Annotated in this window: 93 protein-coding genes (1 of these 93 running past the window's edge); 47 read left to right on the top strand and 46 right to left on the bottom strand. The window is 45.7% G+C overall.

Annotation, left to right across the window (positions count from 1 at the left end; genetic code table 11):
* Together DXN04_RS26830 and DXN04_RS26825 are read right to left on the bottom strand one after the other, a co-directional pair.
* Positions 1 to 420, bottom strand: partial view of a hypothetical protein gene (locus tag DXN04_RS26830; protein ID WP_116856495.1) — the 5' portion only. The gene continues 357 nt to the left of window position 1, outside the view; 420 of the gene's 777 nt are visible here — the first part of the coding sequence; the start codon lies at positions 418 to 420; its stop codon lies beyond the left edge, outside the window.
* A gap of 527 nt (positions 421 to 947) precedes the next feature.
* Positions 948 to 1,148 (bottom strand): hypothetical protein, encoded by a 201-nt coding sequence (locus DXN04_RS26825; RefSeq protein WP_116856494.1) that lies wholly within the window; start codon positions 1,146 to 1,148, stop codon positions 948 to 950.
* Between the two features lie 240 nt (positions 1,149 to 1,388).
* Between DXN04_RS26825 and DXN04_RS26820 the strand changes: the two genes are divergently transcribed.
* Positions 1,389 to 2,426, top strand: a complete 1,038-nt coding sequence (locus DXN04_RS26820) for a winged helix DNA-binding domain-containing protein (protein WP_116856493.1) — start codon at positions 1,389 to 1,391, stop codon at positions 2,424 to 2,426.
* Here the strand turns inward: DXN04_RS26820 and DXN04_RS26815 are convergent.
* From DXN04_RS26815 to DXN04_RS34920, 3 genes are all read right to left on the bottom strand, one after another.
* Complete coding sequence (locus DXN04_RS26815) at positions 2,423 to 3,040, bottom strand: hypothetical protein (RefSeq protein WP_147320071.1); 618 nt, start codon at positions 3,038 to 3,040, stop codon at positions 2,423 to 2,425. The genes DXN04_RS26820 and DXN04_RS26815 overlap by 4 nt on opposite strands.
* A 30-nt stretch (positions 3,041 to 3,070) precedes the next feature.
* Complete coding sequence (locus DXN04_RS26810) at positions 3,071 to 3,571, bottom strand: hypothetical protein (protein ID WP_116856491.1); 501 nt, start codon at positions 3,569 to 3,571, stop codon at positions 3,071 to 3,073.
* 93 nt (positions 3,572 to 3,664) lie between these two features.
* Positions 3,665 to 3,817: a hypothetical protein gene (locus tag DXN04_RS34920; RefSeq protein WP_158569165.1), complete on the bottom strand. Its 153-nt coding sequence runs from the start codon at positions 3,815 to 3,817 to the stop codon at positions 3,665 to 3,667.
* 470 nt (positions 3,818 to 4,287) lie between these two features.
* Between DXN04_RS34920 and DXN04_RS26805 the strand changes: the two genes are divergently transcribed.
* Positions 4,288 to 4,929 (top strand): 4'-phosphopantetheinyl transferase family protein, encoded by a 642-nt coding sequence (locus DXN04_RS26805; protein ID WP_116856490.1) that lies wholly within the window; start codon positions 4,288 to 4,290, stop codon positions 4,927 to 4,929.
* On the opposite strand, the gene DXN04_RS26800 is transcribed toward DXN04_RS26805, so the two are convergent.
* Complete coding sequence (locus DXN04_RS26800; RefSeq protein ID WP_116856489.1) at positions 4,892 to 6,817, bottom strand: heavy metal translocating P-type ATPase; 1,926 nt, start codon at positions 6,815 to 6,817, stop codon at positions 4,892 to 4,894. The genes DXN04_RS26805 and DXN04_RS26800 overlap by 38 nt on opposite strands.
* 85 nt (positions 6,818 to 6,902) lie before the next feature.
* A complete protein-coding gene (locus DXN04_RS26795; RefSeq protein ID WP_116856488.1) occupies positions 6,903 to 7,688 on the bottom strand; it encodes a hypothetical protein in 786 nt (261 codons plus the stop codon).
* A gap of 249 nt (positions 7,689 to 7,937) precedes the next feature.
* On the opposite strand from DXN04_RS26795, the gene DXN04_RS26790 reads away from it, so the two are divergent.
* From DXN04_RS26790 to DXN04_RS26770, 5 genes are all read left to right on the top strand, one after another.
* Positions 7,938 to 8,522, top strand: coding sequence for a TetR/AcrR family transcriptional regulator (locus DXN04_RS26790; RefSeq protein WP_116856487.1), 585 nt, complete (start codon positions 7,938 to 7,940; stop codon positions 8,520 to 8,522).
* A 51-nt stretch (positions 8,523 to 8,573) separates the two neighbouring features.
* Positions 8,574 to 9,317, top strand: coding sequence for an SDR family oxidoreductase (locus DXN04_RS26785; protein ID WP_116856486.1), 744 nt, complete (start codon positions 8,574 to 8,576; stop codon positions 9,315 to 9,317).
* A 29-nt stretch (positions 9,318 to 9,346) separates the two neighbouring features.
* The gene (locus tag DXN04_RS26780; protein WP_116856485.1) at positions 9,347 to 10,891 is read left to right on the top strand and encodes a DHA2 family efflux MFS transporter permease subunit; all 1,545 of its coding nucleotides are present in this window, start codon (positions 9,347 to 9,349) and stop codon (positions 10,889 to 10,891) included.
* 28 nt (positions 10,892 to 10,919) lie between these two features.
* Positions 10,920 to 11,561, top strand: coding sequence for a class I SAM-dependent methyltransferase (locus DXN04_RS26775; protein WP_116856484.1), 642 nt, complete (start codon positions 10,920 to 10,922; stop codon positions 11,559 to 11,561).
* Positions 11,562 to 11,875: 314 nt separating this feature from the next.
* The gene (locus DXN04_RS26770) at positions 11,876 to 12,487 is read left to right on the top strand and encodes a hypothetical protein (RefSeq protein ID WP_116856483.1); all 612 of its coding nucleotides are present in this window, start codon (positions 11,876 to 11,878) and stop codon (positions 12,485 to 12,487) included.
* A gap of 388 nt (positions 12,488 to 12,875) precedes the next feature.
* Here DXN04_RS26770 and DXN04_RS26765 read toward each other — a convergent pair whose 3' ends face one another.
* The gene (locus DXN04_RS26765; protein WP_147320070.1) at positions 12,876 to 13,235 is read right to left on the bottom strand and encodes a hypothetical protein; all 360 of its coding nucleotides are present in this window, start codon (positions 13,233 to 13,235) and stop codon (positions 12,876 to 12,878) included.
* A gap of 476 nt (positions 13,236 to 13,711) precedes the next feature.
* On the bottom strand, positions 13,712 to 14,857 hold the full coding sequence (locus DXN04_RS26760; RefSeq protein ID WP_116856481.1) for a PAS domain-containing sensor histidine kinase: 1,146 nt from the start codon (positions 14,855 to 14,857) through the stop codon (positions 13,712 to 13,714).
* A gap of 402 nt (positions 14,858 to 15,259) precedes the next feature.
* Here DXN04_RS26760 and DXN04_RS26755 point away from each other — a divergent pair, with 402 nt between their 5' ends.
* Positions 15,260 to 15,424, top strand: a complete 165-nt coding sequence (locus DXN04_RS26755) for a DUF1328 family protein (protein WP_116856480.1) — start codon at positions 15,260 to 15,262, stop codon at positions 15,422 to 15,424.
* 221 nt (positions 15,425 to 15,645) lie between these two features.
* On the opposite strand, the gene DXN04_RS26750 is transcribed toward DXN04_RS26755, so the two are convergent.
* The gene (locus DXN04_RS26750) at positions 15,646 to 16,248 is read right to left on the bottom strand and encodes a hypothetical protein (protein ID WP_116856479.1); all 603 of its coding nucleotides are present in this window, start codon (positions 16,246 to 16,248) and stop codon (positions 15,646 to 15,648) included.
* Positions 16,249 to 16,292: 44 nt separating this feature from the next.
* Complete coding sequence (locus tag DXN04_RS26745) at positions 16,293 to 16,943, bottom strand: outer membrane beta-barrel protein (RefSeq protein WP_116856478.1); 651 nt, start codon at positions 16,941 to 16,943, stop codon at positions 16,293 to 16,295.
* 108 nt (positions 16,944 to 17,051) lie between these two features.
* Between DXN04_RS26745 and DXN04_RS26740 the strand changes: the two genes are divergently transcribed.
* The 8 genes from DXN04_RS26740 to DXN04_RS26705 all read left to right on the top strand — a co-directional run bounded on the left by DXN04_RS26740 (position 17,052) and on the right by DXN04_RS26705 (position 22,412).
* Positions 17,052 to 17,768, top strand: a complete 717-nt coding sequence (locus tag DXN04_RS26740; RefSeq protein WP_116856477.1) for a pirin family protein — start codon at positions 17,052 to 17,054, stop codon at positions 17,766 to 17,768.
* Between the two features lie 62 nt (positions 17,769 to 17,830).
* A complete protein-coding gene (locus DXN04_RS26735; RefSeq protein ID WP_116856476.1) occupies positions 17,831 to 18,406 on the top strand; it encodes a nitroreductase family protein in 576 nt (191 codons plus the stop codon).
* A gap of 11 nt (positions 18,407 to 18,417) precedes the next feature.
* Complete coding sequence (locus tag DXN04_RS26730; RefSeq protein ID WP_116856475.1) at positions 18,418 to 18,729, top strand: hypothetical protein; 312 nt, start codon at positions 18,418 to 18,420, stop codon at positions 18,727 to 18,729.
* A 122-nt stretch (positions 18,730 to 18,851) separates the two neighbouring features.
* Positions 18,852 to 19,700 (top strand): pirin family protein, encoded by an 849-nt coding sequence (locus DXN04_RS26725; protein ID WP_116856474.1) that lies wholly within the window; start codon positions 18,852 to 18,854, stop codon positions 19,698 to 19,700.
* 104 nt (positions 19,701 to 19,804) lie between these two features.
* Positions 19,805 to 19,954, top strand: a complete 150-nt coding sequence (locus DXN04_RS34915; protein WP_158569163.1) for a hypothetical protein — start codon at positions 19,805 to 19,807, stop codon at positions 19,952 to 19,954.
* A gap of 184 nt (positions 19,955 to 20,138) precedes the next feature.
* Complete coding sequence (locus DXN04_RS26715) at positions 20,139 to 21,074, top strand: ring-cleaving dioxygenase (protein ID WP_116856472.1); 936 nt, start codon at positions 20,139 to 20,141, stop codon at positions 21,072 to 21,074.
* Positions 21,075 to 21,329: 255 nt separating this feature from the next.
* Entirely contained in the window at positions 21,330 to 21,623 is a 294-nt protein-coding gene (locus tag DXN04_RS26710; RefSeq protein WP_116856471.1) for a GNAT family N-acetyltransferase, read from the top strand.
* A gap of 168 nt (positions 21,624 to 21,791) precedes the next feature.
* Positions 21,792 to 22,412 (top strand): alpha/beta hydrolase, encoded by a 621-nt coding sequence (locus DXN04_RS26705; protein ID WP_116856470.1) that lies wholly within the window; start codon positions 21,792 to 21,794, stop codon positions 22,410 to 22,412.
* A gap of 87 nt (positions 22,413 to 22,499) precedes the next feature.
* Here the strand turns inward: DXN04_RS26705 and DXN04_RS26700 are convergent, their stop codons facing one another.
* Entirely contained in the window at positions 22,500 to 23,081 is a 582-nt protein-coding gene (locus DXN04_RS26700; protein WP_116856469.1) for a Crp/Fnr family transcriptional regulator, read from the bottom strand.
* 415 nt (positions 23,082 to 23,496) lie between these two features.
* Between DXN04_RS26700 and DXN04_RS26695 the strand changes: the two genes are divergently transcribed.
* Together DXN04_RS26695 and DXN04_RS26690 are read left to right on the top strand one after the other, a co-directional pair.
* Positions 23,497 to 25,959 (top strand): hypothetical protein, encoded by a 2,463-nt coding sequence (locus tag DXN04_RS26695; RefSeq protein ID WP_116856468.1) that lies wholly within the window; start codon positions 23,497 to 23,499, stop codon positions 25,957 to 25,959.
* Between the two features lie 207 nt (positions 25,960 to 26,166).
* Entirely contained in the window at positions 26,167 to 26,520 is a 354-nt protein-coding gene (locus DXN04_RS26690; RefSeq protein WP_233525693.1) for a four-helix bundle copper-binding protein, read from the top strand.
* Here DXN04_RS26690 and DXN04_RS26685 read toward each other — a convergent pair.
* The 8 genes from DXN04_RS26685 to DXN04_RS26645 all read right to left on the bottom strand — a co-directional run bounded on the left by DXN04_RS26685 (position 26,513) and on the right by DXN04_RS26645 (position 33,130).
* Positions 26,513 to 26,971: a 4'-phosphopantetheinyl transferase family protein gene (locus DXN04_RS26685; RefSeq protein ID WP_116856467.1), complete on the bottom strand. Its 459-nt coding sequence runs from the start codon at positions 26,969 to 26,971 to the stop codon at positions 26,513 to 26,515. The two genes, DXN04_RS26690 and DXN04_RS26685, sit on opposite strands and share 8 nt — an antisense overlap.
* Positions 26,968 to 27,216: an acyl carrier protein gene (locus tag DXN04_RS26680; RefSeq protein WP_116856466.1), complete on the bottom strand. Its 249-nt coding sequence runs from the start codon at positions 27,214 to 27,216 to the stop codon at positions 26,968 to 26,970. Before DXN04_RS26680 ends, DXN04_RS26685 begins: the two co-directional genes overlap by 4 nt.
* The gene (locus DXN04_RS26675) at positions 27,209 to 28,486 is read right to left on the bottom strand and encodes a beta-ketoacyl-[acyl-carrier-protein] synthase family protein (protein ID WP_116856622.1); all 1,278 of its coding nucleotides are present in this window, start codon (positions 28,484 to 28,486) and stop codon (positions 27,209 to 27,211) included. The genes DXN04_RS26680 and DXN04_RS26675 overlap by 8 nt, the downstream gene beginning before the upstream one ends.
* 91 nt (positions 28,487 to 28,577) lie before the next feature.
* A complete protein-coding gene (locus DXN04_RS26670; protein WP_116856465.1) occupies positions 28,578 to 29,027 on the bottom strand; it encodes a 3-hydroxyacyl-ACP dehydratase FabZ family protein in 450 nt (149 codons plus the stop codon).
* A 3-nt stretch (positions 29,028 to 29,030) separates the two neighbouring features.
* Entirely contained in the window at positions 29,031 to 29,975 is a 945-nt protein-coding gene (locus DXN04_RS26665) for an SDR family oxidoreductase (protein WP_233525692.1), read from the bottom strand.
* 225 nt (positions 29,976 to 30,200) lie between these two features.
* Entirely contained in the window at positions 30,201 to 31,253 is a 1,053-nt protein-coding gene (locus DXN04_RS26655) for a type III polyketide synthase (RefSeq protein ID WP_116856464.1), read from the bottom strand.
* Entirely contained in the window at positions 31,250 to 31,960 is a 711-nt protein-coding gene (locus DXN04_RS26650; RefSeq protein WP_116856463.1) for a methyltransferase domain-containing protein, read from the bottom strand. The genes DXN04_RS26655 and DXN04_RS26650 overlap by 4 nt, the downstream gene beginning before the upstream one ends.
* Positions 31,961 to 32,017: 57 nt before the next feature.
* Entirely contained in the window at positions 32,018 to 33,130 is a 1,113-nt protein-coding gene (locus tag DXN04_RS26645; RefSeq protein WP_116856462.1) for an NAD(P)/FAD-dependent oxidoreductase, read from the bottom strand.
* A gap of 190 nt (positions 33,131 to 33,320) precedes the next feature.
* On the opposite strand from DXN04_RS26645, the gene DXN04_RS26640 reads away from it, so the two are divergent.
* Complete coding sequence (locus tag DXN04_RS26640) at positions 33,321 to 34,181, top strand: hypothetical protein (protein WP_116856461.1); 861 nt, start codon at positions 33,321 to 33,323, stop codon at positions 34,179 to 34,181.
* Between the two features lie 117 nt (positions 34,182 to 34,298).
* Here DXN04_RS26640 and DXN04_RS26635 read toward each other — a convergent pair whose 3' ends face one another.
* Together DXN04_RS26635 and DXN04_RS26630 are read right to left on the bottom strand one after the other, a co-directional pair.
* Positions 34,299 to 34,811 carry an alpha-ketoglutarate-dependent dioxygenase AlkB gene (locus DXN04_RS26635; protein ID WP_116856460.1) on the bottom strand — a complete coding sequence of 171 codons (513 nt, stop codon included), beginning with the start codon at positions 34,809 to 34,811 and terminating at the stop codon, positions 34,299 to 34,301.
* 4 nt (positions 34,812 to 34,815) lie between these two features.
* The gene (locus tag DXN04_RS26630) at positions 34,816 to 35,967 is read right to left on the bottom strand and encodes a putative sensor domain DACNV-containing protein (RefSeq protein ID WP_116856459.1); all 1,152 of its coding nucleotides are present in this window, start codon (positions 35,965 to 35,967) and stop codon (positions 34,816 to 34,818) included.
* A gap of 114 nt (positions 35,968 to 36,081) precedes the next feature.
* Between DXN04_RS26630 and poxB the strand changes: the two genes are divergently transcribed.
* The 11 genes from poxB (at position 36,082) to DXN04_RS26575 (ending at position 48,796) form a co-directional block, all read left to right on the top strand.
* Positions 36,082 to 37,806, top strand: a complete 1,725-nt coding sequence (gene poxB, locus DXN04_RS26625) for a ubiquinone-dependent pyruvate dehydrogenase (protein ID WP_116856458.1) — start codon at positions 36,082 to 36,084, stop codon at positions 37,804 to 37,806.
* Between the two features lie 227 nt (positions 37,807 to 38,033).
* On the top strand, positions 38,034 to 39,308 hold the full coding sequence (locus DXN04_RS26620; RefSeq protein WP_116856457.1) for a hypothetical protein: 1,275 nt from the start codon (positions 38,034 to 38,036) through the stop codon (positions 39,306 to 39,308).
* Between the two features lie 33 nt (positions 39,309 to 39,341).
* On the top strand, positions 39,342 to 40,631 hold the full coding sequence (urtA, locus tag DXN04_RS26615) for an urea ABC transporter substrate-binding protein (protein WP_116856456.1): 1,290 nt from the start codon (positions 39,342 to 39,344) through the stop codon (positions 40,629 to 40,631).
* Positions 40,632 to 40,637: 6 nt separating this feature from the next.
* Positions 40,638 to 42,254 (top strand): urea ABC transporter permease subunit UrtB, encoded by a 1,617-nt coding sequence (gene urtB / locus DXN04_RS26610; protein ID WP_199415142.1) that lies wholly within the window; start codon positions 40,638 to 40,640, stop codon positions 42,252 to 42,254.
* 4 nt (positions 42,255 to 42,258) lie between these two features.
* The gene (urtC, locus tag DXN04_RS26605; RefSeq protein WP_116856455.1) at positions 42,259 to 43,296 is read left to right on the top strand and encodes an urea ABC transporter permease subunit UrtC; all 1,038 of its coding nucleotides are present in this window, start codon (positions 42,259 to 42,261) and stop codon (positions 43,294 to 43,296) included.
* Positions 43,287 to 44,042, top strand: a complete 756-nt coding sequence (gene urtD, locus DXN04_RS26600) for an urea ABC transporter ATP-binding protein UrtD (protein ID WP_116856454.1) — start codon at positions 43,287 to 43,289, stop codon at positions 44,040 to 44,042. The genes urtC and urtD overlap by 10 nt, the downstream gene beginning before the upstream one ends.
* A complete protein-coding gene (urtE, locus tag DXN04_RS26595; RefSeq protein ID WP_199415141.1) occupies positions 44,039 to 44,746 on the top strand; it encodes an urea ABC transporter ATP-binding subunit UrtE in 708 nt (235 codons plus the stop codon). Before urtD ends, urtE begins: the two co-directional genes overlap by 4 nt.
* 46 nt (positions 44,747 to 44,792) lie before the next feature.
* Positions 44,793 to 46,574, top strand: coding sequence for a sensor histidine kinase (locus DXN04_RS26590; protein WP_158569161.1), 1,782 nt, complete (start codon positions 44,793 to 44,795; stop codon positions 46,572 to 46,574).
* Positions 46,575 to 46,579: 5 nt separating this feature from the next.
* Positions 46,580 to 47,245, top strand: coding sequence for a response regulator transcription factor (locus DXN04_RS26585; protein WP_116856452.1), 666 nt, complete (start codon positions 46,580 to 46,582; stop codon positions 47,243 to 47,245).
* Positions 47,246 to 47,592: 347 nt separating this feature from the next.
* Positions 47,593 to 48,507, top strand: coding sequence for a DnaJ C-terminal domain-containing protein (locus tag DXN04_RS26580; protein WP_116856451.1), 915 nt, complete (start codon positions 47,593 to 47,595; stop codon positions 48,505 to 48,507).
* Positions 48,508 to 48,511: 4 nt separating this feature from the next.
* On the top strand, positions 48,512 to 48,796 hold the full coding sequence (locus DXN04_RS26575; protein WP_116856450.1) for a chaperone modulator CbpM: 285 nt from the start codon (positions 48,512 to 48,514) through the stop codon (positions 48,794 to 48,796).
* 40 nt (positions 48,797 to 48,836) lie between these two features.
* On the opposite strand, the gene DXN04_RS26570 is transcribed toward DXN04_RS26575, so the two are convergent.
* The 4 genes from DXN04_RS26570 to DXN04_RS26555 all read right to left on the bottom strand — a co-directional run bounded on the left by DXN04_RS26570 (position 48,837) and on the right by DXN04_RS26555 (position 52,401).
* Positions 48,837 to 49,568 carry a hypothetical protein gene (locus tag DXN04_RS26570; protein WP_147320069.1) on the bottom strand — a complete coding sequence of 244 codons (732 nt, stop codon included), beginning with the start codon at positions 49,566 to 49,568 and terminating at the stop codon, positions 48,837 to 48,839.
* Positions 49,569 to 49,573: 5 nt separating this feature from the next.
* Entirely contained in the window at positions 49,574 to 51,448 is a 1,875-nt protein-coding gene (locus DXN04_RS26565) for a M1 family metallopeptidase (protein ID WP_116856448.1), read from the bottom strand.
* A gap of 84 nt (positions 51,449 to 51,532) precedes the next feature.
* Positions 51,533 to 51,886 (bottom strand): thioredoxin, encoded by a 354-nt coding sequence (gene trxA, locus DXN04_RS26560; protein ID WP_262512543.1) that lies wholly within the window; start codon positions 51,884 to 51,886, stop codon positions 51,533 to 51,535.
* Entirely contained in the window at positions 51,883 to 52,401 is a 519-nt protein-coding gene (locus tag DXN04_RS26555; RefSeq protein WP_116856446.1) for a 2'-5' RNA ligase family protein, read from the bottom strand. Before DXN04_RS26555 ends, trxA begins: the two co-directional genes overlap by 4 nt.
* A gap of 51 nt (positions 52,402 to 52,452) precedes the next feature.
* Here DXN04_RS26555 and DXN04_RS26550 point away from each other — a divergent pair, with 51 nt between their 5' ends.
* Both DXN04_RS26550 and DXN04_RS26545 read left to right on the top strand, forming a co-directional pair.
* Positions 52,453 to 53,904 carry a glycoside hydrolase family 28 protein gene (locus DXN04_RS26550; protein ID WP_116856445.1) on the top strand — a complete coding sequence of 484 codons (1,452 nt, stop codon included), beginning with the start codon at positions 52,453 to 52,455 and terminating at the stop codon, positions 53,902 to 53,904.
* Positions 53,901 to 54,710: an ankyrin repeat domain-containing protein gene (locus DXN04_RS26545; RefSeq protein ID WP_116856444.1), complete on the top strand. Its 810-nt coding sequence runs from the start codon at positions 53,901 to 53,903 to the stop codon at positions 54,708 to 54,710. The genes DXN04_RS26550 and DXN04_RS26545 overlap by 4 nt, the downstream gene beginning before the upstream one ends.
* A gap of 64 nt (positions 54,711 to 54,774) precedes the next feature.
* Here DXN04_RS26545 and DXN04_RS26540 read toward each other — a convergent pair whose 3' ends face one another.
* The 7 genes from DXN04_RS26540 to DXN04_RS26510 form a co-directional block, all read right to left on the bottom strand.
* Positions 54,775 to 55,653: a right-handed parallel beta-helix repeat-containing protein gene (locus DXN04_RS26540; RefSeq protein WP_116856443.1), complete on the bottom strand. Its 879-nt coding sequence runs from the start codon at positions 55,651 to 55,653 to the stop codon at positions 54,775 to 54,777.
* A gap of 291 nt (positions 55,654 to 55,944) precedes the next feature.
* Positions 55,945 to 57,507, bottom strand: coding sequence for an alpha,alpha-trehalase TreF (gene treF, locus DXN04_RS26535; RefSeq protein WP_116856442.1), 1,563 nt, complete (start codon positions 57,505 to 57,507; stop codon positions 55,945 to 55,947).
* A gap of 623 nt (positions 57,508 to 58,130) precedes the next feature.
* Positions 58,131 to 58,820, bottom strand: coding sequence for a LytR/AlgR family response regulator transcription factor (locus DXN04_RS26530; RefSeq protein WP_116856441.1), 690 nt, complete (start codon positions 58,818 to 58,820; stop codon positions 58,131 to 58,133).
* Entirely contained in the window at positions 58,817 to 59,377 is a 561-nt protein-coding gene (locus DXN04_RS34910) for a sensor histidine kinase (RefSeq protein ID WP_158569159.1), read from the bottom strand. Before DXN04_RS34910 ends, DXN04_RS26530 begins: the two co-directional genes overlap by 4 nt.
* Before the next feature lie 494 nt (positions 59,378 to 59,871).
* Complete coding sequence (locus tag DXN04_RS26520) at positions 59,872 to 60,768, bottom strand: histidine kinase (protein WP_116856439.1); 897 nt, start codon at positions 60,766 to 60,768, stop codon at positions 59,872 to 59,874.
* Positions 60,731 to 63,115, bottom strand: coding sequence for an outer membrane beta-barrel family protein (locus DXN04_RS26515; protein ID WP_116856438.1), 2,385 nt, complete (start codon positions 63,113 to 63,115; stop codon positions 60,731 to 60,733). The genes DXN04_RS26520 and DXN04_RS26515 overlap by 38 nt, the downstream gene beginning before the upstream one ends.
* A gap of 706 nt (positions 63,116 to 63,821) precedes the next feature.
* Complete coding sequence (locus DXN04_RS26510) at positions 63,822 to 64,364, bottom strand: hypothetical protein (RefSeq protein ID WP_116856437.1); 543 nt, start codon at positions 64,362 to 64,364, stop codon at positions 63,822 to 63,824.
* Between the two features lie 1,827 nt (positions 64,365 to 66,191).
* Between DXN04_RS26510 and DXN04_RS26500 the strand changes: the two genes are divergently transcribed.
* Complete coding sequence (locus DXN04_RS26500) at positions 66,192 to 66,689, top strand: hypothetical protein (protein WP_116856435.1); 498 nt, start codon at positions 66,192 to 66,194, stop codon at positions 66,687 to 66,689.
* A 6-nt stretch (positions 66,690 to 66,695) separates the two neighbouring features.
* Complete coding sequence (locus DXN04_RS26495; protein WP_116856434.1) at positions 66,696 to 67,505, top strand: SOS response-associated peptidase; 810 nt, start codon at positions 66,696 to 66,698, stop codon at positions 67,503 to 67,505.
* A gap of 103 nt (positions 67,506 to 67,608) precedes the next feature.
* Here the strand turns inward: DXN04_RS26495 and DXN04_RS26490 are convergent, their stop codons facing one another.
* The 5 genes from DXN04_RS26490 to DXN04_RS26470 all read right to left on the bottom strand — a co-directional run bounded on the left by DXN04_RS26490 (position 67,609) and on the right by DXN04_RS26470 (position 78,475).
* A complete protein-coding gene (locus DXN04_RS26490) occupies positions 67,609 to 68,208 on the bottom strand; it encodes a hypothetical protein (protein WP_116856433.1) in 600 nt (199 codons plus the stop codon).
* The gene (locus DXN04_RS26485; protein ID WP_116856432.1) at positions 68,198 to 68,698 is read right to left on the bottom strand and encodes an RNA polymerase sigma factor; all 501 of its coding nucleotides are present in this window, start codon (positions 68,696 to 68,698) and stop codon (positions 68,198 to 68,200) included. The genes DXN04_RS26490 and DXN04_RS26485 overlap by 11 nt, the downstream gene beginning before the upstream one ends.
* Before the next feature lie 78 nt (positions 68,699 to 68,776).
* Positions 68,777 to 69,250: a hypothetical protein gene (locus tag DXN04_RS26480; protein WP_116856431.1), complete on the bottom strand. Its 474-nt coding sequence runs from the start codon at positions 69,248 to 69,250 to the stop codon at positions 68,777 to 68,779.
* Entirely contained in the window at positions 69,250 to 74,745 is a 5,496-nt protein-coding gene (locus tag DXN04_RS26475) for a hypothetical protein (RefSeq protein ID WP_147320068.1), read from the bottom strand. Before DXN04_RS26475 ends, DXN04_RS26480 begins: the two co-directional genes overlap by 1 nt.
* Positions 74,746 to 74,791: 46 nt before the next feature.
* On the bottom strand, positions 74,792 to 78,475 hold the full coding sequence (locus DXN04_RS26470; protein WP_116856429.1) for a T9SS type A sorting domain-containing protein: 3,684 nt from the start codon (positions 78,473 to 78,475) through the stop codon (positions 74,792 to 74,794).
* Positions 78,476 to 78,628: 153 nt separating this feature from the next.
* On the opposite strand from DXN04_RS26470, the gene DXN04_RS26465 reads away from it, so the two are divergent.
* The 4 genes from DXN04_RS26465 (at position 78,629) to DXN04_RS26450 (ending at position 82,887) form a co-directional block, all read left to right on the top strand.
* A complete protein-coding gene (locus DXN04_RS26465; RefSeq protein WP_116856428.1) occupies positions 78,629 to 79,162 on the top strand; it encodes a Crp/Fnr family transcriptional regulator in 534 nt (177 codons plus the stop codon).
* Between the two features lie 72 nt (positions 79,163 to 79,234).
* Positions 79,235 to 80,347 (top strand): glyoxalase superfamily protein, encoded by a 1,113-nt coding sequence (locus DXN04_RS35265; protein ID WP_116856427.1) that lies wholly within the window; start codon positions 79,235 to 79,237, stop codon positions 80,345 to 80,347.
* A gap of 66 nt (positions 80,348 to 80,413) precedes the next feature.
* Positions 80,414 to 82,063: a lectin gene (locus DXN04_RS26455; protein WP_116856426.1), complete on the top strand. Its 1,650-nt coding sequence runs from the start codon at positions 80,414 to 80,416 to the stop codon at positions 82,061 to 82,063.
* 47 nt (positions 82,064 to 82,110) lie between these two features.
* Positions 82,111 to 82,887 carry a helix-turn-helix transcriptional regulator gene (locus DXN04_RS26450; RefSeq protein ID WP_116856425.1) on the top strand — a complete coding sequence of 259 codons (777 nt, stop codon included), beginning with the start codon at positions 82,111 to 82,113 and terminating at the stop codon, positions 82,885 to 82,887.
* Positions 82,888 to 82,932: 45 nt separating this feature from the next.
* On the opposite strand, the gene DXN04_RS26445 is transcribed toward DXN04_RS26450, so the two are convergent.
* Entirely contained in the window at positions 82,933 to 83,793 is an 861-nt protein-coding gene (locus tag DXN04_RS26445) for a glycosyl hydrolase (RefSeq protein ID WP_116856424.1), read from the bottom strand.
* Positions 83,794 to 83,947: 154 nt separating this feature from the next.
* On the opposite strand from DXN04_RS26445, the gene DXN04_RS26440 reads away from it, so the two are divergent.
* Positions 83,948 to 84,640 carry a hypothetical protein gene (locus tag DXN04_RS26440; protein ID WP_116856423.1) on the top strand — a complete coding sequence of 231 codons (693 nt, stop codon included), beginning with the start codon at positions 83,948 to 83,950 and terminating at the stop codon, positions 84,638 to 84,640.
* Between the two features lie 4 nt (positions 84,641 to 84,644).
* Here the strand turns inward: DXN04_RS26440 and DXN04_RS26435 are convergent, their stop codons facing one another.
* The 3 genes from DXN04_RS26435 to DXN04_RS26425 are packed head-to-tail and all read right to left on the bottom strand — an operon-like array spanning position 84,645 to position 88,595.
* Entirely contained in the window at positions 84,645 to 86,945 is a 2,301-nt protein-coding gene (locus tag DXN04_RS26435) for a phosphoketolase family protein (protein WP_116856422.1), read from the bottom strand.
* A 1-nt stretch (position 86,946) separates the two neighbouring features.
* Positions 86,947 to 88,035, bottom strand: coding sequence for an acetate/propionate family kinase (locus DXN04_RS26430; RefSeq protein WP_116856421.1), 1,089 nt, complete (start codon positions 88,033 to 88,035; stop codon positions 86,947 to 86,949).
* A gap of 11 nt (positions 88,036 to 88,046) precedes the next feature.
* On the bottom strand, positions 88,047 to 88,595 hold the full coding sequence (locus tag DXN04_RS26425; protein ID WP_116856420.1) for a hypothetical protein: 549 nt from the start codon (positions 88,593 to 88,595) through the stop codon (positions 88,047 to 88,049).
* 154 nt (positions 88,596 to 88,749) lie between these two features.
* Between DXN04_RS26425 and DXN04_RS26420 the strand changes: the two genes are divergently transcribed.
* The 5 genes from DXN04_RS26420 (at position 88,750) to DXN04_RS26400 (ending at position 94,504) form a co-directional block, all read left to right on the top strand.
* On the top strand, positions 88,750 to 89,169 hold the full coding sequence (locus DXN04_RS26420) for a response regulator (protein WP_116856419.1): 420 nt from the start codon (positions 88,750 to 88,752) through the stop codon (positions 89,167 to 89,169).
* 350 nt (positions 89,170 to 89,519) lie between these two features.
* The gene (locus DXN04_RS26415) at positions 89,520 to 90,560 is read left to right on the top strand and encodes an LLM class flavin-dependent oxidoreductase (RefSeq protein WP_116856418.1); all 1,041 of its coding nucleotides are present in this window, start codon (positions 89,520 to 89,522) and stop codon (positions 90,558 to 90,560) included.
* 95 nt (positions 90,561 to 90,655) lie between these two features.
* Positions 90,656 to 91,555, top strand: coding sequence for a PfkB family carbohydrate kinase (locus DXN04_RS26410; protein WP_116856417.1), 900 nt, complete (start codon positions 90,656 to 90,658; stop codon positions 91,553 to 91,555).
* 194 nt (positions 91,556 to 91,749) lie between these two features.
* The gene (locus DXN04_RS26405; RefSeq protein WP_116856416.1) at positions 91,750 to 92,205 is read left to right on the top strand and encodes a YMGG-like glycine zipper-containing protein; all 456 of its coding nucleotides are present in this window, start codon (positions 91,750 to 91,752) and stop codon (positions 92,203 to 92,205) included.
* A gap of 91 nt (positions 92,206 to 92,296) precedes the next feature.
* Positions 92,297 to 94,504, top strand: coding sequence for an alpha-N-acetylglucosaminidase (locus DXN04_RS26400; protein ID WP_116856415.1), 2,208 nt, complete (start codon positions 92,297 to 92,299; stop codon positions 94,502 to 94,504).
* Between the two features lie 78 nt (positions 94,505 to 94,582).
* Here DXN04_RS26400 and DXN04_RS26395 read toward each other — a convergent pair whose 3' ends face one another.
* Both DXN04_RS26395 and DXN04_RS26390 read right to left on the bottom strand, forming a co-directional pair.
* Positions 94,583 to 95,158: a hypothetical protein gene (locus DXN04_RS26395; protein WP_116856414.1), complete on the bottom strand. Its 576-nt coding sequence runs from the start codon at positions 95,156 to 95,158 to the stop codon at positions 94,583 to 94,585.
* 98 nt (positions 95,159 to 95,256) lie between these two features.
* The gene (locus tag DXN04_RS26390) at positions 95,257 to 98,262 is read right to left on the bottom strand and encodes a GH92 family glycosyl hydrolase (protein ID WP_116856413.1); all 3,006 of its coding nucleotides are present in this window, start codon (positions 98,260 to 98,262) and stop codon (positions 95,257 to 95,259) included.
* 218 nt (positions 98,263 to 98,480) lie between these two features.
* Between DXN04_RS26390 and DXN04_RS35460 the strand changes: the two genes are divergently transcribed.
* Positions 98,481 to 99,002 (top strand): DUF6496 domain-containing protein, encoded by a 522-nt coding sequence (locus tag DXN04_RS35460; RefSeq protein ID WP_147320067.1) that lies wholly within the window; start codon positions 98,481 to 98,483, stop codon positions 99,000 to 99,002.
* A 74-nt stretch (positions 99,003 to 99,076) separates the two neighbouring features.
* On the opposite strand, the gene DXN04_RS26380 is transcribed toward DXN04_RS35460, so the two are convergent.
* Together DXN04_RS26380 and DXN04_RS26375 are read right to left on the bottom strand one after the other, a co-directional pair.
* Positions 99,077 to 100,576 carry a sulfatase family protein gene (locus DXN04_RS26380; RefSeq protein WP_116856412.1) on the bottom strand — a complete coding sequence of 500 codons (1,500 nt, stop codon included), beginning with the start codon at positions 100,574 to 100,576 and terminating at the stop codon, positions 99,077 to 99,079.
* Positions 100,577 to 100,582: 6 nt separating this feature from the next.
* A complete protein-coding gene (locus tag DXN04_RS26375) occupies positions 100,583 to 101,887 on the bottom strand; it encodes a sensor histidine kinase (RefSeq protein ID WP_116856411.1) in 1,305 nt (434 codons plus the stop codon).
* 216 nt (positions 101,888 to 102,103) lie between these two features.
* Here DXN04_RS26375 and DXN04_RS26370 point away from each other — a divergent pair, with 216 nt between their 5' ends.
* Positions 102,104 to 104,512, top strand: a complete 2,409-nt coding sequence (locus tag DXN04_RS26370; RefSeq protein ID WP_116856410.1) for an ABC transporter permease — start codon at positions 102,104 to 102,106, stop codon at positions 104,510 to 104,512.
* Positions 104,513 to 104,823: 311 nt separating this feature from the next.
* Positions 104,824 to 115,343: beta strand repeat-containing protein (locus DXN04_RS26365; RefSeq protein ID WP_116856409.1), on the top strand; the 10,520-nt coding region annotated here is incomplete at its 3' end.

Genomic DNA, 115,343 nt, shown 5'->3' with positions numbered 1-115,343 from the left:
GTCAAACAGCTCATACCATTCATTGCCGGCTCCCAGCAAGGCAACGATTTTTTCACTCAGCCTTTTATTTTTCACGATCCATGCACTCACAACAAATGCCGCCGCAAAGGCGAACAATACATAGCCAAGAAAGCAGATGACATCCCAGCCCATGGTTTTATTATCAATATGAAAGTCCCGGTTGGAGTAAATGATGTTGAGCATCAGGTCAAACTTTACCGTCACTCCCAGTGAGAAGAGAACAGGGAGTAAAACCAGGTGTGTGCAAATAGGAATGAGAATAAAAAGCCAGATGGTGTCCGTGATAGACAAGGCACCGAGCAACTCTTTGAGCTGGCGGTGATTGTTGAGTGCTAAACGGAATGATATGGCTGGAATGAATAGTAATGTGATGAGGAAAGCGCCAATAGCAATGTTCATGGATCAATTGGAGATTGAATCAGCTGCGCAGGATCGGGTTGACACTGTTTAAAAATATGGTTAGCCAGGCTACGCCCGGTGGATGAATTTACCTTTTCGTGAGGCGTTTGCCTTTTCGTAAGGCATTTACCTTTTCGTGAGGCATCTACTTTTTCGTAAGGCGTTTACCTTTTCATGAGACATCTACCTTTTCGTGAGGCATCTACTTTTTCGTAAGGCGTTTACCTTTTCATGAGGCATCTACCTTTTCGTGAGGCATCTACTTTTCCGTAAGGCGTTTACCTTTTCATGAGGCATCTACCTTTTCGTGAGGCATCTACTTTTTCGTAAGGCGTTTACCTTTTCATTAGGCATCTACCTTTTCGTGAGGCATCTACTTTTTCGTAAGGCGTTTACCTTTTCATTAGGCATCTACCTTTCCGTAATTGCATATATTTTCATGCATGCATTGATGAAATGCCTCCAATAAATATAAACGCTTACAATTCCAGTAATTACAACTGAAACTGCTCTATGAATCAGCCGCTTTATGGCTGTGAGATCCCCGCACTCCTTACAGCAGCCGTAAACTCAACCGGTTTATTACTCCTGCTCAGGACCACCTTAAATTGCACCTTCTCCCCATTGGAAATACGGTCGCGATTATTAAACACAGCTTCTGACAAAGCAGCCGCTGCCTTACTGTTCTTTAAGAACGCTTTACCCAGTTTACTGATCTTTGCACGCATACAAATTCGAATGGTTCTATACAAATATAAGGAAAATTTGCCGCCCTCCTCCCCTAATCACACAAAGCATTAAATATCAAACAATTACCATTTCCAGAAGGAGAAATTTGCAACCACGGCTACAGGTAAAACACTACCCCCGGCCACAGGTAAACACTAACCCGACTACAGGTAAAACACTAACCCCGGCTACAGGTAAGCAACTTAAAAATAAACAAACAATATCCATAACTTTATCTTATGACCACAAAATTTCTGCTGCAGCAAAGACAATTTTTACAACAACTGGCCGCCCCCCAATTTGATACACCCGCGGACCTGGTCAGGCACCTGGGTGCCGTGCAGGCACAGGATTATGACATGTCCAAATGGGCCGTAGGCCTGCGTATAAACCATTGTCATTCATCTACAGTGGAAGCAGCAATCAATAATGGTCAGCTCATTCGTACCCATGTACTACGCCCTACCTGGCACCTCGTACATCCTGAAGATCTGCGCTGGATGCTGGCCCTGACAGCTCCTTATGTCAAAAAAGGAATCGCTCACTATGATAAAAAACTTGGACTGGACGATGCTTTCTTTAAGAAAAGTAATAAACTCATTTGTAAAGCCCTGGAGGGAAAACACCTGACCAGGACTGAGCTGAAAGCCGTACTGGATAAAGCCGGGATCGAAAGCGATTCCCACCGCCTGGTACATATTATGATCCGCCCTGAATTGGATGGATTGATCTGCAGCGGTGCCCGAAAAGGAAAACAAACGACCTATGCGCTCCTGGATGAACGTATTCCTGCTACAAAAAACATTACTAAAGATGAGGCCCTGAACACACTGGCATTACGCTATTTCAGCAGTCATGGTCCTGCTACTTTGAAAGACTTTTCCTGGTGGTCGGGATTACCCATCACGGTCGCCCGCGCAGGATTGGAAGCGGTGAAGCACAATTTAGACCATGAGGATGATTATTATTTCAAGGAGCATGCAGGAAAGTTTACACCTAAAGTTCACCTGCTGCCCAATTATGATGAATACCTGGTAGCGTATGCTGACAGGGCAGCCATGCACAATGGGAAAAATGAAAATAAGATGCAGCGTGCGGCTCCTTTTTTTGATAATACAATTATCATCGATGGGCAGGTAGCGGGAACATGGAAACGGGAAGTGAAAAAAGACGATGTGAAAGTGAGTGTATATCCTTTTGAAAAGTTAACAACTACCCAGGAGAGTAAATTGAAAAAAGTAGTAGCCGCTTATATTGCATTCATGCGAATGACCTAATCATCCCATTCATCAGCTTCACCCAGGTCCTCGAGGAAACTCCATTCCTTACTTTCTCTTTTATACAGGAACAAATAATCCCTGATTCGTTTTTCGAGGCCCATACCCTGGATCTTATACAACTCAAATTTCAGGTTTGTAATGCCCTCTTCATCATCCGCAGGTGTAAAAAATAATAAATCATAAGCGGGAACTGCAACGACCAGGTCCTTGCCCAACTGCCCTACAAGCTGCTGCCAGACAGGCTCCACGAACATCACTGTTGCACAATGATCCGAAGCACCATGCAACCCATAACATCCGAATATCGTCTGCATGGGAGTAAACTTAAAATCCCGCACGAAATTCGCTATCGCCACCTGCTTGATTTGCGCCTCTGTGATTGCAGACTCCTCTCCCATATGCCGCTTGCTGATAAACGTAAATTTATCTCCCCTGTCTATGACATAACCTATTGCCAGATCCTTTAACCATTCGGTATGTAAAGGGAAATCCAGTGCAGGATCGGCTTCTGCACACATGACCTGCATCTCGTCCATTAAGAAGACCCTGGGGTAAATTTTATTCCTGTATTCGTTCAAATCGAGTGCGACAGCAGTAGGTTCTGAGATCATATGCTATTTGATTCTTCTTCGAATATAACCTTAGTTTTCTAATAATCCTTGTGTAGGCTGGAGACTTATCGCCTTCGCTTCCGGCCAATCCACAGGATAATTACCTGAAACGATCAGGATAAAAGGATGCAAAACCGGCATTTGTCCCAGACTGGTAATATACTTGTACCTCAAGCGCAGCGAGCGCTCCACCTGCCATTCACTCATCTCCTGCATATTATAAGGCTCCCCATCCAGGATCACCATTTCTACCGGCTCCTTCACATCCTCTCTTATCTTCGCCAGGATCTCCGCCCCTGAAATAAAAGCAGTATTCTTGTTTTTAAGATCAACCTGAATCCTACGCAGTATTTTATCCCGCTTTATGCGCCTTACATTATCCTTGTTCAAAATCAAATTTCCTGATTTCTTTGATTCGCAATTATATACTACCTGGTACCCCTTCCTCCGGTAGCTTTGTATCTTATCATAAGCATTTCTTCCCGGTCTGCAACTGAACAACAAGAGCAAACCAAACAAATACCTCCACATATTTTTATAAAATTTAAAACCTTAAAGGCAAATAAACCATCGTTTTTACTGCCCTCCCAGCCACTTCCCCCGGCTTCCATGCAGGCATCTGGTTTAAGAACCGTCTTCCATGCAGGCATCTAATTTAAAAAACGGCTTCCATGCAGGCATCTGGTTAATGAATTTATACACCAGCAGTTTTATTTCCTCCGGGCCTGCATCCATTGATACATCAGGGTCCATCGTACAGCCATTTTCTGCTATCATACACCAACCCTACACTGTACCTTCAAAACAAATCTCACCCGGACAATACCCCAGGTTCCTTTCAATATATCCATCAAGATCTGGAAATGACGGCTGCACATCCGTATAAAAAGGCAGCACCGGTTTACACGTATCCCTGCCGGGTAAAGCAAACAATAACTGCAACGCAAAAATTGGAACTAACATAGATAAGGGTAAAATAAAAAATTCATATTAGGTAAAAATAAGTTAATTTGATTTAAAATAACCCGACTAAAAGCACAATCATCCACACTGCCAATAAAATCAATAACATTCTAAATAACCCGGTCATATTCAGGATTTCGGCGAATACAGATCTTCCAAAAACAAGTATGGTTAGCCGCGGACCAAGCATCGGCTTCACGTACAACTTTGGTCGTATCTAAATAAGCACTCTGACAAAGAAATCAGGTAACAATGACACGCTGCAAAGGATTCAATCATCGCTCATGGAACGATCTATCTGTACTATTTATTACGTTCATTTTCCCCAGCCCCTGGCTGCGGAAACATTTGCCTTACTACTGGCACAATTGCCGGAACCGATGCAGAAAAAAGTGCGGGCCTTTCGCAGGTGGGAAGATGGGCATGCCAGCTTACTGGGCAAGCATATTTTACAATACGCCGTGAAAGAAAAACATAGTTTAACAGCACTGGAATATACCACCTTTTCAAGGCCCTACTTTCCCGGCGGAGACGATTTCAACATCTCGCATACCGATAAAATAGTCGTATGTGCCATCACTCATTACAATAATAAGATCGGGATTGATATTGAAAGACCCCTGCCGCTGGACATTGACGATTTCAGACAACAATTTTCAAATGCAGAATGGGAACATATCCACAGCTCCCCCGATCCTTTGCAGACCTTCTATGAATACTGGACGGCGAAAGAAGCCGTGCTCAAAGCCAGCGGTACAGGCTTAACCGAAGATTTACACTTACTCAATCCATTTGAAAACAATGAATGGCATCTATATACCATCCGGGATTTCTCTCCTTACTTATGCCATGTGGCCAGTCAGCAGCCTTTAGGCAAGATCAGCCTGGTCAACCTGGGAGATTTGTTTTACCACCAGCATCTTTAAACACCAGTAATCGCAGGGCGTTTAATACCACCACCATCGTAGAACCCTCATGCCCGATCACTGCCGGCCCCATACTGGCGATCCCAAATAATGTCAATGGAATCAATACGGCCACCATTCCCAGGCTAATCACTAAATTCTGTTTAATAATTTTATTCGCCCGCTGACTCAATGCAATTGCAAATGGCAGCCGCTGCAACTGGTCACCCATCAATGCGATATCTGCTGTTTCCAATGCCACATCGGAACCGGCAGCCCCCATGGCTATGCCCACCGTACTATTCGCCATGGCAGGGGCATCATTCACGCCATCGCCTACCATTGCTACTTTACCTTCTGATGTTTTTAATTTATTAATTGCCGCTACCTTTTGCTCAGGTAGTAAATTTCCCCATGCATCTGTGAGCCCGGTTTCCTTCGCAATCGCATCTGCTACCAGCTGGTTATCGCCGGAGAGCATTACCATTTTTTTAATCCCAATGGCTTTGAGTGCATCAAGTGCCGCTCTTGCCTCTGCACGGGGTGTATCCATTACCGTGATCATGCCTGCATACTGCTTGTCTTTGAGCACCAGCATAGTAGTATGTCCTGCTTTGGATTTTTCATCTAGCTGTTGAAGAATGGCCGGGGCGGCGCTCACGAGCGCCTTGTTTCCAATGACCACATCGTGGCCCTGCCATTGTGCCTTGATTCCTTTGCCGGTAACGGATTCCAGGTTCTCTGCAGGAGTGATATCTTTCAGCTGCGCATCGGCTACAATGGCCTTTGCCAGTGGATGATCGCTCAGAGATTCTACGGCCACCACCATCTCCAGGAGCTCTTCTTTGCTTATACCATTGGCAGGAATAACCGCTGTGAGTTTCGGCTTGCCTTCGGTCAGCGTACCTGTTTTATCAAAAGCGATCGCCTTCAGCGTACCCAGGTCTTCCAGGGGCCGGCCTCCTTTGATCAGGATGCCTGCACGGGCTGCCCGCGCTACACCACTCAAAACGGCACTGGGTGTAGCAATAGCCAGCGCACAGGGACTGGCAGCCACTAATACGCCCATGGCACGATAAAAGCTGGCGCTGAAAGGTTCATTTATGACCAGGAATGCAAAGCAGAGGATGAAGACAAAAATAACGACCGCAGGCACATAGTATTTCTGCAATTTATCTGTGAAGCGTTGCGTAGGCGATTGCTGGGATTGCGCCTCGTTCACCAGTTGAATAAGCTTTGATAAGGTGGAATCTTTTGCCGGTTTGGTCACTTTTATTTCCAGGGCACCACTGCCATTCAGGGTACCTGCATAGACGGTACTATCCACCGTTTTATCAACCGGCATACTTTCGCCGGTAACGGCAGCCTGGTTCACGGCACTGTTCCCTTTGATGATGATCCCGTCTGCCGGAATGGTATTGTCGGGTTTTACAACGAGGATATCGTTGACCTGTAAGGTTTCTATTTTTACTTCTGCCAGGTTGTTGTCTTTTTTTAACCACGCAGTTTTAGGAGCAAGCTTAGCCAGTGCACTGATGGAGTTTTTAGCCTTATTCAGGGCATAGTGTTCCAGTGAGTGGCCCAGGCTAAAGAGGAAGAGTAGTAAAGCACCCTCGGCCCAATCACCCAGGATAGCAGCACCCGCGGCGGCAATGATCATGAGGGAGTCGATATCGAAAGATCCTTCCCTGAGATTTTCAATCGCTTCTTTGACAGTGAAAAATCCCCCGGCCATGTAAGCAACGATGTATAACGATAAGGGGACTACGGCAGGAATGCCTTTGATAAATGATAATCCAAAGCCAAGCGCCAGTGCTGCGCCACAGGTGAGACTGCAGATCAGTTCTATGTATTTCTTCCAACCCTGTTCATGATCGTGATCATGATGGTGATGATGCTGTTCCTTCATATGTCTGAAGATACGCAAACAATAGCAAATTGCATTTCTTCAGCACTGGGATAAGGCAATATCAACAAGGTGGTAAATACTTTCTTTATCCCGCCTGCAGGATCTTGCCACAGCCCGTATATTTTACCCAATTTACCACGGCATCTGTCACCACGGTGCCCATCTCAATTCCTACGGCTACGATCATACATTCACTCTTTCCTAAAATTGCCTTATCCAGTTGCAAGCTAACGGTGCTCGCTTCTATTCCTTGTTTTGCAAGGTACCAGGGTGTGCTAAATGACACGGGAACTGTCCATCCACCGGAAAATCCTTTCAACGTTATATCTTCCACTGCTCCCAGACTTAAAATCAACCGGTACACAGGTTGTTGCCAGGGTAGTACGATACTCACGCCGGGCTGCAATGCCGGTATTTCTATGCGGGCTGCCGCTTTCTTACGGTCCAGCGTTACGGACAAGGGATGCCTGACCACACTATCAAAAAGATGCTGTTCGTTCAGGTTGAACCCACTCAGCTGCGTGCCAAACCTGGAGAAGAGGACGCTTCGGCTACCCGGGTCATGCGCTTGATCCTGCAATAACAGTTGTCGGCAAAGGGCCGTAAACTGTGATGCAAGGTTCACATCAGTCAGGTGCTTCACCGGGGCGATTGCCATCCTGAGCGACTTTGCCGCCGAAGAGCAAACCCCAAATTCTTTATTGTTTTGCCGGACCCGCTCACAGGAAGGCAGTTTTTCAATTTGCTTTGCGGATGGACCTCCATTCTTCCTAACAATATATCCATCCTTCTCTTCCCGGTTCCTGGGCAGATAAAAGTTAATTCCCTCCAGTTTTCCTTCGAACTGGATGAGCGATTTTCTCAATGCCATTGTATGTAGTTTAATGAGTATTGAAATGGATGGGTGTACCGGGTATGACCCGCACGTGATCCGCAGGTATCCCGCCTTTTTTAGGATACGGATTATAGGCGGAATATATGCGGGTTATCTGCGGGTTACCTGCGGAATACCTCCCTTTGTGACAAGTTAAAGACCCCCATTTCACATGAGACCGCAGTAAAATAAATTTGGAGAATTATACCAATCGGTATATTTTTACATCGTCTTAAATGAACCGATATGAGCAAAGCAGAAAAGACCAGGCAGTATATAGTGGAGAAAACCGCTCCTATCTTCAATACTAAGGGTTTTGCGGGCACGTCTCTCAGTGATATGACGCAGGCTACGGGCCTGACCAAAGGTTCCATTTATGGCAATTTTGCCAATAAAGACGAAGTTGCCCTCGCCTGTTTTGACTACAATTTTAAAAAGGTAGTCGGCATCATCGAAAGTGCCCTCGAAAGGGAAAGTACCTATCGGGGCAAACTCCTTGTGTACACTAAAATTTATGACGATTTCCTGAGCGCTCCCTTCCCTACCGGTGGTTGTCCGGTATTGAATACCGCCGTGGAATCGGACGATACTCATCCTGACCTGAGAGCTAAATCAGCCGAAGCGATCGGGAACTGGAAAAACAGGATCTCAGGCATTCTCAGTAAAGGGATTGAAGCAGGGGAATTCAAGCCCGGTATAGATATTGAGCAGACCGCACTGACCCTTATTGCAACGATCGAAGGGGCCATCATGATTGCGAAATCAACCGGTAAACTGAACTACCGCACTGCTATCCTGAACTCGATCGAAAATATGATCAACGCACTTTAAATATTTTTTTGCATATTAATATACCGATCGGTATATTTCAAAACTAAGAAAATGAAAACAAGTAACAACACGGTATTAATCACCGGCGGTAGTGCCGGTATCGGATTCGAAATTGCACAGCAACTCAGTGAACAGGGCAACCAGGTTATTATCACCGGGCGTAATGCAGAAAGATTGCAGGCCGCTGCTGCACGGTTAAAAAACACCACCGCTATCGTATCGGATGTAAGCAGCCAGAGCGATGTCACTAAGCTGGTCAACCAACTGAATGAGCAGTTCCCTCAGCTGAATATCGTGATCAACAATGCAGGTTATTCTTCCTCTCCATACAGGCTGCTGCCCGGTGTTGATACCTTCGAAAAGGCCAGTGCCGAAATACACACCAACTACCTGTCTGTACTCAGGCTGAACGAATTGCTCCTGCCATTGCTGAATAAACAGGCGCAGGCCGCCATTGTAAATGTATCCAGCATCGTATCTTTTGCGCCCAGTATTGATATCCCGGGTTATAGCATCAGCAAGGCGGCCTTGCATGCTTATAGCAGGGTCCTGAGACTTACCCTGAAAGATACCCCTGTACGTGTATTTGAACTGATGCCTCCATTAGTGAATACGGAGTTCTCTAAAGAGATCGGTGGTGAAAAAGGTATTCCGCCTTCACAGGTAGCTGCAGACCTTTTAGATGGGCTTAAAAATGATAATTACGAAATACATGTAGGCAATACGGCAGACATTTATCAACTCTACCTCTCCTCTCCGGAAAATGCCCTGCAGGCACTGAATAGCAACAAGTAATTTTTTCGCCCTTAAATATACCGATCGGTATGAAAAAAAAAACCATTCTGTTGGTTACCGTCATTGCTGCGGCTGTGATGGAACTGATCGATACCTCTATTGTCAATGTCGCCCTTTCGCATATGAGCGGGAACCTGGGGGCTACGCTGGAAGATACTTCCTGGGTGATCACCGCCTATGCGATTGCGAATGTGATTGTGATACCGATTACCAGTTTTCTCGTCTTAAAACTGGGCCGGCGGAATTATTATATCGGGTCTGTGATCGCCTTTACCTTCTTTTCTTTTATGTGTGGCCAGGCATCCAATATCTGGACATTGGTAGCATTCAGGTTCCTCCAGGGCATAGGCGGCGGGGCACTGCTATCGGTATCCCAGGCGGTGGTGTTTGAATTGTTTCCAAAAGAGAAGCGGAATGTAGCCAGTGCGCTCTTTGGCATCGGGGTATTCGTTGGGCCTACGATTGGGCCCACCCTGGGCGGATATATTACCGAGTTTTATGACTGGCCCTGGATCTTTTATATCAATGTGCCGATTGGTATAAGCGTAGCCGTTATATGCTACCTTTTACTGAAAGAACCGGAGATCAAACAGGAAGCGGGTAAGGTGGACTGGCTGGGCATCTTCCTGCTGGCAGTGGGTGTAGGGTCACTGCAGACGGTGCTGGAGAGAGGGGAAACGGACGACTGGTTTGAGGCCAATTACATCATTTTGCTGAGCGTGACGGCTTTCTTTGGGCTGTTGTTATTCATCTGGTGGGAACTGAAAACGAATAACCCGGTGGTGAACCTGCGGGTCCTGAAAAGTAAGAACCTGAGTCTGGCGGCGATACTGACATTTATATCAGGAGTAGGTTTGTTTAGTTCTGTTTTTCTGACACCGGTGTTTGCGCAAAGGTTGCTGGGCTTTACGCCTACACAAACGGGGCTGTTACTCTTGCCCGGGGCGTTGCTGGCGATTGGAGGATTGATGATATCCGCGACATTGTTGCAGAGAGGGGTGTCGCCTATTGTGATGATTACGATCGGTATGTTTCTCTTTGTGTTGTTTAGCTGGCAGATGTCGCATTTGAGCCTGGATGCGAGTGCGGGGATGATCACGAATAGTTTGATTTACCGGGCAGTAGGCCTGGCAGTAGTAACGGTACCTTTGACGACGCTGGCGGTGTCGGGGCTGGATCCGAAGGATATACCGCAGGGGGCGGCGTTGAATAATATGATGCGGCAGTTGGGCGGGAGTTTTGGATTGGCGATGGTGAATACCTACCTCACGAACAGGAATGCGGTGCACAGGACGGACCTGGTGAGTAATATTACGGTTGATAATCCCCTGGCGGTGAAAAGGGTATCGGATTATACGGCTTATTTTATGCAGCATGGGTTTGGGATGTTCGAGGCAAAGCAGAAGGCGCTGAAAGCAGTGGATTTTGTGGTGACGAAGCAGTCGAACCTGATGAGTTATAATGATGCGTACCTGATGGTGGGATTGGTGTTTTTGTTTTCATTGCCCTTGTTGCTGCTGGCGAGGAGGAGGAAGGCAGGGGTGCAGGTGAAGGTAGTGTTGTCCGATCATTGATGAATATGTCTTACATTTATGTTGCATCATGCAACAGACTAAAAACAACTACGATAAGGTTGCCTTCCAATATGACTGGCTGAGCAAAGTGGTATTTTACCGCTCGCTGGAAAATGCGCAGGTGAGCTTATTAAAATATATCCCAGCCGGTAGCCATGTCCTCATTGTAGGCGGTGGTACCGGCTGGATCCTGGAACGGCTGTCGCAATTGCACAACAACGGACTTTCCATTACCTATGTGGAGATCTCCGGCAATATGATCATCCTTTCCCAAAAAAGGGACATAAAAGAAAATACCGTTGAATTCGTACACCTGCCCATAGAAGAGTATACCCCGGACCGTGATTATGATGTGATCCTTACCCCCTTCTTATTTGACAACTTCGCACCCGAACGGGCACAACCTATTTTCTGGCAGTTACATTATGCCCTGAAGAAAGGCGGCACCTGGTTATTTGCGGACTTCTATTATGATAAGGGAAAAAGCCGCTGGTGGCAAAAGTTGCTTTTGAAAATCATGTACACCTTCTTCAGATTGCTCTGCAATATAGAAGCAAATTCACTCTTCGATATGGCCATTTGTTTCGGCCAGGGAAAATACGAGGTACTCCATAAGCGTTTCTTCTATTTTGGCTTCATACAGTCAATTGCTTATAGAAAACCGGTGTAATTACTATTTTATTCCCTGAATGTACCCGGCAGTAAGTTAAATTGAAACCGCATCCTTGTTTATAAAAAAAAGCCGGAATAGGACTATCCCGGCTTACTACGTAAACCTACATCTGTTACATACGCTTGTTGTTACACTTTTTAAAGCGCCTTAAAATTGATCATTCTCATTTTAACCTGCAAATGGAAGTCCCTGAACCAGACAAATAGGCCCCTGAAGTAGATAAATCCCCTTACGAACATCACCCCCACTCTTGACGGTTATCATGTAAAAAGGATCACTGCGGTAATACCTTTGTTAAAACCAGTAATACTATGGAAAAGATTCTCTTTGTAACGGACGCGCAGCAACTTAGCAATAAAGCAATGGATTTTGCAGGTTTTATCTGTCAGTTATCGAGATCAAAACTGACGGGTGTTTTCCTGAAAAATAGTGCTGCCGGAGGTTTTAAAAAGGCATGTGATGCGAGGAGTATAATAGGGGCTTTACATCCAGATACTGCAATAACCCAGGCGGGTATTGTGGCTGAAACGCGTTTTGCAGACCTGGTGCTGCTGCAACCAGATGGGATTACGCTGCATGGTGCGGCATGTCCTGTGGTGGTGATACCCTCACATTTTGAAGGATTAGACCAGCTTGTGTTCATCTATGACGGTGAAGCGGCAAGTATAAATGCGATCAAACAATTTACTTACCTGTTCCCTGATCTGAAAGATCTGCCGGTAAACGTGGTATGCTTAACGGATCATGAGGAAGAATTGGGAAAATGGTTTACCAGTCATTACAGGGATGTGACCTTTACACATCATAACCTGCCAGAGCTGAGGGAATACCTGGGATGTAAGGAAAGGGCGTTTATTGTGGTGAACAATGAGTTGCCCTCAGAGCGGATGTCAAGTCAGGCATTGTTCCTTTGTAACAATTAGTACCTGTCAATGGCGATTAACATTTGCCCGTAAGAATCAGCACATTTAACACAACAACAATATAATCATTACCTATTACACTATACCTATGACTAAATCTTAACAACGACGACGACGAGCAATGTTAACCCAATATCCATCGTAACAAGGTGCAATCCCGATGCAGGGCTGATCTCTAAAAAAGATCAGCCCCTTTCGTTTTACGGAAAAGGGGCTGAATGGTGTACTTACTGTTCAGCCCCGTACCATGGCTGCAAGGGGGGACTGCCCATTCATGATACAGCATTTTGTAAATGTATAATTTGAAGCTATTGAGAATTACTAAGATGAAAATTCACCTGATCCGGTATTTTCATTGTTGGTACAAACTCAATCATGTTGTCGTGTTTTATAGCAGGCCGGCTCCCATTTCATCCTGGATCTTCAGGGTCAGATGGTCGGTGCGGGTAGTGAGCAGCCAGTTAAGGCCGCTCTTCCGCAGCACCTGAACAGACAAGCCTATTTGTCTGTAAAAGTCTTTCTCCAGTTCAGCCACGGTCCGGTCTTCACTGATGTCGATCCAGCCGAAACTATGGATCATACGAATATCTTCGATGGGGGTATCCAATGGCCATTTCTCATTCCTGGGGCATCCTTCTCCTGCTTCGTGAGGGTGCTTAAAAAATTCCAGTCTGAGATGAGGGTATGCTTCCTGAAACTTATCCTGGATATTTTGCAGCAGGTCTTCTTCGCTGATATAAATTTCCATGGTGCACGTATTTAACTGTGATAAGAGCATAGTAGTAGCGTTAAAAAAAAGATGAATATTGGCGTCGATCGTAAAGGGCTGGTTACATGTATTATGAGATAAATGTAGGATGGCTGACGATGGTCAGCAATGATTGTAGTCAGGGGGGTTGCTGCTTATAGTCAGGGAGATGGGGGTGGCGGAATAAAACGGTGCAGGATTATAAAATTGGCCGGTTGGATTACAAATTGGCTGGCAGGATTACAAATTAGCTAGAGAATTATAAACTGGTGGCAGGATTACAAACTGGTTGGCAGGATTACAAATTAGCCAGAGGATTATAAACTGGCTGCCTGGATTACAAATTGGCTGGCAGGATTACAAATTAGAGGATTATAAACTGGCTGCCTGGAATTTAAACAGGGGCATGAACCTTAAAACTGGTATTGACCGGCTTGCGAAAAGGTGGCTTGCCGGCTGGTAAATCCTATTAAAATCTACACAAGTGGTCTGAAAGTGATCCTAAACTCGGTTCCTTTTTCCAACTCACTGATACACTCAATTCTTCCATTCATCAGTTCCGTATACTTAGCCACGATATGCAGTCCAAGCCCGGTGCCCTGGATGTTAGACACATTCTCACCTCTGAAGAACCTTTCGAACAGGTGCTCCTGGTCTTCATAAGAGATGCCCAGGCCCTGATCTTTCACCGAAAGTACCAGCTCTCCATCTACAAAGGAAGTGGTCAGCAGTATCGGCTTGCCTGAAGGCGAGAACTTGATTGCATTGGAAACCAGGTTAATCGTAATATGTTTGAGCAAAACCGGGTCCAGTGTCAGGATGGTGTGGCCGGTATGTTTATATTCTATTTCCTGTCCGGGTCTGAGCAGGCCAACGAGTTCGCTGAGGATATTTTCAATGTGCGCCTGGATATCAAATTCTGAGAAACGTACCTGGATGGCCCCCTCTTCTATCTTGCCTACCGAGAGGAAATCATTCAGGATATCCGTCAGCATATTCACGGCCGATTTGATTCTTTCTATGTGTTTGTACCGTTTGGGCTGTTCTTCGGTGGTTTCGTACTTTGCAATCAGGAAGATCGAGGAAAGGATGGTACTGAGTGGTGTCCGGAATTCATGCGATGCCATGGTCACGAATCTCGACTTCAGTTCATTCAGGCCCTTTTCCTTCTCCAGCATTTCGCTGAGTGCACGGGTACGTTCATCCACCTTCAGTTCCAGTTCTGCATTGAGATTGATCAGTGCCTGTTCGGATGCCTTGCGGGCAGAGATATCGCTCACAAAGGCAATGACAAAGTGCCCTGCTTCGGTGTTGTAGTTACCAAGGCTCACCTCCACGGCGAACTCAGATCCATCCTTGCGGAGGCCGAATAGTTCGAGGCCTGCCCCCATAGGACGGTTCCTGGGGTGCTTGTTGAAGCCATCCCGGTGTTGAACGTGCCTGTGCTGGAAACGGGTGGGCACGAGCAGCTCAATGAGCTGACCCAGCACCTCCTCTTCCTTATAGCCAAATTGGTTTAACAGGAAAGGATTTGCGAGTATAATCCTGCCCTTATCATCTGTTACAATAATACCGATAGTGGCATTATTGAATAATACGTCGAAGCCTATTTTATTATTCATTGCTGGGGGTAAAATTATAAAAAACACATTACTTTAAAAACGGTAAATTAGTTGGTCAGGATAAACATGCTTTCTCAGCGGCAAATTTCCTGGTAAGGTCCCTTGCGCAAATTCTTTTTATATAGGTGTCCATAACCGACCTGGCTGGGAAAAGAGCCAGGCCAGCTACCCATAAATTAGCCATTATTTTTTAAAAATAGGAAATACAGCGTACTGATGAGGGAAAATTTGACCCTTAAAAGTCCTGCCACACCGTACTGATGGGGGTTCAATACATACTTTGTGGAACTTAGGTCACACAATTACAATCAAATATCCCTCTGAGACTGCTTTTGGCACCCGGCATTATTTTAGATTTACTTATAGTGAACTTACATTTACTCACTATAAAATCTTAAAGTTATGTTACGCTGGACAGTCACATTTTTAATTATTGCATTAGTCGCTGCTTTGTTCGGTTTTGGTGGTATTGCAGCCAGTGCAGCAGGTATTGCCAAAATAATCTTCTTTATCTTCCTGATCCTGCTGGTGATTTCCCTGGTGATGGGCAGAAGAAGCCGCATATAATTTTATGATCAGACGAATAATAAAAAACGCTTCTGCTTTTTAGAAAGGCAGAAGCGTTTTTTATATGCAAAAGCTGGTGGTAAGGGCAAAGCCTGTGTATGCGCAAAGCCCGTGTATGCGCAAAGCCTGTGTATGCACAAGCCTGTGTATGCGCAAAGCTTATGGTACGGGCAAAGCTTGTGCTATGCGTAAAGCCCTGTGGTAAACGTAAAGCCCTGTAATCAGAAATTGAAAATACAATTCACGCCACCCACATCAGGTCTGTAATCCGTCAGGCCTTTCATATAAGAAAATTTGATCTCCAGGTTATGCCTGTGATGATGGCCCATGCCTATACGGAAACCCGCATTGGCAGTCACACCGAATGTACTGCTTTCTGTGCTCCTGTAATTGCCATTATCATCATAATCATATAAATAATTTGCAGTCGTGAGGTGATAACCATAACCACCACCTACGAAGAACCCCCATTTCTGCCGGCCACCACTCAGGGCACCCGCGCCATAGTTAAAATTCAGAATAACAGGTACATCCAGCATAAAACCAATGCTTGAAGAACCATAGAAGTCATCATAGTCGTCATATTCGGAAGAATAGCCTTCGTTGAAACCGAGACTGAGCGGAATACCGACAGAAAAAGAGCTTTTTTCTGCCTCCGCAAAAAATAAAGCAGGGGAATAAGTGAAACCAAAATTTACCTTGGTATCCATGTAATCGGCCGTTTCTACGGAGAAACCAGCACCTACACCTTGCTTAAAACGTTGGGCAAACGATGAGTGAATGCATGACAGGGCTATTGCAGCCAGTAATAGAAATTTTTTCATTTTTGGGTATTAAAAGATTGATTTATAACAGGTAAAAGTGAAACTTACAGTACATACGCCAATGATAGGCCCCTTATTTCCGGCTTTTCATTTGTTGTCCCTTTCATATAGAAAAACCGGCACTCAAAGCTATGTTGCTTGTGTGGCCCTACCCCGATCCGGATGCCGGCATTGAACATGAGGCCTGTGCTTTGATAATAATAGGTATTGTGCACGTCTACGATGGTTGCATCCGACGAAAAGGTGGTATAACTTGTTTTCTGGACAGAATAATGTGAAGCCAGGCCCATTCCTAAAAAGAATCCGAACCCCTCCTCCCGGTTGATGGTAGACCAGCGTGCAGCACCGATTGTATCCTTTTTGCCACGTACCGCCCCTGCTCCAAAATTGAAATTCAGCATGAGCGGAATATTAAAAGCATACCCACTTGCATCCAAATGATAAGGTTCCCCGTCATAAGAATAAGGGGCAAAAGCACCTCCCGTATAGCCGGCTTTGAGCGGTAGATCCAGCGAAAACGACACTCTTTTCGAAACCGGCAGATAAATACCGGGACTGACAGTCAGGAAGAAGGTCTGATCGCGCTGAGCATCCTGGCTCATGATACCGCCGCCAAAACCAAATCTAAATTGTTGTGCCACAGCAGTTTGTAGGATAAAGATGCCTAAAACAACTAATAATAGTGCTTTTCTCATGTATAGGTATCGGGTAAAACGGGGCTAAAGATACCCATTTTCTTAATCCAGATTAATGGATTACTCAACTAAAAAGTTCGATATTTGTTCCAACAAATGAAACGCACAATGGCAAAGACAATTCTTCATAAAGCAGCTACCCGGGGACATGCCGCACACGGCTGGCTCGATAGCCATCACTCTTTTAGTTTCGCTGGTTATTATAATCCTGACAGGATGAGCTTTGGCGCACTTCGTGTACTCAATGATGATATCGTAGCCGGTGGTCGTGGTTTCGACACCCACCCGCATGATAATATGGAAATCATCAGCATTCCCCTGGAAGGCGACCTGGAGCACAAGGATAACCTGGGCAATAAGATCATCATCAAACAGGGCGACATCCAGGTGATGAGTACCGGTACGGGGGTATTCCATAGTGAATACAACGCTAACCCGGATCGTCCGGCGAAGTTCCTGCAGATATGGGTGTTCCCCAATCAGCTGAACGTGCAGCCAAGGTATGACCAGATCACCCCGGACCTGACTCAGAAGAATCAGTTACACCAGGTCCTGAGTCCCTACCCTGACGATGCGGGTACCTGGATCTACCAGGCAGCATGGTTCAATTTAGGTCGCTTTGACAAGGACTTTGCTACTACCTATCACATTCAGAAACCGGGCAATGGCGTGTATGCGTTTGTGATTAAAGGTCGCTTCGACATCAACGGGCAGGAATTAGCGGCAAGAGATGGTTTTGGAATCTGGGATACAGACAGTATTTCGCTGACGGCTTTAGAAAGTGACGCGGAAATATTGCTGATGGATGTACCTTTAAAACCGTAAATTATACAAATAGTAATCAGTCCCGCTAAAAATGAGGACTATAACTTTGTAAAACTTTTTTTATGTCATCAGTTAAGACCGCACAGACATCACACAAGGTATTGGATTTAATTAAAGAACGCTGGAGCCCACGTTCTTACTCAGCTCAGCCAGTGACAGAAGAAGAAGTACTGACTATCCTGGAAGGTGCAAGCTGGGCACCAAGTGCCAATAATTCCCAGCCATGGCGCTACGTGTATGCATTAGCGGGTACGCCGGGTTTTGACAAACTGTATGCTGCCCTGATGCCGGGCAACCAGCCATGGGCAAAGAATGCAGCTGCTTTGGTACTGAGCATAGGGATCAAGGAACTGCCTGACCTGGAGCAGAAGAATCATTACTATGCGCATGACACAGGTATGAGCAATGCCTTCCTGTTGTTGCAGGCAGATAGCATGGGCATCAACGGTCACGTTATGGCGGGTTTCCACAAGCAGCAGATTGCTGAATCACTGGAGCTGCCGGCGACCGAAGAACCACTGGTGATTATTGCACTGGGTCGCAGAGACGATGCAGAGAAGCTGGAAGAACCGTACAAATCAAGAGAGCTGGCACCGAGAACACGTAAGCCACTGTCTGAATTTACCAAACAGGTTTAAAACATTGCACTATGACAACCGGGCATACCAAGATACTCGCAATCGGGCGCAATGAAGAGATCATGACAGTGATGCAAAGATTGCTGAATGCTCCTGAAGACTGGTCCGGACAGGCTGTGACGACGGATGAAGCTGCGTATGAGGCCTTGCAGGCCGGGGCATATGATATTATTTTATTGTGTGCAGGCATTACTGCCGAAGAGGAGACAGCGCTGAGGGAACGGTTGTCAGCCCTTGCTCCTGCTGCCATCATCACCAGACATTATGGTGGTGGCAGCGGGTTGCTGAGGAATGAGATATTGTTCCTGTTGGAGAAGAAATAACATTTATTTTTTTAGAAAGGTAGTGGCGTGAGGAGCTGAAGTAACCCTCTTTTGAAGTTAGTGAGCAGGCAACTTTATTTCTTTTTGATCAAATTTTATTGCTTTTAGATCAAACAAAAATTATGAAAAAGGACATCACCCATATACTGGCCGGCAGGACCAAAAACATCACCGCAACACAAACGGTGCTGCAGCCCCTGCCACATGCGGATTTCCGGTTTGCAAACCCCTTCATCGTATTGCACCATGGCGGTCCTGACGTGATTCCTCAAGGATCTGACAGCCGTATTCATCCGCATCCGCACAGAGGTTTTGCACCTGTCACTTTCCAGTTGCAGGGGCAGGCACATCACAAAGACAACTTTGGCAATGATCAGTTGCTGAATGCAGGCGATGCACAATGGATGTTTGCAGGGAAAGGGATCCTTCACAGTGAAGGGCCTTCGGAACAGGAACACCGTAATGGTGGTGTAGAAGAAATCCTGCAATTATGGGTGAATGTACCTGCGGCAAATAAATGGGATGATCCGAAATACCAGTTTGCGCATAAGGCTGAGATGCCAATTGTACTGGATCATCTGAGACTGGTGAGTGGTAATTTTGATGGCCAAACAGGGCCGGTTACGATCTCTTATACACCAGTGATTAGTGCTGTGGGCGAGGTGCCGGCAGACAAGACTTTGAAATTTAATGTAACACCGGCATACTGGACTTTAGTATATATCGCGCATGGTAGTGTGAAAGTGAATGATGACAAAGAGGTGGCTGAACATCATTTAATTGTGTTTGACAAAACGGGTGATGAATTCACGATCACGACTACAGCAGATACACAATTGCTGTTTCTTTCAGCAGAGGTGATTGACGAACCGGTGGCAGCAAAAGATAACTTTGTAATGACAACGATGGCGGATGTAGACCAGGCCATTGAAGATTATAAGAACGGGTTGTTTGGTACACTGAATTATTAAACGTGCAGGTGGGAGAATTATTAAACGTGCAGGCGGAGGAATTATTAAACCTGCAGGTGGGAGAATAATTAAAGGTGCAACTGGAAGAATTATTAAACATTCGGGTGGAGGAATTATTAAACGTGCAGCTGGAAGAATTATTAAACCTGCAACTGGAAGAATTATTAAACATTCAGGTGGAGGAATTATTAAACCTGCAACCGGAGAAAATTTACTGGAAAAGAAAACACCAGTGCTGCGGTTCTTTTGAATGAATACTAAATACCAGGTTGTTGTATACCGGGCCAGCAGTACTACGTCTCTTTATAATGAGTTACTAAATGCCTGGTTGCCGTAAACTGAACTACCTACAACACTGACGGGCATTCAACAGCCCTCTCGTCCTCCCCTACGCCTGGCTGAAGCTTACAACATACTCAAATTTTAAAATTAACAATTATGGAAGATAGAATCTTAGGATTGCACCACATTACTGCAATCGCGGACAATGCTAAACGGAACCTTGATTTTTATACCAATATATTGGGAGTACGGTTCGTAAAGAAGACCGTGAACTTCGACGATCCCGGCACTTACCATTTCTATTTTGGTAATGAAACGGGTACCCCGGGTACTATTCTCACCTTCTTCCCATGGGAAGGCATCGGCAAAGGCAGCACTGGTACCGGCATGGCCACTGAAATAGGATATGCTGTACCTGAAGGTAGCCTTGAGTTCTGGGCCGCACGCTTCAAAGAGAAGGGCGTAACGCATGGTGAAATTGCCGAACGCTTTGGTGAATTGTACCTGCCACTGGAAGATCCGGATGGGCTGAAACTGAACCTGATCGTGCCTAAGAATGGGGATGACCGTAAAGCCTGGGAAACTGCAGATGTAAAGGCGGCACAGGCAACACAAGGTTTTCATAATGTGACCCTGAACCTGCGGAGTATTGGCCCCACAGCGACTGTGCTGACAGAGATCTTAGGTTATCAGCCACAGGGTGTGGAAGGCAACAGGCACCGTTTTGTGACAGATGCAATTGGTAATGCAAACATTGTGGACCTGATTGAATCTCCGAAAGAAGCGGCTGGTAGAAATGCCGCCGGTACTAACCACCATGTGGCTTTCAGGGTGCAGAATGATGAGATCCTGATGAAATTCAGGGAGAAGGTGATGAAGAAAGGATTGAATATTACACCTAAAATTGACAGGGATTATTTCTTCTCTTTATATTTTAGAGAACCAGGTGGCGTGTTGTTTGAACTGGCGACAGATAATCCTGGTTTTACTGTGGATGAGCCGCTGGAAGAGTTGGGGAAGAACCTGAAACTGCCTGCGCAGTATAGGGCGATGAGGGGAGAGATTGAGAAGGTGTTGCCTCCTTTACAATAATAAAATAGTGCCGGCGGTGCCTGGGTTTATTGGAATACAGGCACTGCCGGAATTGCTGTGGAACTGGCTGTAGGAAACACTGCCGGAAACATTGCAGGAATAGATGTGGAACTGGCTGTAGGAAATGCTGTTGAAAACGCTGCAGGAAACACCCAGAAATCGCTGTGGAACCGGCTGTTGGAAACACTGCCGGAAACATCGCGGAATAGATGTTGAACTGGCAGCAAGGACTGAAATTGTTTTTAAATAATTATTATGGAAGAAGTAGTTATCAGACTTAACCAGAAAAATCACGGTGCTTTTTACCTGATGCTGGATAATGAACAGGTGGGTGAGATGGTGATTGGAATTGAAAACGGCATACTCACTGCTTATCATACAGAAATCCATTATACACAGGAAGGAAAAGGGCTGGCAAAGCACCTGCTGGATGGCATGGTGGCTTATGCAAGAGAGCACCAGCTGAAAGTGAAACCTTTGTGTGCGTATGTTCATGCACAGTTTAAAAGGCATCCGGAAGAATATGCAGATATCTGGCTGCAGGAATAACAATTAATGAAGGGGAAATTTGAATTGAAAATAAAATTTCTCTTACAGGGAAAAGGGCTTCATTAACAACCAGGGAAATCATTTTCCGGGTTTTCAGCGAAAAGAATTCATTCACTGCAATGAACCTCCTTTCAAAAAATGAGCCCTTTTTAAAAAAAGGAGTAAAACATGACGCATCAGAAAAATATCGTGACGGCAGGTGTGCCGCTCGCACAGGCAAAGAAAGCCCTCATCATGATTCATGGCCGCGGGGCCAGTGCACAGGACATTATTTCTTTGGCAGGCTATCTGAATGTAGGAGATTATGCATTACTTGCCCCACAGGCAAGCGGGCATACCTGGTACCCCTATTCATTTATGGCACCGGTAGCACAAAATGAACCAGGATTGAGTTCGGCCATTGAAGTGATCAATTCCATCGTGGACGATGTTTTAAAAGCCGGTATCCCTGCTTCTAACATCTACTTCATGGGCTTCTCACAAGGAGCTTGTCTGACCCTGGAATATGTAACCCGCCATGCACAACCTTACGGAGGCGTAGTCGCTTTCACAGGGGGCCTGATTGGTGCTGAACTAAACCTGGCTAATTACCATGGAGATTTTGGTGGCAGCCCGGTATTCATTGGCAGCAGCGATCCGGATATGCATGTACCGGTGACAAGGGTCAGAGAAAGTGAGGCCGTTATTAAGAAAATGGGGGCGGATATTACGGTGAAAATATATCCGGGTATGGGGCACACCGTGAGCCAGGATGAAGTAGAAACCGCAAACAGACTGGTGTTTAAGTAAAAGGAAATAAACCAGCGTTCATTAAGCGTAAGAATTTTTTAGCATTCGCCATTAGTTTTAGCATTCGCCATTAGTTAATGAGTTGCCTCATGGCTTCTTATACATCGTGCTCCGCACCTTGCTCAAAAACTCAGGTGATACACCAATATATCGCGCTATCTGGTGTTGTGGTACCCGCTGTACGACTTGAGGGTACTTTTCAATAAAAGCCAGATAGCGCTCCTCTGCAGTCTGGGAAATACCTGCATAAAAGCGCTGTTGTAATACCCCCAATGATCGCTGTACCAAAATGCGAAATACCTTTTCAAAGGCAGGAATCACATCAAACAGGATCTTCTTATTTTCATAATTGATCATCAGCAGTTCACAATCTTCCAGCGTTTCAATATTCTGCGTGGAAGGCTGCTGTTCTGAAAAAGAGCTGAGATCACTCACCCACCACCCTTCTACGGCAAAGTTCAGAATTGTCTCGGTACCACTTTTATCTACATAAAAAGTACGGATACATCCTTTCAGGATGAATGCTTCAAACTGACAGATCTCCCCCTCTCTAAGCAGGAATTGTTTCTTCTTCACCTTTTTATAGGTTAAAAGGGAATGGAAGATTTCTGTTTCCTCTGAGGTGAGGCGGATGTATTTCGAGACAAACTGGTCTAGTGCTTCAAACATGAGGCAAATTTAGTCAAACAAGAGACAATTTGAAGCAGACCGGCCAGATTACGCAGCTATCCAGCAGGCGTTTGTTCCGGTCATCTTCCAAAAGTATTGAATTGAAGCAAGGATTGACGCTGGAACCAAAGGTGAAAGTGATGACCAGGATATTGACACGAAGATTGCGACTGGGTATGAACTGTAAATTCCAATTGGCGAAGGCGTGCCACCCCGTGGAAAAAATTTAAATTGATCCCCTTAAACTGTAAAAGCGATTTTTTTTATGAACCCCAAATGCATAATTTTATTAGAAATATAAATTAAGTATTTTAATAATAAAAACCAATCCTGTAATTATTCGCCCATTTAAAAACATCATCTTAGTATATTTATCGCATATTATTGATATTGCAGTGTAATAAATAAGTTCCGCATGGCCTCTTCAACGAATAGAAAGTACACCCGGTTAAAATGGATTTTACCAGCCTGTGTGATTGGAATTTGCTCAGTATTTGCCAGTCTGCCGATAGACGGTTTGCCTGAGAAGGTAATGAAAGCGCTGGAAGAATTTGCAAAACGCAACCCGCAGGAGAAAGTCTATCTGCATGTAGACAGGGATTATTATGCTACCGGAGAAACCATCTGGTTCAAAGCATATGTGATGATGCAGAACCAGCCTTCCCTCTCCGCTACCAACCTGTACGTGGAATTGCTGAATAAGAACGGGAATATCGCAATGAAAAAATTGCTGCCTGTGGGCGGCGCCGGTGCATCCGGCAATTTCGTGTTGCCAGACACCCTTCCTGCAGGTAACTACCAGCTCAGGGCTTATACTGCCTGGATGCTGAACTATGATCCGGATTACCTGTTTTATAAAAATATTGCCATTTACGATAGCCGCAAGAAAAATGCCCTGCAGGTATTGGATAGTAACGCAGTCGTAAGCAACGACTTTGCCGTTCAGTTCTTCCCCGAAGGAGGTAACCTGATGAACGGGGTAAGTAGTACCGTAGCTTTCAAGGCCCTGAAGGCGGATGGTTACCCGGTAGAAGTGAGTGGTAAGATCGTGGATAACAAGGGAAAAGTAGTGGCCCAGATCAAATCAGAACATGATGGTATGGGTAGCTTTGACCTGGAACCTGCCAAAGGCGTGACCTACAAGGCACAGATGACCAGTGCAGATGGCGGTAGCAAGGAATTTGTGCTGCCTGCCGCTTCCAATAAAGGAGCCATGCTGAAAGTGTTCAACAGGGGTTCACGTATTTTCTACCAGACTACCCTGGCGAATGCACTGGATACAGCTTATGATGACCTCATGGTCTTTGCCCAGATGCAGCACCAGATGGTGTACAGGGCAATGCTTAAGGCATCAGATGGCAGGATCAGCGGCTTTATTCCTACAAATCAGCTACCTAGCGGGATCCTGCAGATCACCCTCTTTAGCAGCCAGGGATTACCCTTGTCTGAGAGACTGGTGTTCATCCGCCAGAACGATCAGCTGGACCTGAGCCTGCAAAATGCAAATATTGGTAAGGAAGAACGTGAAAAGAGCACCATCGAGCTGCTGGTACCTGAGAAAATGGCCACCAGCCTGTCCGTTTCCATTACGGATGCCGACAAGGTTCACCCTGCGGTCGATGAGAACAACATCGTTTCCAACCTGCTCCTCACCTCCGACCTGAAAGGATATATTTATAATCCATCCTGGTACTTCAAAGATACTTCCGCCACTACGCTGCATGCACTGGACCTGGTGATGCTGACGAATGGCTGGAGAAGATTTGTGTGGAACAAGATCCTGAATGATACGATGCCTAATATCCGCTATCCTTATGAGCAGGGTATCCGTCTGAAAGGGAGTGCATATGCAAACAATGGTAGTATCGTAATGGCGAATGGCAAGGTAGATTTCATTATCAAAAACCCGATCGACAGTACCACATCCTTTGCTTCTGCACCTACGGACAATAAAGGTGACTTTGTGCTGGATGGCCTGCAGTTCATGGATACGGTAAACATATTCTACCAGGGTAATGATAAGATGAAGCGATATAGTAATGTGATTGTGAAATTCAATAACCACTTCTTTGATAACAGCGTGCCGGTGAAGACACCTTATGTGGCGAAAAACCCGGTGGTGATGGATGCCAGTATGCTGAGCGCCTACCTGAACACGGCGTATGAGAATGGACGTATTGCGAAATCAATTGCCAGCCGCTCTATTTTGCTGAAGGAATTTAATGTAACAGAGCGTAAGCAAACCCAGACACAGACTACGGAGAGCCGTTATGTATCAGGGATGTTTACATCTGACAATGGTTATAGTTTTGACCTGACGAAGGAAACACCCACCTCGCTGAACGTGTTCCAGTATCTGCAGTCAAGAGTAGCAGGCTTACAGATCACGGGTGATTACAATAACCCGAATATGACCTGGAGAGGTGGTACGCCTACTCTTTACCTGAATGAGATGCCGACAGATAAGAGCATGATTGCAACTATCAATATCAATGATATTGCCCTGGTAAAGGTGTTCAGACCGCCGTTTATGGGCGGTGTAGGCGGTGGCGCTAATGGCGCGATTGCGATCTATACCAAGAAAGGGGGTGATAATAATGGTGCCGATGGGGTGAAAGGATTTGAGTTGTACAGGAAAGCGGGGTATAGTATTGTGAAAGAGTTTTATGCACCGGATTATAGTCAAAGAAAGGAGATTTATAGCCTGCCCGATAAGCGATTGACCTTGTATTGGAATCCGAACGTGATAGTGGATTCAATTACGCATACGGCAACACTGACATTCTATAATAATGATATTCCGACTTCCCATTTTAGAGTGGTTGTAGAAGGGATTGGTGAAGATGGAAGAGTGGGTAGAGTGGAGCAGACTTATTAGGCGTTGATATTTTTCAGATAGTAGAAGGGGTCATATCAAAAGTAAACTGAGGGTATCGAGAATTACATAAACAAAAATTCTCTCCATCAGGTACCCGGGATCAAATACCGGGGATCTTACTTTTGATATGACCTCTTTTCATTTTTATATGGCAGAGCTGGTATTGTGAGGCATGGTCATTGTGAATTATTCCTAAAATCTACCACCATGATGAATGAACAACAATACCAGGAATGTATCAATGCATGTATGGAATGTGCCAACACATGTGATTATTGTGCTTCATCCTGCCTGAATGAAGCGAATGTAAGCGATTTGCGCAATTGTATCCGTTTGGACCTGGAGTGCGCGGCCATTTGCCGGACGGCAGCCGAGGTGATGAGTTTAAATGGAAAGTTTAGCGAGCAGCTTTGTGCTGTATGTGCGGAGGTATGTAATGCCTGTGCAGAAGAATGCCAGCGACATGCGGAGATGGGAATGGAACATTGCAGGGAATGTGCGGAAATGTGCCGTAAGTGTGCTACTGTGTGTGAGGAGATGGCGCATCACACGGTTAAATAGTTTTTTGTTTTACCATGGCCCAATAACGCCCATGATGGCTGATTGACACCGGTTGATTTGCTATCATGGGCAATCCATGCTCATCTTTATCATACGGAATGCTGCGATCTTTACACACCTCTAATTGTGGAAATAAATCAGGGTGAATGACGGCGATGGTGTGGATGAATTCGTTGGTGAGTTCACTTTTGATAAAATATTCCCGCTCCTGGTATAAAAAGGAATCCGGGCTGTGATAAGTGATGGAAAGCGGGGCATAGCGACGTTGTAAGGTAGCCCTGTTTATAATTTTATATACAGCTTCTTTCGCACTCCATAACCACCATACAGATTGGTCATCGCTAATCAGCGACTGCTCTTTTGGGGTAAAAATTTTGGAGAGATAATTGGGTCTTCGCCAATTACTCTCCACAGCGGCAGTGCGCAGGTCTATGATATCATTTCCTATCATGCCAGTTTTGATTCAATAATTTCCATCGCAGCTTTCACATTCACCATCTTCTCCATCGATTCATTATCGATCACGATATTATATTTCTCTTCCACATCCAGAATTACATCTACGAGGTTTGCAGAGTTGATCTTCAGGTCATTGATAAAATCCGTATTCTCGTTGATATTTGCCAGCGCGGCTTCATCTTTCGCATAAGGCTTGACAATCGTTTTGAGCTCGGCAATTAAAGTTTCTTTATCCATTTATATATTTTTTCAAGATTACACAGGCATTGACATCTCCAAATCCAAAACTTGCCTTGGCGATGATATTTAAATTTACATTTATTAGTTCACGGGGTACACAGGCATCATCAATAATAGCACTTATTTCAGGATGCAGGTCCTCGCAATTGATATTCGGGAAAAGAAAACCTTCATTCAGTTGCAGGACGGAAGCCACCAGTTCAATACTGCCAGCTCCACTCAGGCAGTGGCCGACCATCCCTTTCAGGGCGTTGATATAAGGGAAATCTTTACCAGCACGGCCCAGGGCTTTGCTCCAGTTTTCTATTTCCAGGGAATCTTTGCCGGTGGCTGTCAGGTGCCCATTGATGGCATCTATATCCATGCCGGTGACTCCTGCCTGTGCCATGGCCTGGGTAATGCAACGCTGTACGGCCATGCTATTGGGGGCTGTCATGGTACCGTCGCCCCGCTGCCCGCCGCTGTTTACATGACCACCGAGTACTTCGGCATAGATGGTAGCGCCTCTTTCCAGCGCACTCTCCAGGGATTCCAGTAGGAAGGCTCCTGCCCCACTACCCGGTACAAAGCCACTGGCAGAAGCGCTCATGGGCCGGGAGCCTTTTTCCGGGCAGTCATTGTGCTTGTAGGTACATACCTTAAGGGCATCAAAGCCACCCCAGATATAAGGGCCGGCATCGCTGGTGCTCCCGGCGAGCATCCGGGTAGCCTGGCCGTTTTTGATACGATCGAAAGCCATGAGCAGGGATTCTGCACCGGTAGTACAGGCAGATGAATTGGTGCTGACCTGGTTGCCGAGGCCCAGTTTCCCCCCGAGCCAGGCGCTGATGCCGCTGGCCATGGTCTGAGGTACGACGGTGCTGCCGAGTCGACGGACCTGTAAGGCATCTACTTTATAGATAGCTTCTCTCAGTTTATCCAGGCCGGAGGACCCTGCGCCAAAGATCACACCGCTATCCCAGTCAGGGTCATTGCCTTCAGTTATTTTTAAGCCCGCATCTTTCCAGGCATCGATGCCGGCAATGAGACCATAGAGAATGCCATTGCTGTTGAAGTTGCGGAGCTCCAGGGGGTCGAGGTATTGCAGCTGCAAAGCTTCAGGTACATCGGGTTTGCCGGCTATCTGACAGGAGAATTGCAGTTCAGCTAACTGCGGGTCGTGACGAATGCCGGAGGTGCCGGTTTTGATGGCGTGGGTAAAGGCTGGTATACCGACCCCGTTTGGAGCGGCAATGCCTAGTCCTGTAATTACAACCCGGTTGCTCATAGTATTGTAGGTGGCTGTTTCAAGCATCAGCTATAAAACAGCGGCTATTATTTAATATTTTGTATCAGTGACTGATGATTCACCCTGTTTGTCAAGCTTGCAGTGGTTTTGCTATCACCATACCTGCAATTGTTCCGGCACACACTTCTCTCCCCGCTGCATTGCGCATACTTACCTTACATTTTAGCTTTCCAAAACGAAAGAACTGCTTCTCTGATGTCACCGTAACTTTTTCGCCCGGGAAGACCGGGTGCATGAATTCAATTTCTGTTGAGGTCAGTCCAAACCCCATGCCGGACCCTTCAGGCACGCCACCTTTGAGATAGATTCCCAGGCAAACCAGGCCTATCTGGGCCATGGTTTCTGTAAGGACTACCCCTGGTGTGACGGGAAAGCCTTTAAAGTGACCTTTGTAAAAATCCATGTCTGCATGGTACGTAAAATGCCCAACCACCTTATCACAATCAATATAATCCAGGCCATCAACAAAAAGGAAAGGCGGAGAATAAGGCAGGTAATTAAGTATGTCGTGTGTAGTCATGATCTAACAGATATGTGCACCTCCATCCACGGGAATGACGGCCCCGTTGATCCAGGCAGCTTCATCTTTACATAAAAGATAAACAACATTGGCCACATCTTCAGGGCTTGTGAGCCGCTGGAAAGGATTGCGGGCTTCGCTCCAGGCAATCAGCTGTTCGCTGCCGGGTATGAGTTGCAAAGAACGGGTGTTGGTAGTACCGGCCTGGATACAATTGGCCCTGATGCCCAGTGGGGCGAATTCTAAGGCAATGTTCCGGCTGATGGCTTCCAGGGCTGCTTTGGCAGCAGATACTGCGCCGTAATGCTTCCATGCGCGGTGACTGCCTTCGCTGGTGAATGAGAGGACCCGGGCATCCGTCGCGAACAGATGCAGGGCTGAGATATCTTTGACCCATTCATAGAGGCTATAGGCCATACTATCGAGGGTAATGCGGTAATCATCTATACTAAGGGCAGTGCCGGTTTCAGGGAGCATGGCTTTGAGGGTGCCCCTGGCGATGCTGTGAAGCAGGCAGCGGATCTTTCCATTTTCAGGGGACCGGCCGGCTGGAGTGGTTTCCTGGTTTTGAGTGCTCCGTTGAGAGGCGATACTGGCCTGCAGAGTATCCAGGTTTTGTGTGCTCATCTGAGAAGCGATACTGGCCTGCAGGGTTTCCTGGTTTTGTGCGCTCCCCTGAGAGGCGATACTGGCCTGCAGGGTTTCCAGGATCTGCGCCCGCTTGTCTGCGCGGGTTACATCTGCATTGAAAGTGAGCAGCTGTACACCAGTTGCCCTGATTTCGTCAAATGCTGCATTCACCTTTTCCATTTCCACACCCGGATCACGGTGCACGATGCAAAGGTTCATCCCATGCGATGCGAGCTTGCGTGCGGCGGCCAGGCCGAGTCCCGAGCTTCCACCCAGGATGATCGCCCAGTATTGATGATCACTGAAGTCGTTTGCCATGATGCTGCGTACTGAAATGCTTCCTTGTATTGCTAAAATAATGATTTTATCAGGGAAATGAAATGCCCCGGTTTACCGGAGGCCTGTCATTTTGAATTTGAGCCGGCTGTAGTCATTACCGGCGGCGGATGTAAGGTTCTGCGATCTGCTCCATTTTGATAGCTGATTGAAGTCATCGCGCTTTTACCTGGATACAGACGAATTTTTGAAAAGAAATTCAAAAATTTACCACTGCAAAAGAATACGCTGCGCAGAAAAGCCTGGCCCAAAACTCAGCATCAGGCCACGCTCTCCCGCTGGTACCTGCCTGTCCATAAACCGCTCCAATACATACAGCACGGTCGCACTGGACATATTGCCATATAATCTTAATACTTCCTTGGTATCGTCTATATTCTTTCCTAAATCCTGGAACAAGCCTTCCACCGTCTGGATGATCTTCTTGCCACCCGGATGAAAAATAAAATGCTGGATATCATCTATCGTAAATCCATTTCTTGACAAAAAGGGATGTATGATATCAGGGAAATGCGCTGCTATCTGATCAGGCACTTCTACATCCAGCACCATCTGCAAACCTGTATTGGTGAGCCGGAAACCCATCAGGTGTTCTGCCTCATAAAAATGATACATCTCCTCCCCTACTATTTCGGGTCCTTCATCATCGGGATGAGAAGACAGGATGACACAAGCCGCTCCATCTCCAAAAATGGCGGCGCTCACGATATTAGGCATTGAAAAATCGTCCAGCTGGAATGTGGCAGTAGGCGATTCTACCGCAATAACCGCCGCTCTCTTGCCGGGGTTGGCCTGCAGGAATTTCTTGGCGTAAATCATTCCTGAGATACCTGCAGCACAGCCCATCTCCGTCACCGGCAGGCGTACGATATCCTGTTTTAACTGCAATGCATTGATCAGGTACGCATCCAGTGAGGGGATCATGATCCCTGTACAACTCACTGTAATGATATAATCCAGTGACTGTGGAGACAGACCTGCTTTTGCCAGGGCAGTTTCCAGGCATTCCTTCCCCAGCTTAATCACCTCCCTGATATACAGATCATTCTTCTCTTCAAAACTTGTTTTTGTAAACACATCTTCTGGTCCCATGATTGAGTACCTTCTTTCCACTGCTGCATTTTCAAAAATCTTTTTCACTTTCCGGGCAAAACGATCTTCCTGGCCGGACAACCACATGTCCAGGAAAGGCATAATCTCATCTGTAGTACGGGTATGTGGCGGCAAAGCCTTAGCTACCGACTGAATTTTAACACTCATAAATTTGATATTATCCACTGGTAGCGGTAAGCCCATTTCCACCTGAGGGTATATTGAACGATATTTAACGATGTAGCAAGCGCGATCAGTTCCTTTCTTTTAAAACCACGCAGGATAGAGATCCGACCATCTTCTTTGGCCATAGTACCCAGTCCCCACATAAAACTAAACAGGCAGAATAAATAATAAGCCATCCTGCTACGATGCAGGTCATTGATCACGATCCCGATGCCTGCATTGCGGCGAAGCAATTGCAGCAGGTTTATTATTTCTGCTTCTGCAAAATGATGCAATGTTAATGTGCAAAGAACAATGTCATATTTGCTGGCAGCAAATTCTTCGGCGAAGATATCCGTACAATGATAAGTGATTTCAGGATATGTTGCAGACAATGCGATGGCGTGATCGATGGTGAAACGGTTTGCATCGATGCCGGTGAACTGAATTTGCCGGCCTTCTTGGCGAAATGTTTTAGCCAATGTACGCAGCATATCTCCATTACCGCAACCCAAATCAACTATACTAACGGTTTTGTCCCTGGGTATGGATTGCAGCAATTGGCGTACCCCCTGTACAGTTATACGGTTACCACCAAGTAACTGGTTGATGCCGGCTATTTCGTCGAGCGTTTGTCGCAGGTGATCGCCTTCCATCTGGAAGTCGTCCATGATCTCAGGTGCGCTTGTTCTTTGACTGGTATTGATCATTAATAAATAGTAGTATGCTGTTAAAGGCTTTTCATTTGTAAGGCCACTGATATTCTGTCAGACCGATAATGGCTTGCCGTGTGTCTGCCTGATGATAAACGGCAATAATACGGGCATGGCCACCACTGTTCCCATGGTTAGGCCTGAAAGCCATGGATGCGTAAAGATTGTTGAAAGCAAGCTGCCAGCTTTCATGCGTTTAGCGAACTGCTGATTCCATTTCCTTGTATATGCTTTTTCCAAAGCAAGCCTTGGCTGTCCATCCAGAATCTGCTGCGCTGCCAGCTGCGCACTGCTGATGGCCATTGCCATTCCATTTCCACAAAGCGGATGAATCAAGCCAGCTGTATCCCCCGTCATTAAGATGTGCTGTTCCACTTTTTTCTTTTCAGAAAATGAAACCTGGCTGATCGTCAATGGCCGTTCAAACAAGGGTTCACTATTCGTAAAGATCTCTTTCAGAAATTTATTTTCGTATAGTACTTCCCGGCGGTGCTCATCGATATTCCTGTAATGCTTAAAGACCTCATAACTGGCCAGGTAGCAGATATTGACAATATTCTTTTCCACTTTAGATACGCCACAATACCCGCCTCTGAAATTATGCAGGGCTACGAGGCCGTCAGGGAAGTCTGCCTGGTAATGTGCTTTGACCGCCAGCCATGGAGACTTTTTCTCCCAGAAATCCCTGTTTAATTGCTGGTCGAGTGCGGCTCTCTTGCCATAAGCCCCGATGGCATGTGCGGCAAACAATGTACCGTTTGCCGCAGTTTCAATTGCAAACTGTTCATTTACAAAAGAAACATTGGTCACTGTGTCCTGCAAAAGTTGGACACCATTGTTCACAGCCTTTTCCATGAGAAAGGCATCCAATGCAAAGCGGCTGATGCCGAAGCCTCCGAGGGGAAGGCGGGTTTCCACTTTCCTGCCCGCTACTGTGGAAATACATACCCTTTCAATAAGGGCAGGCGACAGTACACCCGGATCTGCATCCAGCCATTGCAAATATGGCAATACTTCGTTTGAGATGTACTCTCCACATACTTTGTGTCTGGGGTAGGGATGCTTCTCGATGACAGTAACATGCAACCCTGCTTTTGACAGATGAATAGCGGCGGTAAGGCCGGCCAGTCCACCACCTACAATAATAACTTCGCGAACTGGTTGCATAGTGACGATTTCTGTGGCAAGTCTACACATAATTTTTTACACATGCGAAAAAAATGGTGTACAGCGGACACAAAAAAATATTCAGCAGCAAAAGAGAAAATAATTTTAAGCACAGGCAACCTTTTCCAATTACCCCTCGTATTACATTTCCGGAGTGCGCATCCACATTTAATCATTTAACCGTAAAAAGATGAAATCTAAGACATCTATCCTCATTGCTGTTACAGCAATAGCATGTGCATTCCTCACATCTTGTAGTAAGGATGACAATAAAGACAACAACAATCCTGAAAAACCTGTTGCAAAGGTACAGGTGACTACTGATGCGACTTTAGGTAAAGTCCTGACAGACAGTGCAGGTAGAACCCTGTATTTTTATACGAAAGATGCGGGGGATACTTCTACCTGTACTGGTGGCTGTCTGGCTGCATGGCCATTGTTTTACAGTGCGGATCTGGCATTGACCGATACAAGTCTGCACGCATCTGATTTTGCTACCATCGTAAGAGGTGACGGTTCGAAACAAACCACTTACAAAGGATGGCCACTGTACTACTATGTAAAAGATACTTTGCCGAAACTGACGCTGGGTGAAAAGGTAGGTAACGTATGGTACGTTGCAAAACCTGATTACAGTGTGATGCTGGTGAATGCTCAGCTGGTAGGACTGGATGGTGTAAACTACACGAGCACTTATACTGCGGGAAACGAAATAACGCAGTACCTGACCGATGCCTGGGGCAGAACGCTGTATGCATTCTCGCCGGATAAGTTTAAGAAAAATACGTTTACCAGTGCAGATTTCAGCAACAATGCCACCTGGCCGGTGTATGAGTCTGATGCATTTAAGTTCGCACCTTCCCTGCTGGCTAAAACTGATTTCGATACGATTCATGTATCAGGGCATGTGCAGTTGACCTATAAGGGCTGGCCTTTGTATTACTTTGGTGCGGATGCAATGACCAGGGGAAAAAACAAAGGCGTAAGTGTGCCAAGACCGGGTGTATGGCCTATCGTGAACAACAATAGTACAACAGCACCTCAACCATAATTCCGGGCCCTCTGTCGTCTGAATCTATCATTCCCGGATTAAATAAGAGGGATGACCAGGCTGGTCTTTTCAGACCAGCTTTTATTTTTTTGAAAACTGTTCCTTTGTTTTATTTCTTTACTTTATTTGTCTGAATGTGAGGCTCATTCTTCCATTCATGGTATTCGTCGCCGGTATCGCATGCTGCCATTCAGCCTGTACCTGCTGTGTCATATAGATCAGGGAGCCGGGTGGCAGATCATAATCTTCTATTACTGTCTTATCGCTAATATTTCTGAACCGCAATGTCCGCGTCTCTCCTACTGATAAGATAGCGATACCGGTATCGTCACAAAGAATATCTGTCTGATCGGAATGATACCCCATTTTTGATTTCCCATCCAGGTAATAGTTAATCAGGCAATTATTCGGGGTGAATCCAAGGGCTTGCGTAATGCTTTCAATGAGCACGGCAATTTCGGGAATAAAGGGTCGTTCAGGATAACTCATCTGCGAGTAATTATAAGCCTTTCCATAACTTACCGTACTGCGGGCTGCCATGCTGGTATCCCAATCTGCATGATCATGCAGGAACTGATACAGTTCGGCAGCATGATCAATAAAATCGGGTATAAATGTAATTCCGTGCATAATTTTATAATAGTAAAATATCTATACGATGCGCCTGCACAATCTGATCGGCTGCAGACCAGGAGAATACCGTAAAATAACCATCCTGCGAGGCTACCAGTGCCAGTGCATCCCGCTGGTCATGCACAAACTGTGCGGCTGAAAAATGCCGGGTACCACCAATATTGGAAGGGTGCATTAACCTTGGCAGGCCATCCGTCACGGGTTCAATGTACATCACCTGTTCCACCGGTGTACTATCGCTGGCACGGGCGATTTTGGAACCGAAGGTGAGCAGTTCATGCCTGTCGTTGATTACAGTGGCACCATCTACAGCGGTGAGTCCGGAGATATTTTCCACCTCTCTTCTCAGCGCATTCTGCCAGTACAATTCCGTCACCTTACCACAGTTCTGCCGCAGCAGATCGGCTACACCCGAGAAAGGCGGGGCTATCGGATATTGCAGCGGATGGATAATTGAGTTCTTCCAGTTGTCATGCGTGGAAGGCACGACCAATAAAATACCTCCCCGCTTGTGCGCGCGCATAGAAACAGCTATCTGGATCAATACATTGACAGGGTCATTCCATACACCGGAAGAATCCTGGCCCATGAGTGAGGTGACAATAGCGGGGGTATCTACCCTGCGGGCGCAGCTTTCGTCTACAATTTTTACCTGGTCTCCTCTTAACATGGCTACGTTGGCAAACTTGCCCATACCGATGATACGGCGGTGCTTCACCACCAATAATCCGGGTTCCGAGACATCCAGTACAAAACAGTAATTGGGGAGTTTCATTGTTGTACCCCAGATGTACAATTCTTCGCCTTCGTACCACACCCCGATATGAATACCTGCTCTTTCCACACCAGGCCCCAGCTTGGTCAGTACCCTCGGATCCAGGGGAATGGGTTGTTCAAACAGCAGGGGTCTGCCCGCCTGGGAAGGAGGCAGGAATGCGAGGGAAATACGAATCGGGATGCCTTCCTCCCTGCGGAGGCTGGCCCAGAAGGCCACATCTATGATTTTTTCGATTACGCTTGCATCAGGAGCATGAGCGAGATCTTCTTCCCCGTTTTCACTGGCCAGATTTAAATGGTGTAAGAAATGGGTTGCTATATTGCCGGCAACTTTGGAAGCTGCCTGATATGTAGATTCAAATGAAGTTACTTCCATATGTCAAAGATAATAAATTGCATGGCTCGTATAATTCCCCGCATTTCTTGACAAAATCAACACCCCTGATCTTGCTGGCAACAAATTTGTACCCCTTACGAAAACTAAAGGTTCATGGCAAAAACAATTGCAGCCCAACTCGTTGCACAGCTGGTAAAGGCCGGTGTAAAGCGTGTACATGGCGTAGTAGGCGATAGTCTGAACGGCATCGTTGATGAAATCAGGAAACAGGGAAATATAGAGTGGATTCATTACAGGCATGAGGAAGCGGCTGCTTTTGCAGCAGGTGCGGAGGCACAGTTGACCGGTACCCTCGCTGTTTGTGCGGGGAGCTGCGGACCGGGGAATTTACACCTCATCAACGGCTTGTACGATTGCCATAGAAGCATGGCACCGGTATTGGCCATTGCCGCCCATATACCCAGCATGGAAATAGGTACCGGGTACTTCCAGGAAACGCACCCTGATCTGCTCTTCAGAGAATGCAGCCATTATTGTGAGACCATCGCCTCCGCCCGTCAGATGCCCAGAGTGCTGCAAATTGCGATGCAAAATGCAATAGGCCAGCGTGGGGTATCCGTCATCACCATTTCAGGCGATGTGGCCCTTGAAGAAATGGAAGACGATTCCCTCGAACACCCGGTTATGAAACGCCTGCCAGCTGTAAGGCCCCATGATGGCGACCTGGAACTGCTGGCTGGCATGATTAATACTGCTAAGAAAGTTACCCTGCTATGTGGGAGTGGTTGTGCAGGTGCCCACGATGAACTCATGAACTTCGGGGCAAAGGTTTTGTCTCCTATGGTCCATGCACTACGCGGCAAAGAGCATGTGGCATATGACAATCCTTATGACGTAGGGATGACTGGATTGATTGGCTTTGCCTCCGGCTACCAGGCCATGGAGGATAGTGATTTACTGTTGTTGCTGGGAACCGACTTCCCTTACTCCAACTGGTACCCTACCAAATCGAAGATTGTACAGATAGAGTTGCGTCCTGAGAAATTAGGGAGGCGTTGTAAACTGGACCTGGGCCTTGTCGGCACCGTGAAAGAGACCCTGGCGGCCCTGCTCCCCCTGATCGAACAAAAAGATGACCGTAGCCACCTGGAGAAAGCTTTGAAAAACTATGTAAATAGTAAAGAGGAGCTGGCCTCGCACGCCAGCAGTACGGATACGCCTATTCATCCCGAGTACCTGACCACAGTAATAAGTGCCGCCGCTGACCCTGATGCCATTTTTACCTGCGATGTGGGGGAACCTACAGTATGGGCAGCGAGATATGTAGAGATGACAAAAGACCGCCGCCTGCTGGGGTCCTTTAATCATGGTTCCATGGCGAGCGCTATGCCACAAGCCATTGGGGCTCAGTTAGAATACCCTGAAAGACAGGTGATTTCACTTTCGGGCGACGGCGGGTTTGCAATGTTAATGGGCGACATCCTTACCATTCTGCAATACAATCTGCCTGTTAAGATTGTGATCTATAATAACAGCTCCCTGGGATTTGTGGCCATGGAAATGAAGGTAGCCGGAATGGCCCCCTATGGTACTGACCTGAAGAACCCCAACTTTGCAAAGATGGCAGAAGCTATTGGCATAAAAGGAATCAGGGTAGAAGATCCTGCAGCACTGCCGGGGGCTATTGACGAAGCGCTGATGCATGCGGGGCCTGTGCTGGTAGATGTGGTGGTGAATACCTCTGCCCTGGTCATGCCTCCTAAGATAGATGTAAAGCAGGCGAAGGGATTTGGGATCTATATGATGAAACAGGTCTGGAACGGAAAGGGGGGCGAAGTATGGGATACATTGAAAACGAACTTCTTAGATAAAGAATAATTGGTTTTTGCTAATAAAAGCATAAGGGAACTACTTAAGTAGTTCCCTTTTTGCATTATAAATAATTATATATAACATATCAATCAGTAAAATATCTCTTTTTTAGACCTATTACTTCAAAAAATGCTTGCATAAACCAAACTAAACATTAATTTTATACTTAAGTACTAAAGAAATTCAACCAAACATCTACTTAAGTGTAATATTAATTTTATAAAAATGTGTTTATGAAATTCTTCCCTACCACTTTGCTAATTATCTTCATTGTATGTGCTCAAGTTGCCCGGGCTGAAGAAAACCCACCGCGGAAGAAGAGGAAGAGTCAATTGCTAAAGGAACTACCAGCATCCATTAACAAGGACACAGCCAACGATGTAAGTGGCAGCGACGCTGCCCCATTCAAGCCCAGCATACAGGTGGGCGCTATTGTACATATGTTCGCCGGCGCTGAGCAGGATGGATTTGGTAGTCCATCTGCCGCCGAAGCTGCCAAAGACTGGAGCAAGAGTTTTACCCTTTATCGCGCAAGGGTATTGGTCGGCGGCCAACTCTCTAAAAAAGGAAGCTTTTTTATGGAAACAGACCTGCCATCAGCCATTGGGGTGCAACTGAGTACAGGCAATAAAAGCACAAAGGTATCCCCTATCCTGCTGGATTGCCAGTATGAGTATGATTTCTCCAATGCCTTTCAATTGGTGGCCGGGATGCAACTGGTTTCCAACAACAGGAATGGCTTACAGGGCGCTGCCGGATTGATGGCGAACGATTTCACCTATTTCCAGTACCCTTACAATCTCTTTGAAAACAGTCCGCTAAACGGGAATTTTGGGCGTGACCTGGGCGTGAATGCACGCGGGTTCCTCGCCAAAGACAAACTCGAATACCGCCTTGGGGTCTTCACAGGCAGGAACACTGATGGCAAAGCACCTTTACGTACGGTCGGCAGGCTGGCTTATAGTTTCCTGGATCCTGACAAGGACTATTACTATGCAGGCACTAAACTGGGAAATGGTAAAACATTTACCTGGGGTGCGGGGTTTGATGCACAGGGATCTTATTATAACCTGAGCACAGATGTATTTTTAGACAAGCCATTGGGACAGGCAGGCTCCCTGACGCTCAATGCTGCTTTTCAATATATGACCGGGGGTACGGATACGCTGTCGAAATATTCATTTGCCAGGATGATTCCAAGACAAACCGTACAATTTCTGGAATTGGGATATTATTTTAAGGAGCCGAAACTTCAACCATGGGTGAGATTTGAAAATCAACACATCATTTCTCAGCAGGCGCAGACAAGCGGCGTACCTACGTATGATTTCGACCAAACCAACTCAAGCTATGTTGTAGGCGGGGGACTGAATTACTTCTTCAATGGCACGGGCACCAACTTACGTTTATCGTATACCACCCGCTCCTATGATGTAAAGGAAGCCACCGGCTATGCTGATAAGACATTCGGACAGGTATGGCTGCAGGTGCAGTTCTTTATATTCTGATCCACATTATTTACCCTACATGTAATTACACATATGAAAACAACGCGCTTCTTATTCTTTTGTTTCTTATTGGCTGCATTTGCTTCCTGTCATAACAATGCAGGCAAGACCGGTGAAAATACTACTGACAATGGCGAAACGGTGAAGATCGGAGTATTGCATTCGCTCAGCGGCACCATGGCTATTTCTGAAGTATCACTGCGCGATGCCGTACAGATGGCCGTAGATGAAATCAATGCATCCGGTGGTGTGCTGGGTAAAAAAATAGAACCCGTGATTGTAGATCCGGCTTCTGATTGGGACCTTTTTGCCGAGAAGGCAAAAGAATTATTAATAGATAAAAAAGTATCTGCTGTATTTGGTTGCTGGACATCTGTGTCACGCAAATCAGTGCTGCCGGTATTTGAAGAAAACAACGGACTGCTCTTTTATCCTGTACAATACGAAGGAGAAGAGTGTTCCAATAACGTGATTTATACAGGTGCCACCCCGAATCAGCAATTGATACCTGCGGCGGAATACCTGATGAGTGAGAAAGGTGGCGGGTATAAGAAGTTTTATTTACTGGGCACCGATTATGTATTTCCCCGTACTGCCAATAAAATACTGAAAGCATATTTACTTTCCAAAGGTGTACCTAATGAGAATATCATTGAAGAATATACGCCATTCCACCACCAGGATTACCAGACCATCGTATCGAAGATCAAACGCTTTGCTGCTGATGGAAAAGCCTGTGTACTGTCCACCATCAATGGCGATAGCAATGTGCCTTTCTACAAGGAATTTGCCAACCAGGGATTGTCTTCAGCCACCTGTCCTATCATGGCCTTCTCTGTTGCAGAAGATGAGTTAAGATCTATGGACACTGAGTTCCTGGTAGGGCACCTGGCTGCATGGAATTATTTCCAGTCAAATGACTCTCCTGAAAACAAAAAGTTCGTGGAAGCATTCAAGGCTTTCTGTGAGAAGAAAGGATTGCCGGGGGGCAGCAAGAGAGTGACGGACGATCCTATCTGCTGGGCTTACACTGGTGTGTACCTGTGGGCAAGAGCAGCTACCAAAGCAGGTTCTTTTGATGTCAATAAAGTAAGGACGGCATTATCAGGTTTAGAGTTTGACTCTCCCGATGGCAAGGTGAAAATGGATGTAGGTAATCACCACCTGGCAAAACCGGTGATGATTGGAGAAATAAAACCAGATGGGCAGTTTGACATCATTTCGAAAACTGACAACCTGGTAAGCCCTCAACCATGGTCGCCACTGACTTCACCAGACAAGGATTGCGATTGGGTGAATCATAAAGGCACGTACACTAAATAAGGAAACATGAAGAACATGCTTATAGCAGCCCTTGTGTTATGGACGCAGTGGGCGATGGCTGCTACCGATAGCACGACCATATTCGTATCGCAGATATTGCATGATAGTGAAAAGACCTACGCTATTCAACAACTGGTCGCCAGGCAGGACCCGCAAACATTTGCGCTGCTGAATGCGATCAACAATAAAAAACTGTATTTATTCAACAATGAGGCTGTTACAACCGGAGAAAAAAATGGAACATCCTCTTATGAAATATATTCATTGTATCCGAAGAACGAATTGTTGGTCAACAAGAATGGTCAACCGCTTCACACCTCCATTGATGCGTTAACGGTAGTAGAGATCAGCCGTGCTGACCGGTTGTTACTCAACGGTATACTACCCATACTGGAACTTTTTAGTCCTGAACCAGCGAAAAGAATGCTCGCTTATGGTCAGCTGAAAGACAGTCATGCCCCTCACCGTATTGAAATGCTGCAGGTGGCTCTTGCCCGGGAAACCAATACTGATGCGCTTCGCGCCGGCAAAGACATCCTGTACGCCATTCAATTGAATACTACTACTGATGCACAGACTGCCAAAAGATATATTGACAGTCTGGCCGAAAACTGGGGCGACAATGCCCCGGTTTTCTTATCCGCATATGCAAAATCGAAAAAGCCTTTTGCGGACTATGCAGGGCAAAAAGCAAGCTCTTTAGAACGTAAGTATGACTACCTGCAGAAAGTGCAGAATTTATTTAGTGGATTAAGTTTGGGAAGTATCCTTATTCTGATTGCCCTGGGCCTATCGATTGTCTATGGCCTGGCAGGCATCATCAACATGGCCCACGGAGAATTTCTCATGATTGGAGCCTACACTACTTATTGTATTCAAACCTTATTTACTGAAGTACTGAAGGTACCTTACACTGACCTGCTGTTTATCATCTCTCTCCCACTGTCCTTCCTGGTAGCAGGCCTGCTGGGACTCCTGCTGGAAAGACTGGTGGTGAGGCACCTCTATGCACGACCACTGGAAAGCCTGCTCGCTACCTGGGGTGTGAGCCTGATCCTGATTCAGACTGCCCGCTCCCTGTTTGGCGACCTGACAGCTGTGAAAACACCTGCTTTCTTATCGGGAGGTTTAGCCGTATCACCACACCTGGTATTGCCATACAACCGCATTTTTATCATAGGCCTGACGGCATTGATCGTGTTGCTGACCTACCTCATGCTTTACAAAACCAGGATCGGCTTACAGATCAGGGCTGTTACGCAAAACAGGAATATGAGTGCATGCCTGGGAATCGACACCAAAAAAGTGGCGGCGCTGACCTTCTTCTTTGGTTCAGGACTCGCCGGCATAGCAGGTTGTGCCATGACCCTGATCGGGAATGTGGTGCCTGATATGGGGCAGACTTACATCGTGGATTCCTTCCTGGTGGTGGTGACGGGTGGTGTTGGAAAGATCGTGGGTACGATTGTATCAGGACTGGGGATTGGATTTTTCACCAAGATCCTGGAAGCATTTTTCCAGGCGGTATATGGCAAGGTATGCATCCTCCTGTTCATTATGTTGTTTATGCAGTACAAACCTAAGGGCCTCTTTCCTTACAAGGGGCGATTAGCAGAAGATTAATCTTATGGAAAAGAAAATTTATTACCTGCTCTTCATCGCATTTTTCGCCTTACTCTTACCGGCGGGACACCTGATGGGATGGGTATCGATCAATACTATATCACTATGGGGCCGGTATTTTTGTTTTGCCATTGCAGCTCTGGGCATTGACCTGATCTGGGGCTATACCGGTATTCTCTCTATGTGCCAGGCATTCTTCTTTTGTTTAGGCAGTTATGGCATTGCGATGCATATGCTGCTGAAGACCAGTGGCAGTGCATTACCGGAGTTCATGGTATGGAACAAGGTTGAATCTTTACCCTTCTTCTGGGTGCCGTTTCAGTCATTTGGTCTGACATTGGTTCTTTGCCTGGTCATTCCGTCTCTTCTTGCTTTTGTGATTGGCTATGTATTGTTCAGGAGCAGGATCAAAGGTGTGTATATGGCCATTATTACACAGGCACTGGCATTGGCTATGTGGCTGCTGTTCCTGCGGAATGAAACTGGTTTGGGAGGTACGAACGGCCTCACTGATTTTAAAACGTTGCTGGGATTGCCTTTATCAAATACCTATGTAAAACTGGGCCTTTATTTAATGTCCCTGCTACTCCTGTGCGTTGCATATTTCGCCTGTTACCAGATCACGCATTCCAAATTCGGAAAGGTCCTGCAGGCAATACGGGATAGTGAATCGAGGGTAAGCTTTACCGCGTACAAGGTGATGGATTATAAACTGGCAGTATTCGTGGTAGCCGCGCTGCTGGCGGCGATAGGTGGTATGCTCTACGCACCGCAAACGGGTATTATCACACCAGGGCGTATGGATGTAAAAGCATCCGTAGAGATGGTAATGTGGGTGGCGCTGGGTGGCAGAGGTAAGCTGAAAGGTGCTGTAGCCGGGGCCTTGCTGGTGAACTTCCTGTATAGTATCTGTACCAGTTTATTCCCTGATTCCTGGTTGTACATCCTGGGCTTCCTGTTTGTGATCACGGTATTATTCTTTGACAAAGGCTTTGTAGGATTGATGGATAACCTGACTAAAAGAAAAGAACCATGCTATTAAGTGTAAATAACCTGGCGGTATCCTTTGGCGGGGTACAGGCCTTATCGCTCAGTCATTTTAGTCTGCAGCCACAGGAGCTGCGGGTGATCATCGGTCCGAATGGCGCGGGCAAAAGTACTTTCCTGGACATCATTTGCGGACGAACAAAACCAGATACAGGTGAGGTGTACTTCAATGACAGGGCGATCATGGGCATGACGGAAGTGAGCATAGCCAGACTGGGTATAGGGCGCAAATTCCAGCAGCCCTCGGTATTCCCGGGCCTGACTGTGTATGACAACTTATTGCTGGCGGCGAAGATGAAGAAGGATATTTTGTCTTCTTTGTTTTTCAAACCATCGCAGTTATTGAAAGCACGAATTCACGAGGTGGCAGAAAAGATTGGATTGACGAAGGTGCTTTCTTCCATAGCCGGGGCCTTGTCGCACGGACAGAAGCAATGGCTGGAGATAGGTATCGTGGTGCTGCAGGATCCGAAGTTGTTACTGATAGACGAACCTGCAGCAGGGATGAGTGATGAGGAAACGTATAAGACGGGAGAACTCTTACTGGAATTATCCAACAATCACGGCATCATCGTGATTGAGCATGATATGAAATTCGTTCAGCAGATTGCCCGGGAGAGGGTAACGGTATTGGAAAGAGGGAAGTTGCTGGTAGAAGGGAGTTTTAACGATATCAGGAATGATCAGCGTGTGATCGACTGCTACCTGGGCCGTAACAATACTCAACTCGAAAATTTATGAGCAAGATTTTACAGGTAGAAAATGTGGTGGCTGCCTATGGGCAAAGTACCATCCTTTGGGGCACCAGTCTGGAGGTAAAGGCGGGTGCAGTGACGACTGTAATGGGGAGAAACGGCGTGGGTAAAACGACGCTTCTGAAAACGATTATGGGTGTGATCACTGCCCGGGAGGGAAAGGTAGTATTCAAAGACAGGGATATTACCGCATTGGGGCCTGCCGGCAAAGCGAAGGCAGGGATTGCCTATGTGCCACAGGGCAGGGAGATTATCCCTAAACTGACGGTGTATGAGAATTTATTACTGGGACTGGAAGCAGCCCCCGATCGCAGGGCGGGGATCCCGGAGGAGGAAATCTACCGCCTGTTTCCCATCTTAAAAGATTTCAGGAAAAGGGCTGGTGGCAACCTGAGTGGTGGTCAGCAGCAACAGCTGGCGATTGCCCGGGCATTGGTCAGCCGCCCTTCCCTGCTGCTGCTGGATGAACCTACGGAGGGTATACAGCCCAGTATAGCGCAGGAAATAGGGCATATTTTACAGCAGCTGGTGCAGGAAAAGGGCTTGTCAGTTTTGCTGGTAGAGCAGAAAATTGACTTTGCCAGGCAGGTAAGCGACTATTATTATTTTATGGACAGGGGCAAAATGATCAATCATGGAAGTGCGGAGGAAATGGACTTTGCTTCACTGGAAAGGCATATCGCGGTTTAATAAAAGACTACCTGGCAGGAAGGATTTTTATTATCTTCATAGCTATATGCATCGTATCTCAGAAGATCGCCGGGTTTTCAAATTCTTTACTGCTATGTATGCGGTCGCGCTCACCACGCTGGCCGTGCTCTCTATTGTGAGCCAGATTGGCATTCAACAGGCATTGAGTCACCAGATGCACGATTCCCATGTGATCAACTTTGCTGCGCGGCTGCGTACCTACAGTCAGACGCTGTGCAAACTGGCACTATTGATCGAATCGGGGCAGGATATTGAAACAAACCGCAAGGAGTTTACCAATACCCTCATGCAATGGCAGAAGTCACACGAAGGGCTGCAATCAGGCAGCAATTTCCTGAACCTGCCTGCCAATGACCAGGATGAGCTGAAGCAGATGTTCGACATTATACGGACACCGCACCAGGAGATCTGGAAGGCGGCTTCCGCTATGAGCTCAGTGCTGAACAGTGACAAGCCGGTGGATACGGCTGTGATCCATCCATATGTACAGACGATCCTGGCTTACGAGAAGTCTTACCTGCTTGGCATGGAGCTGATCGTATTTGACTATGACCGTTTTTCAAAAGAACGGGTGCGGAAACTGAAGCAGGTGGAATACCTGATGCTGGGATTGGTATTGCTGACGCTGATGATCGAGGCAGGGGTAATTTTTTACCCTTTATCCATGCGGATCCGGAAAGTGATCAAAGGGCTCATCGCCTCAGAAGAGACCTCAAAACAACTGGCGGATCAGCTACAGGAAGCCAATAAGCTCATGGAACAATCCCACAGTGAGCTGAGAGAGGTGACTTATGCGCTGGACAGGGCTACCTACCTGGTGAAAACGGATCATGAAGGTCATATAATTTATGCAAATGATAAATACTGCCATGTAACACGATATAGTATGTCGGAGTTGCGTGGCAAACCGCTTTTTCACCACTACTTCGATCACCTGAATGATCCTGCCAGGAAGATGGAAGTATGGCAGGGAGAGGTTTTCGACCATGCTTCTGACGGCACCGGCTTCTGGCTGGATGTAACGATGATTCCTGTATTTGACAATACAGGCAGGTTGTACCAGTACATGGTGATTTGCAGTGACATTACGAAACGTAAAAATACAGAACGGGAAATCAGGCAACTGACGGAAGAGAAGCTGCGGAGGCAGGATATGGAGCAGAAGATCCGTAGCTATGCCATCATCAGCGGACAGGAGAAAGAACGTAAACGGGTAGCGGCAGAGATCCATGATGGCATAGGACAAATGCTGACCAGCCTGCGTATGAAGATGGAACAGGTGGAGGATAAACTGCCGGAACCAAATGCGGAAATTGGTAAGGTCAATGGCTTGCTGGCCAGTATAATTACAGAAACCAAAAGGATCTGCTCCGATCTCCTACCCAGTGTGCTGGAAGATTTCGGGCTGCGGGCGGCAATAGAAGAATTGATAAAAACCTGCAGGGAAACGGCAAGGAATGTAGTCTTCAGCCTGGAGGAATGTAACCTTTCAAAGCCTTTGCCCCGGGAGGTAGAAATAGGGATCTATCGTATCTTGCAGGAGGCGCTGAACAATGCCATAAAGCATGCCCAGGCCACCCAGATAGATGTACATATAGACCGCGAAGAAAGTTTTCTGAACCTGATGATTCATGATAATGGTAAAGGATTTTATTATGACAGCCAGCATTTCTTTTCGCGCGAGCAGGTAAAGAAAATAAACGGGCTGCGTAATATGAAAGAACGCGCAGAACTACTGGGAGGCACCCTCAGCATCAATACACAACCAGGAAAAGGCACAATTATACAATTAGAAATCTCATTTTAACACCCATGGATAAAATCTCGGTATTTTTAGTCGATGATCACGAAATCTTCAGGAATGGCTTGAAACAATTGATCAACAGTGAACCGGATATGGAAGTATCAGGAGAAGCCAGTACAGGGGAAGATGCCTTGCATAGCCTGAGCAATGTGCAGCCCGATGTCGTGATTATGGATATCCGTATGCCGGGTATCAATGGTCTGGAGACGAGCACGGCATTGCTGAAGGCGAGTCCGCGAACGCATATCCTGTTCTTCAGCTTATTTGACGAACCGGATTATGTGGCGGCAGCACTGGAGATGGGGGCAAGTGGATACATATTGAAGGATACCAGCAACAAGATCTTCCTGAATGCCATCAGGACCATTCATAATGGCAAGTATTACTTTATTGGGGAGGTGAGTGATGTATTAGTCAAGAAATACCAGGCAGCGAGGCAGAGTGCAGCAAATCCTGTAGCACAGGCGGCAGATGTATCATTGAGCAGAAGGGAGGAACAGATCATCAGGATGGTCAATAATGGACTGAATAACAAGGACATAGCCGAGTCGCTGGGGCTAAGTATCAGAACCATCGAAGCACACAGGATGAATATCCTGAGGAAGTTCCAGGTGAACTCAATAGAGGAAGTAATTGAATATTGCAGGAGTGCGAATTTATTGAAAGAAGAATAAATCGTCTTACAACTTACAGGCAAATCCCTTTGGAAAATTTGATTTTCCAAAGGGATTTGAGCTTTTTAGACTAGTTAGGATCAATTTGTACAATTTTTTCCGTGTTTTGTGCATTGTCCCCCTTCCCCATCCTACCTAAATTTGTGTTACTAATTTGATCATCATCATATTAAAAATATACAGTTACAAAACAGTGTAACAGTTGTAGGTTTAAGAAATGGCCGGAATACTCATATTCCGGCTTTGTCATTTGGTCAGGTTTTTTCTGCCGGCCCCGACTTTCCGTCACACTCTTCCATTCCGGACTGACTTTTGATAATCCTATTACAAGAGAATAAATATTACATATGGCTTTTATAGATTATTATAAAGTACTGGGACTGGATAAAACAGCTTCAGCCGATGATATCAAGAAAGCGTACCGTAAGCTGGCGAGGAAGCATCACCCCGACATGAACCCGAATGACAAAGAGGCTAACCTGAAATTTCAACAGATCAACGAGGCGAACGAGGTGTTAAGCGACCCGGACAAGCGTAAGAAGTACGACGAGTACGGCGAGAACTGGAAGCATGCAGAGCAGTTTGAACATGCGAAGCAGCAACAGCAGCAGCAGGGTTATACCTATGGTGGTCAAACAGGATTTGAGGGCTTTGGCGGAGATTTCTCAGGGGAGCATTTCTCTGACTTCTTCGAATCTCTTTTTGGCCGCGGCGGTGGTAGTGGCAGGCGTAGCCAGGCTAAATACCGTGGGCAGGATTACCAGGCAGAATTGCACCTGGGCCTGCGGGAGGCAGCTACGACCCACCAGCATACCCTGAAGGTGAATGATCAGAATGTACGCATTACAATACCTGCGGGTATTGCCAACGGCCAGGTGATCAAACTGAAGGGCCATGGTGCACCGGGTGGTAATGGAGGACCTGCGGGCGATCTGTATATCACTTTTATAGTGGAGGATGATGAGCACTTTAAACGCTCTGGCGATGACCTGTATGCAAATGTAGATGTAGATCTTTATGCCGCTTTGCTGGGTGGAGAAATTACCTTCGATACACTGAATGGAAAAGTAAAACTGAAAGTAAAACCTGAAACACAGAACGGAACGAAGGTCAGGCTGAAAGGAAAGGGATTTCCTAAATATAAGAAGGAAGGTGAAGCAGGCGATCTGATTATCACTTACAATGTGATACTGCCTACAGGGCTGAGTGAAAAAGAGAAAGAGCTGATCCGTGAGTTAGCAAGTGTTTCATCTAAAAACTAGTATCATGATTTCCATTACGCACTATTGCACGATTCATAATATCGATACATCTTTTATACATGCGTTAGCAGATGAGGGGCTAATCGTACTCACCATTGCAACTGACGGTCCTTTTATTGAAGAAGAGCAGTTACCTGACCTGGAAAGTTATACACGCTGGCATTACGAGATGGGCGTGAATACGGAGGGGATTGATGTGATCAGGCATTTGCTGGATAGAATACGTAACATGCAGGGCGAGATGCATAATCTCAGGATGCGGTTAAATTTGTACGAGAACGGGGATTGAATTAAAAAAGCTACCGGGGTAAACCGGTAGCTTTTTTTAGTTATTTTTCCATTAGCCACTCCGATTTCTTTGTGGCCGGGTTGTAAGTCAGCACGCCATTTCTCATTCCCACATATACTTTCCCGTTATATGCGACCAATGATCGCGGGAACAAATATCCATTCCAGAATCCTTTCTCTATCAGTGTATGCACGCCACCGGTTTTATCTACTGACAGCAGGGCTTTATCAGTAATGACAATGATATTGCCTGCATCATCCATATCTGCCGCCAGTGGAGTAGATGTCAGCCTTTTAAAAGGGCTGATCCGGCCATTGCTAACTTTCACAATACCATGAACTGTATCGGCAACAACCGCAAAGGTGCTCTTTTCTCCGTCCAGCAGTTTAACAATGGGCAGTTCAGCAATCTTCTTTTTGCTTTTACCTCTTGCATCAAACTGGTAGAGGCTCCCTCCTCCTGCGGCCCTGTAAAAGGCCACGAGGTAATTGCCCTCATTGGTTTGTAATATAGAACGATTGCCGGTCAGTTTGCCGGAATCTGCGGGTGTAGACGTGATCAGGAAAGGCAATGACTGGTTGGCCATTACCAATTCTTTGGTCGCATATACATCGCCGTATTTCATATACACGGCATAGTCGGCAGCACTCTTTTCATACCGCGCTAAAGTAGATTTATCTACCGGGAGAGGGTGAGACTTCCATTTGCTCAGGAGTAAACCTCCATCCTGAAAGGAAGTCATGCATAGGGATAGTAGTAATAATAAACGCATGCTTGCTATTTTTTCCAGTCGTTGTCTGCCGGCGTTGCATCCATAAAGATGCCACCGTCCAGTTTTATGCCAGTCAGCTTTTTGGCTGCAGGCACGGTGAGTGCAAGGTCTTTGGAACCCGGCTTCCACACGGCAGGAGTTTTATGAATAGTTTCGGTGGTACCATCTTCATAGGTCAGCACAATGTCAAAGGGGATAGCGAAACCACCGACGTTATGGATGCCTAAATTTAGTTTATTTCCCTGTTGATCGAAACGGTAGAGTTTCAGGTCGATATAGTTATTGGAAAAGAACCAGTTATTGAAGAACCAGTTCAGGTTTTGGCCGCTACCGGCATTCATGGAGTTGAAGTAATCCCATGGAAGGGGGTGCTTGCCATTCCAGTTATTCATGTAGGTATGAAGGGCTTTTTTGAAATCCTTATCGCCCAGCAGGTCTTTCAGCGCGAGGTAAGAGAGGGAAGCCTTGCCGTAAGAGTTGTTGCCATAACCATGACCGCTGACCTGGTTCGATTGGGTGATGACAGGCTGGTCTTCCTCAGAAGAAGGATCGCCGATATAGCTCCTTACGCGGAAGTTTTTGTAGAAATGATCTGCTTTTTCCTGCCCTTTTTCTGCGATGGCAATCAGGTATTCAAAGGTGGTAGCCCAACCTTCGTCCATATAAGCATAGCGGCTTTCGTTGATGCCCATATAGAATGGGAAGTAGGTGTGAGCGATCTCGTGATCCTGCACCAGCTGGCCGAATTCGAGGTCGTCTCCCGTGCTTTCATCATTCACCATCATCGGGTATTCCATGTCTGCAAAGCCCTGGAAAGCCGTCATGGTAGGGAAAGGATAAGCCACGCCAGGCCACTGGGTTGAGAAATAATTCAATGCGTAATGAGAGAACTCTACTGAGTGGTGAAAATCGGTTGCATTGTCACTAAAGGCAGCCTGTATACTGGCTCTGCGTTTAGTGGCACTGTCTACGACTACACTGGCTGCATCCCATACATAATGGTTACTAAGACCAATGGTGGCATCAGCAATATTTTTGGAAGTGAAGATCCAGGTATTCCATTTGTTTTGACGGGTTACCTGCTGACCTTCCATCTCAGCTTTGGTGGCGATGTGGATCACATCGTCAGATGTATAGCTGTTTTTCAGTTTTTTAGCGAAAGCGGGTTGGAGTACTTCATCCACGTTCTGCAAGGTACCGGTGCCCCATACTACATAGTTAGCCGGTACTTTCACAGCCACTTTATAATCGTTGAAGTCGCTGTAGAACTCTACCCTATCCGAGTGCTCGATCTTGTCCCAGCCATTGTAATCGTCGTATACGGATATGCGGGGATAGAAGTAAGCGAGGAAAAAAGTAGTGCTGTCGATGGCACCTTCACGACCACTCTGCACGGACATGTCGTAATGCCAGCTAATGTGAAGCTGCATGCTGTCTTTGGCATTCAGTGGCCGGGGAAGATTGACATCGGCAACCGTACCAACATTGTTGTCGAAATCAACCGGGGTGCCGTTGATGGTAAGGGTATCGATGAAGACACCATCGGTGAGAAAGTCTTTGCTGACGTAGCCTGAGCGAGGTGCCTGGCTCTTATGAATATTGCAGATCAGTCTGATCACAATTTTTCTAAGCGTATCAGGACTGTTATTGATGTAACGGATGGATTCTGTGCCGTAGATGGTACGGGAAGGAGGATTAGCGGTGACCTGGATATCGTATCTACCGGTGTTTTGCCAGTATTTAGGGCCTGGTTTCCCGTTTAGATCCCTGGTTTGATTGGTATAGGCTTTTTTGATATTGCGGGGCTGGTAAAGTTCCTGCCCGTGAACGACGGTAATAAGACCCAGTAAAGCTACCAGGCTGCTAAAAGATTTGATCATGTAACCTGCTTTCAATATTTTCTATAAAAATAGATAGAATTTTCAGGGCATGGGCAAATTTTCCAGCAGCGGTAGGCTTGTTATTTAGGCGTTTTGACGGATGATCTGTTCGATATTATGTCCTGGAACAACGCCTGACTGGCGCCAGAGTACTTTCCCATTTTTGAAAAGGATGAGGGTAGGTACACCTTGTATCTGGTAAGCAGCGGCTGCCTGTGGGTTTTTATCTACGTCTACTTTGATGATGCTGGCGGATTCGCCGATCTTTTTCTTCACGTCTTCCAGGATGGGGGCCATGGTTTTACAAGGTCCGCACCAGGTAGCGAAGAAGTCTACCAATACCGGTTTATCGCTGTTGATCATTTCTGAAAAGGTTGCCATGGTAGTTGTTTTGGTGGAAAGAGTGCAATTATCAGACCAGCGGAAGGCTGGTGTCAGAGTGGCAGGAAAGGGTATTTATCCAGCAATTTCCAGGGCCCTTTCAGGTATTTCCAGGTACTGAACCCGGTGGTTTGAATCGTAAAGGGGCTGAAGGTTTTGCTTAACTCCTGGTGTAACTGCTGGGCTTTAAATGCGGTGACCTTATTCTGAACGGTGATGTGGGGCCGTAAAGGTTGCTGATCCTGTTTGATCAGCCAGGGTTCAAATGCTTTTTGCATTTGTTCATGTAATTTTTTGAGTTCTCCTGATGCAAGCGTGTAAGCGACACAGGTGCCCATCAGGTGCACATTAGAAACTGCCAGTTCAAGCGGAGCTCTGTTCGCAAATTCAGTGAGTGTTCGGGGAATACTTCCTTCATTAGCAGGCAATTTATGAAACAGGGTGATATGTGCATCCAGGTAATTGGCATGTGCAGGAAAATGCTTTTCCCTCAATGAATTGAAGAATGCCTGATCGGCCGGACCCATATCCAGTGTAATGATCAGCGTACCCGTTTGTAAAATTTGTGCCATCTGAGGCAGCAAAAATACGTAAATTAGAAAACGATCTAATTCCCACGTTCCATGAGACAACTTTTACTACTGGCTGTGGTCAGTTTACTATCCCTGCCTGTCCTCTCCCAGACCCATCCGGTCGATTATTACCTGAATAAGGCACCATTTCCCATGCAGGCCATCCGGGAGCCTGTTATACCTGAATCAAGATTTGTGCTTACGGATTACGGTGCTGTAGAAGGAGGTACAGCATTAAATACAGTTGCTTTTAAACGTGCGATCGATGCCTGTGCGGCGGCAGGTGGCGGGCATGTGATTGTACCTGCGGGTACCTGGCTGAGCGGGCCGATAGTATTGAAGAGTCATGTAGACCTGCATGTAGAGAAAGGTGCATTGGTATTATTTACACCTGATCGTAGCTTATACCCGCTCCTGCGGAATGGACACAAGTTTGAGGTGGCACCGCCTATCAGCGGTCGTGACCTGGAGGATGTATCTATCACCGGCGAAGGTGCATTTGATGGCAATGGGCAGAGCTGGCGGCCACTAAAAAAGATGAAGGTGACAGCTGCACATTGGGACAAGGTAGTAGCATCAGGGGGTGTAGTCAGTGAAGATGGAAAGATCTGGTGGCCGAGCAAAGAAGCGATGAACGGAGAACAATATCTGAAGACGCTGAAAGAGGGCGCTACTGCAGATGATTACCTGGCTGCGAGAGATTTTTTACGGCCTAAGATGGTGGTGATTACCAATAGCAGCCGGGTATTAATAGATGGACCTACCTTTCGGAACTCACCCAATTTTGTGATCAATCCGCAGAAGGTGAGTGACCTGGTCATACGGAATACCAATGTATTCAATGAAGCCTGGGCACAGAATGGAGATGGTATAGACATCAGTGCCTGCAAGGGAGTGATTATCTATCATACTACAGTGAATGCGGGTGATGATGGGATCTGTATGAAGTCAAGCGGAGATGGATCTTCCGTAGCGCTTTCTGATATATTGATTGCAGAATGTATCGTATACCGTGCGCATGGGGGTTTTGTGATTGGGAGTAATACGGATGGCGGCATGCGCAATATCTATGTGACACATTGTTTGTTTGAAGGCAGTGATGTAGGTATTCGTGTGAAGAGTAACAAAGGCAGAGGCGGACTGGTAAAGGATATCTATATCGATAGTATCAGGATGATCTCAATAGTGAATGAAGCCGTGTCTTTTGATACCTATTACGAGGCGGCGACATTGCCAGATGGTGCGGCGCTGAAGATTCCTGAGTTCAGGGATTTTTATATCAGCAATGTAATCTGTAGTGGTGCGAAAACAGCGATGCTGTTTCGTGGCTTGCCGGAGATGCCGGTGCATGATATTCACTTTAAAAATATTTATATCCAGGCTGGAAAGGGCGTAGAAGCAACAGCCATAAAAGACATTCAATTTAAAAATGTAAAATTCAAAACAAGTCAGCAGCCGGCCATTCCGGAGGATGCCGCACCGTTTATTAAAATCTCCTTATGAAACCTTATTACCTATTGTTGTTTGTAACTTGTAGTGCATGTAATTTATATGACAGGGACCTGATGCATGCGGTGGTGCACAAAGATGAAGCGAGTATTCGTTATGATCTGAAGCACAAAGCGGATACAGAGGTCAGGGATGCGGAAGGATTTACGCCTTTGATCAGGGCAGCGGCGGATGATGAGCCGAATATCGTAGCGACCTTGTTGGGTGCGCATGCGCAAATAGAGGCGAAGAATAATTTTGGTGAGACGGCTTTGTCATTGGCAGCGTTTAAAGGATTTAAGACGACGGTGAATGTATTGTTGTCTCATGGTGCCAATGTCAATGCGATGAACAGGGATAGTGTAACGCCGCTGATGTATGCAGCCAGCAGAGGGTATATGGATATAACGGAAATGCTGCTGCGGCAGGGTGCGCAATTGGATCTTGTATCGAGAGAAGGATTGACACCATTGGCGTATGCAGTATCAAATGAGCATGAGGAGATTGCGAAGTTGTTTCTGGATCATGGGGCGAAAGTGGATTTCATCATGCATGATCATGAGACGATGTTGATGTTGCTGGCGAACAGGCATAATGTGAGTCTGACGAAATTATTGCTGGATCGTGGGGCGGATGTGAATGCGGCGGATGATAATGGGAATACGGCCTTGATGAATGCGTGCAGGAACAGGGATACGGGGATGGTGAAGTTGTTGTTGGCGTATCATGCACGGGTGGATGTAAGGGATGGAAATGGGGATTCGCCGGCGGATCATGCGCGGCGGGCGGGGGATGATCGCGTAATAAGGTTGGTTAAATAGCGTGAGGGAACCGCTTTTGCCTGAGGCAAAAGCGGTTTTTTTATTGTATGCTACAACTTGTTTTTTACAAATCGATCAAACCTGCAGCATTACCGGTACCACTCAAACCGCTGTATTTAATGACTCCTTTCGCATTACCATTCCTTGTAAAACCCCAACCCGGAGAGTTATAATTTGCTACGCAGTTAGTAATCGTATGCGCGATACTTTGCCCGGAACTACCCAATTTAAATCCATTGCCATCACCATTAGCACCTTTGCCATTGTGCTCTGCAGTACAACCGCTAATCTTTACCGGGTATGGGTTGCCATATAGATCCCATCCATCATCTGAGTTATAAGAAGCATAGCAACCAGTGAAAGAATTACCAGCGCCGCTGGAAAGTTTGCAGGCAAAGCCGTCGGCATCTTCACCACCTGCAGATACGTCATAGTTTTGATTGGAATGACAGTTATTGACACTTACATTGTAAGCGCCATTATACACCTGGATGCCTGTATTGCCATTGTAATCAGCGGTGATGTTGTTCACGTAGTTGTTACCGCCTGACTGGAATACGATCCCGGAAGAGGGACCGCCTGTAATGCGCATGTTCTGGATGTTCCAATAGCTTCCATTTACTTTCACCGCCCAGCTACCGGCATTGGCAGCGTTGAGGGTGCCGCCGTAGATGTTGATCTTGGCATTGGCGGTACCGCTATTGAGTAATTGAAGGGTACTGGTGAGGTTGATAGTACCGCTGATAGCGATGACATCGCCTGCTTTGGCATTGGCAACAGCTGTTTTCAAAGCAGCTTCAGTGGTAACAGTAGTGGTAGCGGCGGCGGTCACTTCGCCAAGGGCGGCGGTGGTAGCCGGAGGAGGTAGCTTTACCTGATCTTCATTTTTGCTACAGCTGGTACATGCTACTACCAATAGGGCAATCATCAGATTGATCTTCATAACTGGGAAATAAAAGGGTTAAGAAATGAGGGTAATATAGCTGCGCAACTATGTCAATTTTACAATTAAATGGAGGATAAGTGAATAAGAGGGAGGGGATTTATTTACGCAATCGTTCCCGGCAACGATGGCGGTTGGACTAAGGGATGTGCCAAAAGGGGAATTTAATTCATTTCCCCTTTTGTATGTTGAGTGTGTTTGTTGGATTTTGTGGTTCGTTTAGTTGATGACCATTTGGTTTATTATTATTGACATGCCCAGTTAAGCTTATTTCTGGTCTGCTTAATCAGCTTAAGGATACTTCAACTCTCCCTTCTCCTGCATATGCAGAATCTTCATTAAGACCCCATTTGTCCAGCCAAAACCATCCTGATTGGGATACTCTCCTCCCCCACCAGCAAGTGTAGTATCCACTACATTGTATTTCTCTAACAGCTTCCCTGTGGCCCTGAATGTTTTGATATTTAAATGCGACCATCTGGAGGCAATTTCTCCAGCCAGTGAATCTTTATGGTATTTCAGCAGTCCTGCAATTGACATCCACTGCAAAGGAGCCCAGCCATTGGGTGCATCCCATTGTTGCCCGGTTTCAATGGGCGTAGCCACCAGGCCGCCGGGATGCAGGAACTCTGCCTGCAATTCTCTCATCATCGTATCTACCTGTACCTGTGTGGCAATACCAAAAAACAGTGGATACATACCTGCCAGACTTGGAATACCTGTACGGCTGTTCTTTTTGAAATCATAATCCATGAACCAGCCCTTGCTATCATCCCAGCAATATCTGATAATGTCATCTGCTCTTTGCTTAGCTGCTTTTTCGAACTCAGTTGCTTTGGCATTATTTCCCTTTTCGCGATAAGCGGCGGCGAGCGTCATTTCCAGGTGATACATCAGGCAGTTAAGATCCACGGGAACAATATCGGTAACATGGATTGTCTTCAGGGTATGCCCATCTTCAAACCATCGGCTACTGAAATCCCAGCCGGTTTCAGCACAAGAACGGAGCTCCCTGTAGACGGCTTCTTTGGATTTGTGATTTACAGGCCGCTGGGCGGTCTGAAGATCTTCAGTATAGGCTTCTTCCCGTGGCCAGGTTCCTTTGTCAAAATAACGGTTCATACGGTGTCCATCCGGGAGATATACGACATGTTCATCAGTTTCTTTCTGGCTGGTATGCATCCAGAAGTCATATTCCTTTTGTAAAGCGTCGAGGTAGTTGGAGACAGGGCGATTGTTCAGTTCCAGCATCAGGGAAAAGAACGGTGGTTGGGAACGGGTCAGGTAATAAGTACGGTTGCCGTTTGGAATGCTGCCATGGTTTTCGATGAGCCATACGAAGTTGTTGATGATATTGTCAATCTGGGCGGTATCCCCGTCTTCTTTCAGTCCCAGCATGGTGAAGTAGCTATCCCAATAATATACTTCCCTGAACCGGCCGCCGGGTACGATGTATGGATGTGGCAGGGGAATGAGGGAGCCGCCTGTTTCCTGCTTGTCGGGCGTACGCTGTAATATTTTCCATAAGGAGTGGATGTGGGCGGAGACATCCTGGGTAGTGTCAGTAATATAATTGGCGGCAGCGGGGGCAGGAATGGTGAAGTGATCATTGACGAAAGCGGAGAGCTGAAAAGATGGCTGGTCTTTTTGTTTTCTGTAATCGGTCATGATTTCGCCGGGTGTCTTCTTAGGGATGGCATCTGCAAAGGTTTTGCTGTCAGCAAAAATATGGGCAGATTGAACTTCTTCGAAGAGTCCGGGGTAGAGTTGGATGGGGGATTCGTCTTTGACGGGTGTAGTTTGTTTACAGGCCGTAAAGAGGAGAATCAGGTAAATGATAGCTATTGTTCTCATGCTGTTCTGTTGAATTATGTTGATGACCGGGAGTGTTTTTGTGATGGAAAATGTGATTGTTTTGTTTTGCTTTTATTCAAGGAATGGATGCAGTGGTTTGGATTAGAATAAAGGCATTTCCTTCAATCTAGTTTATTTATTTCAGCTTACAATGACTTACCCTCATAAATTTCCATTTGTGATTCCATTAATTAATGAACCTGCTGCAATTCTCCTGCCACTTATAGAAGTGGCATTTACCCAGCTACATACTCCCCGGGGTTTAGCTTAGGAGGCGGTTGGTTCAGCGTAACGGATGCTATCAGGGGGTTCCCTTTTTAGCAGGAAGGGGGGGAATGGTAATTGTTATCTTTGGGGGCTAAGGTGCTCAGCGGTATATGTTGTTCATATAGATGAATTTGCTCATAAAATGGGGCATTGGAAATGAACATATTATAGCGTGTTGTCTGAGTAGTTGGGGAGAAACAGGGAATGACCATTTTGAATAGGCTGGGGATCAATAAGGCAATACTTTATGGTTTTATATTGAATAAAGCAGACATGCAATGAATCATTCCAATAAATACACATGATATACCATATGTTGAATAAAGCAGACATGCAATTTTTAATGAAGGCCTTGACTATTCATTGATCTTCAATAATTCAAACAATTTATCTTTCCGGTTCCTGGCAATGGGCAACTCCACTCCATTGGTGATCTTTACAGTATTACCAAAGAGGGTTTCCACTTTTTCAATCGCGACTATATAAGAATTGTGAATACGGAAAAACCTGTTGGCAGGCAAGCGTTCTTCCATGGCTTTCATGGTCGAGAAGAAAAGATAACTCCCTTCGGTAGTATGTATTTTTACATAATCACTAAGTGCTTCAATATATAAAATCGAATTGAACCGGCATTTTCTAAACTGACCATCTATTTTGATAAAGATAGCATCTTCAGTTGGTGGTGCTTCCGGCATTTTGCGGGAGAGGACTTTCTGGATCGCTTTCTGAAACCGTTCATAAGAGAATGGTTTCATAAGATAATCTACTACATTCAGTTCAAATGCATCCAGTGTATATTCAGAATATGCGGTTGTGAATATGATATTGGTAGAATTGTAAGGCAGTAATTTGGCAAGGGTAAGTCCATCCATTTCCGGCATCTGGATATCTAATAGCAGCAGGTCATACTGCTGCTGTTTGATCATCTCAAATGCTTCAATGGCATTGTCCGCTACATCAGGTGTTGATAAAATAGAGATCCTTCCACAAAAGTCCAGCAATATATTTTGGGCGATCGGCTCGTCTTCTACAATTAATACTTTCATCTCAGTTGTATTTCCAGGTCAATTTCAAAGATATCAGATTTCATTGAGTTCAGTACGAATTTGCCTGGGAATTCCAGTTCCAGGCGTCTGCGAACATTTTTTAAACCAATACCACCTGAGGATTTGGTGGTGTTTTTCGGTAAACTGTTTTGTACTTTAAAAGATAAGATGCCATTATTTTCATGGAAGTATATTTTTACCCATGATTGTTGGATGGTGCTGTTCACGCCGTGTTTAAAAGCGTTTTCGATGAAGTTGATAAATAGCAGCGGGGGGATGGTGTAATTTTCACTCACGCTATGTTCGAAATGAATTGAGACACGGTTGGGTGAATGCCGCATTCTCTCAAAGCCGATATAGCTTTCCAGGAAATCAATTTCTTCCTGGGTGGTAACGGTTTTTTTTTGGCTTTTATAAAATGCGAAATCCAGTAAATTGGTGAGTTGGGTGGTCGCCTGTTGTGCGTTTTGATTGTTTTTTAATTTGTCCTGTATCAGTTGCAATGTGCCAAAAATAAATTCAGGGGCTAAGTTAGAATATGCCTGTTTTTTGGCCATTTGATTATTGTATGACAGAATAGACCTTTGGCGTTGAATATGCCTATAGGTTTCTAATAGGAGCTTTATCATGATCGGAGGTAAGACACCCCATAGCACGCCGCCAAAAAGGTACCATGCATTTACAAACTCTTCAAAGGTGTGCCACAGGAATATCTTTCTTATTTCGGGATAGAATGAATGGTCCCACATCAGGCTGATGTCCGAAAAAGTCATAGATAAGATCACCCACAAAGGGAAAGTGGCCAGTAGGAGTAAAACACCTATTATGTAACGTCCCTTTCTAAAAAATGGAGTAGTAAGGTACGCGAGGTAGTAGTAGAAGAAAATATTTAATAGCAGAACATATAGTATATTTAAAATGGCGTATGTTAAGCTTAAGTCAGGAATACTTAAGTGTAAAAGTAATAGCCTGGACAGTCCATATAACCACCAGAATGACAAATGGAAGAGCAGTCTTCTTTTGGTAATGAGCGCTATTAATTTATCAATATTCATCTGAAGTAAAGTGTATCGTTTTCCTCTATTAAAGTATATGCTTCTTTAGAGGGTGACTGAAATATGTGTTGAACCTGGGTGAATAAGTCATATTTCCGGATGGTACGATTATCTATTTTATTAAATTCAAAAGAGATATGTAGCCCAGGGTTGATCTTGTGATTGATTTGAGAAAAGATCCTGATGATGTTAATTTCTTCTTCTAAAGTCACGTTATCATCGCTGTTATATAAAAGGTATCTTAATAATTTTGAGAAATCGAGCAATAGATCAATCGCTTGCTGGTCATTTAATGCAATGCCATAAATGGAGTTTAATGCATTAAATAGAAAATGCGGTTTAATTTGTGATTTCAGGAATTCTACCTCAATGTCGTTCCTTAATTGCGACAAGAGGAGTGTTTTCTTTGAAGCAGTGTAATGACTCAGTGCGAGTTTTAGCGTGATAGATGTAAATGTGAGATAAATGGTTACATTAAAAAAGAAAAAGGCATTGCTAATAGAGAAGAGATTCCTTGAATAGTAATAGTTATGAATCCGCATATCATTGTGGACGTACAACAATTTCGTGAACAGGAAATGACTGAGCCAGTAGGTGCTAAAAACGTATAACAAGGTCAGTAGAATGCCCAGGCTGATACTTTTCCTGTATACAGGTATGACCACATACACGGTACCATAATGGAGATATATGCTAATGAAAAGCAGGATTCCGCAAAGCTGGAACACCTGGGTATGATTCTCCAGGTGGAATGAGTTCCCGATCATGTCGATGTTCCAGAAATACATGAGTAGGAAACCGTAGTACAATCCCCAGAAGGCGATGTGCATCCATACCCTGTATTTCCGGAGCCAGTTAGATCCTGTTTTGTTCCTGCTTATTGCCGCTATCATTTGAATTAAATTTCTTCATCTTTTTATTACCGAACTTTTTCATCAGCGATATGCGTACCATGCGGGGGCTATTTTTGCTGACAGCTGTATTCATCATTTGGTCATTGGGGAGGGTGCGGAACCTGAAATAACCGGTGTATAATATATCGTCTACAGCAAGGCTAACTTTCAGGTCAGGTTTTGCAAAATTTTTACTCACACCCAGGTTGATATTGCCAAATGATTTGATGAGCATATTCGCCTGTGCATATTGGTTAATGTAACTGCCACTGATGGTGGCATCAATGCCCGTGTGCGCGATATTAGTGAAATTATTGTTAATATTCAACATGTAGAGTGGATAAGTATTTTCGGAGGCAATGCCATTGGCAGTGACATTGAGGGTACGCCATTCGAGGGCGTTGGTTATGCTGGCGGTCCAGAGATCTTTGATAATCGTTTTATTGATCACGGAGGTGAGGGAAAGGGATCTGGAGAAACCGTAGTTATTCCAATAGTAGATGAGTGTGTCAGGTGGCACTAAGGTTACGACTTGTTGGAAAAGACTTTTCTCTTTGCCATAACTTGCCATGAAGATATAATTTTGGTGGTACACGTAGGTGAGTTCTGCATGGATGCTTTGGGTTGGTTTGATGAATGGATTGCCTTGTACACCTGATTTATTGCTGGTGTAGGTCATGAATGGGTTCATTTGCCAGAAGGCTGGGCGGTTGAAATCACTTTTAAGAGCGAAAGAGAGGTTGTGGTTGGCATGGATGGCGTAGTTGAGCATGGCGGATGGCAACCAACGTGTGTAGTTGTTGGTACTGGTAACTTTCTGAATATTGTGGGTGTTGGTGGTTTCCATGCGTACGCCGGCTTTCAGGGATATTTTTTCTGTAAGGCTTTTTTGCAGGTTTAAGTAAGCTGCGATGATCTTTTCCTGGTAAATGAAATAATTTGAGATACCGGGATTGTAGATGTATTCGTTGGACGGGATGTTGAGGTTATAAAAATTATATGGGTTCTTTGTTTCGGTATAGGTGTATTTACCACCTAGTTCCATAGTGGATTTCAATAAGAATTGCTGGGTATAGTCGGCCTTGAAGCTGTAATTGTGGATTTCCTGTTTGATGTCGGAGCGATAGCCGTTGAAGATGTCGGATGGTTTGTTCATGTAGTAAGAGAGATATTCACTATTGTCCTTATTGTTGTAGATGATGCCATCTACATTTAGGTCAAGGGAGCGACCTTTTTTAGTATCATTGAATTTAAAGTATAGGTTGCCGTTAAGGATATTGTTAGCACCGGGTTCCTTGCCATGGTTGAGCAGGGAGTCCGTGTAGGAGGGGTATTGGATGTAGTTGAGGGTAGTTTGTCTGGCGGTGCTGGAGTGGTTTTTGTATTCGATGGAGCCGCCGATATTGATCCTTGAAGAGAGTTCATAGTCGATGGCGGTATTGGCGAAGATGTCTTTGTATGCGGAGACTATTTCGGTATTGAGAGATTCAACTTCGTTGATTTTTGGGTAGAGGGTGGTACCGTATAGTTGGATGAAGTTTTTGCTGTTGGTAGCAGTGAGTTGAAATTGTTGGGCGTATCTTCTCTTTTTATAGTTGAGTAATCCTGAGATTCGTTGTTCATTAAATTTATTCTGACGGTCTGATAAGGTCAGGGTACCGTTCAGGCCTTCGTCTTCTGTTTTTTTCAATAAGATATTGATGATGCCACCGGAGGCCCCTGCTTCGTACTTTGCAGAGGGGTTGGTAATGATTTCAATGCTGATGATGTTGTCGGCAGACATACCTTTGAGGTAGGTCATGAGGTCATCGCCGGTGAGGAGGGATTTTCTATTGTTAATATAGACGGTGGCCACAGCGGGAAATCCAGCGATGTTGAGATTGCCGTTGCTGCCAGGGATGAGGAGTGGAGTGTGCGTGAGTACGTCGTAGGCAGTACTACCGGAGGTGAGGGTGGAGTTGGCGACGTTGAAGACGAATTTGTCAGTGAGTTTTTGGAAGGTTGGTTTTTGACTTTTTACGACGAATTCGTTGAGTTGGGAGGAGGAGTCGGTCATGATGATATTTAATTCTCTGCCTGGTATGGTGATCTTGTTATTATAGGATTTTAGCCCCAGGAAGGTGGCGCGGAGGTAGTATTGGCCGGAGGGAATGTTATTGAAGGTGTAGGTTCCGGAATCGGAGGAAATGGTGGATCTTACGTCTTTGGTATAGGCGCTGTCGGAGGCAAGGATGACCAGGACGTAAGGGCGTGGGAGGTGCTGAGGATCGGTGATTTTTCCGCGTAAGTGCTGGGCGTTTACCTGGGTGATGGCTACAAGGCAGAATAAGAGGTTGAGTAGTTTCATGAGTTTTGTTGGTTAGGAATGTAAAGGTGGGGGATTGGGGAGGGAGGGGGAAAAGATTTCGGTAAGGAGAAGGTGCCAGGGGGTGGATGGATGAGTTTGGGGGATTTTTGGTAAATCAATTATTCGAGGCCTAAAGGGGGGATTTGAAACGAATAGGGGAAATATTCAGGTTATGAAATTAATAGCCTGTTTGGATAATGGGTAATAGTTAGAGAGGGTTAAGTTAACTGTGTAAACTACCGTTCTTAGATTTGAAGGTTGCATTGTTCTTGACAAAAATTATTAATAAACTGTAATAGCTTCGATTTGCTCCGACAAATGGATTAATATTTTTAGGCCGGTTCACATTTAAATTGAAATAGTTGAGATTTAATCTGACAGTTTATTCCAGGTAGCTTTGGCTTGCTCTAACGCTTATCTGAATCTTTATTTCTTTTGGAATGCCCTCCCAAAGACTGAAGGGGATTTCAAAAGAAATAAATGATTGGGAGTTCATCTGATGATGCTTAAAATATCAGATGAGAATAAATAGTAGCAATTACAGTTAAGTTAACTGTGTAAACTATCGTTCTTAGATTTGAAGGTTGCATTGTTCTTGACCAAAATTATTAATAAACTGTAATAGCTCAAATTTGCTCCGACAATCGGGTTAATATTTTTAGGCCGGTTCACATTTGATTTTTTAACTCCGTGCACGCATCCCCCACTAGTTCCAGCTAAACTCAACTATTTTATTCCTGTTATACACCCATTTCATATAAAACCGGATAGCCTTCTTTGCTTGCTTAACTACCCTTTCCTGATCTTCGTTAATCGTAAAGCTTATCCAATAGTTATTGGCAGTTAAAGCCGTGATAGAAATATCTGTCAAATATCGATGACAAAATGAATTCGTCTTCTCAAGCATAATCAGAAATGTCTCATCATCTGCACTTTCTTCATTAAACAGTATTTTCTGGGATTTCTCGTACAACAACTCATCGAGTTCATATCTCAAAGCATCCAGGGTATTTTCAAAATGGTAAGGTTGAAAGCGACATCCATTTTCCTGCACCGGTGACAACTCCATATAGAGATAGATTCTGGGATCAATCGGAGTTGCTTCTTTTTCAAATTTCTGATTCCATTCCTGAAGAATAATTTCAGGTACTGACTTCATTCTTTCCACAATTACTTTAAAAGGGATGTTCTCATCCTTCATCTGAAGAAACACAAAATGAAATAGATGGAAGCCTTGGTGATCGGGCATATAAAAGGTATTTACGTTGAAAGAGTAAACATACTCAATTTCTGCTCCAATATAATTCTCTAATTAATATTTTATATTGAAAATTTGCGTTTTCACGGTCATACCCGCATGCGCATTGTCTTTTTAAAAATGTTTTTTCATGAATTATTGTTGATCAAAATGAATGCTTTTATCAGTATTGTCTCTCAAAATTTCAACTTAATAATATCAATGTCATGATTAGATTTTCGTTATTAAAAATGAGATGTAAATTCATATTTTTTGCTTCAAATCTTTTTATCAGGAACAGGTAATTTCTTTTTTAAACAGGCGGGTAGTTTAGAAGATTGTACCATCTTTTCCCAAAATGGGGTGTCAAGTTTCTCATTTTGGGTTTAAGGTTTTAGCATTCGGGTTTTAGGTTTTAGGCTTTAGGTTTCAGGCTTTAGGCTTTAGGTTTTATGTTTCAGGTTTTATGTTTTAGGTTATATGTTTCAGGTTATATGTTTCAGGTTTTATGTTCCAGGTTTATGTTCCAGGTTTATGTTCCAGGTTTTATGTTCCAGGTTTTTATGTTCCAGGTTTTATGTTCCAGGTTTTTATGTTCCAGGTTTTATGTTCCAGGTTTTATGTTTCACTTTCGTGGTTTAGCTTTTAAGGCACTGTTTTATGGTCTGGAACTTATGGTTTTGCCAGCCTGGCTTAGTCTAAAGGGCAAACATTAAGGGTCTACTTTTGGGGTATTACCCGGCTGGTTTGGCCTAAAAGTTACCGCACTCATGGTCTGAAACCTATGGGGTTATCTTCCTGGTTTTCCCGAAAGGCCAACATTCAGGGGCTATTCTTTAGGGCCATGCCCTCGAAATATAGACCTCCATGTCTCTGGAATCATCGCTTATCCTTTAAAAACCAGTCCTCATTTATCCTACCTTCATAATTCAGCCTTCAGATTTCAATTAAGCCTTCAAATTTCGTCTCTCGGGTTTAACCGTAGAATTTAATAACCATCGTCCTTTAGCCATCATATTTATTCAGACCCTAACGGATTCGTCTTTATACGCCGGGCCCGTTTACAGCTGCTATGTTTCAATATGCATAATTTAGTATATATGGCCTATCCTTTATTGTCCAATCCAACGTTTCGATAATCATAATTTCGCATATTGGGTCGGTCATTTATTGTCCAGATTCCACAATCCGACTTTCACGTTTGAGCCCATATTGCCTCCCCCCTTGTCTTCCATCCCAACGTTTCAACAACCGCAATTTAGTTTATTGGATCTGACATTTATTGTCCAGGCTCAAAGCTCCGACCTTCATGTTTGAGGCCATACTGCCTCCTCTCTTGTCTTCCAGTCCAAAGTTTCAACAACCATAATTTAGCATATTGGGTCTGGCATTTATTGTCCAGACTCCACGATCCGGTTTTCATGTTTGAGCCCATATTACCTCCCCCCTTGTCTTCCATCCCAACGTTTCAACAGCAATAAGTTTGCATATTGGTCTGGCATTTATTGTCCAGATTCCACGATCCGACCTTCACGTTTGAGCCCATATAGCCTCTCCCCTTGTCTTCCATCCCAACGTTTCAACAACCGCAATTTAGTTTATTGGATCTGACATTTATTGTCCAGGCCCAAACCTCCGACCTTCATGTTTGAGGCCGTATTGCCTCCCCTCTTGTCTTCCAGTCCAAAGTTTCAACAACGTAATTTAGCATATTGGGTCTGGCATTTATCGTCCAGGATCCAGTCTCCGAACTTCATACTTTATCCTTTATGACCCACCCTTCATCTCTCAAAGACAACCTATCTGGAATTTTTACAGGAAAATGCGCAAATTTGTGCCATGCCGCTTATTCAGCCATACAACCCATTTGAACCACTCACCATAGAAAGAATTCAGCAACTTTTGCTGATAGGACAACCTATCCTGGTGGTCCAACGCTTCCAATGGGCGGGGATAATCAATGGTGCTGGCTTTATGGCGACAAGGTACAGCTATCCGGAAGACGCTGCTGACCACCTCGCACACCTTTTGCCTAATGAAGGTAAATTGGTAGATTTGCTTCAAGCCCCCCAACGGGATAAGTTGCTCGCCTTATTGGCTCCTGGGTCAATTTACCATGTATATGTGGATTCGCTGAAGGACAAAAACTGGGCAAAACAGATGCGGCAGGTATATGCTGAAGACGTTCGGAAATATATCCGGAGCCAGACGCAGCTGAAACCGGACAGAGATGCGGGTGTCGATGTAAGCTTTAACCTCAGGTATGGCCGTGTGATGGCATGTATTGACACAGGAACTCAAAGACTCGAAGTTCCATTTTATGATATTATCAAGTGATCCTCTATGTGTTACGATGTTTCTTTCCATACAAATATCCAATTGACCCTCGACATCTTTCCAGATCTGGCAGATAACAGGCAACTTGAATTGAATAGTGACGCGCTTATCCATGTGGAGGGGCATGCGTTGCCATTGTATTATATTATTAATACAAAAGATCATGTACCACAGCTAACTAATATGGAATGGGGAGTGACACCCTTATATGTAAAGGATCCAAAGGAAAGGACGGCGCGCCGGTCCGGCATGATCAATGCAAGAAGTGAGCGAATTCTGGATGATCATAAGTCCTACTGGTATAGGATTCGAAACAACCGTTGCCTGATTCCGGTGAGTGGGATTTATGAGCATCGTCAGATAAGCGGTTGGAAGAATAAGGTCCCCTATCTCGTTCAATTAAAAGACACACCTTTATTCTTTTTACCTGGCCTTTACCAGGAGAGTACGGAAGTTGACACCCTTACCGGGGAATTATACCAGGAGGGCACTTATACATTAATTACCCGTCCGGCTAATAGTCTGATGGCGCAGATCCATAATTCCGGTGAAAATAAACACAGGATGCCGCTATTTATACATCATGAGATGGCTAAACAATGGATTGATCCTGAGCTGACGGAGGCTGGGGTAAGGGAAGTCTTAAATTATGAAATACCAGCCGAGGAGTTGAGTTATAGCACTGTGTATACCATTCGCGGAGGCAAGCAAAGGCCGGATCATCAGGAAAAGGATGCGCACTGGGAATGGGCCGCGTTGCCTCCTTTGGGAAATGATACGCCTTTGAATGCGGGGACTCAGCAGAGTTTGTTTTAATGCTTTTTCTGTTTTAAAAACCGATCTATATAAGTTTGTGTGAGGAATTCTTCTGTTTGTGTAAGGAGTTCTTCTGTTTGTGTGTGAGGAGGTCTTCTCTTCTCTACTCTCTCAACTGATCAAGTACAGATCCAATTTCCTTCAGGTACTTCCCATACCCGACTTTAATCCCAAATTCCAAAAAACCATACACCAGTAATGTAGAAATCGCCAAAATGATAATTCCTAACATGAGCAGGTGGCTTTGATCCATAAGTGCCCCTAACGGCACTTTTGCCACAATGAACAGGGACAGCATTATCACTAATATGGGAATCAGGGAATAATTGAACGACCTATACATTTCAATATTTACCTTAATGTCATAATACAAGGTATATAGACTCTCTTTTGAATTGAGGGTGTAATTATAAAGTCGTTTATAAAAAAAATAGAACCGGATAAAATAATATAGCGAAATAAGAATCATAAAACCATAGGTCATATAGAAGGCCAGCAAATAGCTGCTATTCAGGTTGAGAATCTGTGGAAAAAAGCCAACAACGACTAATCCAATCAATTGAAAGATTAATTCAGTTCGCATGGTGGTTCTTATCTTTTTGATGGGGGATTTTGTTCCCTTCAGATCGTTGAGGGCGGTCGGTAACTGAATGCTATTATGGCTTTCCTGGTTCCAGGCAGCCTGGATGTCGTCAAAATTCATATCCCTGATTTTTTATAAGTTCTTTAAGTTTATTTTTTGCTCTGTTTAATTTAACCCTGGCGTTTACTTCACTGATGCCAAGCTGGAGGCTAATGTCCCTGTGGGTGTAGTTTTCGAGATGATAAAAGATTAAGGCCTTTTCTATTTTTTCCAATTGTTGTACCGCTTTGTAGAAGTGTGATAGTTTTAGTTCTTTTGAGCTGGCCTCGCTTTCTTCTGACATGACGTTTTCTGGAAAAGCGGAGGTGGTAGGCGGTTTCCGCTTTTCTTTTTTGAAAAAGGTGATGGCAGTGTTTACGGCTACGCGGTACATCCAGGTGGAAAATTTACTCTGGTGGGAAAAGGAATGGTAGCTCTTCCAAAGTTGGTAGATGATTTCCTGGAAGAGGTCTTGTTGGTCTTCAGGAGATTCCATGTACATTTTGGAGATTTTGTGGAGGATGCCCTTGTGGGCATCCAGAAGTGTAAGGAATTCGTTTTCCCTGGTCAAGGTTTGGTTTTTAGGTGAATGAGTTTTATTGGTTAGTATGGGGGAAGGGGAGATTGTTACAGGGAATGGGTTTATTTTTTAGTAATCTTCTTCGAAGGTTTGCCAGAGGGAGGGGATGAAGATTTTGTCTTTTTGAAGAGTGTTGTCTGGAGAATAGGTGGCTTCGCGATATTCTAAAAGCTCTGAATGCTCACTAAAAGTAGAAATAGATTTAGGTTTATAATTATCATCACAATTACAAACAAGGAACCCTATAAAAGTATCCCATTTATACTTCTTACAAATTATACTGCGATTAGATACCAATTTAATTAAATTGAAATATTCGATCTCTCTGAAATTATTTTGATGATATTCCCATATATCATCAAAATCTTTATTTATATAATAGATATCTCCATATTCTCCACTCAAACATCGTTGCCCAATCAGACAATTAATAGGCTGCTCAAAAAAAAACCTAAAATAAACGCTTTGTGTATGTAATGAATCTTCTTTTAGCTTGGTTTTTTCATTTTGAAACATCCATGTTTCGTAAAATTCATAATGCATTATTGAAATTTTAAATGTGGTTTTAAATCAAGATTGCCGCCTTCCAAAATGATCGAAATTTGTATTTTACTTGTGGACAAGAGTTTATTTGAATTATAAAGTACATATTTTTCATAAAATTCTCTTGTAAAAGACATGCCTAATTTTTCTTTGCTTTTAAACATTGTAAGACCTCCAATCTTCCCATTTTGACCTAATATTTTTTGAGCTTCTTGAGATTCTAATAAAACCTTAAACCTTTTAACTAACTCCTCAAAATCCCTCTCCCCCACAATAATCGCCACATCCAAATCCTCCGGCTTCACCATCCTCAACGCACTCCCCTGCACATAAATCTCCTCCGCCGGCAATCCCCACTCCCTCGCCACTCCCTTCAACACTTCCCCAAACCTCCTGAAATCTTCCACATTCTCAAACAAAAATGGATACCCCCTCCTCCTTACATTCTCCCAATTTTCCAACTGCTCTACCATCGCCTTCACCGAATACTCCCTCCTCCTACACGCATTAATAATCATATCCTCTATCTCCGAATTCGTCACCCTCAACTCCTTCCCCCTCCTAACTATCTCCAACATCTCCCTTGAAGAAAACCAAACATCACCATCCTTTTCCACCATCAACGCCTCTTTTACATTCTCAAAAATCCCCTTCACCAACTCCTTCTCCTCCCTCACATCTCCTATAGCCAAAACCAAATTCCCGGGCTTACCTTCCCTTCCAACCCGCACCATCTCCTCCGCACTCCCATCCGGCTTCACCCTCAAAAACCCATACTCCGCCTCTATCACCCCATTATCATATATCCTCACACAACCATTATTCACTATCAATTCCCTGTCCGCCAACTTACTCAACCTCTTCACCATCGACAAGTCACCCTCCGAAATTACCACAATCTCCTTTCCAACTAATAGTTCTACTCCATCCTTCCCCCTAATCAATGAGTAGAAATCATATATAATATCACCCGAATTCCTCAACATCCCATATTTATCCCCCACCTTAAATGGGATAATATACTCCAGCTCCCCCTCCATTCGCCCCAATATCTCTTTCAACTGCAACACCTTCCTCTCTTCCAACCCCACAGCCAATTTCCCTATTAAGGTAGTCATTTCTGCACGCTCCCACCCTATCATCTCCACCGGTACCGCAATCCGTGCATTCCGGATTGCCTTCACACTCCCCGCCGTCAATGTGCCCACCATATACGCCAAAGCTAAATAGTTAGCATACTTTACCACCTGCGGATGATCCTGCAGCATCTCCGGAGCCGCATTCACATAAGTTATAAAATCCACAAGACTCAAATTCAACAACTCCCTACCTACATCAGCACTCCCCGCTCCTGCCAATCCTTCCATCCCAATTGCACACAATCCCGAATTCAATACCAATTCTCCCGATGTCTCCATCGCCGCCTTCGTATCCATCTTAAACAACCAATAAACTGAAAGCGCCGGTAGTATATAAGGAATCCCCTGCTCCAGCGTCGTCCCGAATGCCTTTGTATCCCTCTTTGGCACTACTATCAGGTACTCCAGCGGATCAAACCTGCCAAAGAAAGGATTTACCTTTCCATAGTCAGCCAGCATCATGGCACCGCCCGCACTCAGTTCACCGATTACACTACTCAGGTACGTCGCCATCCCATCCCTTACCTCCAGCTGGATCTTCTGCCCTTCATCCCTGAATGCCTCCTCATTGGTGGCCGTAAGATACCCGTTGTCAAATAACAAGTATTTCCTTTCCGCTGTTAACTCACGGATTAATTCCATGTTATAAGCAGGCTTTTCTTCATTCAGCCACGCTACCGTAATGGCATTACATAAATTTGAAAAATTACCTTTTGAAACATAGAGATAATCATATGTATCTGATAACAACTTATATAATACATGATCCCGCTCCAGGATCCTGATCACCTTGTACAAATCAGCAGAACTGGCACAGGTCCTTATTATCTCCAACATGATATTCTGCCCGCCGAACTCGCCACTGGCAATTGTAAAACGCTGTCCATAGTCCCCCTCCAATAACTTTTTTATTAAGCAGGCACGCGTTTCTGGTAACAACCCCTCAAACTGAGATCGCGTGAGATAAGACATTTTAGTCCCTGTAATCACGAAGTGCTCATTAATGAACCTGACCAGCTCATTCCCATCTTTAAACGCACAATTCTTTAGTAATTGAATACTACTATCCAGCTCCTTCAACTGCCTATGCATCCGCTTTAACTGCTCAAATGTCAACACACCAGAAGACGCTTTCCAATCTAAATAGTATAATTCCGGATTATCATAGTAACAGGTAAATAGTTCCTGATTGGCAGACAATACATCTTCAGGAAGTGAAATCAATGTCTTACAAACAGCAGCAATTTCTGCCTCCACTGCTGGCTGATCTGCTCCAATGACCTCCCGCATTAATCGCCTGTATTGCTGTGTATATATGTTATCCTGGCACAGACAACCTTCATTGGCATAATTACTCCCATTTACCTTTACTCCACAAGTGAATACTTCTTTACCGAATTCTATAATATTGATCTCATCACCTGCTTTTTTTGCACGCGTATAGATATAAGCAGATGTATCGTATTTTTCATAACTATATCCCTTAAACCTACCATTACTTACATAGTAAATAGCATTGTATTCCTTGCCTCCATACACAAAGCTATTCAATGAGCCTGCCATCGCCGGACTCGCAGCACTGAAGTCCTGGTAGAACACCGACAACGGAATGGCCCCCTCCGGCAAACGAACGACTGTACTGTCCGGTGCATAATATAATGCGGATGTACACGCCTCCTGAACTTCCTTTTCCAAACACTTATACAGAGATAAACCTTTTGTTAACTCGCTGGCAGCATCATCTTCAAAAATCCCCCATACACTCCCCGGGTCATGAACTATATCCCACTGGAATTTATACAATGCTATACCTGCACCCCTTGTCATCAGGTTATTGGAAGGACTGATTACATGCTCCAGTGTATATGCTCCATGCCCTATTTCATGCGCTACTGTACGGGCTATTTCTGCATTAGTGCCGTTCTTAAGGAATACAAATCCAAACTGGCTTTTGCGGGGCATCTTACCCAACAAACCTACGTCTTCCCGGGCCACCTCGTTGACTACGAAAAGATACACTGCATCATCAGTGATGTTGTGAGACTGAGTATAAGCCTTTTTCATCGCCTTTTCCTCTCCTGTAAAACCGTTACTCAACAAAGCACTCTTACTATCCTGCAGCACACCATCCTTATTCAGGTCCCAGACCTTATTCCCCTGAAAACTCTTATCTATATTTACCGTATAGGATACCCCAATGCTCCCGTAAACGGAGGCCAATGTCTGCGCAATATCCTTTTCAGGTATACTAACATTTTCACCAACCGGCACCAGCACTACTTTTTTCTGTAAGGCAGGGTAACTGGGCACTAATAATTTTCCAATACTACTACCATCTGAACCCACCGCATATATTTCCTGTGCATCGCCTGCAGCACCACCCATAATGGTTACTTTACATGCCTGCCCTGCACAGTTGGAAGGATACACGATTCCCTTGCCATTTACAAAGATGAGAGACCCAGTGTCTGATCGATGTGCAATAACAGTTTCCTGTGCCCCGGGTATTATGGCTTTTGCACTCACTCTATACTGCCCGTTTCCCAATGATTCATAGCTCAGTGGATAATCCGCATGGAAGGTATCAAATGCATATTTGTTATCATCCCCTGCCGAAAAATCTACCCTTCCCTTATCCAGCTGAAGATGATTAAAATTAGCTACATTAGCCGCCATGGCGCTATCCCGTTTACCAACATTATTGACATTGCCCTGTTGCGTGACCTGGTAGATCCTACCTCCCGCATCTTCCACCAGCAGCGGTAATGAGGTATAGTGAATTGTTTGACTTGTACCATCCCCACTGTCAGTGAATGTGATGGTGTGCGAAGCGGTATCAACAGCTATCGCCTCTTTATTAAAGAGCTGTAAGCGGGTTGTAATATCTGCTACCAGGTCACCGGTTATTACTTTCCCCACATCATCGCCGCCATGCTGCGCATCCAATTCTTCTTTGATGAACTGGTCTATGCCTTTGGTGACCGCATGCATTTCTCCACTAATTGCTACCATGTCGGTATTGACGACTATATTCTTTAAATAAACTTCCAGGCCAAAACCAAGTCCCGGCGTAATGATCCGCCCGCCGGAAGGAGCGGTGAGCAACACCTCGTAATGACCTATGCGCACAATATTACCTATTATGAGCACAGGCTGTACGGTTCTGTTGGCAGGCAGGGAAAGAATAGCAGCATCTCCGCAGGCTACCGTTTGTAAGGGAGCTGTGGTGATTCTTAAAAGATCACTATTTGCGCTATAAAATCCCAAGCGTTCCCATTGAAGCTGCGCTTCATACTCCCGCCCCGCTTCGAGGCTCCTGATCAGCGTAGTGGTATCACCGGTTATTGTTATCGTTTGCCAGTCATAAGTAATATTATCCCTGGCAACGGCCCTGTATTGGAGACGATAAGCATCTGCTGCAGCACGTGGCCAGTGATAACGGATCTGCCGATCACCCTGCGCAGTTCCGTAAAGCACCGGCTTCTCCGCATGCTCAAATGGATTGACTCCAAGATAAGTGAATGTACAACTCTGACTATACCCCTGGTTACTGTATAAGTCCTTTCCTTCCTTATCTGTTGCCTGTACAATCCAGACATATTGCATACTGTCAATAAGCGCAGGTTCTGCCGGACCATATAAAATAGTTGTATTATCCGTCGTCGTGGTGTAAAGAGGCCTGGTGCTACGAATAATGTAATCGGGATTAGTCCCGGCCGGCTTTACCTCGTACAAAGAAAATATGTAGGATACGTTTACCTGGCTGGTATTCCGGCCAGACCAGTTAAACGTGAGATACTGCGGCTCCCGTTTTTCCACCTTGCTGCCACAAACGGGCAGATTCAATAAAGGCGGATCACTTTTTTGCAAAAAGAATACACTGGCAATAGCATTGCTGATCTGTATGCCAGGCCGGTGAAAATCATATGCCTGGAAACTCAGGCGATAAGACCCCTCGGGCAATGACCGGGTCCGCTCATATTCTTCCCGGCTATAACCGCCACTAAAAAGAAGATTATCTGCCATAAAATACTCCGCCAATGCCGCGCCACTAATAATGACCGGCACGCCCGCATTTAATGTTAGCGGCTGCGGATGGAAAGTTGGTATTGTACGCATGATCACGGTACCATTCCTCTCCAATGTCATTGCCAGGCTAATATCATAGCCAGGCTGAGTAAGATCTCTCTGCAGGAGAATCACCCTCAATTTTTCGTCAACTCCTGTATAATAATCAGGCAGGTAAAGGCTATAAGGTGGTATGATCTGTGTACTGGCACTAACAGGATAATCCTGTGCCTGCAAGGCAACTGTATAGGAAAACAATAGGATTATTAAAAAGCACAGGTTTTTCATCTAATGTTTTTTATGGCCAGGACAGCTGCCCGTCCTGGCCAATCACTCAAAATTGGCTGATTATAAATGGCACATCTTTACTATCATTTTCTGTTAGCACCCGTAGCAAGTGCATCCCGGATAGCACATTCCCCAAATCAAAACTATCGGCTATCAAAAGAGCCGGCGCATATTGCTTTCGCGCCAGCATCCTTCCATTCAGGTCATATACACTGATGGTCGTTTGCTGTTTCCTGTTAAGCTGAACTTTACATGTAAAATAACCCCGGTTGGGGTTAGGCGACACCATCACTGTATCAATTATGCTGGCAGGTAACTGATATACAGGTAGGGATAAGGGGTCATAAGGCAGGATATTTATCCCTTTCTGTAAATTGTATGTACAGGTACCAAAGCTGGCGTACATTTTTATCCAGTAGTCTCCCTGGCGATTAAACCTGATCAAAGGCGCATTATATGGATCTGTACCCAGCCATTCCGCACCAGGAGAAAACTCCCAGCTCACCGTATCGGGAGCTGGCAAACATATTTCCCTGACAGCTAGTGTATCTGTAACATTATCCTGTGAGACGACGAGGAAGTTGACCAGGGGTTGTGTATTCCTCTTATTGAGCATCACCTCCTCTTCCAAAAAACAATCATTCGCATCCTTTACTGCTACTGTATACTTTCCTGCTGCCAGGTGAGTGAAGATGGAATCGCTGCCCCAATTTGCATCTCCCAATGAGTAGGCGTAAGCAGCCGTGCCTCCTTCAGCAAGCACCCCGACAATACCATCCTCCAATCCATCACACACGCCCGATGTTTTTAATTTCATTGTCAGCAATGAGGGTTCTGGAATCGTATATTCTCCTGATACCCTACACCCTGCCCCGTCACTTAGCAACAGGTGATATTGCCCCGCCTGCAGCCCGTCCAGATTACCTGTATTCAAAGCTGTCTCCTGCCAGGTATAGTGGTAAACCCCATCCCCACCTGTCGCTGTTATATCCAATGCTCCTGTAGCCGTTCCGTAACAGCGGACAGGCATTACCCGCGCGGTTAAATTAAGAGCCGGATCTTCCGCTGTTATGACAGCATCATATTTCGTAGCACAGCCAAAATCGTCCTTTGCATATATTGTATAGCTACCCGCAGCTAGTCCGGAGAAAGATGGAGTAGTCCTCCAATTCGTATGATCCAATGAATAGGTATAAGGAGCCGTTCCCCCGGTTGTTATAAAACTAAGCATACCCGTGGTATCTGCTCCGCAATAAACCCCTTTATTACCCGTAATACTGACCTTTAATGCCTGCCGGGTAGTATCTTCCGATACCTGCACCGCTGAAGATTTTTTACACCCCCTATCATCCATTACATAAACCGTATAGGCACCAGCCAATAAGCCATCAAAAACCGGTGATGCCTGCCACAACTCATTATCCAGGCTAAAAGAAAGCGCGTAAGCATTTCCTGAAGCGCTAATATCAATCCGGCCATCATCATTCCCCCTACAGGTGATATTGCTCACATTAGTTTGAAAGTAAAGGCTATCAGGTAAAGTTATTGTATAAGTATCTGCTGCCCAGGCCATACATCCCCTGCCATCCTCTACGCGAATGTCATATTCTCCTGCTACAGTTATGGGGCCAAGCGGTGTATATGTCTCTCCATGATCTCCCGAATAAGCAATTGTATACTTCCCATCGCCACCCGAAGCCCTGACATCGAAGGTGGCTCCAGCTTCCAGGCACACTGCTTCCCTTATACTCACATCATCTACTGACACCGGCAGGGGATTAGTAAATACAACCGTATCAGATGTCACACTACATTCCCTGTCTGTAACCCTAACCCTATATGTACCGGGCCCTACATCCTCTATTTGTCTGCCAACAGCAAACCAGCCTGGCTCCCTTAGCTTTTCCCAGGTGTAATTATAGGTCCCTGTGCCACCGCTTACATTTGCCTGCAAATACCCATTTGCGGCATTATAACAGGTGACCGGGATGCTTTCCAGTTTTAACGCTAATGGCGGCCGTTCGTAGATTGTAAATTGACCGGATACCACATCCCCACAACCCGTATTATTCCTTCTTACCTGCACCGTATACTCCCCCGCAGGAAGATGATCAAAGTCTCCTGTTGTATTCGTCATCTGTACGGGGCCGGTGAGTACATACAGACTTCCATTCCCACTCACCCGCAAATGCCCGTCATTAGCTCCCTGGCAACTTACTGAATCAGCATTTATTAACTGCAATTCCAGTGGCACAGGCCCCCTTATACTCAGCAGGGTATCCCATGCTGGGCAGACCGGATGCGCAATATCAAATAACCTGATTGTATATTTTCCCGCTGATAGCCCGGAAAGTGAGTCCTGTAATACTCCCGCTTCATTATACAAATGAATTCCCGCGCCAGGTGCTGTAATATCTATTCTTCCATCAGGTTCCAGGTTACAGGAACTTTCGGCAACATGGATTGTACCGACAATCTTTGCCGGCTCGGTAAGCGTAATACTCACACGCTGCACATCATTACAAGCCGTATCACTCACCATTGCCTCGTAGGTACCCGCACCCAAATCCTGCCAGGTACCACTTGTATTATAAAGTACATCTCCCCCGGGCGTTTTTAACCCATAACTATACCCGGCACCCCCACTTGCCTGCACACTAATCACGCCATCCCTGCCACCATTACATCCGATAGGTGTGACTGATTTTATAGCCAGTGATAAAGCCGCCACCTCCGGCACCACGACCTTTACAGGTGTCAGGCAATTACCCGCACTCCCCCCACTGTTCACCAACCATAATGTATAAGCACCCGCCTTCACCCCTGCTATACTCACTCCCTTACTCACACTATCCGCCCCATTGCTCCAATCTACCAGGTCACCACAATTTGTCGTACAGACAGTAGTCACATTACCCGGACGCAATAACCAGTACATCAATGGCTCCGCGCTGCTAATGGCTGTTCCCGGAAGATAAATCTCACCATTCGCTTTTCCCGCACAGGCAGGTGTAACCAGCAATTCACTCATACTTTTCACTAGCGGAGCTGCCGGTATAATCGTATAAAAATCAGATGCTGCGCTATAAGGAGAATAATACACCTGGTTGTCATACTCAGCCTTCATACGACACCTGAAACGAACGTTCACAACCCCTGTTACATTCATATACAACATCGGTACAAATGAGTATGAATAGGAAGAAGTGGAATCCAAAGCCACCCATGCAGCTGTCCCGTTCAGGCTATACTCCCACACGACCCCACTACTCACTATATAATCATTCAGCAAAGGCCAGTTATCCGCAGAGCGTAATGTAATAGCACTATTAACACAAGTTTGTGTACCTGAAGACAGCTCCGCTATCACCCGGTGCGGTGCCACCATCTCATACACATATCTTACTGAGAAATACCCTGTGCTCCTTTCCCCGCCATAAAATTGTATATCCCCCCTGATAGCGCCCACCGGGTATACATTACCGCTACTTACCGTTCCTATCATAGCATCATCCCGATACAACAAAAATGGAGGAATATGACTCACAATAGCCTTGTAAACAGGGCCACCTGTGGCTGACATAGGAGAAGCACCCAATGTCATCGTTTTATCAAATGAAAGTGAACCGATTGAACCTGTTTGCGTGAGATGAGCATATACATTTACACTTAATTGCGCAAAACCAGACAGATGTAATAATAATATTATTACCGTGGTAACAAACTTCATGATATAGGCTTAATTGTTATTGTTTTGGTTGATATTCTTATAAAGAATATGGTCTGTAATGCAGCATGGACAATGGTTAACAATCATGCTGCCGTGGTTATTACGAATATACGAATGTATTCCAAATAAAAAATTAATTTTGAAAAAAATGCCATGGACCAATCGCTTCGACTCGCACTTCAACAATACCAACATCTTTGGAAACATGATTCATTCCCTCCCAAAACCATACTTCTCAAAGAAGGAGAGATCGCGCGCAAAGTTTACTTAATCAAAAAAGGATGTATCCGCACCTGGTTCAACCACGATGGCAAAGACATCAGTTTTCAATTCTTTTTCGAAGGGGAAGCCTTCTCCTCTATCGAATCATTCAACAAGCAAACACCCAGCCCCTACTCTATTGAAACTATCGAACAAACAGATGTTCGCTGGCTCCTCCCTGAAGACCTGCAGCAAATGCGCCAGCACCCTCTCATCAATACTTTCCTCATGGACCGCGCCATTGACCGGCAGGCAGCATTTATCCAACACTTCTTTTCCTTCCTCCGCGACACCCCCAAACAACGTTATCAAAACCTTCTTGCAGAGCGACCACAAGTAATACAGCGTGTTCCTTTGCAGTATATTGCATCTTATCTGGGGATTACACAGGTATCACTCAGCAGGATCAGGGCGCAAATCAAATAACCTGCTTTTTAACAATCGTTAAATTTTACCTCCGGACATCCCCTCATCTTTGTTCTCTAAAAAATAATCGCCATGCAAATAATCCCCGTTTTCCGTGTCTTTGATTACAACAAAACCATTGAATTTTATGTCAACTGGCTGGGATGTACGATCACCTGGGAACATCGCCCGGAAAACAGTCCTTTTTACTTACGCATGTCCCTCCGTGGCCTCCCCTTCGACCTCTCCGAACATCATGGAGAATGCTCCCCCGGTGCCCGGTTCTCTATTTCAGATTTCGAAGGATTGCAAAAATATCACGAAGAACTCTTAGCCAAAAATTACCCTTATAACCGCCCCGGCCTGGAACGGGTAGAATGGGCCTCCGATACTCTCGAGATGATCGTGACCGACCCCTTCTCCAACCGCATTTTCTTCAATGAAAAAGTAAAGGATTTTAATACCATCAGCCCCTCCGCTATCGCCCTCCTGTTCACAAAGTCGCACACCCGCATTCCTTTTATGAAAGAAGCCGCCAAATTACTCCATGCACTACCGGATGATACCGAAAAGACTCCTATGTTCTACGCCAGAGTTCAGCATTTTGAAAACAGGTACTACAGCATCGATCAAATGCTTGCACCTACCGGCATTACCAATATCCTGGAACTCTCTTCCGGCTACTCTTTCAGAGGCCTGGATATGGCTGGTAATAAAGCTGTGCACTTTATTGATACTGATCTCGAAGATGTGATCAGCAGGAAACAACAATTTGTCAATCAATTGCAGCAGGGACCGCTGAAAGGCCATCTACAATTAGCCCCACTCAATGCACTGGATGATACACAATTTGAAAGAATCATCAATTCCTTCCCCGAAGGTCCCATTGCTATTGTCAATGAAGGCTTACTGATGTACCTGAATATGGAAGAAAAGAAACAGCTGGCAGGCAATATCCATAAAGCCCTAAAAGAAAGAGGCGGTTGCTGGATTACTGCCGACATCTACATTCCTTCTCCTCTCGATGGCAGACAGGCATATACCCAGCGGCAGCAAAGATTTCTCAACTTCCATAAAGTAGAAGAAAATAAATTCGCCTCCTTCCAAGCAGCAGAAGAATTTTTCACTGAAGCTGGTTTCATTATCACGAAAAACACACCCAATGAAATGATTTTTCGTGACACCTGGCTCTTAAGTACAAAATAATCTACCCGATTCTCCGTTTAATTAGGCATGTAGCAGAATTTCCCTCACCATAAAATCTGAAAAACCATGAAAACCATGCCTATGCTGCTGTGGGCAGCCCTGTTATCGCTATGCTTCAGCTGTAACAAACGAGAATCCTCCATTACCTTAAAAGCCAGTGGATTATCCGTAGCCAACACCTCTCCCGCCGGAGATGTCGTAGGCAAAATAGTCGTAGGCTACCAGGGCTGGTTTGCCTGTACAGGAGATGGCTCTCCTATCAATGCCTGGTGGCATTATACGCAGGACTGGGCCAAGATTCCATCCGCTACCAACAATGGGATCAAGTCCTGGCCGGATGTCAGGGATTATACCAGCACCTTTCAAACAGGCTGGCCTGCTCTCGGCAACGGTTCGCCTGCTACTTTATTTTCCTCCTACACTGACCAGACTGTGAACACCCACTTTCGCTGGATGCAGGAGAATGATATTGATGCCGCCGCACTGCAACGTTTCAATCCCAATGGGCAGGAAGGTCCTATCCGCGACTCCGTGACTGCAAAGGTGAAACGCGCTGCTGAAACCTATGGCCGTAAATTCTACATCATGTACGATGTGAGCGGATGGACCAATATGCAGTCCGAAATCAAAACCGACTGGCTGGCTAAAATGTCCGCCTATACTTCCTCTTCAGCTTACGCTATGCAAAACGGCAAACCCGTTGTTTGCATCTGGGGCTTTGGTTTTAATGATGACAATCATCCATGGTCTGCCGATATATGCATCGATGTCATAAACTGGTTTAAGAACCAGGGATGTTATGTAATCGGTGGTGTACCTACACACTGGAGAGAAGAGAACAGCGATTCAAGACCTGCATTCCTCAATGCTTACAAAGCCTTCAACATGCTCTCTCCCTGGATGGTCGGAAGAATAGGAAATGCCGGTGAATCCGACAATTTCTTTACGAATGTAAATACGCCCGACCAGGCATTTTGCAACGCAAATGGAATTGACTATCAACCCTGCGTATTGCCCGGTGACCTGCAGGAAAAACAACGCGCCCATGGAGACTTCATGTGGAGACAGTTTTACAATATGATCCGTGTAGGTTGTCAGGGTATTTATATTTCCATGTTCGATGAATACAATGAAGGCAACCAGATCGCCAAGACTGCAGAAAGTGCTGCTTTCATACCTGCCGGATCAGGCTTTGTCACCCTGGATGAAGATGGTGTAGCCTGCTCTGCGGATTACTATTTAAGACTCACCGGCGATGGCGGCCGGATGCTGAAAGGACAAATCAATTTAACTGCTATCCGGCAAACACCTACTCAACCCGGTGGCACAGCTAATAATCCTGTGGGTTTAACTATTACATTGAAAGGTTCTAATAACCTGTATGTGAGTAGTGAAAATGGTACTCAGGCCATGAATTGTAACCGGACCGCTGCAGGTGGCTGGGAATCATTCTTAGTGGTGGACGCAGGTAATGGAAAGATCGCTTTAAAGAACAATGATAAATACGTATCCTCCGAAAACGGATTGCAGCCCATCACCTGCAATCGTAGCACCATTGGCGTATGGGAGCAGTTTGATTGGGTGACCAATGCAGACGGCAGTATTTCATTGAAAGGGAATAATGGCCTGTACATTTCCAGCGAAGATGGATTACAAGCCATGACGTGCAACAGGACGACTGTGGGTGGTTGGGAATCCTTCAGATTAAATCAGTAAATTCGACACTCGCTTATACCGGATAAAAGTATAAGCGAGTGTTTTAAATGGAGGAATATCGCATACCAGTCCCTGCGTCATGGGAACAAGTTTTCACACATTTTTACTATGCTGCCAACCATAGCAATGCACCCGTGCAAAAACAATTGCTGCCTACCTTTTCCTCCATCATGGCCTTTAATTTCGGACCACCCATCCCCTTACAATATGGTAACGAAACTTTTCACCCTATCGAAAGAACACTGGTGATAGGCCCTATCAAACAATCCATGAAATATACCCTGCCACCCGGCAGTAAAATACTGGTAGCTAATTTTAAAGATGATGCCTTTTACAGGTTCTTTGGCAAGCCGCTCCAACATTACCTCACAGACCCGGACAAATTAATACAGACACATTGCTTTGCCGATCTCTGGCAAGAAATACACACCCTTGAAGATCCCGCCGCCCAGGTAGAAAAACTGCTGGACTTCTCAGGTACCTATCTTTGTGAAAGGGATCCTGCAGCTGCTAATATTATTGAAGATGGATTTAATGACAGCCCTAAACAAATAGCCGAAAAAAGCGCACAAAGCGAGAGAACGATCCAGCTAAATTATAAGAAGTACCTGGGCTTCAGTTCAAAGGAAATAAACAGGTACCAGCGCTTTCAGAAGGCAATCGGCCTGCTGGTGCCGGGGCAGGCACCGGATTGGTTTGAAATAATTCATGCCTGCGGCTATTATGATCAAAGTCACCTGATCAAAGACTTTACACATTATCTCGGGGTATCACCACAGGTTTATCTGCAACTGCACGATGTAATGTGTATAGCAGGGAGCTAAAAAAAAGGCACCATCTATAACGATGATGCCTATCCTGAAAATATACTATTGTGCTGCTTTAATACTATTATTCGGTTGGTGATCAGCATACCATTTACCCAGTGTAGTCAGGTTTCCGCTCGCATCTATCAGGGAAGAAGGCCATAAACGGGCACTTGTCGGGGAACTGGAGAACCAGGAATAACGCTGTACATAAGGCAATGAATCGAGCTTAGGCAATAAACGCTGCATAAAACCTAATACCTGATCAGGTGTATACATATTGCCCGCTACAGTAGTAGCATTGTTATCTACGGTTGCAAACTCAGTGATCCAGATCGGCTTATGATATTTATTGTACAAGTCGGACAATACTGACACAAAGTGCGTATCATCTAATCCTACATACATGTGTACGCAAATGAAATCTACACGATAATTCTTTACGATACAGGAATCCAGGAAATCGTAGATCCATTTCTGTGTAGGCCATGCAGCAGCAGGGCTACCCAGTGGCAAACCGATGCTTTCCAGTTTGGGCCAGAGCTCCAGGGCCTTTGCCACCGTCATGTTGGATTGATCGGAAAGATCCGGTTCATTAAAGCCCAGGATGTACTTTACTTTTCCTTCCTTTTTCAGGTTGTTGACATAAGCAATGTTCGCATCTGTGACATTGCCAGCGCCCCAGAACATGGTTACAAATTCAGCGTTCTGCGGTGCCACATCCAGGGGTGCATCTGTACCCCAGGTATAGAACCAGTTGGCTTTCAGTTTCACAATGTTGCCGTTCCAGGTACCATCAGTAGTATAGGTGCTGAAGCAGGCACCTTTTTTACCGTTGGATGTACTGCTGTTTGTTGTGTCATCTTTCTTGCCGCAGGCGAAAAGCAGGGTGAGGGAAAGAATGAGGAGTGAATTGGTTTTCATTAAGTAGGTTACTACAGTGAGTGATTAAAGCACAAAGATATTTATTTTTTATAATATTTCATATATAACACCCGGGAGCTGCTGTGGGTTTTAATAAATTCAACATGATCCAATACCGGTTTTATTGAGTACTTTTAATATAACTTAACAACCTATGAAATTATTCTCCATTGTATTGTTGCTTTTGATAAGCACCAACTGTTATTCACAGCATATTACGGACAAAAACTTCGCTTACCGGAATGGCCTGCAGGAAGCAAATTTTAATGGCAAAAACGGGAAAAATGGTAATAACGGAGCCGGACGATTATTACCTACCCTGTTTAACATGGCCAGACGGGGTGGTAATGGCAAACCAGGTAAGCCCGGCCCCACGCTACAGGTAAAAGTAGCTGCTTTCCCTGATGGCGATTCTTCCATTCTTTTCATTACCATTACCGCAGGAAAGAACAATACGCATAGCTACTATGTGAACCCCCGCTATGGAAAGCTCATTATTTCTGCAAATGGTGGAGATGGCGGTAATGGTGGTGACGGGGAGACAGGTGATAGAACTGGTGAAAAGCGCCCCTATGGCAACAGTGGCGGAGCAGGAGGCAACGGTGCAGACGGAGGTGATGGCGGCACGATCATCGTAACATACGATTCAACTGCATTACCCTACGCTAACTGTAATTGCATCTTCTATAACAACTTCGGTGGCAAAGGTGGTGGATCCGGTGCAGGAGGGCAAGCCTCCGGTACTGTCAGTGCGGACGGCAGCGCAGGTACAAACGGAAGAAATGGAGAATCCGGACCCAATGTGCTCATACAGGGCCCGGATAAAAAAATCATCCAGATCAAATAATCCATCAGTCACTCCACTTCCAGTTACTGATCTCGGGCATGTCTTCCAGGTGTTCCCTGATGTAAGCATCATGCTCTGCGAGTTTCGCTTTAAATAGTTCAAGGACTGCAGTACCCTCAATTCCTTTCACCCGCTTAATCGCCTCCATTGCCAGGTGATAGCGGCTCATGTTATTCAGTACCACCATATCAAATGGTGTAGTAGTGGTTCCTTCTTCCATAAAGCCCCTTACATGGAACCTCACCGGATCCGGTCTTCCATGCACCAGGTCATGTATAATCCGCACATACCCATGGAATGCAAAGATCACAGGCTGTGTATCTGTAAATAAAGCGCTAAAACGCTCCGGTTCCATACCATGTGGATGACTCTCCCTTGGTGATAAGGACATCAGGTCTACCACATTCACCACCCGCACTTTTAATGATGGCAAATGCTTTCGCAGCAACCAGGCCGCTGCCACTGTTTCCAGCGTAGGCACATCTCCCGCACAAGCCAAAACCACATCCGGTTGCCCATCGTCATTATTCCCCGCCCACTCCCACACAGAAGCACCATGTGTACAGTGCTGTATAGCCGAATCCATGTCCAGCCATTGCAATTCAGGCTGCTTACCTGCTACTATCAGGTTCACATAATCACGACTCCGCAAACAGTGATCCAATACCGACAATAAACAATTCGCATCCGGAGGCAGGTAGATCCTGATCACATTACTTTTCTTATTCACCACTGTATCAATAAACCCTGGCCCCTGATGACTGTACCCATTATGATCCTGTCGCCAGCTATGTGAAGTCAACAGGTAATTCAATGAAGCGACTGATTGTCGCCACGGCAATTCCCGGCAGGTCTTCAGCCATTTTGCATGCTGATTAAACATCGAATCAATGATCGTAACAAACGCCTCATAACAGGGAAAGATGCCATGCCTGCCTGTAAGCAAATACCCCTCCAGCCATCCCTGGCAAAGGTGTTCACTCAATACTTCCATTACCCTGCCATCGGCAGACAGATGATCATCCTCCGGCAATATTGTCTCTGCCGTCATGCGGTTCGTCACCTCGAACACCGCTCCCAGCCTGTTACTATTCGTCTCGTCCGGACAGAATAACCTGAAGTTTGTATTAGCTAAAAAAACATCTCTCAGGAGTTTGCCTGCCTCTACCGTCGTTTCTGCCGTTAACTCACCCGGCTTTACTACCGGCAACGCATATCTGCGAAAATCAGGCAAGTCTAGATCTTTGAGCAATTTGCCCCCATTCGCGTAAGGTATCGCACTCATGCGCTTCTCTCCTTCCGGTGGCAAAGCAGCCAGTGAAGCAATCAGCTTACCATCCGCATCAAAGAGCGTTTCAGGATGATAACTTCTTAACCATTCTTCTAATAAAGCTAATTGCGCAGGATCGTTCTTTACATCAGTCAATGGTACCTGGTGCGCTCTGAAAGTACCTTCTATAGCCTTGCCTTTCCACTCTTTTGGCCCCGTCCAGCCTTTCGGCGAGCGCAGGATAATCATAGGCCAGTGCCTTGCAGCTCCCTGCCGGATTTCTGTGATTTGAGCATAGGCCAGATCCAGGGCTCCGGCCATCAAAGCATGCATCTCCATAGGATCATCACCTTCCACAAACAAGACTTCATATCCATGTCCTGCAAATAAATTTTCCAATGCATTATCCGACATCCTCGCCATTACCGTAGGACCTGAGATTTTATAGCCATTCAGATGCAGGATAGGTAAGACTGCTCCATCCCGCCTGGGATTTAGAAACTCCACCGACTTCCAGCTTCCGGCCAAGGGCCCTGTCTCCGCCTCACCGTCTCCCACCACACAAACGGCTATCAGGTCAGGATGATCAAACACGGCTCCAAATGCATGTGCCAGTGAATAACCCAGTTCTCCGCCCTCATGGATGGAACCTGGCGTGTGTGCACTGACGTGACTGGGTATACCGCCGGGTGTAGAGAACTGTCTGAAAAATAAATTTAGCCCTGCCTCATCCTGCGTAATATGCGGATAGATCTCCGAATACGTACCTTCCAGGTAGGCATTCGCCAGCAATGCCGGAGCCCCATGGCCCGGTCCGCAGATGTAAAGCATGCTTGCCTGCGTTTGCCGGATCAGCCGGTTAAGATGTACATAAATAAAGTTCAGGCCGGGAGATGTACCCCAGTGGCCAAGTAGCCTGGGCTTGATGTGTGCTGCCTTTAATGGTTCTTTCAGTAAAGGATTCGCCTGTAAATAAATCTGGCAGGCAGCCAGGTAATTCGTTGCCTCCCAGTAGCGATGCAGTAAATCTAACATATTATATGAAGGTTTGAGTGTGTTGTGCAATCATCAACTCTTCATTGGTTATCATCACACGAACTGTAGCCGTGCTATCGTTGGCTGAAATAATTTCCGCTTTTTCTTCGTTGGCCTTTTCATCTATTACAATGCCCAGGAATTCCAGTCCCTGGCAAATACGACTCCTGATCACGGGTGCATGCTCTCCTATTCCTCCTGTAAAGACCAGTGTATCTACACCTCCCAATACAGCGGCCAGGGCACCAATGGTTTTACGCGCATGATAGCAGAACATCTGAAGTGCCTCCGCTGCATGCGGATGCGAAGCTTCCTGCTCGAGCAACTGCTGTACATCCCCACTTTCGCCTGACACTGCTTTCAAACCTGATGACTTATTCAGCATCTTCGACAATTCACTGCTTGTCATGCCTTTTTCTTCCAACAGGTACAAGAGTACGCCGGGATCCAGGTCCCCCGCTCTCGAGCTCATCATCAATCCACCTGCCGGGGTCATGCCCATAGTGGTGTCTACACTTCTGCCATCCTGTACGGCGGTACAACTGGCTCCATTTCCCAGGTGTGCCACCAGCACCCTGTTGCCCGGAGATAAGGGGAGCAGCTGCTGCATGATACTTTCATAAGACAATCCATGAAAACCATAATGAATCACCCCTTCCTTCCACAATGCCCTCGGCAAAGGATAATACCGTGCTTCAAACGGCATATGCTGGTGGAAGGCAGTATCGAAACAAGCCACCTGCTTTACGGATGGAAACTCAGCCTGTAAGCGGGCTATTACATCCAGCGAAGAGGGCAGATGCAATGGTGCGAGAGGAATGAGTTCTTTTAAAGATTGTATCACATCATCCGACAGGAGTACTGGTTCAAAATGCTTCTCTCCTCCCTGCACAATGCGGTGGCCAATAATCGCCACACGATACTGTTGAAATTGGGTTCGCAATAAGCGAAGTACTTCCTCCACCGCGTCTTTCATATTGGCTGCATCCTTTACATTACCCGATTCAAGTTGTTGTAAGGGCAATGTAGTCGTATACAAGGCGAACTTGAGGCTCGATGATCCACAATTGATCGTCAAAATCGTTTCCATGGTAGAACATGTTAATTACCCAACCGGGTATTCAAATCCACATCCTCAGGATTCTGCACAACCGGCACTTCGACCGCCGCCCGGTTTCCCATAATAGGATTCAGGTAATTGTTGTACACGGCCAGCAGGCCATCTACAACATTGTCCGGCCCTATAATCGGGCTATAGGAAAAGGCGTAGGAAATATCTTCGGCATCCTCTTCTTTTTTCATGAGGAAATAACTGCTTTTTATGAAGGAACCCGCATTTTCAGCTACTGCAGCTGTCGCTACCGGAGCTAATCTAACCCACTCATCCGGCCAGATTTCTGATGCAGGGCGACCCAGTGAATCAGGATGGCCTTTGCCCGCAAAAGGTATGAATGCATCGTTGTAAAGATGTATGAACTGCTCACCCCACCAGATGAACATAGGCTGCACCGAAGTGAGCATAACCCGCACACAGGTGCGTAAATGGAGTGGCCATTTATCAGGAGTACCTATGATATTGTTTTCCCAGGGATAGATGTGCATCATTTGTCCGGTCTCCCCGCCATTGATAAATAATTCTTTTGGGTCCATAGTGTCTTTTACATATCATACTCACTAATCATGCCTAAGCAGGTAGTTGACCGTTAATAATAATTAACATCCTTTTAGGTATTTATTAAGTACTTTAGTCTCTCCTTATTTCATACACCACCATCTCTTCTGCTCACCTCTAAATTTTAACCATATGAAACAGCAGCAGACAGTATTGATTATTGATGATGATGCAGACGACAGGCTCTTTTTGACAGAAGCAATCACAGACGTATCTCCCGGTTCACGTATGCACAGCTGTAACAGCGGTATAGAAGCCCTTGACCTGTTGAGTAAAAAGAAGATCGCTTTGCCTGATTTCATTTTCCTTGACCTGAACATGCCAAAAATGAATGGGAAGGAATGTCTCGTTGAATTGAAAAAGCTCCTGCACCAGACACTCACAAAAATCATTGTCATGAGTACCTCCGATATGAAACGCGATATCGAGGATGCTTTAGCGCTCGGTGCGCATTTATTTTTCACAAAACCCGGAACTTACACAGAATTGTGTAGCCATGTGAAGAAAATAATCTTTTCTAAAACAACTCCGCTCAGTTTCACCCTGAAATAAGGGGTATGGACTCATTTTGAACATATTGCCGCTATTGATCACATCAATATCGCGGGGAAGGTTTATTGCCTTCAATAAAGATTTAACATAAGTCTGGACACGGGCCTTCTATATCCCGTCTTAATTGCTAGAACGTCACTAAAAGATCACCATAAGGGCACCATAAGGTCACCTGTATATCCCCGGGATATTGAAGTGACCTTATGGTGCCCTTATGGTGACCATATGGTGGCCTCTTAGCATCGATTTCTCACTATCGCTTCAATGATAGTTTCTGATAGGAAACCACCTGTACTTTCTCCATTAACCCGAATTGTCCGATCTTTGCGCCTTGAAAAAAGGAGCTAACTATGGAATTCGGAATCAGCACATTTGGAGAAGTTACACCAGACCATGTACCCGGCAGGGCGATGAATGCCCATACCCGGATGCAGGAGTTACTCGCAGAAGCTAAATTATCTGACGAAATAGGATTGGATGTCTTTGCCGTTGGGGAACACCACCGGCCTGATTTTATCATTTCTGCACCAGAAGTGACCCTGGGTGCCATTGCTGCTGTCACCAGCCAGATCCGCCTTTCCAGTTCCGTTACCGTATTGAGTTCTGCTGACCCGGTACGCACTTTTCAGAACTTTGCCACCCTGGACCTCATTTCCAGTGGCAGGGCCGAAATCATGGCCGGCAGGGGCTCATTTATTGAGTCATTTCCCCTGTTTGGCTATCATTTGAATGATTACGATGAGCTGTTCATCGAAAAACTGGACATGCTCACCCAGATAAATAACAATGAAATCCTTAGCTGGAAGGGTAAATACCGGGCACCAATCCGGGAAAGAGGGATCTATCCCCGTCCTTACCAGGATAAATTGCCTATCTGGCTCGCTATCGGCGGTACCCCTGCATCTGCAGCCAGGGCAGGTAGAATGGGCCTGGGAATGACCGTGGCCATACTGGGAGGCATGCCTAAGCAATTCCTAAATATTGTGCAATTGTTCCGCCAGTCAGGCGCTGATGCAGGCCATCAACCCGATGCCCTGCCACTGGCCATCAACAGCCAGATGTATATTGCCGAAGACTCAGCCACTTCCGCCAATGAATTCTGGCCTACTTATGAAATATTGATGAACCGTGTCGGAGAAGAAAGAGGTTGGTCTCCTATCACCCGGGGGCAATTTGAGTATTTACGCTCTCCCGAAGGGCCACTTTTTGTAGGTAGTGTGCAGGAAGTGGTGGACAAAATTATCTATCAAAGTAAACTTTTTAATCATAACCGTTTCCTGGCCCAGATTATTAAAGGCGAGCTTCCGCACGACAAGATGCTGAATTCCATCGAGTTATTCGGTCGCAAAGTGGTACCTGCTGTTCGCCGGCAATTGCAGGCTGAGCTATAAGCAAGGTGCCTTTTATCCTGAATATTCTTGGGAAAAGACAGGGTTATATTTACATTTGTACCTTGTTAGGATCAACGCTATAAACCGGACTAAGCATGTATGACATTTGTTGTATAGGACATATTACATTAGATAAAGTTGTGACTACCCGCTCGGTGGTACATATGCCTGGTGGAACTTCTTTCTATTTCTCCAGTGCCATCCGGAATATGGATGTAAAATATTCAATGGTGACTGCCCTCGCTGAAAAAGAGAGGTACATTGCCGAAGAACTGAGAGCCAAGGGAACTGAAATCGTGGTGCTGCCCAGTGCCAATACCCTTTACTTCGAGAACATTTACTCTGAAAATCAGGACCATAGAACTCAACGCGTGAGTCAGCTGGCAGATCCCTTCACTGCGGAACAGCTGTCTGATATCAACGCCCGCTTCTTTCACCTCGGCCCACTGGTAGCTGATGACATTCCCGTATCCGTGATCCGGGAACTGGCTAAGAAGGGAAAAGTCTCCCTCGACGTGCAGGGTTACCTGCGCAAAGTGGAGAATGAGCAGGTCATCCATATTGACTGGCCGGCTAAAAAAGAAGCCCTTCAATATGTACATATCCTGAAAGCCAACGAATCTGAAATGGAAGTGCTGACCGGCACCAATGATGTACGCAAAGGTGCGATGACCCTGGCCTCCTGGGGCGTAAAAGAGGTGATCATTACCCTGGGGAGCAGAGGATCCGTGGTGTATAAGGATCAGACCTGGTACGACATTCCTGCATACATCCCCACTACTTCGGTAGTAGATGCCACCGGTTGTGGAGATACCTATATGGCAGGCTACCTCTATCAGCGCGTGAATAACGCAAACCCTCAGGATGCAGGAGAGTTCGCCGCAGCAATGGCTACTTTAAAGATCGAAGGTTCAGGGCCTTTTACCGGCAATGCAGATGATGTGACCAGATTCCTGGCTGCCAATCATAGCTATACCTTTTCACTGACGGCTTAATTGTTTCTAAATAATTGATTTAAAGACCCGTTTGCCAAAAAAGCAAACGGGTCTTATTTTTTGTTATAAAATCCCTGTTTACAGTGAGCTTATATATAGCATTATTATCTAAATTCGCCCAATAAACCGAATTCATCTATTAATCTGGCACAATTTTACAGGTCTATATTCCAGATGAATTAAAAACTACGACCATGAAACAGATATTTTTAGCTTTAGCAACATCAGCCGTCTTATTCGCATGTCACAATTCAGCAGACCAGGCGGCCATTGAAGCAGCCAAACAGGAGGCTGTGGATTCAGTAAATACTGCAAACGCTATTAAGCAACAGGTGCTCGACTCCGTGAAAGAGGCCAAGGCTGCTGCACGTGAACACCATGCCGCCGTAGCTGCACAAAACAGCAGCGCTAACAGCTCTGCCAGCAGTTCAACTGCCGCAACCACTACGACTACTACCAAAAAGAAAGGTTGGAGTCATACGGCTAAAGGTGCTGTAGTAGGTGCAGGTGCCGGTGCTATCACAGGTGCTATTATCAATAAAGATCACCTGAAAGGTGCTGCTATCGGTACTGTAATTGGTGCCGGTGTAGGTGCAGGTACTGGTGCTATCGTAGATCACGCCAAGAAGAAAAAAGAGGCTAATCAATAAAACAGAATCATACATTTTGGTCCCGGCTACAGCAATGTGGCCGGGATTTTTTATTAGCAGATATTGCTGAGCGTCCTTATCTTTATCTTCTATGCAACTATCTTTTCGTACATCCCTGCTTTTTACGTTATTATTCCTTGGCTTTAAGGCCATTCCGACTGTAGGTCAGGACAAACAAGCCATTGACGACCTGGTGAAAAGAATCATGCGATCACAGGCCATGCACTTTCAAACCCGCTTTATCCAGCCGGAAAAGGGGCACGATGTGTTTGAACTGGAATCGCAGGGCAATACCATTCTCCTGAAAGGTAGCAATGGTATCAGCATCGCCAGTGCACTTAATTATTACCTGAAAAACTACGCGCATTGCGATATCAGCTGGAATGGCACCAATATGGACCTGCCCAACCCGCTGCCAAAGGTGCCATCGAAAGTGCATAAACGAACTCCTTATCAATATCGTTATTACCTGAACTATTGTACGTTCAACTATACCATGAGCTGGTGGAAATGGGATCGCTGGCAATGGGAGATCGACTGGATGGCGCTGAATGGTGTAAATATGCCACTGGCACTGACCGGGCAGAACTCCGTGTGGAGCCGCGTGTACATGAAAATGGGCTTCACGGACAATGACCTGAATAGTTTCTTCAGCGGCCCCTGCTTCTTTAACTGGTTCTGGATGGGTAACCTGGATGGATGGGGCGGCCCGCTGCCACAGCAGTTTATGAAAGACCAGGAAGACCTGCAGAAGAAGATCCTGGCCAGAGAAAGATCATTGGGAATGAAACCTGTGTTGCCTGCATTTACAGGCCACGTACCACCTGCATTCAAAAAGAAATTCCCGGATGCAAAAGTGAAGAAAACAAACTGGGACGCAGGTTTTGATGATGTATATATCTTAGAGCCGGAAGATCCTTTATTCTCAAAGATCGGGAAGGAATTTATCGAAGAAGAAACAAAGACCTTTGGTACCGATCACTTTTACTCTTCTGATACCTTTAATGAGAACTTACCTCCTACCAACGATTCTACTTACCTGCATACCATCAGTAAGAAGATCTATCAGTCCATGATTGATGCAGATCCTGCAGCTATCTGGGTCATGCAGGGATGGATGTTCCATTACCAGAAAGACTTCTGGCATCCTGCACAGATCAAGGCATTGCTCACCGCAGCACCTGATGACAGGATGATTGTACTTGACCTGTTCAGTGATAACTTCCCTGTATGGAACAGAACAAATGCCTACAATGGTAAACAATGGATCTGGTGTATGCTGCAGAATTTTGGTGGCAATATCGGCATGTATGGCAGAATGGACCATGTAGCCCACGATCCTGCAAATGCCCTGCATGACTCTACCGCCCGTAATTTGGTAGGTATTGGCGTAACTCCTGAGGCTATCGAACAGAACCCTGTCATGTATGCACTGATGATGGATAATGTTTGGAATGATCAGCCGATTGAACTTGATAGCTGGCTGAAAGCCTATGCATGGAGGCGATATGGCAGGCAAAACCCGGATGCGGAAGCAGCATGGGCGATCCTGCATAAAACAGTCTATGATGGTGGCCTTACTGAAGGTACGCCGGAAAGCATCCTCACAGGCCGGCCTACCTTCGATACTGTAGCACACAGAACATTGACACACCTGAATTACGCGCCAGGCAATTTACTGCCCGCATGGGACCACCTGATCACTGCTGCCGATGTATTGAAAGGTAGTGATGGATTCAGATATGATATCGTAGATGTAACAAGACAGGTATTGGCCAATTATGCTGATTCCCTGCAACAGCAGGTAGCAAAAGCCTATAAGGCAAAAGATGCTGAGCATTTTAAGAAATACAGTGAAGCCTTCCTGGTCATGCTGGATGATATGGATCGCTTACTGGCTACCAGGAAAGATTTCCTTTTAGGAAAATGGCTGGCAGATGCAAAGGCCTGGGGAACCAATCAACAGGAAAGAGCACTGTATGAAATGAATGCAAGAGACCTGATTACACTCTGGGGTGATAAAAAGAGTCCATTGCACGAGTATTCTTCCAGGCAATGGTCAGGGCTCATTAAAAACTTTTACAGGGCCAGGTGGCAACAGTTTTTTGACTACGCAGGCGATTGCTTAAAAACAGGGAAAACCATGGATTTAAAGGGCTTTGAAGAGAAGATGGAAGACTGGGAATGGAACTGGGTCAATGCGAAGGAAGTCTACCCGGTTACGACAAGTGGAGATGCGGTAGAAGTGTCCAAAGAAATACACAAAAAATATCGGGATTTGCTACGAAAAGTATACTAATAAAAAAAAGCGTTTGTCAGTCGGCAAACGCTTTTTTTATTTGGGCAGGGGCCTGGAGCCGGCTTTAAAGAAATCCCCTTATATCTTAGCTGTTGCCAGCAATGCTTTGATCTTTTCTAACTGTTCAGGCGTAGTATACTCTGCAAAAATCTTCAGGTCGAAGCAACCATAATTTTTGAATACGGTGATCGTAGAAGTCCCCCTGGAAGTCCTGGCAGAAGCACCCTTCAGGGTTGCTGACCCGATTCTCAGTTCCGCATTTTCTTCTTTCTGGGATTGTGCATCAGTCAATACGAAACTGATTGCAGCACCCGCACCATCTTCTGGCTTTACATCGCGCACCGTGAACAGTGCACCTTTGTTGGCCTGTGCATCTTCTAAGGTCAGGGTCTTTTGACGGACCATATCCTCAGGCGCATTTTTGCTCAGCGGCACATAATACTGAATTCTTCCCAGGGAAGTCTGGAGGAACCACTCATTGGGCAGGTTAAGAGATAAACCCAGTTCTTTGTTTTCATACTTCCAGTTACCATCGTAGTGACTGGATAAATCGCCGGTGGAAATGGCGGTAGTTTTCGTACAGCTACTACCGCAGCCCGTCACTATCAGACAGGTGATAATAGCTGCCAATAACAGGAATTTTGCCTTTGGCATAGGGTGTCATTTTAGGTTTTATAGCAGGGGAATATCCCCAATACATTTATAATCAGCTAGATTTTAGTTTTCCAAACAGGACAGGTGAAATTTTTAGTTTATAACACGGGAACATCTCCAATACACTTACAATTAGTTATTTCAATAGGATCAGAAAAAATTTTTGGTTGTTGAATATAGCCTTTGAAAATTCGGGTACCGGGAAATTCTTCATTACGTCCAATTGTCCATTTATTTCCCACGGATAGGTTAACTGGGTCATCCAGTTTTGTTTCCCCTTTCAAAACGCCGTCTATATAAATCTTAAGTCCCTGCTTATCACATACTCCGGCAATATGATGCCAGTGGTGCAGCCAATCTTCCGGCAAAGGTACGGTAATATCTCCCCTGCCCCAACCCCCGGCAAAAAAACTTAACATTCGTCCGTCCACAATCTGGAGCACATGGGTGTCTCCCTTGGAGAAAACATCTACCAGGCCAGGTACCTGTTCCGTAGGGTAAATCCACGCCATCATCGTGAGGGTTGTACCCATTTCATCCAGGCTGCGGGCATTGGGAATCTCCATGTAAGTATCTGCACCGGAGAGGAACGGATGCCTGCCCGGGTCCTGTATTTTGTTCTCCCCAATGATCCTGGCATCATTTCCAAAGCCTGAAAGGTCCTTCGTACCTTCCAGCGACATTAACAATGATTCCTGCGGATCCTTGTAGACTTTAAAGCGCCCGCTGACGGCAAAAATGTTTACTTGCTGCCAGCCTATAGTCCTTGCTTTTACCTGGCAGCTCACTACCTTCTTCTCCCCGGGTTCCAATGTTAGTTTGGCGGTATAAAAAGGCTGCCCGTTCAGGTTCACAGGGATCGTAAAGGTCCTGCTGCTTCCCTGCTTATTCATCACTGCAAAGGCAATACGCTGTATACTATCTTTCTTAATCAATGGTTGCAGGACCAGGTCCGATATCACCGGTGCCGCATTGACCAAAGGAGTTTTGACCAGTACCTTTCGCTCCGCCTGTTCATTCAGTTGCAATATATTCTCTCCTGCTTTATAAAGGTAACATTGCACGGAATCTCTCAATCTTGCCCCCTTACCAATCAGGCAGTTTTTAGTACCATACAGCTGCCCGTTCAGCATGATGTTTATCCTATAGACCCCGGCATCCCCATTATTTATCAATGTAAACCCAATGGGAAAAGGCTGGTCGGGGGTAGCCACGGAATCCATCGTGATTTCTGTAAGCCGGATCACGGTACGATTCACATTCTCCCGGCTGATTGCTGCTGCTACCCCTGTTTCAAATTCCAATGTACCCCCACGCTTAATAAAATCATGCGCCATATTCAGGCCTTTGTACTCCACACCGTTTAAGCGTACCTGTTGTACATAAGGGGCATGGGTATCATTGCTTTTTATCGTTAGTACTTTTCCTTCTTTCAGGTGAATCTTCATTTCCTTAAAAGCAGGGATACCCAGCGCATACAGGGGCTTCCCGGGAGCAAGGGGATATATGCCCATTGCGCTGAATATGTACCAGCTGGAAGTAGCGCCCAGGTCATCATTGCCGGGCAGACCACCAGGTGTATTGGAAAACCGGTCCTGCATGATCTTCCTGATCCATAGCTGCGTCAGGTCCGGCCTGTTGGCATCATTGAAAAGGTAAGGCACGTGAAAGACAGTTTCATTGTCAAAGATGATATGCTGTCTTTCCAATGCAGTATCCAGGCGTAGCGCAAACAATTCATCTCCTCCCATCATATTGATCAGCTCCCGGGGATGCTGTGGCACAAAGAAGGAATATATCCATTGATCGCCTTCCTTATACCCTGTATTACCCGGATTCAGTTTGAATTCGCCCTTATAGCGGGGCAACAGGAATAAAGAAGGAACATGCAATAACTGGCGGAAGGCAAGGCTCCTGTCGTCGTTCACCTTCTCATGCATTGCTTCTTTTGTAAACAGGTTGAGTGCCCAGTCATCATAAGCATACTCTACGGTGCGGGTCACCGATTCGGGATATGTAAAAGGTACATAACCCAATTCGTGATAAACCGGCATATCAGCTTGCAGATAAGGGGTATCGTTGATACTCTTTTGCATTGCTTTATACACTTCCTCCTTATCCATAGCAATACCTTTGAAATAAGCATCGGTAATGACAGGAATGCTATGATTGCCCGTCATGCTTTCGGTAGGCAGATGACCCGTGGTATGATATACCTCCAGCATAGAACGGATCATAGCCGCCTGCAGATCAGGATACAGGAGACTGAGCAAAGGATGAAGGGTACGGAAAGTATCCCATGGTGAAAAGCCTGAATAGTGGCCATTGTTCAGCCATGGTAATAAGAGGGAATGATACAGGGCGGTATAAAAAACCGTCTTGCCTTTTTCATTCTCATCATTGATCTCTATTACAGATAGCAGCTCATTCCATTGCTGGTAGGTAGCCGCTTTCACCACATCGAAAGGACGATCCTCATTACCAATCCTGGCTTCAATAGTGGTAGTTTCTTTCCTGAAAATATACAGGGTGCCGCCTTTTACGCTGCGTTGTTCCACAGGAGTGGTACTGAAACGAAAACCTTCGCCTGCAAAGATTTGTGGAGTCACGTTACCAGGAAAAGTAAATCTAAAGATCCCTCCGGCCTGTGAGGCCGTTGCCTCTACCATCGTCTGATTATCCTTAAAAACAACTTTGTAATAACCCGGCAGAGCATTTTCATTCTTATGCGAAAAATGACGGCTATAGTGATCGGGATCGAAGGATTCACTGTCACTGACAGGCATCACAGCTACATTGCCGGCGGCACCACCGGGAAAGCCACTATGGTGATCCATACAGGTAAAATAGCAAATCGTACTATCCTGGTAGTCATAGCCCCTGGCACCGGTTCTCCTTGTCTCCGGTGTCAGCTGGTAGTAGCCATGAGGAGCTACAGCCCCGGGATAGCAACCACCTTCATTCCCCCATTTGGTCAGAACAGCACTTTTGGTCGTGCCGATGAAAGGATTGACATATGCTACCGGAGATTTTACCTGTGCGCCGGCTGCACTGGAAAATAAGACCAGTAGCAGGATTAGGCGGATGTTGGCTGATAGATTCACTATGACGTTGTGGTTTGGGCTAAAAATATAAAAATTATCCAACAGTGTGTGCAAAAAAGACTACATCTCAAAAAGAGAGCGGATAAAAGTAGGCTCATCGGGACAAAGCACCCATAGCATTGAGTATAGCTACTTCATTGCAATACCGGAGCGCTTGTTGGCATAGAATTCGACCTTCATTCATTACACATATTTACTAATCCTTAAATTTTTTCACCATGGCAAAGTATTCAAGAAAAAGCGGCGAAAAAGTGGAGAAAACAATGCATGAAATGCATGAAGGAAAATTGAAGAGTGGCAGAAGTGGGAAGAAAGTAACAAATCCAAAACAAGCAATAGCAATAGGATTGTCTGAAGCCAGGGAAGAAGGTGCAAAAGTGCCTAAGAAGGCTGCTTCCAGCAAGTCTTCTACAAAAAAATCAAGTGCTTCTGCTAAAAAATCAGGTGCTAAAAAAGCTGCACCTAAAAAAGCCAGCGCTAAGAAGGCTGCACCTAAAAAAGCGGCTGCTAAAAAAGCAACTGCTTCAAAAAGAACGACAGCTAAAAAAGCGACTGCCAAGAAAGCGACTGCCAAGAAAGCCAGCGCCAAAAAGGCTGCGCCTAAAAAAGCAACGGCTAAAAAAGCAACCGCTTCAAAAAGAACGACAGCTAAAAAAGCAACTGCTGCTAAAAAGCCCGCTTCACGAAAAACAACTGCAAAACGTGCCAGTAGCAGAAAGAAAGCTGCCGCACATGCATAAAAATAAAGGGACCGGCTACAGTGAAAGCATGAGCAATCTAACCTGTATAGCTGGTCCCTATACCTTATAATTCTTTATAGTTCTTTCAGCGCATCTTTATCATCATACTCAAGTATCAACTGCTTCAACTGCGCCTGCAGCTTCGCAGTAATCGCTTCATACCCCTTCTTCCCATACAGGTTATTCAGCTCATCCGGATCTTTCTTCATATCGAACAATTCCCAGCCATGTTCTGCCCCATAAAAGCGTATCAGCTTGTACTGTGCCGTACGTACGCCAAAATGCGGTGATACATGATGCGGTTGCGGAAACTCATAATAGTGATAATACATCGCATCTCTCCACCCCTTCTCATTCTTCAGCAAAGGCAGGAAAGACCTACCCTGCATATCCGCCGGTGCCTTCACACCTGCCATATCCAGTATACCTGGTGCCCAGTCTATATTCAGCAGGAACTCATCCTTCTTCGTACCCGGCTTCACCACACCCGGATAACGGATCATAAACGGTGTACGCAATGACTCCTCATACATAAATCGCTTGTCGAACCAGCCATGCTCCCCCATATAAAAACCCTGGTCCGATGCATAGATCACCACCGTATTCTCCGCTAGTCCCGTACTGTCCAGGTAATGCAGCATCCTGCCTATATTCCTGTCAAGCGAACGGGCCGTAGCCAGGTAATCCTTCAGGTACCGCTGGAACTTCCATTGCACCAGTGCATCACCACTCAGGTGCAATGAATCAAACTCATGCGTGATCTTATCATAATAAGCGGCAAATGGTTTTTGCTGTTCAGGGGTAAACCTGCGATAAAAACCCTTTGTATAATCAACATGTACTTTCAGATCTTCTGTCAGGCGCATGGTCTTATCTATCGTCATATCCTGGTGGCTAGCTGCATCACGCCCCTTATAATCATCGTGAAATGTCTTTGGCAGCGGGAAGGTCACATCATCATATGCACCCAGGTCCTGCAAGTCGGGTAGCCACTCGCGGTGGGTAGCCTTCTCTCCTATTACCAGCATAAATGGCCTGGTGGTATCACGCTGGTTCAGCCAGCTGAAAGACAGGTCCGAGATTACATTGGTCACATAGCCCGGTATGCTGGTAGTATCGTCCTTACTGATGAAATCAGGATTGTAATAATTACCCTGTCCTGGCAGAATTTTCCAGTAGTCAAATCCCTGGGGCAGATTACCCAGGTGCCACTTCCCGATCCAGGCTGTCTGGTAACCATGCTGCTGTAATAAGCGTGGGAACAAAGTCTGGTTGACATCGAATTTCTGCTCATTCAGCGGATAGCCGTTTTTATGACTATACTTCCCTGTCAGCAGGGTTGCACGGCTGGGCCCACAGATGGAATTCGTCACCATCGCATGGTTGAAAATCGCTCCTTCTCTCGCAATACGGTCAATATTAGGCGTTTGCGCCAGTTGGCTGCCATAAGCACTGATGGCCTGATAAGCATGATCATCACTAAAAATGAAAATGATGTTGGGCCTTTTCGTTTGTGCAGTAGTGATATGCACTGCCAGGAAAAGGCAAATGGCAAACAACAGGGTGCGTTTCATATATTTCTATTTATAAAGATGCAGGCTAAAGGTACTACCCTTCCCTTCTTCACTTATTACGGAGAGGAAACCCTTATTTTTCTGCGCAAATTCCTGGCTGAGGCTAAGGCCCAGTCCTATCCCCTTCTCATTGCTGGTACCCGGCGTGGAATGAATTTTATCTCCTGCAAAGATCCTTTGCTGCATGTCGGCAGCAATGCCAATTCCAAAGTCAGCTACGGAAATCACCAGTTCATTGCCTTTATCTTCCATACTGAGTACGATGGTAGCTTCCTTATAACTAAACTTAATGGCGTTGCTTAGCAGATTGCGGATGATGAGGCGTATGTGCTCCTGATCGGCATTGATAATACAGGTATATTGTGCTATATCGTTTTGTAACCGGATATGCTTCTTCTGGAACTGAGGTTGTAAAAACGTAATCACTTCTTCTATCAGCACTACAAGATTGAAGTGAACAGGTTGCGGCGCGATGCCTTTCATCTGGGTATAACACCATTGCAGCAGGCCATCCATATTCTCCTGCAGGTTCTTCGCCTGAAGTATAAGGAGGCGGGATGACTCTGCGAAGTCCTTGCCCGACAGCATATCTTCCTGCAGAAGGTCCAGCATAAAGAAGAGGGTATTGATGGGCGAACTCATATCATGTGCCAGGATGGAAATCAGTTTTTCCCGGGTCTTATTGGCTACATTCAACTGCCGGTTCGATTCTTCTAACTCCTTTGTATACCCCATGATCTGCAGCCTGAAATAATAGAGGCAGAACAGTAGCATGATCAACCAGATCACTGCATTCATAATCCTTCGCGTCTCACTTGCCTGGTGAATAACGGTGTGTGGTGCCAGCCGATGCGTGACACCCAGCAGCACCGCACTGAAAATACTCAGGACAAGCATGACCCATTTATTGTTCAGCAGGATCAGGGAAAGACATACCACCAGCAGGAGGTACAACTCCATGTTGTTATTATAGATCAGCGCACTGGCAGAAAGTTCCAATGCACATACAGGCATAGTGATCATCGGCCCCAGGTCATACTTCTTCCTTTCATTGAAGTACACCATGCTGTATAGGCAGGCCATGGTAGTAATGTTGATCAGTACAAGGAGATAATTTCCCAGGCAGGTATTGACAATGCTAAACAAAAGGGAGACTGTCCCGCCAGTAACACCCGCGATATTCACGGTTCGGATCTGACGGTTGCGGGCAATGCCATTAGCTTCGTGTACCCCCGTATTTAATATTCGGTTAAAGAAATGGATGATGTCTGGGATAACAACACGTTTACGGTTTGTTTGTACATTATTCATTCATAACCACGTTAATGTAAAATACCTCTCTCCTGAAAGTTCCGCAATTTATGGTAAAAAGTATTAATAATCAATGTAAGAACTGCCCATTTTCGGACAATTCATGTACTGTTAGCGAACATATCCGTCACTAACTTCCTTGTAATTACTTAATTTTCAATAAGACCGAACTGCGGCATTTACTTTGATCGAACAGGAATATCCAAACCCAATGTTATGCTATTGAACTACATCCTGGTTGCCTGGCGGAACATGAAAAAGAACCGCTTTCATGCTATCCTGAACATTGTCGGGCTTGCCATTGGCATAGCCTTTACTGGTATGATCATGGCGCATGTATGGAATGAACTCCAGGTGAACAGGGAGCTCAAAAATGCAGACAGGCAGTTTGTGATCCGCAGTAAATGGAAAGACCCGAATATGGGATTCGATCTCTCTACCTCCGGCGCATTACCCAAAGCCCTGAAGGAACAATACCCTACACTGGTAAAGAACTATTACAGGTGGGACGGCGTTACCCTCACCGTGCATGGCGACCAGAAGGACTTTAAAGAAAATGTACAAATCGGCGATACTACCCTGCTCGATATGTTCGGCATGAAAGTACTGGCAGGCAATGCGAACAATGCATTGTCTACCCCCAACTCCATGATTATGACAGCGGAGCTGGCAAAAAAATACTTTGGTACCATAAACGCCATCGGCAGATCTGTGGAGATTGAGAATATGTCAGGACAGCGCAAGCCCTTTATGCTGACAGCAGTGATCAGCGTTGCACGCGACAATGCGGCCACTGACCTTGTCTCCACCTATAGGAATGGCATCATCCTCCCGGAAAGCTGCATCAGTTATTTCGGCAGAACAATAGACGACTGGAAAAATGTTTACATCGTGGGTTATGTAGAATTACAGCCCGGTGTAAAAGCCAGTCAGCTCTATGGTCCGATTACCAAACTGTTGAAAGAAAATACCCCGGCGAATATATACGATAACCTGACACCGGAAGTGGTGAACGTTCGCGATAATTACCTCAATCAGAACAATGGCCTGGTAAGAAGGATGCTGTATACCTTATCCGGGATCGGTTTGTTTATATTACTGATGGCTGTGATCAACTTTATCAATATCTCTGTAAGCAGCGCTGCTTCAAGGATGAAAGAAATTGGGATGAGAAAGGTATTGGGAGGCAAAAAGCAACAACTGGTCGCACAATTTCTCACTGAGTCATTAATCACAGTAAGTATCTCTACCCTGCTTGCATTTGGATGTTATCTGCTGCTGGCCCCCCTGTTTGAACAAATGGTAGGTAAACCACTCCCGGCACTGAACGATTTCCCTGCTTATTTTGCTGCTTACCTTTTATTGTTCGTCGTCCTGACAGGATTGGCTGCCGGCCTGTATCCGGCCTTTGTATTATCGGCACTCCCCTCATTGAGCAGTCTGAAAGGAACTTTAAAATCAGTAAAGGAAAATATAGCATTAAGAAAATCACTGGTAGCATTTCAGTTCTTTACAGCCGTAGTAGTTTTGATTGCTGCCTTTATCATTACCAGGCAGGTGCAATTATTTTTCAGCAAAGGAATTGGCTATGATAAAGAATATGTGATCAGTGCGCAGGTGCCGAGAGACTGGTCACCAGCCGGCGTAGCAAAGATGGAAGGCATCAGGAGACAACTGGCGGAGTCCCCGGTAGTAAAGGATGTAAGTCTGACCTATGAAATCATGGATGGTAATAACGGGGGCAGTTTAAATATATTCCCATTGGGTGGAGATGCAACTGCGGCGGTCACCGCATTTCAGCTAAGTACAGACAGGCATTTTGCAAGGACCTTCCAGGTGCCAATGGTGGCAGGTGAATACCTTGGCAGGGAAGGTATGCCGGCGGACGTACATAAAATCGTGATCAACGCAAAGACGGCAAAGGCCCTCGGATACAAGGATGCGGCGGATGCTGTTGGCAAACAGGTTAAGTTTGCAGAACTACAGGATCCATATACAATTGGTGGTGTGACAAAGGATTTCCACTTCCAGTCCATGCAGCAATCCATAAGCCCTATGGTCTTTTTCCCGCTTGAAGCGTTCAATACCTACAGGTATTTTGCCATCAAAATTAAAGCGGGGAATATACCGGAAGCCCTGGAAACCATCCGTCAGAAATGGTCCCTGCTCATGCCAGGTGCACCCTTTGAATATAAATTTATGGATGAAAGCCTGGCAAAGATGTACAGGTCGGAGATCCAGCTGGAGAAGACAGCATACACCGCTACGGTACTGGCATTAGTCATAGTATTATTGGGTGTGATCGGGCTGGTATCCCTGACTATCCAGAAACGCACCCGGGAAATGGGGATCAGGAAGGTGCTGGGGGCTTCTGTCAATAGCATCATCAGCCTGTTCATAAAAGACTTCATGGGGGTCATGATCATAGCAAGTGCACTGGCCTGCCCGGCCGCTTATTACCTCATGCAGTACTGGCTAAACAGTTATGAATACCACATAGAAATTAAGGCAATGCCCATCGTGATGATCATTGTTTCATTAGGATTGCTTACTTCAGTGATGATTGTATTGCAGACTTTAAAAGTGGCGTTTGCCAATCCTGTAAAGAGTTTGAAGACGGAGTGATATAAAGTTAAATATTGTTTTTGGGAGAGCCTCTGCATCTGCGGAGGCTTTTTTATTGATCCATAGCGGCTTTTGCCTATTCCTCCATATCCTATTGATAATCATATACCATTGGGTAAACGGAAAGTAAATTCACCGAAACCCTTATAAATAGCGGATTTATTTAATAACTTTACATTATAATTTAATATAATACACTGGTCAACATCCCTGTACCATATCCCTATGCCTACAACTCCCTCACGACAAGGTTCGGATAAACTGGAGCTGAAACGCCCGTGTGTTCCCTTTTTGCACCATAACGTTTAAGAATGCGTGAACAAAACAAATTGTTGGTAAACAAACTTTTAGTTGCCTTTTTATTCCTGTTAGTCAGTAAGGTCTCACTTGCACAATGTACGACTGACTTAGCTTTAGGTAAGGCTGTCACTTCTTCCAGTGTGAATGCAAACAACTACGCGTATTACGCTACAGACGGCAATACCACTACCCGATGGGAAAGTGCCTGGAGTGATCCGCAATGGATTATGGTCGATCTGGGAGGCAGATACCCGATTTGTACTGTGAACATTACCTGGGAGAATGCCAGGGGGCAGGACTTCCTGGTCCAGGTCTCTGACGATGCATCAAACTGGAGAACCAAGGCCACCATAACGGGCAATACTGCCCTGAACAACTCCTACAGTTTTACGGATACCGCCAGGTATGTGAGGATGTATGGTACGGCAAGGGTGCTCACCGGCTACGGCTATTCTATCTATACCCTGGAGGTATTGGGAACGGCACCGACTACCATTTGTTCCAACCTGAATGTGGCGCAATCAAGGCCGGGTTTTGCATCTTCTGTTGTAGGTGCAAATGCGGTGGCGAATGCATTTGACAACAGTGCCACCACACGCTGGGAAAGTGCATCTTCAGATCCGCAGTATATCTATGTAGACCTAGGTGCACAATACGATCTCTGTCGGGTCGCATTGACCTGGGAGGCTGCTTACGGCAAGGATTTTACCATCGATATTTCATCAAATGGAAGTACCTGGACCACGGCGGCAACCATTGTAGGGAACTATATCAAAAACAATTCGATAGCAATATCAGGGCAGGCTAGGTATGTGAGAATGCGAGGTACAGCGAGGGGTACCACCTACGGATATTCATTGTACGACTTTGCAGTGTATGCCATGCTGCCTGCACTGAGTGTCAAGAAACTCACAGATGCTGCTGAACCGGGAACCGGCGGCTCATTCAGATTTAGTTTACCAACAGGGATCACGTATACGGAAAATATTACCGTGAATTATACGGTGACAGGTACCGCAGCTTCCGGCACTGATTATACCAGTTTACCGGCATCAGTGGTCATACCTGCGGGTACCAATTATGTAGATGTCAGCTATAATACGAATGACGATAAAATCATTGAAGGAAATGAAACGGTGATCGTGACCCTGACTAGTGCTGAAGCCGGGTCATCGACTACCTATGTCACCTTTCCATTAAGTGCGACGGACTACAGTGCCACGAGTACGATCAGTGACGATGACAATACGGCAACGAATATGGTGCTGAATTTAGCTGTTACTACCGGCGCATGGGAACCGGCTACAGACGGGGTATTTACATTGAGTCTGCCTACAGGCTACACCGCGAAGGAAGATGTAACAGTCAATTATACCGTATCTGGTACAGCGACTGCAGGTACTGATTATACCACGCTTTCGGGTACAGTAGTCCTGCCGGCATTATCCAACAGTGTTACGATTCCTGTAACTATAACAGACGATAAGATCATAGAAGGTACTGAAACCCTGGCCCTGACATGGAACCAGGGTACAAGCCCTACCCTTGGTACCTTCTCCGGATCAGGGATAGCAACCATGGGTGTGATAGATGATGATAATATTGCGGCAAACAAGGTGTTTACGATTGTAGCAGATGGAGATGCAGCGGAGCCTTCTACCAATGGGGCATTCAAAATCAGTCTGCCAGCCGGTGTATCAGTAGTGGAAGATGTAACTGTAAATTATACAGTAGCTGGTACTGCCACTCCCGGGGCTGATTACAATACGCTCGCTGGTACGGTGAATTTCCCGGCAGGTAGTAATAGTATATCCCTGCCAGTGACCGTGATAGATGACAATGATATAGAGGCGACAGAAACAGTCATTGCAACATTGACAGGTGGCAGCGCGGCTACATTCGGAACATTTACCGGTACTGCCAATGCAACGGTGAATATAGCAGACAACGATGTAGTGCCTGCCAATAAAGAAGTAGTGATTGCTGGCACTACAAATGGCACAGAACCGTCCGCCAATGGCGTGTTTACAGTAAGTCTGCCGGGAGGAATATCATATCCTGAACCCATTACAGTAAATTACACGGTATCCGGTACTGCGATTGCAGGCACTGACTATACTACGCTTTCAGGTACGGTAACGATTCCTGCGGGTGTGAATAGTGCTGTCATCAATGTGCCCGTCCTAGATGATGACCTCATTGAGGTAGATGAAACAGTGATCGTAACCCTGACATCTGCCGCTGCGCCATCATTCGGATCATTTATTGCGAATACCAGTGCAACTATCAACATTGCAGATAATGAACCGAGATTGCTTGGCATTAGTGCATTTAATAACTTAAGCGAACCTTCCACTGATGGTACCGTTGCAATAGCCATCATGGGTGCAGGCAATATCAGTTCAACAGAACCTATCACAGTTACTTATACAGTAACTGAGCTGGGTGCGACTGTAGATGAAGATTACGAGCCGCTTTCGGGTACGGTTACCATCCCTGCGGGTGATCCCTATGTGACGGTTCCAATCAGGGTGAAAGATGATAAGATTATAGAGGGAACGGAAAACCTGAGATTTACAATAAGCGGCGGCACCAGCCCTAACCTTGGGGCCTTTACACCAAATGGCGCTTATGCATCCCAGGATTTGTCCATCAACGATGATGAGCAAAAAATTGTAACGATTACAAAAGCTACAGATGCTTCGGAACCTTCTACCAATGGGGCATTTATGGTTAGTCTGCCGGCAGGTACTATTGCAACGGAAGACATCACCGTCAACTATACCGTTTCCGGTACAGCCACCGAGGGGGATGACTATAATGCCATGACGGGTACAGTGACCATCTTTGCTGGTGATAACAGTGCGAACATCCCTGTTGAGGTAATCGATGATCAACAAATTGAGAACCCTGAAACAGTGATCGCTACACTGACCGGCGCTTCTGCTGCTACCCTGGGTGCGTTTACCGCTAACACGAATGCGACCCTAACCATTGCAGATGATGAGGACAAAACAATTACAATCGCGAATGCGGCTAATGGTGCAGAACCTTCTGCCAATGGGACGTTTACTGTCAGTCTGCCGACAGGGATAACGGCTACTGAAGATATCACCCTTACCTATTCTGTTTCCGGTACAGCCACCCCGGGTGCTGACTATACTACGCTAAGCGGTACAGTCACTATCGCTGCCGGCGATAACAGTGCAATCATCGATGTTCCGGTATTAAGTGATAATATCATTGAAGCAGATGAAACAGTGACTGTGACACTGACGGCTGCTTCCGGGGCCACGCTCGGAACATTCACTGCAAATACTTCAGCTACAATTACCATTGCAGATGGTACCAATAAGACCCTCAGCATCGCCAATACTGCTGACGGAGCAGAACCTGCGACCAAGGGCTCATTTAGGGTAGCTCTGCCGGCTGGCATTACTGCAACCGAAGATCTCACCCTAACTTATACAGTAAGTGGTTCCGCAACCCCGGGTGATGATTACACTGCATTAAGTGGTACAGTCAGCATCCCCGCCGGAGATAATACCGCTACTATCGATGTACCCGTAATAGATGACCAGGTCATAGAAGCAAATGAAACTGTGACTGTAACACTGACTGGTGCTTCCGCTACTAACCTGGGTACATTCACTGCCAACGCAGATGCTACAGTAACCATCACAGACAATGACGCAGGATCAGTGACGATTGCGAATGCAGCGGATGCTGCCGAACCAGGTGCCAATGGTGCATTCATTGTGAATCTCCCCGCTGGTCTGACAGCTTCTGAAGACGTAACAGTGTATTATACAGTTACAGGAACAGCTACTCCTGGCAGTGATTACACAAGCCTGGGGGGTGTAGCTACGATCCCTGCAGGGAATAATAGTGCAACGATTCCTATAACGGTGATTGACGACAAGATCATTGAAGTAGGGGAAACAGTGGTTGTGACATTGACCAGTGCTACTACCAATAACCTGGGTTCATTTACAGCCAATAATAATGCGACTGTTACAATTGCTGATGATGACGAGAAGACGCTAACGATCGCTCAGGCAGCGGATGCAGCTGAACCTTCTACTAATGGAGCATTTACAGTAAGTCTGCCGACGGGCGTAACAGCTACTGAAGATATTACCCTTACCTATTCAGTAAGTGGAAGCGCGACCGGTGGTACTGATTATACTGCATTGAGCGGAACGGCGATCATCTATACGGGCAATAATAGTGCGACTATCTCAGTACCGGTGATCAATGATCAGGTCATTGAAGGGAATGAAACTGTTACAGTGACCCTGACCGGAGCTTCGGCTGCTACCTTGGGTAGCTTTACGGCTAATGGCAATGCAACTGTGAACATTGTGGATGATGAAGATAAAACCATTTCCATCACTAACGCTGCAGACGCGGCCGAACCTGCAACTCCCGGTTTATTTAAAGTAAGTCTGCCGGGTGGGGTAACGGCTACTGAAGCAATTACAGTCAACTATACAGTGACAGGTGGGACGGCCACTGCCGGAACCGACTATACTGCCCTGAGCGGAACAGTGCTGATTCCTGCGGGGGATAATAATGTGAACATTCCAATAGTTGTAGTTGATGATAAAATAATAGAAGGGGATGAAACGGTGATCCTGACACTGAACGGTGCATCAGCTCCTACCCTGGGTGCATTCACGGCCAATACAGCTGCGACAGTAAACATCGCTGATGATGAAAACAGAACCATCAGCATTGCGAATACAACGGATGCTTCAGAGCCTGGTACAAATGGTGAATTTACAGTGAGCCTGCCGGCAGGTGTGACGGCACTGGAAGACATCACAGTTGGCTATACAGTAAGCGGTGGTACTGCCACAGCGGGAGATGACTATGCTGCCCTGAGCGGTACTGTGTTGATCCCTGCAGGTAACAACAGTGCGACTATCCCCGTGGTGGTGAATGATGACAAGCTCCTGGAAGGCGATGAGACCCTGGTGGTAAGTCTGACAGCGGCTTCGGCTCCTACGCTGGGTGCTTATACGGCAAATACGGATGCGACCCTTACCATAGCAGACGATGAAAGTAAAACAGTAACGATTGTAAAGAGTGCGGATGCTGCGGAAGCTGCTACGAATGGTACATTTACAATCGGGCTGCCTGCAGGCGTTACAGCCAATGAGGATATCTCGGTGACATATACAGTAACAGGTACCGCTACGGCAGGTGATGATTATAATACCCTGGGGGGTACGGCAACCATCTTCGCGGGTACAAATAGTGTGGCCATCCCTATCTTTGTGAATGATGACCAGTTGCTTGAAGGGGATGAAACGGTGGTGGCAACATTGACTGGAGCTTCATCTACAAGTTTGGGGGCATTTACCGCGAATAATGCAGCTACGGTTATCATTGCTGATGATGAGAGTAAGACGATTGGTATCTCCTCATCAAATGCGGCCGAACCGGGTACAAATGGTGCATTTACATTAAGGCTGGCCCCTGGCATTACAGCTGCGGAAGATATAACAGTGACTTATACAGTAAGCGGTACGGCTACAGCTGGTACCGACTATACAAACCTGGGTGGTACTGCTACCATCCTTGCGGGTAGCAATAGTGCAATTATTGATGTAGCGGTAATTGATGATCAGATTATTGAAGGTGCGGAGACGGTGACAGTTACCCTGACTGGTGCTTCTGGTGCAACCTTGGGTACCTTAACTGCCAATGCTTACGCGGACCTTACTATTGTGGATGATGAAGTGAAGGTAGTTAGCATTGCTAATACTGCTGATGCTGCAGAACCTGCTACTAATGGTGGATTTATAGTAAGTCTGCCAGGTGGGGTAACTGCCTCTGAGAACATCACAGTGACTTATACTATCACCGGCACAGCTATCGCTGGTTCCGACTATACTACCTTATCTGGTAGCGTTGTCATCCCTGCTGGTGCTAACAGCGCGACTATAGATGTAGCGGTAATAGACGATCAGGTAATAGAAGGAGATGAAACAGTCATAGTTACCCTGACGGGAGCATCCGCTACTACGCTGGGTAGCTTTACAGCTAATGGCAATGCAACTGTGACCATTGCTGATGATGAAGATAAAAACATTTCCATCACTAAGGCTGCTGATGCTGCCGAAGCTGCTACTAATGGTGCATTTACAGTAAGCCTGCCAAGTGGAGTAACGGCCGCTGAGAATATTACAGTGACTTATGCTACCACCGGCACAGCTGCTGCTGGTTCAGATTATAATACTTTAGCAGGTAGTGTTGTTATTCCTGCTGGTGCTAACAGCACTATGATAGATGTAGTGGTAACAGATGACCAGGTTGTGGAAGGGGATGAAACAGTGATCCTTACACTGACAGGGGCATCCACTACTACACTGGGTAGCTTTACAGCTAATGGTAATGCAACTGTGACCATTGCTGATGATGAAAACAGAACCATCTCTATCACTAAGGCTGCTGATGCTGCCGAAGCTGCTACTAATGGTGCATTTACAGTGAGTCTGCCAAGTGGTGTAACAGCTACTGAGGCTATCACCATTACTTACACATTAACAGGTACGGCTTCCGCTGGTTCCGACTATACTACCTTAACAGGTAGCGTAGTCATCCCTGCTGGTGCTAACAGCACTAATATTGATGTACAAGTAATGGACGACCAGGTGATAGAAGGAGATGAAACTGTAATAGTTACCCTGACGGGAGCATCCGCTACTACACTGGGTAGCTTTACAGCTAATAACAATGCAACTCTCACCATTGCTGATGATGAAAATAAAACCATCTCCATCACTAAGGCTGCTGATGCTGCCGAACCTGCTATTAACGGTGCATTTACAGTGAGTCTGCCAAGTGGTGTAACAGCTACTGAGGCTATCACCATTACTTACACATCGACTGGTACGGCTACAGCTGGCACTGACTATAATACATTAACCGGTAGCGTTATCATCCCTGCTGGTGCTAACAGCGCTACAATAGATGTAGCAGTCGCAGATGACCAGGTAATCGAAGGAGATGAAACTGTAATAGTTACCCTAACGGGAGCATCCGCTACTACGCTGGGTAGCTTTACAGCTAATAACAATGCAACTGTCACCATTGCTGATGATGAAAATAAAACCATCTCCATCACTAAGGCTGCTGATGCTGCCGAACCTACTACTAACGGTGCATTTACAGTAAGTCTGCCAAGTGGTGTAACGGCTACTGAGGCTATCACCGTTAATTACATAGTGACTGGTACGGCCACAGCTAGCACTGACTATAATACCTTAACCGGTAGTGTTGTCATCCCTGCTGGTGCTAACAGCGCTAATATTGATGTACAAGTAATAGACGACCAGGTGATAGAAGGAGATGAAACTGTTCTAGTTACCCTGACGGGGGCATCCGCTACTACGCTGGGTAGCTTTACAGCTAATAACAATGCAACTCTCATCATTGCTGATGATGGAAATAAAATCATCTCCATCACTAAGGCTGCTGATGCTGCCGAACCGGCTACTAACGGTGCATTTACAGTGAGTCTGCCAAGTGGTGTAACCGCAACAGAGGCTATCACCGTTAATTACATAGTGACTGGTACGGCCACAACTAGCACTGACTATAATACCTTAACCGGTAGTGTTGTCATCCCTGCTGGTGCTAACAGCGCTAATATTGATGTACAAGTAATAGACGACCAGGTGATAGAAGGAGATGAAACTGTTCTAGTTACCCTGACGGGAGCATCCGCTACTACGCTGGGTAGCTTTACAGCTAATAACAATGCAACTGTCACCATTGCTGATGACGAAGATAAAACCATCTCCATCACTAAGGCTACTGATGCTGCCGAACCTGCTACTAATGGTGCATTTACAGTAAGCCTGCCTAGTGGAGTATCGGCAACTGAGGCTATCACCGTTACTTACACAGTGACGGGTACGGCTACAGCTGGTACCGATTATACTGCATTAAGCGGTAGCGTTGTCATTCCTGCAGGTGCTAACAGCGCTAATATTGATGTACAAGTAATAGATGACCAGATCATCGAAGGAGATGAAACTGTCATAGTTACCTTGACGGGGGCATCCGCTTCTACGCTGGGTACCTTTACGGCAAATAGCAATGCAACTGTGACCATTGCTGATGATGAAAATAAAACCATCTCCATTACTAAGGCTGCTGATGCTGCCGAACCTGCTACTAATGGTGCATTTACAGTAAGCCTGCCAAGTGGAGTATCGGCAACTGAGGCTATCACCGTTACTTACACAGTGACGGGTACGGCTACAGCAGGTACCGATTATACTGCATTAAGCGGTAGCGTTGTCATTCCTGCAGGTGCTAACAGCGCTAATATTGATGTACAAGTAATAGATGACCAGATCATCGAAGGAGATGAAACTGTCATAGTTACCTTGACGGGGGCATCCGCTTCTACGCTGGGTACCTTTACGGCAAATAGCAATGCAACTGTGACCATTGCTGATGATGAAAATAAAACCATCTCCATTACTAAGGCTGCTGATGCTGCCGAACCTGCTACTAATGGTGCATTTACAGTAAGCCTGCCAAGTGGAGTATCGGCAACTGAGGCTATCACCGTTACTTACACAGTGACGGGTACGGCTACAGCAGGTACCGATTATACTGCATTAAGCGGTAGCGTTGTCATTCCTGCTGGTGCTAACAGCACTACAATAGACGTAGCAGTCATAGATGACCAGCTGATCGAAGCCGATGAAGCTGTCATCGCTACATTGACTGGTGCTGCTGCAAATACCCTGGGTGCATTTACAGCTAATAACAACGCAACTGTCACAATTGCCGATAATGAAGACAGAACCATCACCATTGCGAAAACAACAGATGCAGCCGAACCTTCTGTCAATGGTGCATTTACCGTGAGCCTGGCAAGTGGCGTAACTGCTACTGAAGACATCAATATCACATACACGATAAGCGGTACCGCAACCGCCAATGATGATTACACTGCTTTAAGCGGCTCTGTTACCATCCTGGCGGGTACATCCAGCACTAATATCCCGGTGTTAGCAAAAGATGACCAGATCATCGAAACCGATGAAACAGTAATTGCCACCTTAACCGCTGCTACAGCTACAAACCTGGGTACCTTTACGGCGACCCAATCCGCAACTGTAACGATTGCTGATAACGATGCGGCAACCATTACTATTGCTAAAACAGCGGATGCTGCTGAACCAAATACAAACGGGCACTTTACAGTAAGCTATCCTACCGGTGTCACTGCGGTTGAAGATGTGCTTGTAGGATATACTGTAACCGGAGCCGCTACCGCCGGAGCCGATTACACGACGCTGCCAGGCACGGTAACAATCCCTGCCGGTCAGAACAGCGCGACCATCGATATCAATGTGATCGATGATAATATCTACGAAGGTAACGAAGACCTTACCCTTACATTAAGCAATGCATTCGGCACTCAACTGGGCACAATCACGGTAGCAGGCAATGCGACCCTCACTATTTCAGATGACGACTCTCCTGTTCTGACTATCGTCAAAACCACAGATGTGGCCGAACCTACGACGAATGGAGGATTTACCGTAAGCATGCCAACTGGCGTAACTTCCACACAGGCAATTACATTTAACTATACAGTGTCGGGTACCGCTACCGCCGGCAGCGATTACACGGCTTTAAGTGGCACAGCGACCATCCCTGCCGGGGTTAACAGCATCACTATTCCGGTAAGTGTAGTGGATGATAAGCTCATCGAAGGCGATGAAACCGTGATCGTAACCATCACCGACGCAACAGCTTCAAGTGCAACTCTGATCATTTCAGATGATGAAAACAAGACGATCACTATCGCATCAACGACTAATGCTGCCGAACCATCTACTAATGGCGTATTTACAGTGAGCCTTGCTGCCGGGGTTACTGCGACAGAAGACATCACTGTTACTTACACAGTATCTGGTAGTGCTACTGCAAGTACTGACTACAATCCCCTCAGCGGTACAGTGACCATCCCTGCCGGGGCAAACAGCGCCAACATCGATGTGACAGTGATAGATGATCAAACCATTGAAGCGGATGAAACTGTGATAGCAACTCTCACAACAGCTACGGCTCCTACCCTGGGTACGTTCACTGCCAATACCAGTGCTACTGTCACCATTGCCGATGATGAAAACAAAACCATCAGCATCGTGAATACCGCCAATGCTTCTGAGCCTGCGACCAATGGTGTATTTACAGTGAGTCTGCCAACAGGTGTAACAGCTACTGAAGACATTTCAGTAACATACACTATATCTGGTACTGCTACTGCAAGTACTGACTACAATACCCTCAGCGGCACGGTAACCATCCCTGCAGGGGCAAACAGCGCCAACATCGATGTGAAAGTGATAGATGATCAAACCATTGAAGCGGATGAAACTGTGATAGCAACTCTCACAGCAGCTACGGCTCCTACTCTGGGAACATTCACCGCTAATACCAGTGCTACTGTCACCATTGCCGATGATGAAAACAAAACCATCAGCATCGTGAA

It is taken from the genome of Chitinophaga silvisoli, assembly GCF_003412465.1.
In the GTDB taxonomy this organism is placed as follows: Bacteria; Bacteroidota; Bacteroidia; order Chitinophagales; family Chitinophagaceae; genus Chitinophaga; species Chitinophaga silvisoli.
This window is presented reverse-complemented; position numbering and strand designations above follow the sequence as displayed.

What these genes read in the sequence shown, in the direction of transcription:
- DXN04_RS26825 (WP_116856494.1), bottom strand. Translation starts at nt 1,148, where the DNA reads ATGCGTGCAAAGATCAGTAAACTGGGTAAAGCGTTCTTAAAGAACAGT.
- DXN04_RS26820 (WP_116856493.1), top strand. Translation starts at nt 1,389, where the DNA reads ATGACCACAAAATTTCTGCTGCAGCAAAGACAATTTTTACAACAACTG.
- DXN04_RS26815 (WP_147320071.1), bottom strand. Translation starts at nt 3,040, where the DNA reads ATGATCTCAGAACCTACTGCTGTCGCACTCGATTTGAACGAATACAGG.
- DXN04_RS26810 (WP_116856491.1), bottom strand. Translation starts at nt 3,571, where the DNA reads ATGTGGAGGTATTTGTTTGGTTTGCTCTTGTTGTTCAGTTGCAGACCG.
- DXN04_RS34920 (WP_158569165.1), bottom strand. Translation starts at nt 3,817, where the DNA reads ATGATAGCAGAAAATGGCTGTACGATGGACCCTGATGTATCAATGGAT.
- DXN04_RS26805 (WP_116856490.1), top strand. Translation starts at nt 4,288, where the DNA reads ATGGAACGATCTATCTGTACTATTTATTACGTTCATTTTCCCCAGCCC.
- DXN04_RS26800 (WP_116856489.1), bottom strand. Translation starts at nt 6,817, where the DNA reads ATGAAGGAACAGCATCATCACCATCATGATCACGATCATGAACAGGGT.
- DXN04_RS26795 (WP_116856488.1), bottom strand. Translation starts at nt 7,688, where the DNA reads ATGGCATTGAGAAAATCGCTCATCCAGTTCGAAGGAAAACTGGAGGGA.
- DXN04_RS26790 (WP_116856487.1), top strand. Translation starts at nt 7,938, where the DNA reads ATGAGCAAAGCAGAAAAGACCAGGCAGTATATAGTGGAGAAAACCGCT.
- DXN04_RS26785 (WP_116856486.1), top strand. Translation starts at nt 8,574, where the DNA reads ATGAAAACAAGTAACAACACGGTATTAATCACCGGCGGTAGTGCCGGT.
- DXN04_RS26780 (WP_116856485.1), top strand. Translation starts at nt 9,347, where the DNA reads ATGAAAAAAAAAACCATTCTGTTGGTTACCGTCATTGCTGCGGCTGTG.
- DXN04_RS26775 (WP_116856484.1), top strand. Translation starts at nt 10,920, where the DNA reads ATGCAACAGACTAAAAACAACTACGATAAGGTTGCCTTCCAATATGAC.
- DXN04_RS26770 (WP_116856483.1), top strand. Translation starts at nt 11,876, where the DNA reads ATGGAAAAGATTCTCTTTGTAACGGACGCGCAGCAACTTAGCAATAAA.
- DXN04_RS26765 (WP_147320070.1), bottom strand. Translation starts at nt 13,235, where the DNA reads ATGGAAATTTATATCAGCGAAGAAGACCTGCTGCAAAATATCCAGGAT.
- DXN04_RS26760 (WP_116856481.1), bottom strand. Translation starts at nt 14,857, where the DNA reads ATGAATAATAAAATAGGCTTCGACGTATTATTCAATAATGCCACTATC.
- DXN04_RS26755 (WP_116856480.1), top strand. Translation starts at nt 15,260, where the DNA reads ATGTTACGCTGGACAGTCACATTTTTAATTATTGCATTAGTCGCTGCT.
- DXN04_RS26750 (WP_116856479.1), bottom strand. Translation starts at nt 16,248, where the DNA reads ATGAAAAAATTTCTATTACTGGCTGCAATAGCCCTGTCATGCATTCAC.
- DXN04_RS26745 (WP_116856478.1), bottom strand. Translation starts at nt 16,943, where the DNA reads ATGAGAAAAGCACTATTATTAGTTGTTTTAGGCATCTTTATCCTACAA.
- DXN04_RS26740 (WP_116856477.1), top strand. Translation starts at nt 17,052, where the DNA reads ATGGCAAAGACAATTCTTCATAAAGCAGCTACCCGGGGACATGCCGCA.
- DXN04_RS26735 (WP_116856476.1), top strand. Translation starts at nt 17,831, where the DNA reads ATGTCATCAGTTAAGACCGCACAGACATCACACAAGGTATTGGATTTA.
- DXN04_RS26730 (WP_116856475.1), top strand. Translation starts at nt 18,418, where the DNA reads ATGACAACCGGGCATACCAAGATACTCGCAATCGGGCGCAATGAAGAG.
- DXN04_RS26725 (WP_116856474.1), top strand. Translation starts at nt 18,852, where the DNA reads ATGAAAAAGGACATCACCCATATACTGGCCGGCAGGACCAAAAACATC.
- DXN04_RS26715 (WP_116856472.1), top strand. Translation starts at nt 20,139, where the DNA reads ATGGAAGATAGAATCTTAGGATTGCACCACATTACTGCAATCGCGGAC.
- DXN04_RS26710 (WP_116856471.1), top strand. Translation starts at nt 21,330, where the DNA reads ATGGAAGAAGTAGTTATCAGACTTAACCAGAAAAATCACGGTGCTTTT.
- DXN04_RS26705 (WP_116856470.1), top strand. Translation starts at nt 21,792, where the DNA reads ATGACGCATCAGAAAAATATCGTGACGGCAGGTGTGCCGCTCGCACAG.
- DXN04_RS26700 (WP_116856469.1), bottom strand. Translation starts at nt 23,081, where the DNA reads ATGTTTGAAGCACTAGACCAGTTTGTCTCGAAATACATCCGCCTCACC.
- DXN04_RS26695 (WP_116856468.1), top strand. Translation starts at nt 23,497, where the DNA reads ATGGCCTCTTCAACGAATAGAAAGTACACCCGGTTAAAATGGATTTTA.
- DXN04_RS26690 (WP_233525693.1), top strand. Translation starts at nt 26,167, where the DNA reads ATGATGAATGAACAACAATACCAGGAATGTATCAATGCATGTATGGAA.
- DXN04_RS26685 (WP_116856467.1), bottom strand. Translation starts at nt 26,971, where the DNA reads ATGATAGGAAATGATATCATAGACCTGCGCACTGCCGCTGTGGAGAGT.
- DXN04_RS26680 (WP_116856466.1), bottom strand. Translation starts at nt 27,216, where the DNA reads ATGGATAAAGAAACTTTAATTGCCGAGCTCAAAACGATTGTCAAGCCT.
- DXN04_RS26675 (WP_116856622.1), bottom strand. Translation starts at nt 28,486, where the DNA reads ATGAGCAACCGGGTTGTAATTACAGGACTAGGCATTGCCGCTCCAAAC.
- DXN04_RS26670 (WP_116856465.1), bottom strand. Translation starts at nt 29,027, where the DNA reads ATGACTACACACGACATACTTAATTACCTGCCTTATTCTCCGCCTTTC.
- DXN04_RS26665 (WP_233525692.1), bottom strand. Translation starts at nt 29,975, where the DNA reads ATGGCAAACGACTTCAGTGATCATCAATACTGGGCGATCATCCTGGGT.
- DXN04_RS26655 (WP_116856464.1), bottom strand. Translation starts at nt 31,253, where the DNA reads ATGAGTGTTAAAATTCAGTCGGTAGCTAAGGCTTTGCCGCCACATACC.
- DXN04_RS26650 (WP_116856463.1), bottom strand. Translation starts at nt 31,960, where the DNA reads ATGATCAATACCAGTCAAAGAACAAGCGCACCTGAGATCATGGACGAC.
- DXN04_RS26645 (WP_116856462.1), bottom strand. Translation starts at nt 33,130, where the DNA reads ATGCAACCAGTTCGCGAAGTTATTATTGTAGGTGGTGGACTGGCCGGC.
- DXN04_RS26640 (WP_116856461.1), top strand. Translation starts at nt 33,321, where the DNA reads ATGAAATCTAAGACATCTATCCTCATTGCTGTTACAGCAATAGCATGT.
- DXN04_RS26635 (WP_116856460.1), bottom strand. Translation starts at nt 34,811, where the DNA reads ATGCACGGAATTACATTTATACCCGATTTTATTGATCATGCTGCCGAA.
- DXN04_RS26630 (WP_116856459.1), bottom strand. Translation starts at nt 35,967, where the DNA reads ATGGAAGTAACTTCATTTGAATCTACATATCAGGCAGCTTCCAAAGTT.
- poxB (WP_116856458.1), top strand. Translation starts at nt 36,082, where the DNA reads ATGGCAAAAACAATTGCAGCCCAACTCGTTGCACAGCTGGTAAAGGCC.
- DXN04_RS26620 (WP_116856457.1), top strand. Translation starts at nt 38,034, where the DNA reads ATGAAATTCTTCCCTACCACTTTGCTAATTATCTTCATTGTATGTGCT.
- urtA (WP_116856456.1), top strand. Translation starts at nt 39,342, where the DNA reads ATGAAAACAACGCGCTTCTTATTCTTTTGTTTCTTATTGGCTGCATTT.
- urtB (WP_199415142.1), top strand. Translation starts at nt 40,638, where the DNA reads ATGAAGAACATGCTTATAGCAGCCCTTGTGTTATGGACGCAGTGGGCG.
- urtC (WP_116856455.1), top strand. Translation starts at nt 42,259, where the DNA reads ATGGAAAAGAAAATTTATTACCTGCTCTTCATCGCATTTTTCGCCTTA.
- urtD (WP_116856454.1), top strand. Translation starts at nt 43,287, where the DNA reads ATGCTATTAAGTGTAAATAACCTGGCGGTATCCTTTGGCGGGGTACAG.
- urtE (WP_199415141.1), top strand. Translation starts at nt 44,039, where the DNA reads ATGAGCAAGATTTTACAGGTAGAAAATGTGGTGGCTGCCTATGGGCAA.
- DXN04_RS26590 (WP_158569161.1), top strand. Translation starts at nt 44,793, where the DNA reads ATGCATCGTATCTCAGAAGATCGCCGGGTTTTCAAATTCTTTACTGCT.
- DXN04_RS26585 (WP_116856452.1), top strand. Translation starts at nt 46,580, where the DNA reads ATGGATAAAATCTCGGTATTTTTAGTCGATGATCACGAAATCTTCAGG.
- DXN04_RS26580 (WP_116856451.1), top strand. Translation starts at nt 47,593, where the DNA reads ATGGCTTTTATAGATTATTATAAAGTACTGGGACTGGATAAAACAGCT.
- DXN04_RS26575 (WP_116856450.1), top strand. Translation starts at nt 48,512, where the DNA reads ATGATTTCCATTACGCACTATTGCACGATTCATAATATCGATACATCT.
- DXN04_RS26570 (WP_147320069.1), bottom strand. Translation starts at nt 49,568, where the DNA reads ATGCGTTTATTATTACTACTATCCCTATGCATGACTTCCTTTCAGGAT.
- DXN04_RS26565 (WP_116856448.1), bottom strand. Translation starts at nt 51,448, where the DNA reads ATGATCAAATCTTTTAGCAGCCTGGTAGCTTTACTGGGTCTTATTACC.
- DXN04_RS26555 (WP_116856446.1), bottom strand. Translation starts at nt 52,401, where the DNA reads ATGGCACAAATTTTACAAACGGGTACGCTGATCATTACACTGGATATG.
- DXN04_RS26550 (WP_116856445.1), top strand. Translation starts at nt 52,453, where the DNA reads ATGAGACAACTTTTACTACTGGCTGTGGTCAGTTTACTATCCCTGCCT.
- DXN04_RS26545 (WP_116856444.1), top strand. Translation starts at nt 53,901, where the DNA reads ATGAAACCTTATTACCTATTGTTGTTTGTAACTTGTAGTGCATGTAAT.
- DXN04_RS26540 (WP_116856443.1), bottom strand. Translation starts at nt 55,653, where the DNA reads ATGAAGATCAATCTGATGATTGCCCTATTGGTAGTAGCATGTACCAGC.
- treF (WP_116856442.1), bottom strand. Translation starts at nt 57,507, where the DNA reads ATGAGAACAATAGCTATCATTTACCTGATTCTCCTCTTTACGGCCTGT.
- DXN04_RS26530 (WP_116856441.1), bottom strand. Translation starts at nt 58,820, where the DNA reads ATGAAAGTATTAATTGTAGAAGACGAGCCGATCGCCCAAAATATATTG.
- DXN04_RS34910 (WP_158569159.1), bottom strand. Translation starts at nt 59,377, where the DNA reads ATGGCCAAAAAACAGGCATATTCTAACTTAGCCCCTGAATTTATTTTT.
- DXN04_RS26520 (WP_116856439.1), bottom strand. Translation starts at nt 60,768, where the DNA reads ATGATAGCGGCAATAAGCAGGAACAAAACAGGATCTAACTGGCTCCGG.
- DXN04_RS26515 (WP_116856438.1), bottom strand. Translation starts at nt 63,115, where the DNA reads ATGAAACTACTCAACCTCTTATTCTGCCTTGTAGCCATCACCCAGGTA.
- DXN04_RS26510 (WP_116856437.1), bottom strand. Translation starts at nt 64,364, where the DNA reads ATGCCCGATCACCAAGGCTTCCATCTATTTCATTTTGTGTTTCTTCAG.
- DXN04_RS26500 (WP_116856435.1), top strand. Translation starts at nt 66,192, where the DNA reads ATGCCGCTTATTCAGCCATACAACCCATTTGAACCACTCACCATAGAA.
- DXN04_RS26495 (WP_116856434.1), top strand. Translation starts at nt 66,696, where the DNA reads ATGTGTTACGATGTTTCTTTCCATACAAATATCCAATTGACCCTCGAC.
- DXN04_RS26490 (WP_116856433.1), bottom strand. Translation starts at nt 68,208, where the DNA reads ATGAATTTTGACGACATCCAGGCTGCCTGGAACCAGGAAAGCCATAAT.
- DXN04_RS26480 (WP_116856431.1), bottom strand. Translation starts at nt 69,250, where the DNA reads ATGCATTATGAATTTTACGAAACATGGATGTTTCAAAATGAAAAAACC.
- DXN04_RS26475 (WP_147320068.1), bottom strand. Translation starts at nt 74,745, where the DNA reads ATGAAAAACCTGTGCTTTTTAATAATCCTATTGTTTTCCTATACAGTT.
- DXN04_RS26470 (WP_116856429.1), bottom strand. Translation starts at nt 78,475, where the DNA reads ATGAAGTTTGTTACCACGGTAATAATATTATTATTACATCTGTCTGGT.
- DXN04_RS26465 (WP_116856428.1), top strand. Translation starts at nt 78,629, where the DNA reads ATGGACCAATCGCTTCGACTCGCACTTCAACAATACCAACATCTTTGG.
- DXN04_RS35265 (WP_116856427.1), top strand. Translation starts at nt 79,235, where the DNA reads ATGCAAATAATCCCCGTTTTCCGTGTCTTTGATTACAACAAAACCATT.
- DXN04_RS26455 (WP_116856426.1), top strand. Translation starts at nt 80,414, where the DNA reads ATGAAAACCATGCCTATGCTGCTGTGGGCAGCCCTGTTATCGCTATGC.
- DXN04_RS26450 (WP_116856425.1), top strand. Translation starts at nt 82,111, where the DNA reads ATGGAGGAATATCGCATACCAGTCCCTGCGTCATGGGAACAAGTTTTC.
- DXN04_RS26445 (WP_116856424.1), bottom strand. Translation starts at nt 83,793, where the DNA reads ATGAAAACCAATTCACTCCTCATTCTTTCCCTCACCCTGCTTTTCGCC.
- DXN04_RS26440 (WP_116856423.1), top strand. Translation starts at nt 83,948, where the DNA reads ATGAAATTATTCTCCATTGTATTGTTGCTTTTGATAAGCACCAACTGT.
- DXN04_RS26435 (WP_116856422.1), bottom strand. Translation starts at nt 86,945, where the DNA reads ATGTTAGATTTACTGCATCGCTACTGGGAGGCAACGAATTACCTGGCT.
- DXN04_RS26430 (WP_116856421.1), bottom strand. Translation starts at nt 88,035, where the DNA reads ATGGAAACGATTTTGACGATCAATTGTGGATCATCGAGCCTCAAGTTC.
- DXN04_RS26425 (WP_116856420.1), bottom strand. Translation starts at nt 88,595, where the DNA reads ATGGACCCAAAAGAATTATTTATCAATGGCGGGGAGACCGGACAAATG.
- DXN04_RS26420 (WP_116856419.1), top strand. Translation starts at nt 88,750, where the DNA reads ATGAAACAGCAGCAGACAGTATTGATTATTGATGATGATGCAGACGAC.
- DXN04_RS26415 (WP_116856418.1), top strand. Translation starts at nt 89,520, where the DNA reads ATGGAATTCGGAATCAGCACATTTGGAGAAGTTACACCAGACCATGTA.
- DXN04_RS26410 (WP_116856417.1), top strand. Translation starts at nt 90,656, where the DNA reads ATGTATGACATTTGTTGTATAGGACATATTACATTAGATAAAGTTGTG.
- DXN04_RS26405 (WP_116856416.1), top strand. Translation starts at nt 91,750, where the DNA reads ATGAAACAGATATTTTTAGCTTTAGCAACATCAGCCGTCTTATTCGCA.
- DXN04_RS26400 (WP_116856415.1), top strand. Translation starts at nt 92,297, where the DNA reads ATGCAACTATCTTTTCGTACATCCCTGCTTTTTACGTTATTATTCCTT.
- DXN04_RS26395 (WP_116856414.1), bottom strand. Translation starts at nt 95,158, where the DNA reads ATGCCAAAGGCAAAATTCCTGTTATTGGCAGCTATTATCACCTGTCTG.
- DXN04_RS35460 (WP_147320067.1), top strand. Translation starts at nt 98,481, where the DNA reads ATGGCAAAGTATTCAAGAAAAAGCGGCGAAAAAGTGGAGAAAACAATG.
- DXN04_RS26380 (WP_116856412.1), bottom strand. Translation starts at nt 100,576, where the DNA reads ATGAAACGCACCCTGTTGTTTGCCATTTGCCTTTTCCTGGCAGTGCAT.
- DXN04_RS26375 (WP_116856411.1), bottom strand. Translation starts at nt 101,887, where the DNA reads ATGAATAATGTACAAACAAACCGTAAACGTGTTGTTATCCCAGACATC.
- DXN04_RS26370 (WP_116856410.1), top strand. Translation starts at nt 102,104, where the DNA reads ATGCTATTGAACTACATCCTGGTTGCCTGGCGGAACATGAAAAAGAAC.